77 protein-coding genes, 1 pseudogene and 1 riboswitch (1 of these 79 cut by a window edge) are annotated in these 86,863 nt (G+C 69.7%); of the genes and pseudogenes, 30 read left to right on the plus strand and 48 right to left on the minus strand.

What is annotated here, in order from left to right; translation table 11 throughout:
- Both ACFY1U_RS40635 and ACFY1U_RS40640 read right to left on the minus strand, forming a co-directional pair.
- On the minus strand, positions 1–2,893 hold the 5' portion of the coding sequence (locus ACFY1U_RS40635) for a type I restriction endonuclease subunit R (RefSeq protein WP_390699060.1). Its footprint begins 695 nt before the window's first position; only the first 2,893 of its 3,588 coding nucleotides appear in the window; it begins with the start codon at positions 2,891–2,893; the stop codon falls past the left edge of the window.
- A 116-nt stretch (positions 2,894–3,009) separates the two neighbouring features.
- Positions 3,010–3,546: an ATP-binding protein gene (locus ACFY1U_RS40640; protein ID WP_390699061.1), complete on the minus strand. Its 537-nt coding sequence runs from the start codon at positions 3,544–3,546 to the stop codon at positions 3,010–3,012.
- Positions 3,547–3,807: 261 nt separating this feature from the next.
- Here ACFY1U_RS40640 and ACFY1U_RS40645 point away from each other — a divergent pair, with 261 nt between their 5' ends.
- Together ACFY1U_RS40645 and ACFY1U_RS40650 are read left to right on the plus strand one after the other, a co-directional pair.
- Positions 3,808–4,662, plus strand: coding sequence for a helix-turn-helix domain-containing protein (locus ACFY1U_RS40645; RefSeq protein WP_390699133.1), 855 nt, complete (start codon positions 3,808–3,810; stop codon positions 4,660–4,662).
- A gap of 3 nt (positions 4,663–4,665) precedes the next feature.
- Positions 4,666–4,872: a DUF397 domain-containing protein gene (locus ACFY1U_RS40650; RefSeq protein ID WP_390699062.1), complete on the plus strand. Its 207-nt coding sequence runs from the start codon at positions 4,666–4,668 to the stop codon at positions 4,870–4,872.
- Between the two features lie 16 nt (positions 4,873–4,888).
- Here ACFY1U_RS40650 and ACFY1U_RS40655 read toward each other — a convergent pair whose 3' ends face one another.
- From ACFY1U_RS40655 to mnmA, 5 genes are all read right to left on the minus strand, one after another.
- Positions 4,889–6,121, minus strand: a complete 1,233-nt coding sequence (locus ACFY1U_RS40655; protein ID WP_390699063.1) for a restriction endonuclease subunit S — start codon at positions 6,119–6,121, stop codon at positions 4,889–4,891.
- Entirely contained in the window at positions 6,111–8,726 is a 2,616-nt protein-coding gene (locus ACFY1U_RS40660) for an N-6 DNA methylase (protein ID WP_390699064.1), read from the minus strand. The genes ACFY1U_RS40655 and ACFY1U_RS40660 overlap by 11 nt, the downstream gene beginning before the upstream one ends.
- A 96-nt stretch (positions 8,727–8,822) precedes the next feature.
- Entirely contained in the window at positions 8,823–9,611 is a 789-nt protein-coding gene (locus ACFY1U_RS40665) for an RloB family protein (protein ID WP_390699065.1), read from the minus strand.
- Entirely contained in the window at positions 9,608–10,888 is a 1,281-nt protein-coding gene (locus ACFY1U_RS40670; protein WP_390699066.1) for an ATP/GTP-binding protein, read from the minus strand. Before ACFY1U_RS40670 ends, ACFY1U_RS40665 begins: the two co-directional genes overlap by 4 nt.
- A gap of 150 nt (positions 10,889–11,038) precedes the next feature.
- Positions 11,039–12,169 (minus strand): tRNA 2-thiouridine(34) synthase MnmA, encoded by a 1,131-nt coding sequence (gene mnmA, locus ACFY1U_RS40675; RefSeq protein ID WP_390699067.1) that lies wholly within the window; start codon positions 12,167–12,169, stop codon positions 11,039–11,041.
- 60 nt (positions 12,170–12,229) lie between these two features.
- Here mnmA and ACFY1U_RS40680 point away from each other — a divergent pair, with 60 nt between their 5' ends.
- A complete protein-coding gene (locus ACFY1U_RS40680) occupies positions 12,230–12,889 on the plus strand; it encodes an N-acetylmuramoyl-L-alanine amidase (protein WP_390699068.1) in 660 nt (219 codons plus the stop codon).
- 18 nt (positions 12,890–12,907) lie between these two features.
- On the opposite strand, the gene ACFY1U_RS40685 is transcribed toward ACFY1U_RS40680, so the two are convergent.
- The 3 genes from ACFY1U_RS40685 to ACFY1U_RS40695 form a co-directional block, all read right to left on the minus strand.
- Positions 12,908–14,071 (minus strand): cysteine desulfurase family protein, encoded by a 1,164-nt coding sequence (locus tag ACFY1U_RS40685; RefSeq protein ID WP_390699069.1) that lies wholly within the window; start codon positions 14,069–14,071, stop codon positions 12,908–12,910.
- 117 nt (positions 14,072–14,188) lie between these two features.
- The gene (locus ACFY1U_RS40690; protein ID WP_390699070.1) at positions 14,189–14,473 is read right to left on the minus strand and encodes a DUF4190 domain-containing protein; all 285 of its coding nucleotides are present in this window, start codon (positions 14,471–14,473) and stop codon (positions 14,189–14,191) included.
- Between the two features lie 58 nt (positions 14,474–14,531).
- The gene (locus tag ACFY1U_RS40695) at positions 14,532–14,693 is read right to left on the minus strand and encodes a hypothetical protein (RefSeq protein ID WP_181922309.1); all 162 of its coding nucleotides are present in this window, start codon (positions 14,691–14,693) and stop codon (positions 14,532–14,534) included.
- A gap of 146 nt (positions 14,694–14,839) precedes the next feature.
- On the opposite strand from ACFY1U_RS40695, the gene ACFY1U_RS40700 reads away from it, so the two are divergent.
- Positions 14,840–15,466, plus strand: coding sequence for a TetR family transcriptional regulator (locus ACFY1U_RS40700; protein WP_390699071.1), 627 nt, complete (start codon positions 14,840–14,842; stop codon positions 15,464–15,466).
- A gap of 71 nt (positions 15,467–15,537) precedes the next feature.
- Here ACFY1U_RS40700 and ACFY1U_RS40705 read toward each other — a convergent pair whose 3' ends face one another.
- Together ACFY1U_RS40705 and ACFY1U_RS40710 are read right to left on the minus strand one after the other, a co-directional pair.
- Complete coding sequence (locus tag ACFY1U_RS40705) at positions 15,538–15,852, minus strand: hypothetical protein (protein WP_390699072.1); 315 nt, start codon at positions 15,850–15,852, stop codon at positions 15,538–15,540.
- 151 nt (positions 15,853–16,003) lie between these two features.
- Positions 16,004–16,981: a helix-turn-helix transcriptional regulator gene (locus ACFY1U_RS40710; RefSeq protein WP_390699073.1), complete on the minus strand. Its 978-nt coding sequence runs from the start codon at positions 16,979–16,981 to the stop codon at positions 16,004–16,006.
- Positions 16,982–17,091: 110 nt separating this feature from the next.
- On the opposite strand from ACFY1U_RS40710, the gene ACFY1U_RS40715 reads away from it, so the two are divergent.
- Positions 17,092–17,679, plus strand: coding sequence for a TIGR03086 family metal-binding protein (locus ACFY1U_RS40715; protein ID WP_390699074.1), 588 nt, complete (start codon positions 17,092–17,094; stop codon positions 17,677–17,679).
- A 121-nt stretch (positions 17,680–17,800) separates the two neighbouring features.
- On the opposite strand, the gene ACFY1U_RS40720 is transcribed toward ACFY1U_RS40715, so the two are convergent.
- On the minus strand, positions 17,801–18,661 hold the full coding sequence (locus ACFY1U_RS40720) for a thioesterase family protein (protein WP_390699075.1): 861 nt from the start codon (positions 18,659–18,661) through the stop codon (positions 17,801–17,803).
- Positions 18,662–18,825: 164 nt separating this feature from the next.
- Between ACFY1U_RS40720 and ACFY1U_RS40725 the strand changes: the two genes are divergently transcribed.
- Complete coding sequence (locus ACFY1U_RS40725) at positions 18,826–20,049, plus strand: alpha/beta hydrolase (RefSeq protein ID WP_390699076.1); 1,224 nt, start codon at positions 18,826–18,828, stop codon at positions 20,047–20,049.
- On the opposite strand, the gene ACFY1U_RS40730 is transcribed toward ACFY1U_RS40725, so the two are convergent.
- The 10 genes from ACFY1U_RS40730 to ACFY1U_RS40775 form a co-directional block, all read right to left on the minus strand.
- A complete protein-coding gene (locus tag ACFY1U_RS40730) occupies positions 19,958–20,614 on the minus strand; it encodes a trimeric intracellular cation channel family protein (RefSeq protein ID WP_390699077.1) in 657 nt (218 codons plus the stop codon). The genes ACFY1U_RS40725 and ACFY1U_RS40730 overlap by 92 nt on opposite strands.
- Before the next feature lie 32 nt (positions 20,615–20,646).
- A complete protein-coding gene (locus ACFY1U_RS40735; RefSeq protein WP_390699078.1) occupies positions 20,647–22,038 on the minus strand; it encodes a M1 family metallopeptidase in 1,392 nt (463 codons plus the stop codon).
- A 293-nt stretch (positions 22,039–22,331) separates the two neighbouring features.
- Complete coding sequence (locus ACFY1U_RS40740) at positions 22,332–23,609, minus strand: ABC transporter ATP-binding protein (RefSeq protein ID WP_390699079.1); 1,278 nt, start codon at positions 23,607–23,609, stop codon at positions 22,332–22,334.
- 23 nt (positions 23,610–23,632) lie between these two features.
- Entirely contained in the window at positions 23,633–24,730 is a 1,098-nt protein-coding gene (locus tag ACFY1U_RS40745; protein WP_390699080.1) for an ABC transporter ATP-binding protein, read from the minus strand.
- Positions 24,727–25,725, minus strand: coding sequence for an ABC transporter permease (locus ACFY1U_RS40750; RefSeq protein ID WP_390699081.1), 999 nt, complete (start codon positions 25,723–25,725; stop codon positions 24,727–24,729). Before ACFY1U_RS40750 ends, ACFY1U_RS40745 begins: the two co-directional genes overlap by 4 nt.
- Positions 25,726–25,835: 110 nt before the next feature.
- Positions 25,836–27,626, minus strand: coding sequence for an ABC transporter substrate-binding protein (locus ACFY1U_RS40755; RefSeq protein ID WP_390699082.1), 1,791 nt, complete (start codon positions 27,624–27,626; stop codon positions 25,836–25,838).
- Between the two features lie 70 nt (positions 27,627–27,696).
- Positions 27,697–28,704 (minus strand): ABC transporter permease, encoded by a 1,008-nt coding sequence (locus tag ACFY1U_RS40760; RefSeq protein ID WP_390699083.1) that lies wholly within the window; start codon positions 28,702–28,704, stop codon positions 27,697–27,699.
- A gap of 309 nt (positions 28,705–29,013) precedes the next feature.
- Positions 29,014–29,811, minus strand: coding sequence for an enhanced serine sensitivity protein SseB C-terminal domain-containing protein (locus ACFY1U_RS40765; protein ID WP_390699084.1), 798 nt, complete (start codon positions 29,809–29,811; stop codon positions 29,014–29,016).
- 147 nt (positions 29,812–29,958) lie between these two features.
- Entirely contained in the window at positions 29,959–30,753 is a 795-nt protein-coding gene (locus ACFY1U_RS40770) for an enhanced serine sensitivity protein SseB (protein WP_390699085.1), read from the minus strand.
- Positions 30,754–30,835: 82 nt separating this feature from the next.
- A complete protein-coding gene (locus ACFY1U_RS40775) occupies positions 30,836–31,510 on the minus strand; it encodes an AAA family ATPase (RefSeq protein WP_390699134.1) in 675 nt (224 codons plus the stop codon).
- Positions 31,511–31,693: 183 nt separating this feature from the next.
- Positions 31,694–31,792, plus strand: a riboswitch (glycine riboswitch).
- 156 nt (positions 31,793–31,948) lie between these two features.
- Between ACFY1U_RS40775 and gcvT the strand changes: the two genes are divergently transcribed.
- The 7 genes from gcvT (at position 31,949) to ACFY1U_RS40810 (ending at position 38,651) form a co-directional block, all read left to right on the plus strand.
- Entirely contained in the window at positions 31,949–33,067 is a 1,119-nt protein-coding gene (gene gcvT, locus ACFY1U_RS40780; RefSeq protein WP_390699086.1) for a glycine cleavage system aminomethyltransferase GcvT, read from the plus strand.
- A gap of 128 nt (positions 33,068–33,195) precedes the next feature.
- Positions 33,196–33,573, plus strand: a complete 378-nt coding sequence (gene gcvH, locus ACFY1U_RS40785) for a glycine cleavage system protein GcvH (RefSeq protein ID WP_099931447.1) — start codon at positions 33,196–33,198, stop codon at positions 33,571–33,573.
- Positions 33,574–33,587: 14 nt separating this feature from the next.
- The gene (gene glyA, locus ACFY1U_RS40790) at positions 33,588–34,850 is read left to right on the plus strand and encodes a serine hydroxymethyltransferase (RefSeq protein WP_390699087.1); all 1,263 of its coding nucleotides are present in this window, start codon (positions 33,588–33,590) and stop codon (positions 34,848–34,850) included.
- 57 nt (positions 34,851–34,907) lie between these two features.
- The gene (locus tag ACFY1U_RS40795; protein ID WP_390699088.1) at positions 34,908–36,275 is read left to right on the plus strand and encodes an L-serine ammonia-lyase; all 1,368 of its coding nucleotides are present in this window, start codon (positions 34,908–34,910) and stop codon (positions 36,273–36,275) included.
- 360 nt (positions 36,276–36,635) lie between these two features.
- On the plus strand, positions 36,636–37,478 hold the full coding sequence (locus ACFY1U_RS40800; RefSeq protein WP_390699089.1) for an RNA polymerase sigma factor SigF: 843 nt from the start codon (positions 36,636–36,638) through the stop codon (positions 37,476–37,478).
- Between the two features lie 366 nt (positions 37,479–37,844).
- Positions 37,845–38,354 (plus strand): MarR family winged helix-turn-helix transcriptional regulator, encoded by a 510-nt coding sequence (locus ACFY1U_RS40805; RefSeq protein WP_390699090.1) that lies wholly within the window; start codon positions 37,845–37,847, stop codon positions 38,352–38,354.
- A 33-nt stretch (positions 38,355–38,387) separates the two neighbouring features.
- Positions 38,388–38,651, plus strand: coding sequence for a hypothetical protein (locus ACFY1U_RS40810; protein ID WP_390699091.1), 264 nt, complete (start codon positions 38,388–38,390; stop codon positions 38,649–38,651).
- Between the two features lie 77 nt (positions 38,652–38,728).
- Here ACFY1U_RS40810 and ACFY1U_RS40815 read toward each other — a convergent pair whose 3' ends face one another.
- The 6 genes from ACFY1U_RS40815 to ACFY1U_RS40840 form a co-directional block, all read right to left on the minus strand.
- Complete coding sequence (locus ACFY1U_RS40815; protein ID WP_390699092.1) at positions 38,729–40,453, minus strand: PP2C family protein-serine/threonine phosphatase; 1,725 nt, start codon at positions 40,451–40,453, stop codon at positions 38,729–38,731.
- Positions 40,440–41,501: a SpoIIE family protein phosphatase gene (locus tag ACFY1U_RS40820; RefSeq protein ID WP_390699093.1), complete on the minus strand. Its 1,062-nt coding sequence runs from the start codon at positions 41,499–41,501 to the stop codon at positions 40,440–40,442. The genes ACFY1U_RS40815 and ACFY1U_RS40820 overlap by 14 nt, the downstream gene beginning before the upstream one ends.
- A complete protein-coding gene (locus ACFY1U_RS40825; RefSeq protein ID WP_390699094.1) occupies positions 41,501–41,944 on the minus strand; it encodes an anti-sigma regulatory factor in 444 nt (147 codons plus the stop codon). Before ACFY1U_RS40825 ends, ACFY1U_RS40820 begins: the two co-directional genes overlap by 1 nt.
- Entirely contained in the window at positions 41,944–42,357 is a 414-nt protein-coding gene (locus tag ACFY1U_RS40830; RefSeq protein WP_390699095.1) for an STAS domain-containing protein, read from the minus strand. Before ACFY1U_RS40830 ends, ACFY1U_RS40825 begins: the two co-directional genes overlap by 1 nt.
- Positions 42,354–43,238 (minus strand): STAS domain-containing protein, encoded by an 885-nt coding sequence (locus ACFY1U_RS40835; RefSeq protein ID WP_390699135.1) that lies wholly within the window; start codon positions 43,236–43,238, stop codon positions 42,354–42,356. The genes ACFY1U_RS40830 and ACFY1U_RS40835 overlap by 4 nt, the downstream gene beginning before the upstream one ends.
- Before the next feature lie 142 nt (positions 43,239–43,380).
- On the minus strand, positions 43,381–44,541 hold the full coding sequence (locus ACFY1U_RS40840) for a PP2C family protein-serine/threonine phosphatase (RefSeq protein ID WP_390699096.1): 1,161 nt from the start codon (positions 44,539–44,541) through the stop codon (positions 43,381–43,383).
- Positions 44,542–44,688: 147 nt separating this feature from the next.
- Between ACFY1U_RS40840 and ACFY1U_RS40845 the strand changes: the two genes are divergently transcribed.
- Complete coding sequence (locus ACFY1U_RS40845) at positions 44,689–45,165, plus strand: MarR family winged helix-turn-helix transcriptional regulator (protein WP_390699097.1); 477 nt, start codon at positions 44,689–44,691, stop codon at positions 45,163–45,165.
- Positions 45,166–45,731: 566 nt separating this feature from the next.
- On the opposite strand, the gene ACFY1U_RS40850 is transcribed toward ACFY1U_RS40845, so the two are convergent.
- Positions 45,732–45,902, minus strand: a complete 171-nt coding sequence (locus tag ACFY1U_RS40850; protein ID WP_351475696.1) for a hydrophobic protein — start codon at positions 45,900–45,902, stop codon at positions 45,732–45,734.
- Positions 45,903–46,398: 496 nt separating this feature from the next.
- On the opposite strand from ACFY1U_RS40850, the pseudogene ACFY1U_RS40855 reads away from it, so the two are divergent.
- Together ACFY1U_RS40855 and ACFY1U_RS40860 are read left to right on the plus strand one after the other, a co-directional pair.
- Positions 46,399–47,217, plus strand: a pseudogene (locus ACFY1U_RS40855) (YihY/virulence factor BrkB family protein); the annotation flags it as partial.
- A gap of 147 nt (positions 47,218–47,364) precedes the next feature.
- Entirely contained in the window at positions 47,365–47,922 is a 558-nt protein-coding gene (locus tag ACFY1U_RS40860) for a glycoside hydrolase family 25 protein (RefSeq protein WP_390699136.1), read from the plus strand.
- 17 nt (positions 47,923–47,939) lie between these two features.
- Here ACFY1U_RS40860 and ACFY1U_RS40865 read toward each other — a convergent pair whose 3' ends face one another.
- Together ACFY1U_RS40865 and ACFY1U_RS40870 are read right to left on the minus strand one after the other, a co-directional pair.
- Entirely contained in the window at positions 47,940–48,662 is a 723-nt protein-coding gene (locus ACFY1U_RS40865) for an NADPH-dependent F420 reductase (RefSeq protein WP_390699137.1), read from the minus strand.
- Between the two features lie 42 nt (positions 48,663–48,704).
- Positions 48,705–49,706, minus strand: coding sequence for a zinc-dependent alcohol dehydrogenase family protein (locus ACFY1U_RS40870; protein WP_390699098.1), 1,002 nt, complete (start codon positions 49,704–49,706; stop codon positions 48,705–48,707).
- 102 nt (positions 49,707–49,808) lie between these two features.
- On the opposite strand from ACFY1U_RS40870, the gene ACFY1U_RS40875 reads away from it, so the two are divergent.
- Positions 49,809–50,717: an AraC family transcriptional regulator gene (locus ACFY1U_RS40875; protein WP_390699099.1), complete on the plus strand. Its 909-nt coding sequence runs from the start codon at positions 49,809–49,811 to the stop codon at positions 50,715–50,717.
- A gap of 66 nt (positions 50,718–50,783) precedes the next feature.
- Here the strand turns inward: ACFY1U_RS40875 and ACFY1U_RS40880 are convergent, their stop codons facing one another.
- Complete coding sequence (locus ACFY1U_RS40880; protein ID WP_356357395.1) at positions 50,784–50,996, minus strand: EF-hand domain-containing protein; 213 nt, start codon at positions 50,994–50,996, stop codon at positions 50,784–50,786.
- A gap of 58 nt (positions 50,997–51,054) precedes the next feature.
- Positions 51,055–52,002, minus strand: a complete 948-nt coding sequence (locus tag ACFY1U_RS40885; RefSeq protein WP_390699100.1) for a MerR family transcriptional regulator — start codon at positions 52,000–52,002, stop codon at positions 51,055–51,057.
- A gap of 50 nt (positions 52,003–52,052) precedes the next feature.
- Here ACFY1U_RS40885 and ACFY1U_RS40890 point away from each other — a divergent pair, with 50 nt between their 5' ends.
- Positions 52,053–52,721, plus strand: a complete 669-nt coding sequence (locus ACFY1U_RS40890) for a GNAT family N-acetyltransferase (RefSeq protein WP_390699101.1) — start codon at positions 52,053–52,055, stop codon at positions 52,719–52,721.
- Here the strand turns inward: ACFY1U_RS40890 and ACFY1U_RS40895 are convergent.
- From ACFY1U_RS40895 to ACFY1U_RS40925, 7 genes are all read right to left on the minus strand, one after another.
- Positions 52,675–53,274: an ADP-ribosyltransferase gene (locus ACFY1U_RS40895; RefSeq protein ID WP_390699102.1), complete on the minus strand. Its 600-nt coding sequence runs from the start codon at positions 53,272–53,274 to the stop codon at positions 52,675–52,677. The genes ACFY1U_RS40890 and ACFY1U_RS40895 overlap by 47 nt on opposite strands.
- Positions 53,275–53,361: 87 nt before the next feature.
- On the minus strand, positions 53,362–54,546 hold the full coding sequence (locus tag ACFY1U_RS40900) for a hypothetical protein (protein ID WP_390699103.1): 1,185 nt from the start codon (positions 54,544–54,546) through the stop codon (positions 53,362–53,364).
- Entirely contained in the window at positions 54,546–55,334 is a 789-nt protein-coding gene (locus ACFY1U_RS40905) for a polysaccharide deacetylase family protein (RefSeq protein ID WP_390699104.1), read from the minus strand. Before ACFY1U_RS40905 ends, ACFY1U_RS40900 begins: the two co-directional genes overlap by 1 nt.
- Positions 55,335–55,552: 218 nt before the next feature.
- Complete coding sequence (locus ACFY1U_RS40910; RefSeq protein ID WP_115905786.1) at positions 55,553–56,056, minus strand: ATP-binding protein; 504 nt, start codon at positions 56,054–56,056, stop codon at positions 55,553–55,555.
- Between the two features lie 263 nt (positions 56,057–56,319).
- On the minus strand, positions 56,320–57,087 hold the full coding sequence (locus tag ACFY1U_RS40915; protein WP_390699105.1) for an enoyl-CoA hydratase/isomerase family protein: 768 nt from the start codon (positions 57,085–57,087) through the stop codon (positions 56,320–56,322).
- Positions 57,088–57,163: 76 nt separating this feature from the next.
- Positions 57,164–58,408 (minus strand): Ig-like domain-containing protein, encoded by a 1,245-nt coding sequence (locus ACFY1U_RS40920; protein WP_390699106.1) that lies wholly within the window; start codon positions 58,406–58,408, stop codon positions 57,164–57,166.
- 165 nt (positions 58,409–58,573) lie between these two features.
- Positions 58,574–59,821 carry an Ig-like domain-containing protein gene (locus tag ACFY1U_RS40925; RefSeq protein ID WP_390699107.1) on the minus strand — a complete coding sequence of 416 codons (1,248 nt, stop codon included), beginning with the start codon at positions 59,819–59,821 and terminating at the stop codon, positions 58,574–58,576.
- A 261-nt stretch (positions 59,822–60,082) separates the two neighbouring features.
- On the opposite strand from ACFY1U_RS40925, the gene glgX reads away from it, so the two are divergent.
- The 3 genes from glgX (at position 60,083) to ACFY1U_RS40940 (ending at position 64,057) form a co-directional block, all read left to right on the plus strand.
- Complete coding sequence (gene glgX / locus ACFY1U_RS40930; RefSeq protein WP_390699108.1) at positions 60,083–62,326, plus strand: glycogen debranching protein GlgX; 2,244 nt, start codon at positions 60,083–60,085, stop codon at positions 62,324–62,326.
- 129 nt (positions 62,327–62,455) lie between these two features.
- Positions 62,456–62,551, plus strand: a complete 96-nt coding sequence (locus ACFY1U_RS40935) for a putative leader peptide (RefSeq protein WP_390699109.1) — start codon at positions 62,456–62,458, stop codon at positions 62,549–62,551.
- A gap of 81 nt (positions 62,552–62,632) precedes the next feature.
- Positions 62,633–64,057: a sulfatase gene (locus tag ACFY1U_RS40940; RefSeq protein WP_390699110.1), complete on the plus strand. Its 1,425-nt coding sequence runs from the start codon at positions 62,633–62,635 to the stop codon at positions 64,055–64,057.
- Here the strand turns inward: ACFY1U_RS40940 and ACFY1U_RS40945 are convergent.
- The 4 genes from ACFY1U_RS40945 to ACFY1U_RS40960 are packed head-to-tail and all read right to left on the minus strand — an operon-like array spanning position 64,054 to position 67,651.
- Complete coding sequence (locus ACFY1U_RS40945) at positions 64,054–64,710, minus strand: response regulator (protein WP_390699112.1); 657 nt, start codon at positions 64,708–64,710, stop codon at positions 64,054–64,056. The two genes, ACFY1U_RS40940 and ACFY1U_RS40945, sit on opposite strands and share 4 nt — an antisense overlap.
- Positions 64,700–65,968 (minus strand): sensor histidine kinase, encoded by a 1,269-nt coding sequence (locus tag ACFY1U_RS40950; RefSeq protein ID WP_390699113.1) that lies wholly within the window; start codon positions 65,966–65,968, stop codon positions 64,700–64,702. Before ACFY1U_RS40950 ends, ACFY1U_RS40945 begins: the two co-directional genes overlap by 11 nt.
- A gap of 25 nt (positions 65,969–65,993) precedes the next feature.
- Positions 65,994–66,728, minus strand: coding sequence for an ABC transporter permease (locus ACFY1U_RS40955; protein WP_390699114.1), 735 nt, complete (start codon positions 66,726–66,728; stop codon positions 65,994–65,996).
- Positions 66,725–67,651: an ABC transporter ATP-binding protein gene (locus tag ACFY1U_RS40960; protein WP_390699115.1), complete on the minus strand. Its 927-nt coding sequence runs from the start codon at positions 67,649–67,651 to the stop codon at positions 66,725–66,727. Before ACFY1U_RS40960 ends, ACFY1U_RS40955 begins: the two co-directional genes overlap by 4 nt.
- A 205-nt stretch (positions 67,652–67,856) precedes the next feature.
- On the opposite strand from ACFY1U_RS40960, the gene ACFY1U_RS40965 reads away from it, so the two are divergent.
- From ACFY1U_RS40965 to ACFY1U_RS40980, 4 genes are read left to right on the plus strand one after another with little or no spacing between them, the layout of a single operon-like run.
- Positions 67,857–69,656 (plus strand): ABC transporter ATP-binding protein, encoded by a 1,800-nt coding sequence (locus tag ACFY1U_RS40965; RefSeq protein ID WP_390699116.1) that lies wholly within the window; start codon positions 67,857–67,859, stop codon positions 69,654–69,656.
- On the plus strand, positions 69,653–71,512 hold the full coding sequence (locus tag ACFY1U_RS40970; RefSeq protein ID WP_390699117.1) for an ABC transporter ATP-binding protein: 1,860 nt from the start codon (positions 69,653–69,655) through the stop codon (positions 71,510–71,512). Before ACFY1U_RS40965 ends, ACFY1U_RS40970 begins: the two co-directional genes overlap by 4 nt.
- 42 nt (positions 71,513–71,554) lie before the next feature.
- Complete coding sequence (locus ACFY1U_RS40975) at positions 71,555–73,351, plus strand: ABC transporter transmembrane domain-containing protein (protein WP_390699118.1); 1,797 nt, start codon at positions 71,555–71,557, stop codon at positions 73,349–73,351.
- Positions 73,348–75,102, plus strand: a complete 1,755-nt coding sequence (locus tag ACFY1U_RS40980; protein WP_390699119.1) for an ABC transporter ATP-binding protein — start codon at positions 73,348–73,350, stop codon at positions 75,100–75,102. Before ACFY1U_RS40975 ends, ACFY1U_RS40980 begins: the two co-directional genes overlap by 4 nt.
- Before the next feature lie 27 nt (positions 75,103–75,129).
- Here ACFY1U_RS40980 and ACFY1U_RS40985 read toward each other — a convergent pair whose 3' ends face one another.
- Both ACFY1U_RS40985 and ACFY1U_RS40990 read right to left on the minus strand, forming a co-directional pair.
- Positions 75,130–75,465, minus strand: coding sequence for a P-II family nitrogen regulator (locus ACFY1U_RS40985; RefSeq protein ID WP_390699120.1), 336 nt, complete (start codon positions 75,463–75,465; stop codon positions 75,130–75,132).
- 40 nt (positions 75,466–75,505) lie between these two features.
- The gene (locus ACFY1U_RS40990) at positions 75,506–76,936 is read right to left on the minus strand and encodes an ammonium transporter (RefSeq protein WP_390699121.1); all 1,431 of its coding nucleotides are present in this window, start codon (positions 76,934–76,936) and stop codon (positions 75,506–75,508) included.
- Positions 76,937–77,281: 345 nt separating this feature from the next.
- Between ACFY1U_RS40990 and ACFY1U_RS40995 the strand changes: the two genes are divergently transcribed.
- The 3 genes from ACFY1U_RS40995 (at position 77,282) to ACFY1U_RS41005 (ending at position 81,787) form a co-directional block, all read left to right on the plus strand.
- Positions 77,282–79,306, plus strand: coding sequence for a M4 family metallopeptidase (locus ACFY1U_RS40995; protein ID WP_390699122.1), 2,025 nt, complete (start codon positions 77,282–77,284; stop codon positions 79,304–79,306).
- A gap of 237 nt (positions 79,307–79,543) precedes the next feature.
- Positions 79,544–81,199: a M4 family metallopeptidase gene (locus ACFY1U_RS41000; RefSeq protein WP_390699123.1), complete on the plus strand. Its 1,656-nt coding sequence runs from the start codon at positions 79,544–79,546 to the stop codon at positions 81,197–81,199.
- Positions 81,200–81,268: 69 nt separating this feature from the next.
- Positions 81,269–81,787 carry a DUF1990 family protein gene (locus ACFY1U_RS41005; RefSeq protein ID WP_390699124.1) on the plus strand — a complete coding sequence of 173 codons (519 nt, stop codon included), beginning with the start codon at positions 81,269–81,271 and terminating at the stop codon, positions 81,785–81,787.
- A 105-nt stretch (positions 81,788–81,892) separates the two neighbouring features.
- Here ACFY1U_RS41005 and ACFY1U_RS41010 read toward each other — a convergent pair whose 3' ends face one another.
- Complete coding sequence (locus tag ACFY1U_RS41010; protein ID WP_390699125.1) at positions 81,893–84,511, minus strand: glycosyltransferase family 1 protein; 2,619 nt, start codon at positions 84,509–84,511, stop codon at positions 81,893–81,895.
- 260 nt (positions 84,512–84,771) lie between these two features.
- Here ACFY1U_RS41010 and ACFY1U_RS41015 point away from each other — a divergent pair, with 260 nt between their 5' ends.
- Both ACFY1U_RS41015 and ACFY1U_RS41020 read left to right on the plus strand, forming a co-directional pair.
- A complete protein-coding gene (locus ACFY1U_RS41015; RefSeq protein ID WP_390699126.1) occupies positions 84,772–85,974 on the plus strand; it encodes a S8 family peptidase in 1,203 nt (400 codons plus the stop codon).
- 215 nt (positions 85,975–86,189) lie between these two features.
- On the plus strand, positions 86,190–86,863 hold a 674-nt coding region (locus ACFY1U_RS41020; RefSeq protein ID WP_390699127.1), incomplete at its 3' end, for a maltotransferase domain-containing protein.

Consider the following 86,863-nt stretch of genomic DNA (forward strand, 5'->3'; position numbering starts at 1 on the left):
GGCTGAACTCGTCGCGGTCATCGAGGTGGCGGGCGCGAACGAGGTACTGGACGACGCCCACATCGCACGCGAAGGCCTCGTACCGCAGGGCGTTCGGCCTCGGCAGGACGGCGCTCAGAGCGGTGAGGAAGGAACGGACCCGTTCGTCGAACTGACCTCGCAGCAGCGGGTCCGCAAGCCTGGCCAGCAGGTCCTCACGCTGCCTCTCGTCACCGGGCTCGGTGGTACCGAGCACGGCGAGGAACGCGGTGAGGCTCTGGTGCCGGTCGGCGAGCAGCGCATCCGCTGCCGCGTCCGCCTGGAGCCACAGGCGGTCGCGGGTGGGCTGGGGTCCAGTGTGTTCCGGGTCCAGGTGGTCGAGGGAGATGTCCTGGTAACCGAAGACGGCGCGTAGATGGGCCTCCTCGTAAGCGGCCAGGGAGCGCGCGAGTTCGGGGCCCACCCCGACGTAGTCCACGACCAGACCGAACTCCTTGACCGGGTAAGGCCTATTGGTACGGGCGATGCCCTGGAGCAGTCCGGCACCCGCCAGCATCCGGTCCAAGTAGAGCACCTGCTCGGGCGGGGCATCGAAGCCAGTGAGCAGCATGGAGTTGACGACGACGAAGGCGACAGGCGCGCCGCTCCCCGCGGCGCCCGGACGCGCCCGTCCAGTGGTGTGCCGAGAGTTGTAGTTCCAAGCTCCGCCGCCGTTCGTCGCCCGGCGCCGCCCGGAACGCCGCATGCCGGTGCCCCAGGGCTGTCCCAGCCCCGGTTCACGCGCCGGCACGCCCTTCTTGAAGCGCTCGATGTGATCGTCCTGGCGGCTCTTGTCCGTCCAGCGCCTCCAACTGACGTCGTCCTTCTGCCGGTTCGCGGAGATCACCGCGGCGATCTCGACGCGGGCGAGCAGGTCACGGTAGTTGGCGAGCCGGATCAGCTCGCGCTGTTCGGGGTCCGTCTCCCGCTCCTCGGCCTCCGGGTCGTACCGTACGTCGCCGAGGGTGTCGATGCGGCTGACGAGCCGGTCCCGGGCGGCGGTCAGCTCCCGCTGATAGCTGACAGCCGCCCGCCGGGACACCGCGACGACCTGGGCGCCGAAACCGTCCCGCATGGCGGTGGTGGCCCAGTGCCACATCATGTGCTCGGCCTTGGCCTCGATGACGGACGCGGCCTCCAGGATCTCCCTGCGCTGCCCGAACCTCCTCAGCACCCGGAGGCGCTTGGCGTGGTCGACGGGGATGCGCTCGTCGAACCCGGCGTCGAGCCTGGCCTTGTCGAGCACTTCCATCGGCACACTCTCGGCCGCGTACATCACGGGGACGACGGCACGGTCCCGTTCGGCGTCGCGCAGCGTGTAGGTGTCGAGGAAGGGGCCGAAGACGTCCTCTGTCGTCTTGCGGACCTGGGTGATCAGAGGGGTGCCGGTGAAGCCGAGCATCACCGCGTTCGGCAGCATGGCGCGTAGCCGGGCGTGCTGCCAGGCGTACTGGCCGCGGTGGGCTTCGTCGACCAGGACGACGATGTCGTGCCCGCCGTTCGCCACATGATTGTGGACGTGGTCGGAACCCCCGTCACTGGGCCCGTCAGCGAGGAACTCCTCGCGCCCGTCGTACGCGGTGTCGTCGCGGCGCGCCTTCTGCAGCATGACCAGGACGACGTCGGGGACGTCGACTGCGAGGAAACGGCGGGCCTGCCGCACGCTGCGCGACCGGTAAATCCGTTCGTCGGCGGCGGCGAGGCTGCGGCGGATCTGTTTCTCGAGGTCGCGCCGGTCGGTGACAACGACAACCTTGTGCCCGGCCAGTCCCGGCGTGCTACGCAGATAGCGCACCAGGAACGCCATGGTGAGGCTCTTGCCGGAACCCTGGGTGTGCCAGGTGACGCCGCCGCGGTGATCGGTGTCCTTCCCGGCCGCATGCGCCTCCTGCCGCGCCCGCAGGGCGGCGGCGATCCGGTGCACGGCGCGGAACTGCTGGTAGCGGCCGACGACCTTGACGGTACGGGGACCGCGCCCGGCCTGGGTGGTGAAGTCCCGTACGAGGGTCAGGAGATGCGCGGGGCGCAGGGCTCCCGCGACGAGGGTCTCCTGGGCGGTCAACTGCCGCGCCTCGGCCGCGACCAGTTCCCCACGGACGGTCTGCTCGGTGGCCGGTTCGTATGTCCACCAGGCGGTGAAGCCGACGGGCTCGGAGGTGACGGTGCCCAACTCGGCGTGCGCACCGTCGGTCGCCACAAGGAGCTGGGCGAACCGCGTGAACTCAGGGATCGCTTCCGGCGCGTCCGCGCCCGCGTACCGCACGACCTGGCCGATGGCGGCATCCAGGGCGACCCGGCTTTCGGGGCCCGCGCTGACGGACACCTTGCACTCGACGACGGCCCAGGGCAGACCGTTGACGAAGAGAACGAGATCCGGTGTGGCACGCCGTAGACCATCACGCTCGACACGGAACTGCGAGACCACCAGCAGATCGTTTCTGCACGGGCCGCCCTCATCCTCGCGGGCGGGCTGCTCCCAGTCGACGAGACGAACGTGCTCGGGCTGCCCCTTCCGCCAGCCGGGCAGCGTACGGGCGTTGACACCTTCCCGGAGCATCCGGGTCACTTCGAGATTCCCGGCGACGCCACGGGACGCGTGCGGGTCCTGTCCCTGGCCGCGCCCCATGAGCCGGTCGAGGATGTGCCCCAACTGCTCGGCGGATAGCCAGGGTTCGCCGTCCGGGCCCGGATTGAGGCGGGATACAGCATCGAAGAACCGCCGCTCGTACACGACATCGCCGTACGAGGCGCGACCGGAGTCGGCGGGACTGGTGGCCGGCGAGCCGGGCGGGGCGCCCTCAAGGTGCGTCCACCCCATGGCGACGAGCTGGTCGATCAACGGCCTCTCGACCAGCTCGTACTCCGGCTGCGACATGCTCCCGCTCCCCGCCCGTCGTCACTCCGAACACCCCTTGCGAAAACAGGGGTAGGAGCGAGTCTAGTGACAGGGACCGACAGTGGCGCCGCGGACCGACAGCCTCGTCCCCTCGTTCAGGCGGCGAGCGCGGACGGCGTAGGCTCCGGCTCCCCAAGGCGCAGCTCGAACCAGATCGACTTGCCGCCCTCGTCACCCCACGGCCCCGGGCCGATCGCACAGCCGCCCCAGCGGTCGGCGAGCGCGTCGAGAATCAGCAGCCCGCGCCCGGCTTCCGCGTGCGGGGCGGTCGCAGCGGGTCCGGTTCCCGGAGCCAGCGGCAGATCAGGGCACGTGTCGTACACGCTGACCCGCAGCACGGGATGCAGCCACTGCATCCGCACGGACGCGGGGCCTTCGGTGTGCCGTACGGAGTTAGTGGCCAGCTCGCAGGTCAACACCTCGGCCCGGTCGATGAATTCACCGAGTCCGTGCACACGGAGGACCGCCCGGAGGGCGACGCGGACGACACCGGGTCCTCGGGGGTCGTGGGGGAAGTGCAGCTCGTAGTGCCAGGGAGCGGCGAAGGGCAAGGGCGAGGGATGCGGATGACCCGACAGGGGGTCGAGGCAGGAGAGGAGGAGAGACGGGTCCGGGCTCTGATATGTACTCACGTGGCACCTCCTGGGTGCGCGTTCGTGGCGGGTCAACTGGCCTTGTGACATCGGGTGTTCACGCCGACTGTTCGCGGTGGCTTCGCCGCGCCGGGTGGGTGCGGTGCGCTTCGGCGGCCGAGGTGAGGCGACTGGCACGCATCACAAGGTAGAGACAAAACTCATAACGGTGCTACTCGGTTACACAAAAGAGTTATTCATTCACCTCCAGTGGACCGCAACGAGATGAGTCGGCACACTGTGCCCGAGCAAGGAGATTCCATGGCGCCACGACAGTCCCCCACGATCCTGCAACGCCGCTTCGGCACCGAACTCAAGCGGTTGCGTGAGGCAGCCGGCATGTCTGTTCCCGCGGCGGCCGAGCACCTCGACACGGACCGCACGGTCATCTCCAACGTGGAGGCGGGGCGGTTCGGTATCAGCGAGGAACGGCTCCGTCGACTCGCCAGCATCTACGAGTGCGACGACACCGCCTTGATCGACACTCTGGCAGCGTTGACGGGTGGTCGCAGGTCAGGTTGGTGGGATGAGTACCGAGGCAAGATTCCGCCGGGTTTCTTGGATGTGTCGGCCCTGGAGGACTACGCGGTGCGGCTCCGCACAGTCCAAATCGCCCACCTGCCCGGGCTGTTCCACACCGAAGACCACGCACGCGCCATCTTCGACCTCGCGACTCCGCCACTTCCGAGGCTGGAGGTCGAACTCCGCGTCGCCCACAGACTGGCCCGTCAACGCGTGGTGTCCGGAGACAATCCAGTTCCCTACATCGGAGTGATCCACGAAGCCGCCATCCGGATGGAGATCGGTGGCCGGACGGTCACCCGCGCCCAGCTCCGGCACCTCGTTGAGGCGAGCGACCGTCCGAACGTCGTGCTGCGAATCATCCCGTTCGGAGCCGGTGGCTTCCCACTGCTCGGCGACTCGTCCGTCCTCTACGTAGAGGCCCCAAACCCTCACCTGGACACAGTCCAGCTGGACTCCCCGACCGGTGCCGTCTTCCTCGACTCCCCCACCCAACTGGCCAACTTCCGCACTCGACTGGACTTGGTCGAAAAGGTGGCGTTGACTCCCACCAAGTCGCGAGACCTCATCCGTACCGTCATGAAGGAACTCTGAGGGGTGACACACGTGTCCGGCCTGCGCTGGGTCAAGTCGTCGTACTCGGACGAAGGGGGCAACAACTGTGTGGAGGTCGCCGCCGTCGAGAACGCCGTAGCCGTACGAGACAGCAAGAAGCCCGCTCAGGTTCTGGAATTCAGCCCGAACGCCTTTGCCTCACTGATACGCAACGTCAAGGCGGGGCCGCCAGGCCCCCGGCCCTCGTGACCCGCCACCCCCAAGATCAGGCGGCCGAGGCTCGGACCCGCCCGGCGAGCAGATCTTCTACGACGGCCTGTTGGATGGTCCGGAGCTTGGAGATCTGCCGTTCCAGCGCGCGACACCGCGACCGCACAGCACGGATCGGTTCGAGGTTCCGCCGCTGCTCCTCGATGGGCGGAACCGGAACGACCATGGCTTTCACTTGGGTCGAGTTGATCGACGCGAGGTTGGTCGTCTGCTTGCCTACGCGCTGAAAGTACGCCCGCCCCTCGGCAGAACCCGTGTACAGAGCCAGGAAGCCAGGGTCCATTCTGCTGCCACAGCGCACGCGGAAAACATGGTTCTGGTGCAGACAGGGCTCAATACGACCGTCCCAAACTGCCCCACGACCAAGTTTGTCCAGGTCTCCGCCCTCGGTCAGCAGGAGATCTCCCTTCCGCAAGGCGAAGCGCTCAAGCTGCGTGCCAAGAATGCGTACGGACTTCACATCTTGGGTGTCGATGCGTCCGTCCAGGACATTGGCCACGCGCAGATACGGTAGCTCCAGGGTCCCCTCGCCAACCAGCTCGGCGCCGAGAGTGACACCAGCGGCGACCTCTGCGATCGACTCTACGGTGACACGTTCCCAGTGCGGTTTCAGCGCCAGCGCTTCGGCGGACAGGGCCTGCTCGGCGACACCGAGCTTGGAAAGCATCCACTCAAGCCTGACGATCCGCCGCTCGAACGCGGCATGGGCGGCGACGATTCGGTGCTGCTCCGCCTCGGGCAGTAGCGGCACAGGCACCTGACGCAGCATCGCGGAATTGATCGTGTAGAGACCCGAACTAGTAGCGCATCGATTCCTCCAATAGGACTGCATATAGCGAGAGTTCAGCCAAATCAGCCCAAACTCAGGCGCGACTTTGGAAAAGCGGATGCGAAACAGGTGGTTCTGGTAGAGAAGTCCGCCTTCCCTCGATGAGACCATGGCACATCGGCCAATCTGGTCAGGGCTAGCATGTCCCTCCACCATCAAAATATCTTGGACAGCCAAAGCGTACCGGTCCCGATCTCGGGAGTACGCCTCAAGCTGCGCGACATCGGATGAGTCAATCCAACCCCGCTGAACATTCGCGACACGCAGATATCCCGCGGGATTCTCCCTTGGTGCTCTGTTCGGTCCCAGAGTGATGCCAGCACCAATGGAGTCTGCGACCTCCTCCAAGGGACGCGTGGCTTCCATCAAGCGCGCAGGCAGAGCATCGTCACCGCGCATACCCCAACTCCTTAAGCCAGCCCCCCAGATCCCCCGCAGCCGCCTCGCTCTCCCCCTCCAGGTCCTCCAGCGAGACCTCGTACTTCGCAGCCCAGCCCCTGATCACAGCGGCCAGCTCGCGGCGCCCTGCCGCCACTACGGCGTCCAGGCGGCCGGACAGGCCGGCGGCGAGGACCTCCAGGGTCACCCGCCGCGCGCCGCCCTCCTCCGCCTTGACCAGTTCCGCCGCCGCCTTGAGGTCTTTCATGAAGCGGTCATCGAGAGCCGCACGGCGGCGGGAGGCAGCCGTGCGGTCCTTGCGCAGGCGAGCCACCTTCTTCTCCAGGCGCTCGATCTCGGCCGGGTCGTGATCCTCCGTCGCTGCCGCGTCATCTGGGTCATCCTCGTCACCGGCAGTGCCCACCGGCGCCTGCAGCCCCGCCAGTTCTGCCTGCGTCTCCTTCAACGCCGTGTCCGCACGCGCCAGTTCGGCATCCGCGCGAACCACTTCGGCCAGGAAATCCGGGATCAGCGCCCGAACCACCGGTTCATCCAGTGCCCGGCGCCGGTCCGTGGCCGTCACCGACGGCTTCGTACGGCCCTTCTTGCGGCCGGTGCCGCCGTTGCCCGCGTCATCGTCCTCGTCGTCGTCCGGCAGGACCGGGTCGACCATGTTCTCGACGGAGTCGACCCAGCCGTCGAGGACCCGGTCGTACCCTCCGGCGGCCAGGGCCTTGAGGTCGTACCGTACGGCCATCCACCAGTCGGCGACGATGCCCGCCGCGTCATGGTCTTTCAGCACGCCGACGCCCCGCTGCGCCTCGGTGAAACCCTGCACCAAGCGGGCGCGCAGCCGCAGCAGCTTGGGGTTCCCGATCAGGGCCGTGATGTGGGGTTCCTGCTGACTCCACCACTCGTCAAAGGCCTCCCGGACCCGCGCTTCCTTCGGCGCCGTAAGAGTCGTGATGCGTGCCGCTGTCGCCTCCGGACCCTCGGGGAGGAAGTCGACGTACTCGGGGTCGTGGTCCCGGCGGGCGAAGAGGTCGGTGACCTCCACCCCGTACGCACGGAAGGTGCCCGTCTTCGGCTCGATCTCCGCCACCGGCACGCCGCCGTACAGGTGGGCCCGTACATCCTGGGGTTCCGGCGGAGGTGAGTTGTCCACCCAACGGCGGATGTTGAGGTTGGCGTCGGCTGCGAGCAGAGCATCGACGCCGACGAGGGCGGAGTAGCCGGGCTCCTCGCGCCACTCACGGTAGACGGCGACGAGTTTTTCCGCATGTTCCTCCCCCAGCTCGTTCTGGTTGCGGGCGGCGCGGAAGTCGCGGTCTGCGTTGATGAAGAGGACCTGCCCGGCACGCTTCGGGGCTTTGCGGCCCGGTCTGCGCAGCACGAGAATGCAGCCGGGGATGCCCGTGCCATAGAAGAGGTTGGGACCGAGGCCGATGACGGCCTCGATGCAGTCGTCCTCCAGGAGGCGGACGCGGATGTCGCGTTCCTTGCCCGCCCGGAAGAGGACGCCGTGCGGCATGACCGTGGCGGCCACGGCATCCCTGTTCTCCTCAAGCACCGAGACCATGTGCTGGACGAACATGAGGTCGGCCTTTTTGCCGCTCTCGGGGGCGTATCCCCAGTGCATGCGTCGGCCGTGGTCCTCATCGGCCTTCTCGACGAGTTCGGCGTCGTAGTTCAGGGAGAAGGGGGGGTTCGAGAGGACTTTGGTGAAGGTGCGCAGCCGTTCACCCCCGGTGAGGTGCAGGGGTTCGGTGAGGGTGTCCCCGTGCTGGAGATCGAACTCGCGGATGCCGTGCAGCACCATGTTCATGCTGGCCATGGCCCAGGACGAACCGCTCTTGTCCTGGCCGTTGACCGACAGGTCGTCCGGGCCGCCGCCGCTCTCCTCGACGTACTCGTGTGCGGCGATCAGCATGCCGCCGGAGCCCGCGCAGGGGTCGTAGACGCTGTCTCCCGGCTTCGGATCTACCAGACGCACCATCATGCGGACAACCTCGCGGGGAGTGTAGAACTCACCGCCGCGCTGGCCGGCGCTGTCCGCGAACCGGGCGAGCAGGTACTCGTAGGCCGCGCCCAGCATGTCGGGAAACTCGAAGTCCTCGTTGCGCAGACGGTAGAGGCTGAAGTGCCGGATGAGGGTGCGCAGTTCCCGGTTGGTGAAGCGGGGTTTCGTCCCGATGACCTCGTTGAAGCTGATGTGGCTCGCGATACCGGCAAGCTTGTCGTTGCTCTCCTGGATCGCCGCGAGCGCTTGGTCGAGGCCTTCCCCGACCTTTTCCGTGAGGGCAGAGACACCCGGTGCGGGATCGTCGGGGGTCCTCGGGTCGATGTGCGGACCCTTCCACCAGCGGGCACGTGGCGGGACGTAAAAGACCCGAGGGTACTTGTCCGGGTCGTCGGCCCGTCTCAGAGCCTCCGTCTCGTCCTTCTTCCTGTCCCACGTTTCCTGGTAGACCCGCCTCCACTCCGGCTCGAACTCGTCCGAGGCCCGCTTGAGGAAGAGCATCCCGAAGATGAAGTCCCGGTACTCCGAAGCGTCCATCCGGCCACGCAGGATGTCGGCGGCGGAGAAGAGGTGCCGCTCCAGCTGGGGCAGGGTGATACGGGCCAAGGTAAGCCAGTCCTTCGTACGTACGGCGTCGTGATCGGGGGAACCAAGACAGCCTAGTGGGGAAGGTGAGCCTGGCGGAAACTCTTCGTCCGGGTATCAGGCTTTGACCGTCACGATGCCGAGACTGACCAGCAACCGCCATACATCGGCTGATGGGTCACGCTCTGCCGGATCACAGCCGGGTGCGTGCCCCGTGCGCCTAGTCCAGTCCTCGTACGACTCCCCTTCCGCCGGGATGCGTCCGACCGTGAGGTCGCGGGCGGAGCAGCCGCCGTGAGGGTGCAGACACTGCCTGACCAGGCTGCGCGCGTTGCGTACAGCGATCTCCTCTCGGCCCAGGAGTGCCTGACCGCGCGCGCCGCCGAGGCCCTTGCCGCGGTCGCCGGACTGGGTGTCGTAGCCGGCGAAGCCATCGGCGTCGGGGTGGCGACGCAGTCTGTCGATGACCGTGGCGTTCAGTCCACCCTCGGGGCTGCTGTGCTGCTGGAAGTGGAGCAGCAACCACAGTTCGAAAGACGGATGCGACAGGGCGACCTGCACGCCCTTCTCGGCGGCGAGCCGCATAGCGTCCCGAATGTCATGCGGGGTCTTGTCGCCGGAGTCCCGGTCGAAGAGGGCCCACATCTCGGCGTCGCTGCCCCGGGCGGCCTCGATGACCGTTTCGACGACCTCCTTCGGCCGCAGTCCGTTGCGGTCGGGGTGCGGGCAGAAGTGCAGCCTGAAGCCCTTCTTACGGCCGTAGACCTGGTTGAGGAGGATGACGTAGTCCTGCTCGGTCTTGGGTCCCTCCGTGGCGATGTAGACCACGCGCTCAGAGGGGTCGCGGTAGGAGGACGGAGTACGGCGGACCGCGCCTCCGGTCGACCGCTGTCTTCTCTTGCTCACGCCGTGGCCTTCAGTCCCTCTTCCAGCAGGGCAAGCTGGCGTGCCACTTCTCCGTTGGTGAGGCGGGGTACGCCGCCGTAACCGCCCTGGAGATATCGGCGCACGAGATTCTCGTCGTTGCGGACCTTGCGGGCAGCGGTGAGAGGGTAGAGCTCCGTCTCCCCGGTACGGCGCTTCAGCGTGATCCACACCTGGTCGCGGTCCAGGGGCCGCTCGGCGACTGTCGGTCCGAGCAGCGTGGCGTCGTGCGTGGTGAAGACAAGTTGTGCGGTGCGCGGATTGGCGTCCCGGTCCTGGAAGATCCGTACGACCTCGGCCGCGAGGAGCGGATGGAGGCTGGAGTCGAGCTCGTCGACGAGGAGCGTGCCGCCTCTCTTCAAGACCTGGACCAAAGGACCAAGGAATGCGAACCAAGCGTGTGTTCCCAGTGACTCCTGGGTCCAGAAGTCGAGGGGTTGGTCTCGGTCTCCGGGTGCGTGATGCAGAAGTACCGGATCACCTGTCTCGGGGTCAGCGGTCAGATCCGTGATGCCGAGGTCGGCCGATCGCAACAGTGTGACGAAGCGGTCCCTCAGAGCGTCGTCTGCCTCGCTGATCAGCTCGCGAGTCCAGTGGGTGCGTTCCTCCACGTCCTCGCCCGGAATGACGAGCCACATGTTGTCCTGGAACCACCGGTGGATCGCGGACAGCTGCGGATGGTTCATGGCTGCGGCCACCGTCAGGAACAAGGAGTTCGGCCGGGTGAACTCCACAAACGCTTCTTTGGCACCGCGCAGCCCACGCCCGGGAAACGTGATCTCTCCGCCATCCGCGGTGGAACGGCTTGCATCACGGTCGAACCAAACCTGACGGCGCCCGCTGGGGTAAGCGTGCAGCCACTCGGCCTCCACTCGCTCGTCGGACAGCTCGAAGCCGTACGTGTAGCGCACTCGTTCACCACCCGTCGGAAGCAACAGCTCCACCTCGAAGAGGCTGGTCTCCTGTCTCCCCTCGGCATCGAGCGCGAACGGTTCCCTGGGCACGCCTGGGTTCTTGCTCCACTCGGCGAAGGACTCACGGACGGCTTTGTGCATGAAGTGCATGGCCTTGAGCAAGTTCGACTTGCCCGAGGCGTTGGCGCCGAAGACCCCGACCACCGGAAGGATCTTCAGTTCCCTGCCCTGCGACCGAACACCGGCCTTGCGGGCGAATCGCCCGTCCAACTCCGTCGCGACCAGCGACAGTTCGACCTCGTCCTTGATCGACCGATGGTTGGCCACACGGAAGCTGAGCAGCACAGCGGGCCTCCTCCCGGCTCATGAACGTCACGCAGGCCTGTCGCTTCACGCCTATACGTACGGGTAACCTGCACGAGCCAGCTTATGACGGATAACCGTGTGTGGCCAGAGGACGTCAGCGCGCGTTGACCACTCCCACTACAGGACGGCTCATACAGATGCGGTCGTCCGCCGCGTGGTCGTCGCGATCGTCGCCGAGCCCACCACGCGCGTGCCGTCGTACAGCACGATCGCCTGGCCGGGGGCGACACCGCGGACGGGCTCCGCGAAGGACACCTCCAGGGTGCCGTCCACCAGTTCGGCGGTGACCTCGGTCTCGCCGCCGTGGGCACGCAGCTGGGCCGTGTAGCTGCCGGGACCGGAGGGGGCGGTGCCGCACCAGCGGGGCTTGATCGCGGTCAGGGCGGTCACGTCCAGGGCGTCGGCCGGGCCGACCGTCACCGTGTTGTTCACCGGCGAGATGTCCAGGACGTAGCGCGGCTTGCCGTCGGGTGCGGGGGTGCCGATGCGCAGGCCCTTGCGCTGGCCGATGGTGAAGCCGTACGCGCCCTCGTGGGTGCCCAGCTTGGCGCCGGACTCGTCGACGATGTCGCCCTCCGCCTTCCCCAGCCGATGGGCGAGGAACCCCTGGGTGTCGCCGTCGGCGATGAAGCAGATGTCGTGCGAGTCGGGCTTCCTGGCGACCGCGAGACCGCGGCGCTCGGCCTCGGCGCGGATCTCGTCCTTGGTCGTCACCGTGTCGCCGAGCGGGAAGAGGGCGTGCGCCAGCTGCTTCTCGTCCAGGACACCGAGGACGTACGACTGGTCCTTGGCCATGTCGGAGGCGCGGTGCAGCTCGCGGGTGCCGTCCTCGTTCACGATCACCTGGGCGTAGTGGCCGGTGCAGACGGCGTCGAAGCCGAGCGCGAGGGCCTTGTCCAGCAGGGCCGCGAACTTGATCTTCTCGTTGCAGCGCAGACACGGGTTCGGGGTACGGCCGGCCTCGTACTCGGCGATGAAGTCCTCGACCACGTCCTCGCGGAAGCGGTCGGCGAGGTCCCAGACGTAGAACGGGATGCCGATGACGTCCGCGGCGCGGCGGGCGTCGCGCGAGTCCTCGATGGTGCAACAGCCACGCGCGCCCGTGCGGAACGATTGCGGGTTCGCGGAGAGCGCGAGGTGGACGCCGGTCACGTCGTGGCCGGCCTCCGCGGCGCGGGCGGCGGCGACGGCGGAGTCCACTCCGCCGGACATGGCGGCGAGTACGCGAAGGGGGCGGGGGCGCTGCGAGGTGTCAGTCATAGCCCTTCAAGAGTACGGGGAAGCGGGAACCGGAGCCCACGCGTATCCGTTGGTGATCACATGGGGGCGAGCAGGAGCGACTCGGACCGGCGGATCGGGCGCCGCGCTCTGCTGGTGGGCGGGGCGGCGGCCGCGGTCGGCACGGCGGTGCTGGCGCGTGCGGAGCTGTCGCACCTGTGGTGGCGGCTGCCGGGGGTGGAGAAGCCGCGCACACCGGGTGCGGTCGACTTCCGGGGTGCGCAGTGGGTGGCGGCCTCCCCGGCGAACTACCGGCGGGCCGACCGGCCGGACGACTACTCGGTGGACCGGGTGGTCATCCATGTCACCCAGGGCGGCTTCGCGAGCGCGGTCAAGGCCTTCCAGGACCCGGACCACAAGGCCGCGGCCCACTACATAGTCCGCAAGGACGGGCATGTCACACAGATGATCCGCGAGCTGGACGTGGCGTTCCACACGGGCAACCGCGAGTACAACGAACGCAGTGTCGGCATCGAGCACGAGGGCTTCGTGGAGGACAGATCGTCCTTCACGGACGCGATGTACGCCTCCTCGGCGCGGCTGACCGCGGCGATCTGCCGGCGGTACGGCATACCCGTCGACCGGGAGCACATCATCGGGCATGTGGAGGTGCCGGGGACGGACCACACCGATCCGGGGCGGTACTGGGACTGGGACCGGTACATGGGACTCGTGCGGTCGGCGAAGACACCGAAGTCGTAGAAGAGCTGGCGGCGCTGCTCAGGTGAGGCCGGCGGCCCGAGCCCGCTCGACCGCCGGGCCGATCGCCTTCGCCAGGGCCTCGACGTCCGCCTCCGTGGAGGTGTGGCCGAGGGAGAAGCGCAGGGTGCCGCGGGCCAGGTCGGGGTCGGTGCCGGTGGCCAGCAGCACGTGGCTGGGCTGGGCGACGCCCGCGGTGCAGGCGGAGCCGGTGGAGCACTCGATGCCCTGCGCGTCGAGGAGCAGCAGCAGGGAGTCGCCCTCGCAGCCCGGGAAGGTGAAGTGGGCGTTGGCCGGGAGGCGGTCCACCGGGTCCCCGCCCAGGATCGCGTCCGGCACCGCCGTACGGACCGCCTCGACCAGGCTGTCGCGCAGCGCGCCGATCTCCCGCTCGAACCACTCGCGCTGCTCGGCGGCGAGGCGTCCGGCCACCGCGAAGGAGGCGACGGCGGGGACGTCCAGGGTGCCGGAGCGGACATGGCGCTCCTGGCCGCCGCCGTGCAGGACCGGCACGGGGGTGTACTCACGGCCGAGGACCAGCGCGCCGATGCCGTACGGACCACCGATCTTGTGCCCGGAGACCGTCATCGCGGCGAGTCCCGAGGCGGCGAAGTCGACCGGGACCTGACCGAAGGCCTGGACCGCGTCGGCGTGCAGCGGGATACCGAACTCCCGTGCCACATCGGCGAGTTCACGGACCGGCATGACCGTGCCGATCTCGTTGTTCGCCCACATCACGGTGGCCAGGGCCACGTCGTCGGGGTTGCGGGCAATGGCCTCGCGCAGCGCCTCGGGGTGGACCCGTCCGTACGGGTCGACCGGGAGGTACTCGACGGTGGCGCCCTCGTGTTCGCCGAGCCAGTGCACGGCGTCGAGGACGGCGTGGTGCTCGACGGGGCTGGCGAGGACGCGGGTGCGGGCCGGGTCGGCGTCGCGGCGGGACCAGTACAGGCCCTTCACGGCGAGGTTGTCGGCCTCGGTGCCGCCGGAGGTGAGAACGACCTCGCTGGGGCGGGCGCCGAGCGCTTCCGCAAGACTCTCGCGGGCCTCCTCGACGGTACGGCGGGCCTGCCGGCCGGAGGCATGGAGGGAGGAGGCGTTGCCCGTGACGCTCAGCTGGGCGGTCATCGCCTCGACTGCCTCGGGGAGCATCGGGGTGGTCGCGGCGTGGTCGAGGTAAGCCATGGTGGGGCCGATTCTACGGGGCCCCTGTCGTCGGCCGTACGTCAAGGCCGTGCTGTTCGGCGACCGGGCCCCGTCGTCCTCGGGGAGGTCGGCCGTTCGTCATGGTGCGCCTCGGGCTCACAGGCTCCACGAAACCGTGTTGGACAGCTGCATGGCGATCACCAGGACCGCCAGGTCGGCCACGCCCAGGGCCATACCCAGGTATGCGCGACCGCGGCGGGCGGTGCCGCGCCAGAGGGCGACGGCGGCCAGGACGATGGCGACGGGGCCGAGGAAGATGTTCAGCACGAGGAGGCCGAGAAGGCCGAGGATGAAGGACGCGACGGCCATGCCGTCGGCGTCGCGGGCGGGCTTGCGGGTGGTGGTGTCGGTGCGGCCGGCGGCCGGGGCGGTGAGTTGCATCGTGCTCAGCTCCAGGAAGCGGAAAGTCGGACGGCGGGTCGGGCGGTCGACTCGGCGGTCAGTTGGCCGAAGTGCGGCGGCTGTGGCGCTCGCGGGCGGCGAAGATGCCGAGCCAGACGGCGATGCCGACGGCCACGAGCGCGGTGACGGTCAGCGGCGCGTGGGCCACGGTGCCCAGGACGACGCCGAGCAGCATGAGTGCGGCGACGAGGAACAGCATGGGATTCGATCCCCCTCCGTGCGCCCCGGGAGGGCGCCTCTGGTTAAGTTTCGGTGAACGGTTGTAGTAACACTTGTTCACTGACTAGAGAGTCTAGCGCGTCGGACGGCTTTCCAAATCCGGAGAACAGTTGTTAACTGGATGACATGAGTCACACCCTCGGCATTCGGCAGGCCCAGAAACAGAAGACCCGTCAGGCGCTCCTGGACGCGGCGCTCGGCCTGCTGGAGGAGCAGAGCCTGAGCAGTCTGGGCCTGCGCGAGGTCACGCGCGCCGTCGGCGTCGCCCCGACCGCCTTCTACCGCCACTTCCGCTCCATCGCGGATCTCGGCACAGCCCTGGTCGAGGAGGCGCTGGGCAGCCTCCACCCGATGATCCGGACGACGGTGTCCGCGGCCGACACCAGCGAGGAACGCATAGCGCGCGCCATCGAGTTGATCGCCGGCCATGTGGCCGGGTACCCCGCCCATGTCCGTTTTATCGCCCGCGAGCGGCACGGCGGGGTCCAGCCGGTGCGGGAGGCCATCCGGGACCAACTGGCCCGGTTCGCCGAGGAGGTGAAGGGCGAGCTCGCCAAGGACCCGGAGTCCGAGGGCTGGAGCGACGACGACCTCCTCATGCTGGCCCATCTGTACGTGGACCAGATGCTGATCACCGCCTCGCTGTTCCTGGAGGCCCTGGAGGGCACCAAGGAGGACCGGGAGCACGTGGCGCAGGTGGCGACCCGTCAGATGCGGTTGATCAGCATCGGGCGGCACCACTGGCTCGACTGAGCCGGGCAGCACGCAGGGGCGGCCCCCCCGTTCACCGGGAGTGCCGCCCCTTCGCCGTACGGCGTCCGAGGTCAGTTCTTCGTGGCCCGCGCGGTGGGGGCACCGCTGGGTGCGGCACCGCCGCCGGGGCCGCCCTGGCCGCGTCCGCAGCCGGGCCTGCCCGAGGGGGCGCCGGAGGGCCTGGCGGTGGCGTTGCCCGTGGGCGCGCCCGAGGGGGCACCGCTCGGGCGTCCGGATCCGTTGCCGGCCGGCGCCCGACAGGCCTGCTGCTGCCCGGAGGTGCCGCTGTCCGAGGTCGACGACGAGTCGCCCGAGCCGCAGGCCGCCAGGACCAGAGGCGAGAGCGCCAGCAGAGCCGCTGCGGAGACGAGACGCACACGCTTCATGAGAAACAACTCCAAGGAAGATGAGAGGAGATGAGGGATCCTCGAGTGCGGGAACTCAATCAACGGCGCTTAGGGCTACCTTGGGGGCGGTCTGTCCCCGGCCTGTGACTCAGGTCAAGCGGACCTCAAGAAACCGCACTGACCTGCGGCGTCACAAACCGCTCTGGCCTACTCGCTGGTACAGGTCCGTGACAGAAGCGGCCGCGGAGGCCAGCTCCGCACGTACCTCGGGCGGCGCGAGGACCTCCACGTGGTCGGCGAACTGCAGCAGCTGGCGCGCCTGGCCGACGACGCCGTACGAGAGCCGCGCGGTCACCCACTCGCCCTCGCCGTCGTCGTCGGGGAGCTCGGCGAGCTGCGCGGCATGCAGGCGCAGGAACATGTCGAGGCGGTCGCGGCGGACGCGGACGGTGACGTCGAGCCCGCCGGGCCGCTCCTCGACCTGGCGGCGCAGCACCTCCCAGACATCGGCGAGTTCGACGCCCGGCCGCCGCTTCACCCCGTCGTCCAGGACGGTGGCGGACCGCACCCGGTCGGCGCGGAAGAGCTGCGGTTTCGCGCGCCGGTCGGCGACGAGGTACCAGATGCCCGCCTTCGACACGAGCCCGTAAGGGTCGACGGTGTAGGTCCGCGCCTCCTGCGCCCCGCTGTGCCGGTAGCGCAGTCGCAGCCGCCGGTCGGCGAAGACGGCGTCCTGCAGGGTGTCCAGGTCGACGGCGGGTTGCGGACCGCCCTTCCAGCGCGTGGCGTCGACGAGGATGCGACGGGAGGTCACCTCGGCGGCGGGGCGGTACGGCGCCGGCAGCGCGGCCATCACCTTGCGCAGCGCCGAGCCGAGCGCCGCGTCCAGGCCGAGCGCGGCGTGCGCGCCCTGCGCGGCGAGGATGAACAGGGCGCGGGACTCGTCGGCGGTCAGCCCTGTGACGTCCGTACGGAACCCTGCGAGCAGCTCGATGCCGCCGTGCCGCCCGCGCTCGGCGTAGACCGGGACACCGGAGGCGGACAGGGCCTCGACGTCCCGGTAGATGGTCCGCACCGACACCTCCAGGCGGTCGGCGAGTTCGTGCGCGGGGACGCGGCCGCGGGTCTGCAGGAGCAGCAGGATCGAGAGCAGTCGGTCGGACTTCACGGCACCAGAATCGCGCCACGCGAAGGTCTCCGGCAAATGTTGACGGAAACTGTCAGGTTATGCGGCGACTCTCTTACCCAAGCCCTTCAGAGAGAGGTCCCGTGAACGCCATGAACGCCATCGACCCCCGCCCCGTGTACACCCGCGCCACCGAGCAGGCGGCGGCTCTCATCAAGACGGTCCGTCCCGAGCAGCTGACCGGCCCGACCCCGTGCACCGAGTTCGACGTGCGGACCCTGCTCGGTCACATCGTCGGCGGCACCCTGCGCATCGCGGTGGTCGGCGAGGGCGGCGACGGGCTCGCGGTGCACCCGTTCGCGGACGGTGTGGCCGACGACGACTGGACGGCCGAGTACGACGAGGTCCGCACCCGGGTCCTCAGGGCCTGGGCGGGCGACGACCGCATGGACGCCCCGGTGCGCGTCCCCTGGGGCGAGGTCCCGGGCCGCGCGGCCCTGTCGGGCTACGTCATGGAACTGGTGACCCACACCTGGGACCTCTCCGAGTCCCTCGGCCACCCCCTGGACCTCGACCCGGACCTGGCCGCGTTCGCGCTCGCCACCGCCCGCCGCGTCCTGCCCGACCCGCAGCGCGACGAACAGACCCCCTTCGCCGACGTCCTGCCGGCCCCTGAAGGAGCGGACACCTACCGGCAGTTGGCAGCCTGGCTCGGACGAGCACCGCTCAGCCGAGCCTGAGTCTTTCAGCCCGTCCGGCGTTTGAGGACGAGGCCGTTCAGGCCGAAAGCGGGGGTCTGGGGGCGGCAGCCCCCAGGTACGGCCCCGCCCCGTCCCCCACGCAACCCGCGGCGCGCCTCGCTCAGCCGAGTCTGACCCGGGCCAGTTGGCGGGACTGGGCCACCAGGCGGTCGCTGCTGTCCCAGACCTCCGCGTCCTCCTCCAGGAAGCCGCCGGCCAGGTTGCGGGTGGTGATCGAGACGCGGAGGGGGCCGGGGGCCGGGCGGGAGCGGACATGGACCGTGAGCTCCACCGTGGGCACCCAGCCCTTCAGGCCGAGCTCGAAGGCGGTGGGCGGGAGCGCGTCCACCGCCAGGAGGAGGGAGAGCGGGTCGGCGTCCCGGCCGTCCGCCAGGCCGAACCAGGCGCGCATCTCGCCCTTGCCGGACGGCGCGCCGACCGCCCAGCCGAGGGTGGCCGGGTCGATCTTGATCATCAGGCGGTCGGCGATCGCCGAGCTGCCGGAGACAGGGGCGGGGCCGTCTTGAGGACCGAAGCACTGGTCCATGGGCGGGAACGCCGGCGGGACGGCCGTCGTCCGCACGTCGTCCGGCAGTGCGTCCAGGTCGCCGTAGGAGGCGAGGACACGGATGCGTTCCACCTCGCGGCCCTGGTCGTCGTACTGGAAGAGCGAGGCCTGGCCGGTCGACAGGGTGCGGCCGGTGCGTACGACGTCGGTGCGGACGACCGCCGGCCCCGGCTGGGACGCCGTCAGGTAGTGCGCCGAGATGGTGAACGGGTCGGCGTGCGGCAGGGCGTCCGCGAGGGCGCGGCCCAGGACGGCCAGCAGATAGCCGCCGTTGACGGCGGTGATGATGGTCCAGCCGGCGGAGAGGTCGATGTCGTACACGCCGGGTGCGCGCGGGACGAGCGCGGTGTCCCGGTCGAACTCGCTGTCACCGATGGCGGCCCTGGCGGCCTGCGCGGAAGCTGCTTCTGGCATGCCTGAACCGTACAACGAGAAACTACTAAGCGGTAGCTTTCTGCGTTACGGGCACATGACACATTCGTTCGGCCGCCGCCCTCCCGGGTGAGGTTCCGGCAATTTCTTGGTAAGTGTCCGCACTCGTCCTCAACCCCGAGGCGCCTCTCCCCCTCTATGGGGACATGAGCCTCACCGGGACTCCGTTCCTCTACACGCTGATCGTGCTGTTCGCGATCGCCCTGATACTGCCGCTCGTCCTGTGGACGCGGATGCGCGGGCCAAAAGCCCTGCGCATGGCGGCCCGGATGTTGATGCTGCTCTTCGCCCAGGGGACGGCGGTCGCGCTGGTCTTCGTCTTCATCAACAACGCGAACAACCTCTACGACAACTGGGCCGACCTGCTCGGCACGGGCAACCATGTGCAGCAGGCGGCCAACCTGGGCGCCGACGGCACCGGCGGAATAGCGCTGAAACGGTTGCCCAAGGTGAAGCAGGACTTCACCCCGGCCACCGGCCCGGGCATGCGAGGCGTACGCCAGACCGAGCTCAAGGGCCGTGTCTCCGGCGTGAACGCCGAGGTCTATGTGTGGCTGCCGCCGCAGTACGACGAGGCCGGCTACCGCAACCACAAGTTCCCCGTGGTCGAGCTGCTGCCCGGCTACCCGGGCTCGGCGAAGGCGTGGTTCGGGTCGATGAAGGTGACCCAGCAGCTGGCCCCGCTGATGCGCAGCGGCCAGGTCGCGCCGTTCATCCTGGTCGCCCCGCGCACCAACCTGCTGGCCGGCGTGGACACGGGCTGCGCCAACATCCCGGGCCAGGTCAACGCCGACAGCTGGCTCAGCATCGACGTGCCGAAGATGGTCATGGACAACTTCCGCGCCCAGCCGGCCCCCAAGGGCTGGGCGGTCGCCGGGTACTCGGCCGGGGCGCACTGCGCGGTCAAGCTGGCCGTCGCGCACCCGAACCGCTACATGGCCGCGATCAGCATGTCCGGCTACAACGACCCGATCGGCGAACGCAACTCGCTCGCCGCGCAGAACCCGACGGTCCGGGCCGAGAACAACCCCTTCCTGCTGCTGAAGAAGTCGCCCACCCCGCCCCGGATCGCGCTGTACGTCTCCGGCCAGCCGCGCGACGGCTACGAGGCCGGCGTGGGCCTGGAACAGATCGCGAAGGCGCCGACGACCGTGCATGTCGTCTTCATCCCGAAGAGCGCGGGCGGCCACACCATGGCGCTGTGGCGGCCGCAGGTCGTCCCGTCGTTCCGCTGGCTCACCGTGGAGATGGGCCAGCACCACGCGCGGTACGGGAGGACTACTCCTCCCGTACCGTCGACCGACGGTTCCACGCACGCGGCGCTCGCCAGTGGTACTTCATCGCGAGCAGGCGCAACACGAAGGCGGTGACGACCGCGAGTCCGCTGGTGAAGGGGGTCAGGGCGTCGTAGCGGATGCACAGGACGGCCATGGTGGAGCCGACGATCGCTGGGACCGCGTAGAGATCGCGGTCCCAGCGCAGCAGTGACGGCACCTCGTTGGCGAGGACGTCCCTGAGGACACCGCCCCCGACGGCGGTGGCGAGGCCGAGGGTCGCGGACTGGGTGAGGCCGAGCCCGTACTCGTACGCCTTGATCGTCCCCGCGACGCAGAACAGGCCGAGGCCGGCCGCGTCGAAAACGTTGACGGCCACCTGGATGCGCTCGACATGCGGGTGCAGGAAGATCACCATGAGGGCGGCCAGGAGCGGGGTGATGAAGTAGCCCAGGTCCGTGAAGGCGGCCGGGGGCACCGCCCCGATGATCAGGTCCCGGAACAACCCTCCGCCCAGCGCGGTGACCTCGGCGAGCACGGCGATGCCGAAGACGTCGAAGTTCTTGCGGACCGCCAGCAGCGCGCCGGAGATGGCGAACACGAAGATGCCGACGAGGTCGAGCGTGTGCTGGACGGAGGGGCTGAACAGTTGCTGGAGCACCCCACATTCTTACTCGGGGGTCCGCACGGTCCTCACAGGGCCGGTTTGCCGGTGGTGTAGATCCACTTCTGGAACAGGTCGTCGAGGTTCTGCCCGGAGATCTTCTCCGCGAGATCGATGAACTGCCCGGTGTTCGCGTTGCCGTAGCGGTGGATCCTCGTCCAGGTCGGCAGCAGCTCGAAGAACGCCTTGTCGCCGATGCGTTCACGCAGTGCCTGGAGGGTCATCGCCCCTCGCTGGTAGACCGCGGAGGCGAACATGGTGTCGCGCTGCGGGTCGGCGACGGTGATCTGCCAGAAGGGGTTGTCGGCGGCCCGGGAGTTGTATGCGGCCAGGAAGGAGTCGTGGGCGCTGCGGGTGCCCTGGTGCTCGGCCCACAGCCACTGGGCGTAGGTGGCGAAGCCCTCGTTGAGCCAGATGTCCTTCCAGCGCTCCACCGAGACCGAGTCGCCGAACCACTGGTGGGCGAGCTCGTGCACGATCGTCGTCTCGTTGCGCACGGCCGAGTACGCCGGCTTGCTCTGCACCTCCAGCGAGAACCCGGCCTGGGGCATGTCGTCGACGATCGCGCCGGTCTCCTCGAAGGGATACGGCCCGAAGACCTGCGACCAGTAGTCGGTGGCCGACGCGGTGACGGCGTACACGTCGACGTTGTTGCTGTTCGCGAGCACCGGGTCGATGGCGACGTAGATCGGGATCCCGGACGGCGTGGTGCCGGTCCTGACGTCGAATTTCCCGATGGTGGCGGTCGCGAGGTAGGTCGCCATGGGCTTCGACTCGCGCCAGTGGGTGTACGTCGAGCCGTCCTTGTCGTACGTCGAGACGAGGCGGCCGTTGGAGACGCCCGTCAGGCCCTTGGGCGCCTTGATACGGATGTCGTACGTGGCCTTGTCGTCGGGGTGGTCGCTGGACGGGAACCAGGTGGAGGCGGCGTTGGGTTCGCAGGCGACGAAGACGCCGTCGGGGGTCTTCATCCAGCCGTAGTCGGAGCCGAAGACGATGGGGCCGTTGAGGGGTTCGGGGACGCCGCCGTAGGTGACGGTGACCGTGAAGGTGTGCCCCTTGGGGAGCACCCCCTTCGGCGTGATGCGCAGTTCGTCGCCGTCCCGGGTGAACTCGGCGCGTCTGCCGTTCACTTCGACTCCGGTGACCTCCAGCTTCTGCAGGTCGAGGTCGAAGGAGGAGAGGGTCTGGGTGGCACGGGCGGTGAGCGTCGTACGGCCGTCGAGCCGGTCGGTGTCCGGGTTGTACGCCACGTCGAGGGCGTAGTGGCGGGCGTCGAAGCCGCCGTTGCCGAGGTCGGGGAAGTAGGTGTCGCCGATGCCGGGAGCGCCCGGGGTGGGGGCGGAGGAAGCGGCGATGACCAGGAACGAGGCCGCCGCGGTCGCGACAGCCCCTAAGCGTGCCGACCTGGAGAGTGCCATGCGTAACCCCTTCGGTGCGTGGTCCGATCAGACGGATACGCCCGACTCTGCATTCCCCTATGGCGACATGTACATGACTTTGCCAACTCGTCATGTGCTACACGGCGGTTGACTCCTGATCGACCGGGTCATGCGGCTCACGGTGAAGCCTTCCGTGTCGTGGCGGGTGCTGGTCCGGGGTTGGCCCGGATGGCCTCCGCCGGCCGCGGACACCTGGTGCCCGACAGGAAGAGCCCCCTGCCGGCAAGGGCAGGGGGCTCTTCCTGTCGGCCTGGGGCCAGGGCACCAAGTGGTCAGTTCTGCCCGTCGGTCGTCTCCTGACCGCCCGCTTCCGCCTCTGTGGAGCCCGCCTCGTCGGAGGCCTCGTCGGCAGAGGTCTCCTCAACCGTGGCCTCGGAAGTCTCCGCATCCTCGGCCGCAACCACCGCCGCCACCGCCGCCGACGTCTCCGCCGACTCCGCGAGCACCTCGTCCGCGACGAGCTCGGCCGCCTCCTTGGCGACCGTCAGCAGGACGGTGTCCTGCGGGGCCTGGTCCTCGAAGTTCTCCGGGTGGTGGCAGGCGACCTGCTGGCCGGGCTTGAGCTCGACGAGCTTCGGCTCGGTCGTCTTGCAGATCTGCGTCGCCTTCCAGCACCGGGTGTGGAACCGGCAGCCGCTCGGCGGGGAGATCGGCGAGGGCACGTCACCCTTGAGCAGGATGCGCTCGCTCTTGGCGTTCTTGCGCCGCGGGTCCGGGATCGGCACCGCCGACATCAGCGCCTTGGTGTACGGGTGCATCGGCGCCTTGTACAGCGACTCGCGGTCGGCCAGCTCCACGATCTTGCCGAGGTACATCACCGCGATCCGGTCCGAGACGTGCCGGACGACGGAGAGGTCGTGCGCGATGATCACGTACGTCAGGCCCAGCTCCTGCTGGAGGTCGTCGAGCAGGTTGACGACCTGCGCCTGGATCGACACGTCGAGCGCGGAGACCGGCTCGTCCGCCACGACCAGCTTCGGGTTCAGGGCGAGCGCGCGGGCGATGCCGATGCGCTGGCGCTGACCGCCGGAGAACTCGTGCGGATAGCGGTTGTAGTGCTCGGGGTTGAGACCGACCACCGACAGCAGCCGCTGCACTTCCTTCTTGATGCCGCCCTCGGGCTCGACGCCCTGCAGCTTGAAGGGGGCGCCGACGATCGTGCCGATGGTGTGGCGCGGGTTCAGCGAGGAGTACGGGTCCTGGAAGATCATCTGCACGTCGCGGCGCAGCGGACGCATGCCGCTCACACCGAGGTGCGTGATGTCCTTGCCCTCGAACTCGACCTTGCCGCCGGTCGGTTCGAGCAGCCTGGTGATCAGCCGGCCCATCGTCGACTTGCCGCAGCCGGACTCGCCCACGACGCCGAGGGTTTCGCCGGCCCTGACCTCGAAGTCGATGCCGTCGACCGCGTGCACGGCCCCGACCTGCCGCTGGAGCAGGCCCTTCTTGATCGGGAAGTGCTTCTGGAGCCCGGTCACCTTCAGCAGGGTCTCGCCGGGGGCGGCGTCCTTGGTGCGGGTGGAGCCGTCGCTCTGCGCGGGAAGGGTCACGGCTGTGTCCTTAGGGGTCTCGCTCACAGCTTCGGCGCAATCTCTTCGGTCCAGATACGCTCCCGCTGCTCCTGCGTCATGTGGCAGGCGGCCCAGTGCTGGCCGCCGACCTCGGTCAGCTCGGGGCGGACCGTGCGGGTGACGTTGTCCTTCGGGATGTCGGCGTACGGGCAGCGCGGGTTGAAGGCGCAGCCGGACGGGACGTTGATCAGGGAGGGCGGGGAGCCCTTGACCGGGATCAGGCGTTCCTGCTGCTCCCGGTCCAGACGCGGCATCGAGCCGAGCAGGCCCCAGGTGTAGGGGTGCCGGGGCTCGTAGAACACCTTCTCCGCCGGACCGCGCTCGACGCAGCGGCCGCCGTACATCACCAGGATGTCGTCGGCGAGTTCGGCGACGACGCCCAGGTCGTGGGTGATGATGATGACCGCGGAGCCGAACTCCTTCTGCAGATCCCGGATCAGGTCGAGGATCTGCGCCTGGACGGTCACGTCCAGGGCGGTCGTCGGCTCGTCCGCGATGAGCAGTTCGGGGTTGTTGACCAGCGACATCGCGATCATCGCGCGCTGGCGCATACCGCCGGAGAACTCGTGCGGGTAGCTGTCGACGCGCTTGTCCGGCTGGGGGATGCCCACCCGGTCGAGCATCTCGACCGCGCGCTTCTTCGCGGTCTTCTTGTCGACGTCGTGGTGGATGCGGTACGCCTCCACGATCTGCTGGCCGATCGTGTAGTACGGGTGCAGCGCGGACAGCGGGTCCTGGAAGATCATCGCCATCTGGCGGCCGCGCAGCTTGCGCACCTCGTCCGGGTCCGCGGTCAGCAGCTCGGTGCCGTCCAGCCAGATCTCGCCGGAGATCTGCGCCTTGCGCTTGCCGTACTGGCCGGCCGTGTGCAGACCCATGATGCCGAGCGAGGTCACCGACTTGCCGGAACCCGACTCGCCCACGATGCCGAGGGTCTTGCCCTTCTCCAGCTTGAAGGAGAGCCCGTCGACGGACTTGACCAGGCCGTCGTCGGTCGGGAAGTGCACCTTCAGGTCGCGCACTTCCAGGAAGGAGGTCGGGGCGGGCGAGGTGACCGTGGGTTCGCCCACGGCCGCTCCGCTCTTGCTCAGTTCCGTCATGCGAGCCTCACTCGGGGGTCGATCACGGCGTACAGGACGTCCACCACGAGGTTGGCGAGAAGCACCGCGAGAGAAGTGATCAGGGTGACGCCCAGAATGATGGGCAGGTCCTGGTTCTTGATGGCGGTCAGCACCGCCTGGCCGAGGCCCGGCAGGCTGAACGTCGTCTCGGTCAGGATCGCGCCGCCGATGAGGGCGCCGAGGTCCATGCCGAGCATGGTCAGGATGGGCGTCATCGTGGAGCGCATGGCGTGCTTGCCGATGACGACCTGTTCCTTGAGGCCCTTCGCCCGGGCCGTGCGGATGTAGTCCTCACCGAGGATCTCCAGCATGGTGGCACGGGTGATCCGGGCGTACATCGCCGCATAGAGGAACGCGAGGGTGATCCAGGGGAGGATCATGCCGCCGAGGTAGCCGGAAACGCTCTGGCTGAGCGGCACGTACTTGCCGTCCATCCATTTCAGTCCGAAGACGAAGATGGCGGAGGCCAGCAGGCCGGTGAAGTAGATCGGCAGGGACACACCGCTGAGGGCGACGACCATGGCACCGCGGTCCCACAGGCTGCCCCGCTTGAGCGCGGAGAGCACACCGGCCGCGACACCGAAGACCAGCCACAGGACGGCGGCACCGAGCGCGAGACCCAGGGTCACCGGGAAGCGGTCGGTCATCACCGGCCAGACGGCCTGCTCGCTGCGGAAGGAGTAGCCGAAGCACGGCGCGGAGCAGTGGGTGATGTCGCCGCCGGCCGCGTAGGTGCGGCCCACGAAGATGCCCTTGAAGAAGTGCCAGACCTGGACGAAGATCGGGTCGCTCAGACCCAGCTTCGTCCGCACCGCCTCCACCGCCGCGGGGTCGGCCTGCTTGCCCACGAAGCTCGTGGCGATGTCCACGCCCGCCCACTTGGGGACGAGGAAGAAGATGCAGAAGACCACCAGGATGGTGACCACCAGCATCACTGCGGCGGCGAACAGCCGCCTGATGAGGTAAGCGAGCACAGCTAACGGCCCGCCGCGGGCCCGCGGGCCGCCGGAGGTCATCCGGGGCCCGCGGTCCCGCCGCGCCGGCCTTCACCTGCCTTTCGTGCCGTACGGCGGGTGTGCCGGGATTACTTCGAGGACTTCAGACCGATGTTGACGAAGTCGTAGTAGCCGCTGTACGCGTTCGTCGTGTACACGTTGCCGATCCGCGAGGAACGCCAGTTCAGGAGCCGCTCGAAGGTGAAGGGCAGGTAGTACGCGCCGTCGCTCACCTTGTGGTTGATCTCCGTGGCGATCTGCGTCTTCTTCGCCTCGTTCAGTTCGGCGTTGTACTGGTCGAACAGCCCGTCGATCGTCTTGTCCTTGATCAGGGCGTAGTTGTTGTTGCCGCTCTGCAGGATGTAGTGGCTGCTCCACAGCGGGATGCCGTAGCCCTGGACGGTCGGGAAGTCCGGGCCCCAGCCCATGATGATGATGCCGAGCTTCTTCTTCGCCACGTTCGACGGGGAGCCGATGATGCCGGCGCTCTGCGAGCCGTCGTACTGGTAGATGTCGGCCTGGATGCCGACCTTCTTCAGCGCGGCCTGCAGGGACGTGGCCGTGGCCACCTCCTGCGTCTTGTTGTTGCGGACGGCGATGGTGGTCTTGAAGCCGTTCGGCTGACCGCAGGCCTTCAGCGCCTGCTTGGCCAGGTCGTCGTTGCCGGTCTTGTTGGCACCGGCGATCTTGTACGGGTCGTACTTCTGGCCCTCGCCACCGGGGATCGACGGCGGGAGCATGTTGGTGCCGATGTCACCACCGGCGATCGGGCCACCGCGCGCGGTCTGCAGCGACACGTGGTCGGCTGCGTAGATCACGGCCTTGCGGCAGTCGACGTTGTCGAACGGCTTGACGCTCTGCGGGAAGACCGCGTAGCGGATGAAGCCGGAGACCGGGTTGTCCAGGTTGTCCTTGTGCTGCTTCAGGGCGATGGTGCGGCCCTGCGGGCCGAGGCCCGTCTGGCTGGCGTCGATGTCGTAGTCGCCGTTGATCAGACGCTGGTCCATGTCGCTCTGGTTGGTGGAGATGTCCAGAGTGATCTTGTCCGGGTACGCCTTGCGGACCGGGTCCGAGGACGCCTTCCACGCGGTGTTGCGCACCAGCACCAGCGACTTGCCCGGGGCGTACGACTGGAACTTGTACGGGCCGGAGGAGAACGGCTTCAGGCCGTACTTGGACTTGGTGTCCTGGTCCTGGCGGACCGGCGAGGCCGAGACCATCGCCAGCACCTGCTTGAAGTCCGAGTTGGCCTTGGGCAGGTGGAAGACGATCGTCTTGGCGTCGGGCGTGTCGACCGCCTTCAGGCCGAGCTTGTCCTTCGAGGTGTCCTTGTAGGGACCCTTGTAGGTGTTGTTGGGGTCGAGCATCTGCTGCAGGTAGATCGGACCGCCGGACAGGACGTCCTGCGCCCAGACGCGCTCGATGCCGTACTTGATGTCCTGGGAGGTGATCGGCTTGCCGTCCTCCCAGGTGATCCCGTCGCGCAGGTGGAAGGTGTACGTCTTGCCGTCGGCCGAGACCTGACCGGCGTCCGTGGCGAGGTCGGGGGTGAGCTCGGCACCCGCGGCGCCCGGCTCGGTCTTGTAGGTGAGCAGCTGACGGCTGTAGTAGCGCGCGAAGTCCCACATGAAGCCGTAGTAACCACGCGTGGTGTCCCACGAGTCGGCGTCCTGCGGGGTGACGAACTTCAGCGTGCCGCCCTTCTTGACCTGATCGGCCTGGGCAACCTTGTTGTTCGCCGCGTCGAAGCCGGCCGCACCCGACTTCGAACCGCCGCTGTCGCTGCCGCCGCCGCACGCCGCCATGGTCAGCATGCCGGCGACCGCGGCAGCAGCGGCCAACGCCTGCTTACGCCGCCCTGAGGTGCGTTGGGTAGTCACGATCTCGGATCCTCCGGTTGTGATGAGAGACCCCGTGGGAGTGCTCACGGGACGCTTGGGGTACGGCAGTTCAGCGCGATCCCTTCGGGTCGAGCGCGTCCCGCACGCCGTCGCCGAAGAGGTTGAAGGCCAGAACGGTGATGAAGATCGCCACGCCGGGGACGACCATGTACATGGGGTCCGAGTCGTAGTAGTCGATCGCGGTCGAGAGCATCTGCCCCCAGGAGGACGTGGGGGGCTTGACGCCCACGCCCAGGAAGCTGAGTGCCGCCTCGGTGAGGATGTTGGTGGGGATCATCATCGTCGTGTAGACGATGATCGGGGCGACGAGGTTGGGCAGCAGTTCCTTGAACAGGATGTAGAACCGCCCGGCACCCAGCGATCGGGCCGCCTCGACGTACTCGCGCTCGCGCAGCGAGAGCGTCTGGCCGCGCACCACGCGTCCGATGTAGGGCCAGCCGAAGAAGCCGATGACCAGGATCATCACGAACACGCGCACGCTGGAACCGCTCAGGCCGAGCATCTCGTTCGGCATGACGGAGACCAGCGCGATGATGAAGAGCAACTGCGGGAAGGCCAGCAGGCCGTCCATGACGCGGCTGATGACCGAGTCGACCCAGCCGCCGAAGAAGCCGGCCAGGATGCCGAGGATCGTGCCGAGCACCACGGCGACGATCGCGGACAGGAAGCCGACCAGGAGCGAGATCCGGGCGCCGTAGAGGATGCGCGCGAAGATGTCGCGGCCGTTGACCGGCTCGACGCCCAGCCAGTGGTCGCCGCTGATGCCGCCGAGCGACCCCTTGGGCGTGCTGAACAGCGGGTCGATCAGGGTCTCGTGGTAGACGTCGGGGTCCTGCCCGTAGAGGCTGGTGATCACCGGTGCGAGCAGCGCCACCACGACGAGTACGAGCACGACGATGCCGCCTGTGAGGGCGAGCTTGTCCCTCTTCAGGCGCTCCCAGGCGATCCGGCCCAGGGAACGCCCCTGTACGGCCTTGTCGCCGGCGGTGGCGACCGCCGCTTCTTCGGCCGCGCTCGGGGCCGCTTCTGCGGTCGGCTCGTGCAATGGTGCCGTCATCTGGCAGGGACCCCTCTCAACCGGCGGTAGCCGGCCCGCACTTTGCCGCGGTGGCGGCGTGATCAGTCCGTCGTACACGGGGGCGAACCCCCCTGGAGCGGGAGTCTTCAACGCTTTGGCGATCTGTTGCCAGACTTGACGGTGAAAGGATGCGTAAACGTGATGCGGGCTGGAGGGTTCCGTTATCCGGACGCCGGGTAACGGCGGCCGGACGCGGATTAATTTGGACATTCTCCGCAGAACGGAATCTTCCAGGCCTATCTACGCGCGCAGACTGACTCCCGGCCTGGTACGGACCAGGCCTGCGCCTCAGTATCCGCCATGCACCGGCGGGTAACCGTACCCGGCCGCCGGGGCCTGGGCCGGAGCGGCCGCGTGGGCCTCGCGGTCGTAGAAGGGGCGGGCGCTCGCGCGCATCCACAGCGCGACGGGGTCGTACTCGTCCGACATCGCCACCGTCGACACCGGCAGTCCGTCCGGGACGGCGCCGATGGACTGCTGCATCATCGCCCGCACCGAGTCCACCGCGGGCGGGCTGGTGTCGTACACGTCCAGGCCGATGGCGAGGTACGGCGCCCCGAGCGCCGGCTGCACCCAGGCGCGGCGCAGCGAGCGGACGGCCGGGGTGCGGTGGGCGTTCTGCGCGAGCAGGGCGTAGAACTGCGGGATCTCGATCGCGGGTTCCGACATCCGCAGCGGGCCGGCCGCCTGACGCTCCAGGCCGGTGGCGATACGGCGCAGGTCCAGCCAGGGGATGCCCACGCCACCGCCCGGGGCGTGCGGGTTGAGCCAGAGGCCGAAGTGGTCGGGGTAGAGGGTGCGGGCGACGTCCAGCCCGTCGACCACCTCGTACGATCTGTTCCAGCCGCTGGCCGAGAGCTCCTGGGCGGAGGTGACGCACGGGGCGTAGCCGTAGCCGTCGACCTCCATGTTTCCGTACTGGGCGTCCGGGGAGCCCGCCTGGCCGTGCCACAGGAGCATCCAGACCTGGCCGGAGCCGGGGGTCGCGAGTGCGCGGAGGAGTGCCTCGTAGGCGTCGTAGCGCCCCGGCGTCACCTGGCGCAGCATGTTCTCGACCGTCCCGGTCGTGGTGCCGCTGGCGCTCACGTGTGTGCCCCTTCTCATGGTTGCCCCGCGTGGACACAAGCTTAAGCGCCTAGGAACTCGAGGCTCGTTGTGTGTTGGCGAGTGCGGGTGCGTCGTGGCTGGTCGGTGAGTTCCCCGCGCCCCTGGGGCGGCTGCCCTCCACGGCGTTTACAGGTGATCCCTCGTATAGAAGGGGCGTACCTGCTCGCGCATCCAGGTCGCCACCGGGTCGTCCGTCACGTCCAGGAGGACCAGGTTGACGGGCCAGGGGGTGGGGGTTCTGGTGATGGCCCGGCCCAGCGCCTCCAGCGGCAGGGCTCTGATGTCGCCCTCCCGCTGGGAGAGTTCGACGCCCACGAACATCACCGGGTCCGCCGTCTCGATGGCGGCGAGGCAGCGGCGGGCCGTGACGACCACGCCCGTCCCGGCGAACTCGGCGGAGGCCGCGGCGAGGAAGTCGATCGGGTCGTCCTGCCAGTCCGGCTCGTAGAGCTTGACGCGGCCGCCGGAGGCGGGACCGTCCAGCGGGGTGCGGCCCACCCGGCAGAGCTCGGCGACGGCGGGCGGCGGGAGCGGGATGCCGACCACGCCGTCCGGGTTCACGGCGAGGCCGACCTGCGGGGGCAGTCCGCGGGCGAACTCGACGGCCGGGGCGATCGTGTACGACATGTGGGAGCCGACGACCTGCCGGAACTGCTCCTCGGAGCTGAAGACCGGCACATAGGCCTGGCCGTCGATCTCCAGCGTGGGCAGGTCGAGGGGGCCGCTGTTCAGGTCGCCGCCGTTCGGCAGCGGCACCCAGACGAAGCTGCGGCCGAGCACCTCGAGGATCCGGCCGCCCGCCGCGGGTATGCCGAGGGAGGCCGACAGCACCTCCTCCAGCTCGTTGCCCGGCCATCCGCCGTGCGGATGGGGGTGCGCCTGCAAGGGAAAGTCCGCGGGGAGATCCGCTGCGAAGTCCATCTGTGTCCGACCGCCTGCTGAGAACCACTGCTGTGGCTGGAAAGGCTAGCGGGTGGGACGGACAAAGGGGTTGGTCCGTGCATCAGCCCGCGAAACCGATCCTGCGCAGCACGTCCGCCGCGTCCCGGTCCAGCAGCACCGCCGAGCCGACGCCCTCGGGCAGGTCGCCCCGCTCGACCGCGCGGATCAGCCGGGCCGCTGCCGCGCGGTGGCGCAGGAAGGCGTAGCGCGAGACGCCGCGGCCGCGCTCGCGCTGCCCCTCCAGGGCCGTGCCGGGCGTGACGTCGAGCAGCAGCAGATGCAGGGTGCCGCCGCGACGGCGGGCCTCGCGCGCCAGCCAGCCGCGCACCCAGGCCTGCGTACCGCAGTCGTGCACGACGACCCCTTCGCCGCTGCGCAGGGCGCGGCGCAGTCCGGCGTAGTGGGCGAGGCGGACGAGGGGGCGGTAGACCGCGTAGGGCAGGAAGCGGGGCGTGCGGGCGTCCCAGCGGTCGCGGGCGTCCTGGGAGTCGATGCGGATGCCCCGGGCCGCGCGCTCCATCAGCGTGGACTTGCCGCTGCCGGGCAGGCCGGTGATCACCACCAGGTCACGGGGGCCGAAGAGCAGGGCGTGCGGGCTGTGCCCCGAGCGGTCCCGCAGGTCGCGGACCACGGGTGCCGGGAAGGCACCGCACACATCCTTGGCCGGGGCCGCGGGCTGCTCGGGCAGCGCGACGGCCGAGGTCGTGGCGTACACCGTGGTCCTGTTCACCGTGATCGTCCTTCCTGGGGGTCAGGAAAGCTTCTCCCCACTCTTTGTAAAGGGAAGGTAATGCACGGCTTCTCGCGGTTGTGTTCGGTTCCGGCGACAGCCCAGTCACAAACAGGAGGTGCCGAAGAGGAGGTGCCAAGGAGGAGGGGGCGCGTGCAATGATGTGCGCGCAACTGCATACCGGCCGTTTGAATCCGCGCGGGAGAGTCCCGGCAGCAGAGTCTGCCGGGCGCCGAAGGAGCAAGTCCCTCCCTTGAATCTCTCAGGCCCCGTTACCGCGCGGGCGAGGCACATCTGAAAAGCGGGCCACCGGATCCGGTGGCTCCACCCAAGGTGCAAGCCAGAAACCACACTTGTGGTCATGGCGAACCTCTCAGGTTCCGATGACAGATGGGGAGGAACGACCTCGCCCGTCATGCACTCTGCCTGGGAGACGACCGTCCGATGAGCAGCACCGCACCCCGTCACACCGCGCTCGATGCCCTGCATCGCTCGCTCGGCGCGACGATGACCGACTTCGCCGGCTGGGACATGCCCCTGCGCTACGGCTCCGAGCGCGACGAGCACCTCGCCGTGCGGACGAAGGCCGGGCTCTTCGATCTCTCCCACATGGGCGAGATCACCGTGACCGGCCCGCAGGCCGCACAGCTCCTGAACTTCGCCCTGGTCGGCAACATCGCCTCCGTCGGCGTCGGCCGCGCCCGCTACACGATGATCTGCCGGGCCGACGGCGGCATCCTCGACGACCTGATCGTCTACCGGCTCGGCGAGACCGAGTACATGGTGGTGGCCAACGCCTCCAACGCCCAGGTGGTCCTGGACGCGCTGGTGGAGCGTTCGGCCGGCCTCGACGCCGAGGTGCGCGACGACCGGGACCACTACGCGCTGATCGCCGTGCAGGGCCCCGAGTCCCCCGGCATCCTGGCCGCGCTCACCGACGCCGACCTCGACGGCCTGAAGTACTACGCCGGCCTGCCCGGCACCGTCGCCGGCGTGCCCGCCCTCATCGCGCGCACCGGCTACACCGGCGAGGACGGCTTCGAGCTGTTCGTCGCCCCCGCTGACGCCGAGAAGCTGTGGCAGGCGCTGACCGACGCCGGAGCGCCCGTGGGGCTGGTGCCCTGCGGGCTGTCCTGCCGGGACACCCTGCGCCTGGAGGCCGGCATGCCGCTGTACGGGCATGAGCTGTCCACCTCGCTCACACCGTTCGACGCCGGGCTCGGCCGGGTGGTGAAGTTCGAGAAGGAGGGCGACTTCGTGGGGCGCGAGGCGCTCCAGGAGGCGGCCGCCAAGGCTGCGGAGAACCCGCCGCGCGTCCTTGTCGGCCTGGTCGCCGAGGGCCGTCGGGTCCCGCGCGCCGGGTACGCCGTCGTCGCGGGCGGCGAGGTGATCGGAGAGGTCACCTCCGGCGCCCCCTCCCCCACCCTGGGCAAGCCGATCGCGATGGCGTACGTCGACGCGGCGCATGCGGCGCCGGGCACCGAGGGCGTCGGCGTGGACATCCGGGGCAGTCACGAGCCGTACGAGGTCGTGGCGCTGCCGTTCTACAAGCGCCAGAAGTAGACACTGACCGAGACTGGGCGAGGGGGCGCCGTCCAAGACGTGACCCCGCGCACATTTTCGCTGCTCACACGCGTTTTCCGTAGTCCCCCCTTCATCAGCACTCCACCGCGTACAGGAGAATTCAGGCCATGAGCAACCCCCAGCAGCTGCGTTACAGCAAGGAGCACGAGTGGCTGTCGGCCGCCGAGGACGGCGTCTCGACGGTCGGCATCACGGAGTTCGCGGCCAACGCGCTCGGCGATGTCGTCTACGCCCAGCTTCCCGAGGTGGGCTCCGCCGTGACCGCGGGCGAGACCTGCGGCGAGCTGGAGTCGACCAAGTCGGTCAGCGACCTGTACTCCCCCGTCACCGGTGAGGTCACCGAGATCAACGAGGACGTGGTGAACGACCCGTCCCTGGTCAACTCGGCCCCCTTCGAGGGCGGTTGGCTCTTCAAGGTCCGCGTCACGGAGGAGCCGGCCGACCTGCTCTCCGCCGACGAGTACACCGCCCAGAACGCCGGCTGAGGAGCCGTAGACGCATGTCCGTACTGAACACGCCCCTGCATGAGCTCGACCCGGACATCGCCGCCGCGGTCGACGCCGAACTGCACCGCCAGCAGTCCACGCTCGAGATGATCGCCTCGGAGAACTTCGCGCCGCTGGCGGTGATGGAGGCGCAGGGCTCGGTGCTGACCAACAAGTACGCCGAGGGCTACCCGGGCCGGCGCTACTACGGCGGCTGCGAGCACGTGGACGTCGCCGAGCAGATCGCCATCGACCGGCTCAAGGAGCTGTTCGGCGCCGAGTACGCCAACGTGCAGCCGCACTCGGGTGCCTCCGCCAACCAGGCCGCGCTGTTCGCGCTGGCCCAGCCCGGCGACACCATCCTGGGCCTGGACCTGGCGCACGGCGGCCACCTCACCCATGGGATGCGGCTGAACTTCTCCGGCAAGCAGTTCCACGTGGTCGCCTACCACGTGGACGACTCCGGTCTGGTCGACATGGCCGAGGTGGAGCAGCTGGCCAAGGAGCACCGCCCCAAGGTGATCATCGCGGGCTGGTCGGCGTATCCGCGGCAGCTGGACTTCGCCGAATTCCGGCGGATCGCGGACGAGGTCGGCGCCTACCTGTGGGTGGACATGGCGCACTTCGCCGGCCTGGTGGCGGCCGGGCTGCACCCCAACCCGGTGGAGCACGCGGACGTGGTCACCTCCACCACCCACAAGACGCTGGGCGGCCCGCGCGGCGGGATCATCCTCGCGAAGAAGGAGTTCGCGAAGAAGCTCAACTCCTCGGTCTTCCCGGGCTTCCAGGGCGGCCCTTTGGAGCATGTGATCGCGGCGAAGGCGGTCTCCTTCAAGGTCGCCGCGAGCGAGGAGTTCAAGGAGCGGCAGCGGCGTACGGTGGAAGGCGCCCGCATCCTCGCCGAGCGGCTGACCGCGGCGGACGCCCGCGAGGCGGGGGTGAACGTGCTGTCCGGCGGCACCGACGTGCATCTGCTCCTGGTGGACCTGCGGGAGTCGGAGCTGGACGGGCAGCAGGCCGAGGACCGGCTGCACGAGGTCGGCATCACGGTCAACCGCAACGCCGTCCCCAATGACCCGCGCCCGCCGATGGTCACCTCGGGTCTGCGGATCGGCACCCCGGCGCTGGCCACCCGCGGCTTCACGGCGCAGGACTTCGCCGAGGTCGCGGACGTCATCGCCGAGGCGCTGAAGCCGTCGTACGACGTCGAGGCGCTCAAGGCCCGGGTCAAGGCGCTTGCCGACAAGCACCCGCTGTACCCCGGCCTGAACAAGTAGTTCCCCGGTGGGGGCACCCGACGACGTGTGCCCCCGCCCTTTTTCGGAGGAGTTCCCGTGGCCATCTCGGTCTTCGACCTGTTCTCGATCGGCATAGGCCCGTCGAGCTCCCACACGGTGGGACCGATGCGTGCGGCCCGCATGTTCGCCCGCCGTCTGCGCAACGAGGAGCTGCTGGGCTCCGTCGCGTCCGTCCGCGCCGAGCTGTACGGCTCCCTGGGCGCCACCGGCCACGGCCACGGCACCCCCAAGGCGGTGCTGCTCGGCCTGGAGGGCGCCTCCCCGCGGACGGTGGACGTGGAGACGGCGGACGAGCGGGTGGCGGAGATCAAGTCATCCGGCCGGATCCGGCTCCTCGGCGAGCGCGAGATCCCGTTCTCCTTCGACGACGACCTGAAACTGCACCGCCGCAAGGCCCTCCCGTACCACGCGAACGGCATGACCCTGTGGGCGTTCGACGCCTCGGGTACCGAGCTGCTGTCGAAGACGTACTACTCGGTCGGCGGCGGCTTCGTCGTCGACGAGGACGCGGTCGGCCAGGACCGCATCAAGCTGGACGACACGGTGCTGAAGTACCCCTTCCGCACGGGCGACGAGCTGCTGCGCCTGACCAAGGAGACGGGCCTGTCCATCTCCGCCCTGATGCTGGAGAACGAGCGGGCCTGGCGCACCGAGGACGAGATCCGCTCGGGGCTCCTCGACATCTGGCGGGTCATGCAGGCGTGCGTGTCCCGCGGCATGTCCCGCGAGGGCATCCTGCCCGGCGGTCTGAAGGTGCGGCGCCGGGCCGCGCTCTCCGCCCGCCAGCTGCGCGCCGAGGGTGACCCGTTGGCGCACGCCATGGAGTGGATCACCCTCTACGCGATGGCGGTGAACGAGGAGAACGCGGCGGGCGGCCGCGTGGTCACCGCCCCCACGAACGGCGCGGCGGGCATCATCCCGGCCGTCCTGCACTACTACCTCAACTTCGTGCCGGGCGCCGACGAGGACGGCATCGTCCGCTTCCTCCTCGCGGCAGGCGCCATCGGCATGCTCTTCAAGGAGAACGCCTCCATCTCCGGCGCCGAGGTCGGCTGCCAGGGCGAGGTCGGCTCGGCCTGCTCGATGGCGGCGGGCGCGCTGGCGGAGGTGCTCGGCGGCTCCCCCGAACAGGTCGAGAACGCGGCCGAGATCGGCATGGAGCACAACCTCGGCCTCACCTGCGACCCGGTCGGCGGCCTCGTCCAGATCCCCTGCATCGAGCGCAACGGCATGGCCGCGGTCAAGGCGGTCACGGCGGCGAAGATGGCGATGCGCGGCGACGGCTCGCACAAGGTGTCCCTGGACAAGGTCATCAAGACGATGAAGGACACGGGCGCGGACATGAGCGTGAAGTACAAGGAGACGGCGCGGGGCGGGCTCGCCGTGAACATCATCGAGTGTTGACAGCCATGAGCTCCGGCTCGCTGTCCGCCGACGCGGTCCTCGGGCTCAACGGGATGCTGCGGCAGGGGGTTTCGCCCAGGACACCGGTGGGGGCGGCAGCTGCCGGCCGTTCCGCCACCCTCTCACCGCGTGTTCTCCACCCTGCGCGAAGTCGAGCGGTTCATTCCCCGCGGGCACGAGTTGTCCGATGGCAAGCCCGCCGGGTTCAAGCCGGTGCGTGGGCTCGTGCCTGCAGCGCAGATGGAGGGCCGGGCGGGAAGTGACGGCGCTCGACGTATGCCGGTCGGCGGCCGGGGTATGCGCGTGCTTGCCGGTCGATGGACCGGCAGGAGGACGCCGTGCGGACTGGAGAGGTGCTTGATGGCGACGACGACCGTGCAGACTGCCGAGCCGATGGTGGAGGTTTCGGAGATCGCGGACCCGTCCAAGGTGACGCCGAAGGACGCACGGGAGATGTCGAAGCTGTTCTTCGGCCGGATGGCGGTTTCGGACGAGGGAACACCGGAGCACCAGTACGCGCGCAACACTCTGATCGAGATGAACATGTCCCTCGTCCGCTACGCCGCCGGCCGGTTCCGCAGCCGGGGTCCGGAGGAGATGGAGGACATCGTCCAGGTCGGCATGATCGGTCTGATCAAGGCCATCGACCGCTTCGAGCTGTCGCGTGAGGTCGAGTTCACCTCCTTCGCCATCCCCTACATCGTCGGCGAGATCAAGCGCTTCTTCCGGGACACCTCCTGGGCCGTGCACGTCCCGCGCCGGCTCCAGGAAGCCCGCGTCCAGCTCGCGCGTGCCAATGAGGAACTGTGCACCCGACTGGGTCGGACACCGACGGTCAGGGAGCTGTCCGAGCTGATGAGTCTGCCGGAGGACGAGGTCGTCGAGGCCCAACTGGCCTCCAACGGTTACAAGTCGGCGTCCCTGGACGCCGCGATCAACGCCAGCGAGGACGGCGAGGCCGTGCTCGCGGACTTCATCGGCGGTGAGGACGAGGCCATGGCACGGGTCGAGGATTTCCACGCCCTCGCACCGATGATCGCCGAACTGGACGAACGCGACCGCAAAATAATTCACTGGCGCTTCGTCGAGGAGCTCACCCAGGCGCAGATCGGCGAACGTCTGAACGTCTCCCAGATGCACATCTCCCGTCTGATCACGCGCCTCCTGGCACACCTGCGCGAAGGCATGCTCAGCACGGAATGACGGGCAGCTGCCTGGCAGTCGGGGGCAGATGCCGCCGCTCCGGGCGGAGGGCCTGGCCTCCGGAGTTCCCGTCGGTGAGCCGTATGAACCGCTCGAAGCCCCGGTCGAGAGGTGACCGTGCATGCCCGGTCTGCCCTGGGTCCTCGGGCTCGCCGCGCGAGGCCACGGCCGCTCCTACCATGGAGCGAAGCCCGGGCGCCCCCCTTCGGTCGGGCCCCGGTTTCCGGCCCGCCACTGGCGATGTCCGGCCGATCCAGCACCGGCTTGCACCCCCTCGCCTTCGGGTACAGCGACTGGATGAGGATTATCTCTTTGGGATGAGGATTATCTCTACAGCGTCCGAAACTGAGTGAAAGCGATGTGTTCGTGACCCGTCTCGACGGCCCAGGCGGCGACCGCGTGGAGGGACCCGGTGATGGCCCGGACGTCGTCGCCCTGGAGATCGCCGAGGCTGTGGAGAGTCTCACCGACCTGTGGTCGCTTGCCGCTCAGGAGGCGGCCTTGCGGCTGTCCTTGCACCAGCTGCGGGCGCTGCGGACGCTTCAGGCGGCACCCGGACTGAACCTGACCGCTTTGGCCGAGCGGCTGGACATAGGGCTACCCACGGCCAGCAGGCTGTGTGACCGGCTGGAGGCGGCGGGAATGCTGGAACGATCCCTGCACCCGCAGAACCGCCGCGAGGTCCGGCTGATTCTCACCCCACAGGGACACCGCGTACTGGACGATGTGGCGTTGCGCCGAGAACAGGCACTGACGGTCGCGTTGACGGCCATGCAACCGGCGGAGCGGACGGCGCTGAGCCGCGGGATGAAGGCCTTTCTCGCCGCCCGGAGCGGGACGCCGCCCGCCTTGGGAGAGCCCCCTGGCAACCGGTGACGGGGCTGGTTCAGCGGAGTTCGGGAGTGAGCCGTGCCGTGTCGACGGCCCCTGCCCGTCCAGGCGTGGCTGTGCTTCCAGCTCGACCGGACTCATCCCGGTGTCGCGAAGGCGGTACGGCAGTGGACAGCCGGCGTCGACCGCGCGCACAGTCCCGGTGCCCACGACCGGCTTCTGGGTGGTGAAGGCGGTGCCGGCAGGCCCGTCGGGGGCGCGGACCGGGTCACCGGCGGCCGGCCGGTGGGTGACCGGCTGCAGGACTGCGAGGCCGTGATCGGCCGGCAGAAGGACGCCTGACGAGAACGGTTCAGAGGCATTCACAGCCTGTGCCCTCTCCCAACCGGCCTCCCCGCGCCATCGCGGCGAAAGCCCCCTCAGGAATTCGGGAGCGGGGTGGTGCGGCACAGCAGGAGGCAGACATCGTCGTCGCGCTCGGACTCGTGCACCAGGGGTTTGAGGAGGGACTCGGCACACGCGTCCAGGTTTTCCAGGTCGGGTTCGTGCAGTGCCGCCAGGGTCTGGGCGAGCAACCCGATCCCCACGTCGATCCCTTCAGTACGCCGTTCGACCAGGCCGTCGGTGTAGAGCACCAGCGTCGAGCCCGGTTCGATCTCGGTCGTGTGGTCCACGTACTCGAAGGGAATCGGCACGCCCAGCATGACCCCGGGCTTTTCGTCCAGGACCCGCACGGCGCCGCCGGGAGCACGGACCACCCCCGGCGGGTGGCCGGCCGCGGCCCATGTCGCCTGGGGCTCACCGGGTCTGAAGCGCGCGATCATGGCGGTCGCGTAGAGGTTGGGCTGCTGGTGGCAGAGCATGCGGTGCAGCCGTGTGAGGATCCGGGCGGGGCTGGTCTCCTCGACCGCGTACGCGCGCAGTGCCGTGCGCAGCTGGCCCATGATGACGGCCGCGCGGAGCCCGTGCCCGGTGACGTCCCCTATGACGGTCAGCAGGCTGCCGTCGGGCTGGAAGAAGGCGTCGTACCAGTCGCCGCCGATGTTGAGGCCACGGGTGGCGGGCAGGTACCGGGCCGCCAGCTGCAGGCCATCGGCAGCGGGCAGGTCGGTGAGCTGGGCGCGCTGCAGCTCTTCGGCGGTGTCCCGGTGCTGCTCGTAGCGCAGGGCGTTGTCCAGGGCGATGGCGACACGACGGGCCAGTTCGAGCAGCATGACGCTGGTGTCGGCATCGAAGCGGTCACCCGGTGCCGTGAGGGACAGCACGCCCAGGGTCCGGCGCACGGCCAGGGGGATGCACAGCATCGGCCGATGCGGTGACAGGGCAGAGGGCGGGCAGTCGTCGGTGCCGGGCAGGCCACCCGGGTGCGGTCCGGCGTGCTGGGGGCGGTCGGTACGGGCGGCGGCCACCGCGGCGGCGGAGTGGACGCCGTTGCCGGCTGTCCGCTCGTCCTCGTCGAAGAGCCACACGTCGACCTGGCTCGCGTACTCCGGCATGAGGAGTTCCGGGAGCCGGCGCACGATGTCCTCGTGATCGAGCGACGCGGTGACGACCGCACTGGCGTTGGCAAGGAAGGTCAGCAGGCGCCTTGCCTTCTCCGCCTCGCCCCGCGCGGCCCGTTCGGCGTCGAGCAGTTCCCGTTGGGTCAGCGCGGCGGCGTCCAGTTCGGCGTGCAGGGCCAGCACACCCTGGTTGGTCTGGTGCAGTTCCTCACGGTGGAGCCGCAGCAGGTTCTCCGACTCGTCCAGCCTCCGCAGGACCGCCGCCGTCTCCTCGTCCGCTGCCAGTAGGGCTTCGGCCGACACGACGTCGTTCGGGTGCGCCGGGAGCGGCGGGTCCTGTGTCACGGGGCCGGGGCAGGAGAGAGCGTGGTGCCACAGCGAGGCGTGTTCCGAGGCCGGCGCGTTCGGCCGCACGACCGCCTCTACACGCACGCACCCGTCCGGACCTGGTTGCCGGACGGTGAGGGTGAGTTCCGCCCCGCCTTGGCCGACACACTTCCGCAACTGTGCGGTCAGTGCGGTGAGGAATCGCGCCCGTTCGATCTCCGACGCGCCCAGGGCGGCTGCGAGGTGCGCCACGAAGGTCCGGGCCTGGGCGGTCTCGGCGGCCGTGGTGATCTTCCGGACGTCAGGCGGGATCATGGCGTCCGTCCCTGGGGTCGGAGGCCAGGACGGCCACGCTGGTGTCGTCGCGCACGGGACTGGCGGCGCTGCTGGCATCACGCAGGATGGTCGCCGCGACCACCGCCGGGTCATGGGTGAGGAGGTCGGGATCGGTCGGCGGCACCCATCGACTGGGCAAACCGTCGCTGTGCAGAACAAGCAGGCTGCCCTGCCCCCAGGGCGCACGACGTACGGGCACGGTCGCCGGGAACTGAGCGCCGACGATACCGGGGTGGGAGATCAGGTGCCCCCAGGAGTCGCCGGCGTGCAGGCGGGCTCCGATGTTGCCGACGCCGGCGAAGGCCAGTTCACCGGTGTCGGTGTCCACTTGTGCCACGGCGACTGCCGCGCCGCGGGTGTGCCGAAGGGCCGGGTGCATATGGCGCAGGATCTCCTCTGGCGACAGGTGTGCCCGGCGATGCAGTTCGTCGACGGCGGCGCTGGACGCGTGCGCTGCCTTGGTGCCGTGGCCGAGGCCGTCGGCGAGCATCAGGGTCAGGCGGGTGCCCGACCGGGCGCAGCTCCAGGCGTCTCCCGAGTGATCGTCCCGGCCGAGCGGTACGTTGATCCCGCCCGACGTCGGGCCCTTCCGCATCCGTTCTCGACACATCGCGGGCTCCTGGTCGACCCGGGCGACCGCGACGGTGCCACGAGGAGTGCTGTACAAGTCGAAGCCGCTGGATATCCGCATGCAGGTACCCAGACCGGCGCCCAGCGACGCCTCGCTCGTGCTGTATCCGTCGCGGATGGCCGCGGTGACGTCACGAATGCCCGGACCGTAGTCGATGGCTGTCACCTGCACCCCGGGAGCGCACGTGACCGCCCCGGGCTGGTCGACGAGGTCGATCACGACCCGGCCGCCCCTGGCGTGCTTGACCAGGTTGGTGGCCAGTTCGGTGGCGACCAGGGCGGCGACCGCAGTCCGGTGCGGATCGAGACCGACATGGCTGCTGGCCGCCTCGACGGCCACCCGGACGTCCCGTACGCGCGTGGAGTCCTGAACCGGAATGTCCCAGACGCGCGCCATCACAACCCCGTCCGTGCCGCGGGTACGCCTGTGGTCCAGGCGATGACGGTGACGGTCGTGCCCCGGCCGGGTTCGGTGTCGATCTCGAACTCGTCGACGAGGCGTTTGGCGCCGCTGAGCCCGAGTCCCAGACCGCCCCCGCTGGTGTATCCGTCGGTCATGGCCAACTCGACATCGCGGATGCCGGGGCCACGGTCGACGAAGGACAGCCGAAGTCCCAGGCTCACTCCTCGGGTCAGGGGCGTGATCTCCACGTGTCCGCCGCCGCCGTGGACCAGGGTGTTGCGGGCCAGTTCGCTGGCGGCGGTGACCAGTTTCGTCTGCTGCACCAGCCCGAAGCCGAGGTCGGCTGCGGTCTGGCGTACGTGCTGGCGGACCCACGCGAGGTCCGCGTCCGAGCCGATCGGCAGGCTTGTTTCGACGGCGGGGTCGGAGGCCGGCATCACGTCCCCCTCTCGCGTCCGTCCGAGGTGCTCGGCGTGGACGCCCGAGTGAGGAGTTCCAGTGCGCGATCGACGTCAAGCGCGGTGGTCAGGCCTGGCAGCGTGAGACCCAGCTCGACCAGAGTGATCGCCACGGCCGGGCGCATGCCGGCGACGACCGTGCGGGCCGCCAGCAGACTGGCGCTCGCCGCGATCTCGGCAAGAATCCGCCCCAGGAAGGAGTCGACGATCTCCACACCGGAGATGTCGATGATCACACCGGTCGCCCCACTGTCGGCGATGCGGCGATTTATGTCCTCCTGGAGTTGCTCGGCCATACCGTCGTGCAGCTCCCCCTGAAGGGTCACCAGCAGGGTCTCCTGCAGCGTCAGGACGGGCACCACAGGCGCGGGACCCCCGGAAGGAAAGATCATCGCGTGCTCTCACGGGGAGACACCTCGATGCCCAGCCGGCTGAGGGCATAGGCCAGGGCGTCGGCGAGTGAGGCACGGGTGAGGACGGAGCTGAGATCGATGCCGAGTTGCACGATGGTCTGTGCGATGGCCGGGCGAATGCCGGAGACGATGCACTCGGCACCCATGAGCCGCGCGGCGGCCACGGTCTTCATCAGGTGTTGCGCGACGAGTGAGTCGACCGTGGGCACACCCGTGATGTCCAGGATGGCGTACCGGGCGCGCTTGCCGACGATGCCCTCCAGCAGGGACTCCATGACGACCTGGCTGCGGGCGCTGTCCAGCGTGCCGATCAGCGGTACGGCGACGACGCCGTCCCACAGGCTGATGACCGGGGTGGCGACTTCGAGCAGCTGCTGCCGCTGCCGTGCGATCAGCTCCTCGCCCGAGCTCAGCGCCGTCTGCATCACCACCAGGCGCAGAGTGCCCATCAGGACCGTCAACGCCAGCATCCCCTCGGCCGCCTCAGGAGCGGCGGGATCCGAGAACTCCGCCCGCAGCAATTCGGCGACCGGCGACCGCAAGGCGGCCACCTCGTCGGCGATCCGGGCGGTGCTCGACCCCGCCCGGAGCCGCGTACCGGACATGCGCCCCAGCTGGTCGCGCACGCTGTCGAAGCCGGGCGCGGCGATGTCTTCCAAGCGCCCGGACGAGGCGACGTCGGTCAACGCGTCCACGATGGCCTTACACGCTTCGACAGCTTCTTCGCGCGACACGGTGAAGATCGTCCCGAAGAGAGGCTCATCGGCCCAACGCTGGGCAATCTGCTCCCGGCGGAGTTCCAGGAAAGCTCCCAGTCGGCGCGCCGTCGACCCGACCGCCTCTTGCTCCGACACCTTGATCGTCTCCTCTGCACAGGGCCGCCGATCGACCACACCCGAGACGCGATTATTGCCTGATGGCAAACGTTAGCGTCGAGGGCCGGACACAAACAACACGGGATCGCCACATGCTGGGGGGCGGCAGTGGCGCTTGAGGCCTCGGTCAGCTTCCATGCCAGTCGAGGCAGACGACGAGTGCGTCGTCGTCGGGAAGGGAACGACCGCGGTGGCCGGTCAACTCCCGCAGCACGGCACGCGGAACCTCGGCGGCCGGCAGCAGCCGGGTGGCCTGGATCGCCCGGGCGAGGGCGATTTCGCCGTACGCCTCCCCCTTGCGGTCGGCGACCGCGTGCACCCCGTCGCTGACGAAGACGAGGCGGTCGCCGGGCTCGACCCGGAACTCCTGAACCGCGTAGTCGGTCTCCTCGAACATGCCCAGCGGAAGCTGCGCTTCGAAGGTGACGCGTTCCACCGTCCCGCCTCGCAGCCGCAACATCTGCGGGGAGCCGGCGTCCACGACTTTGGCACGGCCCGTCGCGAGGTCGAAGTCGAGCATCAGCACCGACAGGTAGCAGCGGCCCTGATAGTGGGAGTACACCGCCTGGTCGGCCAGGGCCGCCTGGTCGTCGAGGGCGAGACCGGCGCGCCGGGCGTTACGCAAGGCGTTGATGGCCAGATTCGTCAGCAAGGAGGCTTCTATGCCCTCGCCCATGCCATTGGTGACGTAGAGCATCAGGTGGTCGGCCGTTGCGGACCAGTCGAAGTTGTCACCAAAAATCGCGTACGCCGGCTCCAACTGCGCGCCCAGTTCGTATTCCGGGCGGGAGCAGGAGCGCCCGGGCAGCAACTGCCACTGCATCTCGGCGGCAAGCGTGAGCCGGTCCTTGCGCCGTGCCTGCAGATAGATGTCGGTGTCCCGCTCTGCGACGACCACCTCGTGCCCGAGCACCTCCGCGATGTCGGAAAGCTCACCGAGCAGGTCCTGAACGCTGCCCTTCTCCGGCAGGGTCACGGACAGCACGCCCAGTCGGTCCCCGCGCACGCTGACCGGAAGGTGCACGCGCACGCGACCGTGGGAGGCGGATTCGACGACCGGTTCCTGGGCGCCGAAAGCACGGCCCACAACGCTGTTGTGCACGGAAACCGGCTCCACGGTGTACGGCAGCTCCGACACCGGCTGGAGCACCGTCAGACCGTAGTCGGCCATCAACAGCTCGACGGACTCCGCCCCGTACTGCTCAACCAGCACACGACGGACAGCGCCGAGCAACTCGTGGGGTGCCGCTGCACGCAGAGCCCGTTCAGCGGTCACATATCTGTTCACGGTGGAAAACACACCAATCCTTCGGCCGACACTTACCGGCCTCGCTCGCGACGAGGCCGCTCGATAAGCCGCGCCAAGCAGTCCGAACCATCTCTGGCCGCTGCGGCCGCCTAGTACGCTGGCGACCGTCCCAGTGCCTGCGAGAGTGTGACAGTGGCCGTCTTCCGCCCCCATCCGGAACCCGTCGAGGTCGCCCGAGTGACCGCGACGGCTGGAGAGTTGCTGGAAGTCCTGTGGGGCCGGGCCTCCACTGCGCCGGCGTCGGCATCGCAGATGCGGGTGCTGTTGACCTTGGAGCACCAGGACGGTATCAACCTGCGCACGCTGTGTGACGCGCTCTCCTCCACGCCACCCGCCACCAGCCGGCTCTGCGACCGGCTGGTCGCAGCCGGCTTCGTCGAGCGCGTGATCGGCAAGGCCGACCGGCGCGAGATCCGGCTGCACCTCAGCAACCGGGGCCGTACCTTCCTCGACGAGCTGCGCGCACGCAGGGAGCAGGAGCTGCAGGCGGTGCTGAGGCTCATGCCCGTCAGCAAACGAGCGGCACTGCTGGAGGGACTTGAGGCGTTCTGCGACGCGGCTGCGCTGCAGATACACGCGCAGCCCGGCGATCGCACGGCCTGAACGGCGGCCTGCGCCGCCGGACACCCCGGCGCCCGGAAGCGCCGGTGGCCAGCACGCGGAGCAGTCTCCGCCCACCGGACCATTCCGTAATCCTTCCCCGTGCGGTACGACACGGTTACTTTGTTGCCTGGGGTCATTGTTGTCAAATGGCAATAGACGTCTTGGGGGCCTTCACGGCTCCGAGTACCCCGGAACGCCGCCGGCCGACTGTGAGCCTCGCCTCGAAGCGGGACACGTCTGATCGCAGGATCGCCGGGCAAGGGACAAGAGCACGCATCAGATCAGAGGCGGACGAGTGTGCACCAGGTAGGAGAACCCGTCCACACCCTCCAACGCCCGTGACATGAAGGCGGCGTCGAGGACGTCGTCCCGTCGCCGGTCGACGTCCCGGCCTCGTGCGCACGGTGATCACATGGCGTTCCGGCCTCGGCCGGGGCGCGGGTGCGGCAGGAGTTCGCGCGGGTCCCAGCGCTTCCTACGATCCGATCCGCCCGCACATCCGGCACAAGCACGGGGTTCGGCCGACAGGTCGGCCGAACCCCGTGATGAAGGCGCGCTGGGTCAGATCACCATCGGTACCAGCGTCCTCTGCCACCGCCGGCGGTGGTGGAACGCATGACGAAGCCGAGAAGCCACAGCACCAGGACGGCGACGGCGACCCACCAAAGGACCTTGAGGGCGAAGCCGGCACCGAAGAGCACCAGCGCGAGAAGCAGAACAAGCAGCAAAGGAACCATGTTCATTGACCTCCTGCACGCTCAAGTTCCCCGCGTTTCTGAAGCCATTCACCGACAAACTTGTCCGGGAAGAAAACGCGGGGGCCCAAGCGGGTGCCGCGTCAGCAGCACACGGCCTGTCAGGAGATGTCCTCCATGACGCAGACGAGCAGGCAAAGACAAGGACCCAGCAGGTCGAGGGCAGGGCCGGGGAAACCGTCGGACGTGCCATCGGGAACGTCCATGTGCCCCTGAAAGACGGGCAGAAAGAATACGGGTAATGCCCGGGAAGCCAAGGAAAAGCCAAGGAAGGGTTTGAACAGTGCCCCTTCGTGACCTCATGAGGAGCCCGAAAGTGGGCATGCCCGGCGCCGGTCCACGGAAACCTTTCTTCGAGGCGTCGCCGATATCCGGAACCTTGACGGACGCGGCACCGGGCACGCGCCCAGCATGCGTACGGTCGCACGCAGTCCGGGGTGAGGCGGCCCGAGGACCGGGGGGTGAGAGCATCCGCGTCATGGATGATGCAGACGGCCCCACGGCTCACTGGTGGGCGGCCTTGCGCCGGACGCCGACGGCCGTCTGGAACGACGACGTCACAGACTGGGCCGCCGCCCTCACCTACTATGCGGTCCTGGCCTTGTTCCCCCTGCTGCTGGTGGTCCTCTCGGTCCTGGGTCTGACGATGCCCACGGACAAGCCGGAGGTCATCGCCCATATCGTGCAGGCCACCCCAGCCGCCTCCCGCGCTGTGCTGCGCGGCACCCTTCAGCAGATGGCCGGACAGCCGTCGACGGAATGGACGCTGGTCTTCTTGGGAGCATCGGGAGCCCTGTGGTCGGGATCCAGCTATCTGAGCGTCTTCCGCCGAGCGTTGCACGCCATGCACCGGATGAGCTCGCACCGGCCCGTGTGGCGCACCGCTCCGCGCATCATCGCCACAGCCCTCGCCCTGATCACCCTGCTTCTCACGTCGACCCTGGCGTTGCTGCTCACCGGCAGCCTGGCGCGGCGCCTGGGCCGAGCGCTGAATCTCGGAACGGGACCGCAGGCCGCCTGGCACGCACTGCGGTGGCCGGTCGTGACCGCGGTCGCCGTCGTACTGGTGCTCATCCTGTACCGTTCGGGCCCCGCACGCTCCCGCCCTGTCGGGAAAATGGCTCCCGGCGGTGTACTGGCGGTAGCGCTGCTGTTGACCGTCTCAGTCGGATTCGCCGTTTACACCTCCCATGTCAGCACCTATCACGATCTGTACGGCTCACTGGCAGGCGTCGTGGTCTTCCTGGTCTGGCTGTGGCTGTCCAATCTGGCACTGCTTGTCGGCGCTCAGTTCAACGCAGAGCTGGCGAAGCCTGACGACGCTCCCCTCTGCCGACCGGAGTTGACGTTTTGCACGTCGTTTCCACATCCGGAACGGATCACCCGTGCAAAGGTGGGGATAACTCAACCGCTGTCCCCCCACCGGCACTTCAGGGAGTCCTCCATGCTGCGCGGAATCGACGTGAGCGCCTTCCAGTCCTCCTCGTACAGCACGGACGGCCTCTCCTTCGCCTTCATCAAGGCGACGGAGGGCCGTTCGTACATCAACCCGAGAGTCAGCGCCCAGGCGCAACACGCTCGCGACGCCGGCCTCGTCGTCGGCTTCTACCACTTCCTCTGGCCGGGCCATCTCCAGGCCCAGGCGGAGTACTTCGTCGAGCGCGCCCCCTCGAAGGTGGGCGACATCCTCGCCGTGGACTGGGAGCGGACCAGCGCCGGAACGCACGCGAGCAACGCAGAGAAGGACCTGTTCATCCGCACAGTGAAGGAGCTGCGGCCGAACCATCAGGTCATCCTCTACACCAATCGCGATTTCTGGCTCAACGTCGACACCACCTCGTACGCCGGCGACGGCCTCTGGATCGCCGACTACGTCACGGCGGGCAAGCCCCGTATCAAGGCCAAGTGGCGCTTCCACCAGTACACCAGCGACCCGCACGACAAGGATGTCGCGGACTTCGCCGACAAGGCCGCGCTGAAGGAGTGGGCCGCCAGGGGGTGACGGCCACGCGCCCGCCGTTACGCCCTGAAGTCCGCCGTGCGTTCCCGGGGTGCCTCCGCCAGTGCCTTGGCCACTGCGTCCGCGCCCGCGCGCAGACCGTAGACGGGTGTGCCCGGCTGCTGGCGCCAGGAGTCGGCCAGGGTGCCCGTGTCGACCGTGTCGAAGCCGAGTTCGTCGATCAGGTTCCTGACCACGCGCTTCGCGGCCTCGTCGTCGCCCGCGACCGGGACCGCCTGCCGGTCGGGGTCGCCCGCGGGGCGCGGGCGCTCCAGGATGTCCTGGGCGTAGGTTCCGTTGAACGCCTTGATGACGGTGTGGCCGATCTGCTGTGCCGTCCAGGCGCTCTCCGTGAGGCCCTCGTCCTCGATCGCCGCGATCCTGCCGTCCCGCTGCTGGGGGTAGTAGTTGCCGGTGTCGATCACGGCGACGTTCTCGGCCGCGCCGTCCAGCAGGCCTGCCGGCAGGTTCGGGATCGCCTTGACGGGGATCGTGATCACCACGACCTCCGCGCCGCGCGCCGCCTCCTCCACGGGCACGGGGGTCGCGCCGGTCTCCTCGGCCAGTTCGGTGAGCGTGTGGGGACCGCGGGAGTTGGCGACGGAGACGTCGTGGCCGAGGGCGGTGAGCCGCCGGGTGAGGTTGCCGCCGATGTTGCCCGCGCCGATGATGCCGATCTTCATGACAGGCCCTTCCCTGGATGATGCACGTGCATAGGTCTGGGTCCCGTCAACCTCGGAGATCGGCGGCCTATTCCGTGGGCTGCGGCAAACGGGTGAGGGCCCTCAGACCCGTACGACGATCTTGCCCGTGTGCCGGTTGGACTCCATCAGGCGGTGGGCGTCCTGGATGCGGTCGAGGCCGTCCAGGACCTCGCCGACGACCGGGCGGAACCCGCCGTCGGCGAGGCCGGCGTTGAGGAAGGCGGTGGAGCGGCGGCGGCCGGCGGGCGTGGTGGTGAGGATCATGTTGGCGTAGGTGTGGAGCGTGAAGGGCCAGTTCCGGGGGATCTCTGCCGGGCGGGTGTCCAGCCAGCCGTAGACGACCACGGAGCCGCCCGGTGCCAGGCCCTCGGCGAGCGCGCCGAAGCCGGGGCCGCCGATCGCGTCGAAGATCACTTCGGCGCCGTCACCCCCGGTGAGCCGCTTGACCTCCTTGGCCACGGCCTCCGGGGTCGACTCCCCGGTGACGATCACCTCCGCCGCGCCCAGTTCGAGCAGCTGCCCCCGTTTCTCCTCGGTGCGGGTGGTGGCGAGCGGGATCGCACCGATGCGGCGGGCGACCTGGATCGCCGCGGTACCGACACCGCTGGACGCGCCGGTGATCAGCACATGGTCGCCGGGCCGGAGGCCGGCGGTCTCCAGCAGGGCGCCGTACGCGGTCGTGTACGTCAGCCAGGCCGCGGCGCCGGTGACGGCGTCGACGGAGGCGGGGCGGCGCAGGACCGCGGTCTCGGGGAGGACGACCTGCTCGGCGTAGACGCCCTGAGCGCTCATCTCGATGCCGGGACCGGTCATCACCGGGTCGCCGACGGCGAGTTCGGTCACGCCCTCGCCGACCGCCTCGACGACGCCGGCGGCCTCGTAGCCGAGACGGGAGGCGGGGAGGGCGGGCTGGTAGTAGTAACCGCCGCTCCGGAAAAGGGCCTCGGCGCGGTTGAGGCCCAGCGCCTCGACCCGTACGAGCACGTGGCCGGGGGCCGGGTCGGAGACGGGCACGTCCTCGACGGTGAGTACTTCGGGTCCGCCGATTTCATGAAAAAGCACAGTACGTGCGGTAGTGGGCATACGGAACACGCTAGGCGGCGGGAGGCGAGACGATCCATGTCCGCCGCTCTCTCTTTCCTGTCCGATCGTCTCTCCGGTGCGGCATGCGGCTACCGTTCGGACATGGACGTACTCAGTGACGCCGTGAGCGCGATGCGCGCCGGGCGGCCGCACTCCTCGCGCCGGGACAAGTACGCGCCCTGGGGCATGCGGTTCGAGGCATCCCCGGGGGCCGGGTTCCACGTCGTGCTGCGCGGGTCGGCATGGCTGATCCCGGCAAAGGGCGAGCCGGTGGCGGTCGGGCCCGGGGACGTGGTGTTCCTGGCGCACGGGCGGGGGCACGCGCTGGCCAGCGGGCTCGACGTGCCCCTGGAGCACATACGGCCGGGGTCGGACAACCGGTGGCCCGCGCCGCCGCCCGCACCGAGGGAGGGGACGCCGGACGCGGTCCTGCTCTGCGGCTCCTACCAGATGGACCGCAGCCGCACCCACCGTCTGGTCTCCGAGCTGCCGGAGGTGGTGCACCTGCCCGCGCAGGTCGGCGCCCACCGCTCGCTGCGGGCGGCGGTGGAGCTGCTCGGCATGGAGCTGGAGGAGCCGCAGCCCGGCTCGGACGCCATCGTCACCTCGCTGCTCGACACCCTGCTGCTGTACATCCTGCGCGCCTGGTGGCAGCACGACCGCAAGGCCACCGGCTGGTCGGCCGCGCTCGACGACCCGGCCGTGGCGGCGGCCCTGCGCGCCATCCACGGCGACCCGGCCCGCCCCTGGACGGTCGAGGAGCTCGGCGCCGAGAGCGGTCTGTCCCGCGCCGCCTTCGCCCGCCGCTTCACCACGCTGGTCGGCGAACCGCCGCTGGCCTACCTCACCTGGTGGCGCATGACGACCGCGGGCCGCCTCCTGCGCGAGGAGGACCTCCCGCTGCGCCGGATCGCCCAACGCGCGGGCTACACCTCGGAGTTCGCCTTCGCCAAGGCGTTCAAGCGGGCGTTCGGGGTGGCGCCGGGGCAGTATCGCAGGCAGGTGTCCTGAGCCCGGCCGGCGCGGAATGGCGAAGGGGTGCCCGTCCGCCGTGCGGACAGGCACCCCCGGCACGTCCTACTTGTTCAGGTACGCCCAGAACTCGTCGAACGACAGCACCTTGTCGCCGTTCAGGTCACGGGTCTTGATGATCACCTCGGCGACCGACTCGGTGACGTTCCAGTCGCCCCCCTGGGCGAGGGCGGTCTTGAACTCCGCGGCGGTGATGACCCCGTCGCCGTCGGTGTCGATCCGCTGGAACTCCTTGCGCGCTGCTTCGATGTCGGCCACCGATCCGCCCCTTTTCTCCGTGACTGCGTGTCTTGCTGTCGTGTTGACGCAGGTCAGATTAGCTGGCCACGCGGGCCTTCAGTGCCGCGACCACCCAGGCGAACTCCGGCTCGTACGCCGCCTGCGGTCCGAGCCCCGCCACGACCGACCACAACTGGCGGTAGCGGGCCACCCGGACGTTGGAGCCCGCCTCCAGCCGCTTCAGCACCTCGGCGGGGTCCGCGTCGCCGAGCAGCCCGCTCAGGAGCTCCTCGGCCTCGGGCGCCTCCGGGGCGACGCCCCGCTCCCGGGCCTGACCCGCGAGCTGCACCAGGCGGCTCATGAACCACAGCGAGGTGCCCGCGGGCACGTCCGGGCCGCGGTCCGCCGCGTTGAACTCGATCATCCTGCGCATCAGGGTCCGGAACCCGGGGTCCTGCATCATCTCGGCGAGCTCCACCCAGGCGTCGACCTGCTCGGCGGTCGGCTCGTCCGGCAGGTCCGCCGGGGCGAACCGCATCCGCTTGCGGATGTCGGGATCGGCCGTGTCGAGCCCGTCGAAGATCTCCGTCGTGAAGTCCTCGACGATACGGGCACGTTCGGCGGCCGACAGCCGCGCAAGGTTGTTCATCAGGGTCATCTCCTCTGCGGTCGAACCGCGTCGCGCCACGGTCGACAGCACCGCACGGGTCACCTTCAGCGAGCGGATCTGGGCGTCCAGCGCGACCACGTGCGCCGCCGCGACCTGAGCGACCGTCCGCTCCCCGTCCAGCACCTTGCGTACGTCGTCCAGGCCGAGGCCCAGTTCACGCAGCGTGCGGATCAGCTCCAGACGGGCGGCGGACTCGGCGTCGTAGAGCCGGTAGCCGCCCGAGGAGCGGGTCACGGGGGTCAGGACGCCCTCGTCGGACCAGTAGCGGATGGTGCGCACGGTCAGTCCGGTGGACCGCGCCAGCTCGCCGATGGTGAGAAGTCCGGTGCCGTCGTACAGGGGGTCTGGGGGGTCTCCCCCCGGATAACGCAGCATGTGTGTGAGTCTGGGCCTTCCAGTGGGTGGAGACTCAAGGAGCGAGCGCGATGGAGACGTTGCGGGACATTCTCGACGCGGCGGCCCGCGGTGTCTTCCCGCCGGCGGACGGCGGTACGACCGTGGTGCCGCAGGTCTCGCACCGGGACGCCGGGGTCGTCGCCTTCACCGCGCACTCGGTCGTCTTCACCGACGAGGATCCGGACTGGGTGTACGAGACACTGCGCTCCGTCGACTGCGACGAACTGGCCGCGAGCATGAACGCCCGGTTCCTCACGGCCCTGCTGGAGCGGACGGGCCGCCGGAGCGACACGATCGACGCGCTCCTGGTCGGTGATCCGCTGCCGGGCGGGCCTCCCCTCCCCCTGACGGAGATCACCGACGCCGGTCATCCCCGGGCCGCCCGGGCCCGTACGCACCGCGACGACGTGCGGCTGTGGGCGGCGCAGGGCGGCGTGGTGGTGCTGGGGCGCGGGGTCGCCGGGCGGCTGGAGGTCGCGGTCGAAGTGGACGAGGAGGTACGGCACCGGGGGCTGGGGCGGCTGCTGGTGACGGCGGCGCGGCACCTGGCCGGGGAGCCGGTGTGGGCCCAGGTGTCGCCGGGGAACGCCCGCAGCATGCGGGCGTTCCAGGCTGCGGGCTACCGCCCTGTGGGCTCGGAAGCCCTGCTGCTCAGTGCCACGGCTCGTAGTACGGATTGCTCTCGCAGTCGCTCATGATCTCGGTCTTGGTCTTCTTGTCGACCGGGCACACCCCGATGATGTACTGCCGCGCGATACCGCCGGGGAAGGCCACCTCGACCTGGTCGGCCCATTTGTGGGTGTCGCCGATGGTCTTGTTGACGTCGACGCCGCCGGGTGCGTCGATGTAGTAGTTGTAGCCCGACTTGTACCAGGTCTTGTAGAGGTCGTGGTCGTACGTCGTCGACACGTACGGGGAGGGCTGGTTGACCAGAACGTACTGCTCGATGTCGTACTGGCCGTTGATGACGTCCTTCGGGTGGAAGCCCTGCTCGAAGACGGTCGCGGGGGCGCGGCTGTCGCTGCGGTAGAGCGTGCCGCAGGTTGTGCGCCAGACCGGTTGGGGCGTGATGCGGTCGACGTCGACGCGGCGGTCGACGGCCGCCTTGACCGGGTCGTCGAACTGGGGACAGGCAGGGGCAGCGGCCTTCGCGGTCGTGGCGGTGGGGACGGTCGCGGCCGTCGTCGCGAGGAGGGCCGCGAGGGACAGGACGACGGCAGCGGCCCGCCGCCGCAGGCGAGTTGTGATCATGAGGTGGACGATCCCCAGCCCGCGGCGGCGGAATGCGCGAGGTCACCCGTTCGGCGGCGTGTTCCGGGTTCCCCAACTCGCCGTGTTTCAGCGGAAGATGCCCGTGTGGCCGAGCGAGTAGCGGCCCGGCTGCGGGTACACCGCGAGGCCGTGCGGGCCGCTGCCGACCTTGATGCGGGCCAGCTGGGCGCCGGTGCGGGTGTCGATGGCGTACACCTCGGAGTTGTAGCGCCCCGACAGCCACAGGACCTTGCCGTCCGCGGAGACGCCGCCCATGTCGGGGCTGCCGCCGTCCGGCAGGTGCCACTTCTTGGTGAGCCTGTTCTCAGCGAAGTCGAAGATGGAGATGGTGCCTTCGCCCCGGTTGGAGATGTACATCTCGCGCGAGTCGCGGCTGACGTAGAGGCCGTGGGCGCCCTTGCCGGTGGGCAGCAGGGTGGGCTGGGTGAACGTGTCGCCGTCCAGGATCCACACACCGTCGGCCATCATGTCGGCGATGTAGAACTTCTTGCCGTCCGGCGAGATCTTGACGTCCTGCGGCATCGCGCCCCGGAACGGCAGCTTCTGCTGCCCGATCACCTTCATCTGCGCCGTGTCGACCTTGAGCAGCTCACCGCTGAACTCGCAGGAGACGATGAAGTAGCGGCCGTCGACGGAGAAGTCGGCGTGGTTGACGCCGTAGCAGCCGACCGGAACGGTCTTCTCGACCTTCATGGTGTGCGCGTCACGGAAGACGAGTGCGCGGTCGAGAGAGGCCATGACGATCGCGTACTTGCCGTTGGGCGTGAAGTAGAGGTTGTAGGGGTCGTGGACGTCGACGGCCCTGCCGGCCTTCCCCGTCCTCGGGTCGATGGGGGTGAGGGTGTTGCCCCGGTCGTTGTTGACCCACAGCGTCTTCATGTCCCAGGAGGGGACGACGTGCTGCGGCTGCCTGCCGACCGGGATCGTCTCGATGACCTTGTACGTCTTCGGGTCGATGACGGAGACGGTGTTGGAGTTGGTGTTGGGGACGTAGACGCGGGACGGGAAGTCCCTTACGACCGGGGAGAGTTGGTTCGGCCGGTCGGCCGCGTACACATCCTGCGGGTCGAGGACGGGCGGCATCCCGGCCAGGCCCGGTACGGCGGCCTTCTTCTTCGGCGGGGCGACGGCGGCCTTCTTGCCGAGGGCCTCGTCCTCGTGGTGGGGGGCGCCGGTGCAGGCGGCGAGGGTGGTGAGCGAGGCGAGGGCAGCGGTCGCGATGAGGGCGCGGGCAAGCCGGGTGGGGTTCATCAGCTGAACAGCTCCGTGGTGGTCACCGCGGTCAGCCCGCGGCGGGCGAGTTCTTCCAGTACGACGGGGAGGGCCAAGACCGTGTCCGGGTACCCGAAATGCATGCTCACCACGGACCCGTTGCGGACCTCGTCGAGGACCTTGCGCTGGACGGCATCGGCGCCGGGCCGGGTGTAGTCGAGGGAGTCGACGTCGTACGAGAGGACGTGCGGATAGCCGGCGCTGCGGGCCAGGCGCAGGACCAGCGGGGACGCGAGGGGCGCGCGGGAGGGGCGGAACCAGGTGCCGATCGAGCCGGTGAGGTGCTCCAGGCGGTCGGCGCAGGCGGTGATCTCGCTGCGGGCGTCGGCCTCCGACATGGCGTTGACGGCCAGATGGCGCTGGGTGTGGTTGCCGAGGTCGTGCCCGCCGTCCAGGACGCGGCGGGCCATGTCCGGGTACTGGTCGAGCCAGCTGCCCACGGCCAGGACGGTGAGGCGAGCACCGCGCTTCTCGGCCTCGGTGAGGAGGGAGTGGGCGATGGCGGGGTCGCCCTGTCCGTGGAAGGTGAGGGCGACCCGGGGGTGGGTGCGGGGGCCGTGGGTGAGCTGGGCGGGTCGGCCGGGGAGGCGGCGGGGGGCGGGGGCGGAGGATGACGTGGGGGACGGGGTGGACGGGGTGGACGACGGGTGCGCCGATGAAGTGGGGTGCGCGCCGGCGCCGTTCGGGGCGCACCCTGCGGTGAGGGCGCCTGCGGCAAGGAGGCCGGCACCCGTGCGGAGCGCCGTCCGGCGGTCGGTCGAGGTCACCGCACCATTTAAGTGGGGAAGGGTAAGAAAAGGGCCGATTGATCCGATCGGGGGACATTCTTCGGGTCGCGCCAGAAGAAATTCGACCTAATCAGCCCACTTCGGCCCCCTCCAGCCCGTCCGGCGTTTGAGGGCGAGGCCGCCAGGCCGACGCGGGTCTGGGGGCGCAGCCCCCAGGAACGGCAACCCCCACTCACGTGCACCGGACACGGCTCGGCCTAGCGGTCGGCGACCCGCATCTCGAACCAGGTCGTCTTGCCGCGCGGCAGGAGGTCGACCCCCCAGCGGTCGGAGAGCTTGTCGACCAGGAACAGGCCCCGGCCGCTGATGTCCGTCTCCTGGACCGGCATCAGACAGGGCAGGCCCCGGGAGGGATCGCGGACCTCGATGCGGATCCAGCCCCGGCGGCGGCGCATCCGGAGGCCGAAGACCCGGGCGCCGGTGTGGCGGACCGCGTTGCCGACCAGTTCGGAGACGAGCAGGACGGCGTCCTCCGTCATCTTGGGCGTCAGGCCCCACTGGCGCAGGACCACGACCTGGGTGAGCCGGCGGGCGGTGGCGGCGGACTCCGGGCGGGACGGCAGCGGCACCTCCGCCTCGGTCGGGTTGCCGAACAACTCGAGCGCCTTGAGCGCCCGTTCGTCCTCCACCGCGGGCGACCAGCGCGCCGCCGTCGCACGGCCGTGTCCCCGCGGCTGTTCGATGCCCTCCAGCCCCGCCATGCCCCCATCATGGCCGCCCAGAGCGCCCTCCGGGGCCGTTCCTGAGGAATACGCCCCCCGGAATACGTCGTTCCGAATGGGCCGGTTGACATATGCCACGGGCAGTTCGGAGGCTTCCGCAGCCCGTCCGACCTGCGCTGAAGGCTCTCTCGGAGGCAATCGACGGTCTCCCTCGACAAGGCAGACTTAAGGTTGCCTTAAGGCTCCCATAAACCGCCCCATCGAGGGACCCCGGATCAGACAGCGCGTCAATTGCAAGTGGTTCAGAGGAACTTCGCCTTGCCCGGTCCTTCCTCCACGAAGCTGCGCATCCCGCGCTCACGGTCCTCCGTCGCGAACAGACCCGCGAACCAGTTCCGTTCGACGGCGAGGCCCGTCTCGATGTCCGTCTCCAGACCGGTGTCGATCGACTCCTTCGCGGCGCGCAGCGCGAGCGCCGGGCCCTGGGCCAGCCTCGCCGCCCACTCGTGCGCGGCCGTGTAGACCTCCTCCGCCGGCACCACCCGGTCCACCAGACCCAGCGTCAGCGCCTCGTCCGCCTTGACCATCCGGCCGGTGAAGATCAGGTCCTTCGCCTTCGACGGACCGACCAGCCGGGACAGCCGCTGGGTGCCGCCGGCACCCGGGATCAGGCCCAGCAGGATCTCCGGCTGGCCCAGCTTGGCGTTCTCGGCCGCGATCCGGTAGTCCGCGCACAGCGCCAGCTCGCAGCCGCCGCCGAGGGCGTAGCCCGTGATCGCCGCCACCACCGGCTTGGGGATGCGGGCCACCGCGGTGAAAGAGTCCTGCAGGGCGCGGGCGCGCAGGACCATCGCCGTGTGGTCCATGGTCTGCATCTCCTTGATGTCCGCGCCCGCCGCGAACACCTTCTCCCCGCCGTACACGATCACGGCCCGTACGTCGTCACGACGGGTCGCCTCCTCGGCCAGCTCCTTGAGCCGGTCCTGGGTGGCGACGTCCAGCGCGTTCATGGGCGGGCGGTCGAGGCGGATGGTGCCGACGCCTTCGGCGACTTCGAGATTCACGGTCATGAGGGCAGGTTAACGTGCGCTAACGACAACGGCCCCGGTGCGATCGCTCACACCGGGGCCGTACCTCACCACACGTCTACGACTTCCACTGCTCCCACGACATGTTCCAGCCGTTGAGTCCGTTGTCCGGGGAGACGGTGTCGTCGTGGGCGCGCTTGACGATCACCACGTCGCCGACGATGGAGTGGTCGTACATCCAGCCGGCCGGCAGCCCGCGGTCGTAGCCGCCCCGCACGTCCCGCAGGCCGATGCAGCCGTGGCTGGCGTTGTAGTTGCCGAAGGCGTCGCCCGACCAGTAGTTGCCGTGCAGGAAGGTGCCGGTGTCGGTCAGCCGCATCGCGTCCGGTACGTCCTTGATGTCGTACTCCTTGCCGAGGTTGACCGTCTCGCTGTTCATACGGGTCACCCGGAGCTTCTCGCTGATCACCATCTGGCCGTTCCAGGTGTCGTAGCCCGGCTTGCCGGTGGTGACCGGGATGGTCTTGATGACCTTGCCGTCCTGGGTGACCTTCATCTGGTGGGTCTTGGCGTCGACGATGGAGACCTGGTTGCGGCCGATGGTGAACTTCACCGTCTTGTGCTGCTTGCCGTAGACGCCGGGCCGGCCCTCGACGCCGTCGAGGTTCAGGCTCACCGTGACCTTCGTACCGGACTTCCAGTAGTGCTCCGGGCGGAAGTCGAGGCGGTCGTTGCCGAACCAGTGGCCCTCGACGTCGACGGCCGGTTCGGTCTTGATGCTGATGGCCTTCTTCACGTCCTCGGGGTGTGTGATGCCCCGGGTGAAGCGGACGGAGAACGGCATCCCGACGCCGACGGTGGAGCCGTCCTCGGGGGTGAAGGTGCCGATGAAGGTGTTCTTCGGGGTGAGCGTGGTGAAACTGGAGTCCTCCGCCGCCTCACGCCCCTCGGAGTCCTTCGCGACCGCGTGCACCGTGTACTTGGTGGACGCGGCCAGATGGGTGGACGGCGTCCAGCCGGAGCCGTCGGCGGTGATCTTCCCCGATATCTCCCCGCCCTTGGTGTCCTTGACCTCGACCTCGGTCAGCTTGCCCTTGCTCGCGCCGACCTTGAGGACGCCGCTGGTCTCGACGGACTTCGCGCCGTCCTTGGGGGCGATGGTGACGACGGCCGTCGACTGCTTGGTCTGCGCCGCGTCCGCGTCCTTGCCCTTGCCGTCGCCGGAACCGGATCCGGAACCCGAGCCCCCTCCTCCGCACGCGGTGACGGCCAGCAGCAGCACCCCGGATATGAGTGCCAGCCGCCCCTTGCCCCGTCGCCCGCGCGCGTCAACCGACGCCCCCGATATCGGCCGCACGTTCAAGTTGTTCTCCCCTCGCCGGCCCTGGTCAGGCCCGCTCCCCGGCGCGTCCCGCCGCGCGCATTGGCGCATATTAACTGCAAGGTTTTGGGGATCGTGTCAGTTGAAGGTCACCGTTCCGTCGCAACATCGACCAGGCACCTGGCCCAAGCCCCGTCCCCCTTCGGGTTACTTGACCGCGCTGCCCGCCTTCCAAGCCTTCCAGTCCATATTCCACCCTCCGAGGCCGTTGTCGGGAGCGACCTTTTTGTCATTGCTGTGGACGACCTGGACGACGTCCCCGACGAGGCTGCGGTCGAAGAACCAGCCGGCCGGGGTGTCGGAGCTGCCGCCCTTGACGTCCATGAGTCCGACGCAGCCATGGCTGACGTTGACGTGGCCGGGGGCGTTCGGCGCCCAGTAGTTGCCGTGCAGGAAGGTGCCCGAGTCGGTGAGGCGCAGGGCGTGCGGGACGTCCGGGATGTCGTACTCGCCCTTGCCGTTCTGCTTCTTGAAGCCGACCGTGGCGCCGTTCATACGGGTCAGCTCCAGCATCTCCATCACGACCATCTTTCCGTTGTAGGTCGTGTGCTTGGGCGCCCCGGCGGTGATCGGCACGGTGGCGAGCAGCGCGCCGTCCCGCCGTACCTGCATGGTGTGCGCGGCCGCGTCGACCACGGAGATCTGGCTGCGGCCGACGGTGAAGGAGAACGTCTTGTACTGCAGCCCGTAGACACCGGGCGCTCCCTCGACGTCGCGGAGCCGCAGGGAGACGGTGACCTGGGTGCCGGGTTTCCAGTACCGCTGGGGGCGGAAGTCGAGGCGGTCCTTGCCGAACCAGTGCGGACGGATCTCGACCGGCGGTCGCGCGGTGACGTGAATGGCCCGCTCGACGGCGGCTCGGCGCTCGATCTCCCGGTTGAACTCCAGGGAGACGATCATTCCGGTGCCGACCGTGGAACGGTTCTCCGGGGTGACGTAGCCGATGAACCGCTCGTCGGGGACGAACGTGGTGAACGTCGTGTGCCGTGCGGACCTGTGGCCGTGGCCGTCCAGGGCCACCGCGTCGACGGTGTACTTGGCGGCCAGCGCGAGCCGGCTCTCGTCGGGTTCCCAGCGCAGGCCGTCCTCGGAGATGCGGCCGGGCACCTCGGAGTCCTGTGCGTCCTGGGACTTGACGACCTTCACCGACTCCAGGCGGCCGCTGGGCACCCCCACCTGGAGCCTGCGCCCGGGGCGGACGCCCTTGCTGTTGTCGTCCGGGGAGACCCGGATGACGTCCTCGGGCGCCGGAGCCTTGCCGAACGCCTCACCGATGTCGCTGCGGTCGGCCGGGTCCGCGGTACAGCCGGCGGCTCCGGCCAGCAGTCCTGCCCATGTCAGTACGGCGGCCAGCGCGGCCCCCGCGCGCCGTGCGCGCCCTTGTCCATGCCTCACGATCTTCCCAACGACCGGCCCCGCCCCGGGGAAACGTGTGTGCGGTGTGCTCCGCGGGCCGAGCCATCGATCAGCTGCGGCGCCGTTGTGGCTGGTCGCACAGTGCCCCGCGCCCCTTGAGGGCTCTGCCGAACCGTACGCCGGGGTCGTTTGGCCAAGCTCTGGGCAGAACAGTGAGGAGGACGACGCGACGGGGAGCCGCGGCCGGGACGCCGGGAGCTCTTCTGGGAGGTCGTTCCGTGAGCCGTGGGAGGCGGACTGGTGTCCAGCGCAGCCGAGCAGGAGGCGGTGGCCGAGGGGCGCGCCGAGGAGGGTGAACGCCCGGCCGGCGCGGTCAACGGCGCGCCCCGCAGGGTGCCGGGCGTGCCCGTGCGGCCGGGTGCGCCGATGCCGCTGGGATCCAGGTTCCGGGTCGGCCCGGACGGGGTCGCGGGCACCAACTTCGCGCTGTGGGCGGGCGGGGCGGAGGCGGTGGAGCTGTGCCTGTTCGACGAGGCCGGCAAGGAGACCCGCGCCCGGCTGACCGAGCTGACGCACGAGATCTGGCACGGCTTCGTGCCGGGTGTGATGCCCGGACAGCGGTACGGCTACCGGGTGCACGGCCGCTGGGACCCGTGGACCGGCGGCCGCTGGAACCCGGCGAAGCTGCTCCTCGACCCGTACGCGCGCGCGGTGGACGGCGACTTCAGCCTGCCGCCGGAGGTGTACGGCCATGTGCGCGACTGGCCTCAGCAGCAGGTCGCGGACACCGTGCGCGACGACCGCGACTCGGCGCCGTACGTCCCCAAGGGTGTCGTGGTCCACGATGACGACGACTGGGCCGACGACCGCCGTCCGAAGACGCCGTGGGCGGACTCGGTCATCTACGAGCTGCACGTCAGGGGATTCACCGCCCTGCATCCGGGGATCCCGGAGGAACTGCGCGGCACCTACGCCGGATTGGCGCACCCCGCCGCCGTCGAACACCTCGTCAAGCTGGGCGTCACGGCTGTGGAGCTGCTGCCCGTGCACCAGTTCGCGCACGAGGACCATCTGCTGCGCCGCGGTCTGAAGAACTACTGGGGCTACAACTCCATCGGCTACTTCGCGCCGCACGCCGCGTACGCCGCATCCGGTACGACGGGCCAGCAGGTCGGCGAGTTCAAGCGGATGGTCCGCGCGCTGCACGCGGCCGGCATCGAGGTCATCCTCGACGTGGTGTACAACCACACGGCGGAGGCGGGCGAGCTCGGTCCGACCCTGTCGCTGAAGGGGATCGACAACCGGGGGTACTACCGGCTGCAGTCGGACGCGCGGCGCTACGCCGACTACACGGGCTGCGGCAACACGCTCCACGTGGTCCAGCCCCCTGTGCTACGCCTGATCACGGATTCCCTCCGCTACTGGGTGACGGAGATGGGCGTCGACGGCTTCCGCTTCGATCTGGCCGCCGCCCTCGCCCGGTCCATGCACGACGTGGACATGCTGTCGCCGTTCCTCGCGGTCATCGCGCAGGACCCGGTGCTGCGGCGGGTGAAGCTGATCGCCGAGCCCTGGGACGTCGGGTCCGGCGGCTATCAGGTGGGGTCCTTCCCGCCGCTGTGGACGGAGTGGAACGACCGGTACCGCAATGCCGTACGGGACTTCTGGCGGGGCGCGCTGCCGGACGTACGGGATCTCGGGTACCGGCTGTCGGGGTCGAGCGACCTGTACGCGTGGGGCGGCCGCCGGCCGTACGCGTCGGTCAACTTCATCACCGCGCACGACGGTTTCACCCTGCGCGACCTGGTGTCGTACGAGCGTAAGCACAACGAGGCCAACGGCGAGGGCAACCGGGACGGTTCGGACGACAACCGGTCGTGGAACTGCGGGGCGGAGGGGGAGACGGCCGACGAGCGGGTACGGGGGCTCAGGCGGCGGCAGCTGCGGAACCTGCTGACGACCCTGCTGCTGTCGACGGGCGTGCCGATGCTGGTGGCCGGCGACGAGCTCGGGCGTACCCAGCGCGGCAACAACAACGCGTACTGCCAGGACAACGAGATCAGCTGGCTGGACTGGGGGCTGCTGGAGGAGCCGGGCTGGAAGGCCCTGTTCGACCTCACGGCCCGGCTCATCGAGCTGCGGCACCAACACCCCGTGCTGCGCCGCCGGGCCTTCTTCTCGGGGCGGGCGCACTCCGCCGACGGTCTGCGCGACCTGGCCTGGTTCACCGCGCGCGGCACGGAGATGACGGAACGGGACTGGTACGCGCCCGCCGCCACGCTCGGCATGTATCTCTCCGGGCGGGACATACCGGGCCGTGACGAGCGCGGGGACCCGATCCTCGACGACAGCTTCCTCGCCGTCCTGCACGCCGGGGACCGCCCGGTGAGCTTCGTGCTGCCGGGGCCGCCGTGGGCCGAGCAGTACGAGGTGGTCGTCGACACGTCGCGGGAGGCGCAGGGGGAGGCGCCCGGGGTGGTGCACCGGGCGGGGACGGCGATCACGGTGCCGGCCCGGGCGGTGCTGTTGCTGCGGGTCGGCTGAGCGGTCGTCCCGTCCGGCGCTTTTCGTGCGGCCGCTGCGGGAGGTGCTGGTGCCGGCCCGGCGGACCGTGTTCCACAGTGCGAACACGTCCTTGACGGCTCAACGGCCGCACTGGCACCGTCCATGGTCATGAGGCTGTCCGCTGACCACAGCTGCGCGCGCGTCGCGCTCGTGGAGCGACGCCACGTGGATCTGTGCCGGCAGTCCAGCGCCATCTGTCGCTGAGCCGCAGCCCCCTCCCCCCTCCCTTCTCCCCCCTCGTTCTGCGTGCCGTGTCGCAGGGTGCGCCGATCCCTAGGATCCCTTATGCCTGAAATATCCCGTCGTACTTTCGGTGGTCTCGTCGGCGGCGGTGCCGTGACCACCGTCGCCGGTACCGCAGGCGCCGCGAGCGCCGCCGAAGCCGCCCCCGCCGAGCGGCCGTTCCGGGCCCGTACGGCCTCCGTGGCCGGCAAGCGCCCCAACCTGCTGGTCATCCTCGGCGACGACCTCGGCTGGGCCGACCTCTCCTCCTACGGCGCCCCCCACATCAAAACGCCGAACCTGGACCGGCTGGCCCGGCAGGGAGTGCGCTTCACGGACGCCTACTCCGGATCCGCGACCTGCTCCCCGACCCGGTTCAGCCTGTACACCGGGCGCTATCCCGGCCGTACGAAGGGCGGGCTCGCCGAGCCGATCGCGAACAGGACGCAGGGGCTGGACCCGAACCACCCCACGCTGGCCTCCCTCCTGAAGAAGGCCGGCTACTCCACCGCTCTGATCGGCAAGTGGCACTGCGGCTGGCTGCCCGACTACAGCCCCACCAAGTCCGGCTGGGACGAGTTCTTCGGCAACCACGGCGGCGTGTTGGAGTATTTCTCCAAGCTCGGGCAGCTGGGCGACTACGACCTCTACGAGGGGGACGCCGAGTACAAGGACCTGCGGTACTACACGAATGTCCTGACCGAGCGGGCCGTCGAGTACGTCAGCCGCGACCACGACAGGCCCTGGCTGCTCAACCTCAACTTCACCACCCCGCACTGGCCCTGGCTGGCGGAGGGCGACGAGGAGACCGGCGCCGAGATCGCGGCGAAGATCCGGGCCGCGAAGAGCCAGGCGGAGGTCAGCAACGCCCTCAACCACTACGACGGCGGTTCGGTCGCCAAGTACACGGAGATGGTGCAGAGCCTGGACGCGGCCGTCGGCGAGGTGCTCGCCGCGCTGCGCCGCTCGGGGCAGGAGGAGCACACCCTGGTGTACTTCGCCAGCGACAACGGCGGTGAGCGCTGGTCGTACCTGTGGCCCCTGAGCGGCGAGAAGTTCGTGCTGCAGGAGGGTGGCATTCGCGTCCCGACCATCGTGCGCTGGCCGCACCGCATCGACGGCAATCAGGTCAGCCACGAGCCGAACTTCTCCCCCGACTGGACGGCGACCTTCCTGGAGGTGGCGGGCGCCCGCCCCGACCCGGCCTACCCGCTGGACGGCACCAGCCTGGCGGGATACCTGCTGAGGGGCGAAGAGCTCCCGGAACGCGACCTGTTCTGGCGGGTGCGCGCCAACCGGGCGCTCAGGCGCGGGAACTGGAAGTACTACCAGGACTCCACCGGCAAGGACCATCTCTACGACCTCGGCGCCGACCTGCGCGAGCAGGCCGATCTGGCACCCGACAAGCCGCAGTTGCTGGCGGAACTCAGGGCGTCCTGGGAGAAGACCGCCTCCGGTCTGCTCCCCTATCCGCAGCAGACGAGCTAGCCGAGGATCCCCCGCTCGTACGCCGTCGCCACCGCCGCCGCGCGGTCGTTGACGCCCAGCTTGCCGTACAGATGGGTGAGATGGGTCTTCACGGTGGCCTCGCTGATGAACAGTTCGCGGGCGATCTCGCGGTTGGAGGTGCCCTTGGCGACCAGGGCGAGAACCTCGCGCTCGCGGGCGGAGAGCGGCTCGTTCCCGGGCGGCCTGGGGGTGCGGACCGCGGAGACCAGGCGGGAGGCGACGGCGGGGGACAGCACCGTGCGGCCCTCCGCCGCCGCGCGGACGGCGGTGAAGAGCTCGTCGCGCGGGGCGTCCTTGAGCAGATAGCCGGTCGCGCCCGCCTCGATCGCGGGCAGGGTGTCCGAGTCGGTGTCGTACGTGGTCAGGACGAGGACCTTGGCCCGGGCGCCCCGCCGGGTGAGCTCCGCGATCGCGTCCACTCCCCCGCCGCCCGGCATCCGCAGATCCATGAGGATCACGTCGGGGTCGAGGGCCGCGGCCCGCTCCAGCGCCTCGACGCCGTTCGACGCCTCGCCGAGGACGGTGAATCCCGGCGCCGACTCGAACATGCCGCGCAGACCGTCCCGTACGACCGGATGGTCGTCGACGATCAGCAGGGAGATCCGCGGGGTACCGGTCGGGTCAGCTGTCATGGCGGACCAACGGTACGCGAGCCGACAGTGCCGTGCCGTGGCCCGGTTCCGTCTCGACGGTCAGCGAGCCCGCGATGCGTTCGGCGCGGGCGCGCATGCCGTCGAGGCCGAAGCCGCCGGAGCCGGTGCGGGCCGGGAGCGCGAGGGGGTCGAAGCCGGTGCCGTCGTCGCGGATGTCGAGGATCACCTCGTCGCCCAGGAAGGAGAGGGTGACGCCGAGGCGGGACGCACGGGCGTGGCGGGCCGCGTTGGACAGGGCCTCCTGGGCGATGCGCAGGAGGGTGGCCGAGACCTCCTCGTGGAGCTGTTCCGCCGTGCCGGTCACCGTGAACTCGGCGCGTACGCCCGTGCGTTCGCCCCATTCGGCGACCGTTTTCTTCAGCGCCTCGGGCAGTCCGGCGTCCGCCAGTTCCACCGGCGCCAGGTTGTGCACGGAGCGGCGGGCCTCGCCGAGGCTGTGCCGGGCCAGGTCCATGGCGCGGCCCAGGTGTTCACGGGCCGGCTCCGAGCCGGGCGTGCCCGCGACGACCTGGAGCTGGGCGATGATGCCGGTCAGGCCCTGGGCGATGGTGTCGTGGATCTCGGCGGCGAGCCGCCGCCGCTCGTCGGCGACCCCCGCTTCCCTTGCCTGGACGAGGAGTTGGGCGTGAAGAGCGGCGTTCTCGTCGAGCGCCTGCTGCAGGGCGGCGTTGGTGCGTTCGAGTTCGGTGATGGTCGCGGTGCGTTCCCGGGCCCGCTGCATCTCCTGCTCGGTGAGATGGGCGATGACCATCTGCAGGCCCGAGTTGGCGACCAGGAGCGCGGCGAAGACGGCCCACTGCACTCCGCTCCCGAACGGCATCCCGCCGGCCTGCGCGCCGGCCACGGTGACCGCGCTCGCCAGCAGCCCGAGCCGCTGCCGGCGCCTGCCCAGGATCGTCTCGTCGGCGTCCATGTAGCCGGCGGCGGCGTAGAACGCGAAGAACGGGTTGATCCAGGTGAGGACGAAGGCGAGGGCCCAGCGGACGACGTAGTACGCCGTCCCGGTCCGGGACGGCGTACGGCCGCGGCCGGGCCGGCGCACCCGGACGCCGTGCCACCCCAGCTGGAGCACGACCGCGGCGCCGAACAGGGCCCAGGCGGTGTACCACTTGGCCGGGGAGGCATGCGGGTCGGCGGTCGCGAGCGCGGGGACGAGACCGATGAGGAGCAGCCCGTACGGCCCCCAGGTGTGCAGTTGGTCCCAGCGCCGGTCGATCTGGCTGTCCACCACGGTCATGTCCTCAGTGTGCACGGCCCGCCGCCTACTCCCAACGGAACCAGCGGCTCGCCGCACCCGTGAGCAGCAGGATCCACATCGCCAGCACACCCAGGTGCGCCCAGCCCGGCCAGTGCCCGGCCGCCGCCCGGTTGAGGGCCTGCGCGGCCGCTCCGAAGGGCGTGTACCCGACGATACGGGCCATCAGATGCGGCATGGACTGCGTCGGCAGCCACACGCCCGCGCAGAACATCGAAGGGAAGAAGACGGCCGAACCGATCGCACCCGCGATCTTCGTCGTGCGGGACAGGGCCGCCACCACCGATCCGAGAGCGAGGGCGGCCAGGACGGCCAGCAGCAGGGCGAGGACGTATCCGAAGGGCTGTTTCGGCAGTCGTACGGCGAAGGCGAGGCGTCCGACCGTGAGGGCGAGCAGCGCGGACACCAGGGCGGCGGCGCCGTACACCACCATCTGCGCGGACAGCAGGGCGCTCGGCCGGACCGGAGTGGTGGCCATCCGGCGCAGGATGCCGCGCTCCCGGTAGCCGGTGAGGGTCTGCGGCATCGACTGCAGACCACCGACGATCATGCCGAGCAGCACGGCGACCGGGACGTAGACGTCGATGGTGCGCAGACCGCCGAGGTCGGTGTGGTGGTCACGGAAGGAGGGGATGGAGCCGAGGATCACCAGCAGCAGGGTCGGGAAGAGCAGGATCCAGAAGATGGCGCCCGGTTCCCGGCGGAAGAGGCGGACCTCGGCCTTCAGTACGGCGGTGCTCATGCCGCTGTCTCCTTGGTGTCGGTGTCGTCGGTGTTCGTCAGGTCGAGGAACGCGTCGTCAAGGGTGGCGTCCACGACACGCAGCTGGTGGGCGGTGATGTGGTGGCGGGCCAGGAGGGTGATGACGGCGTTGACCGTCTCGTCCGTGCCGGACAGCGTGATACGGCCGTCCTTGTGCTCGACGGACGCGAGCGCGGGCAGTGCGGCGAGGTCACGGTCGTCCAGCGGGGCGGACGGCGTGAAGCTGATGACGGTGGACCCCGCCGAGCGCCGGATGAGGCCGGCCGGGGTGTCCAGCGCGGCCACCCGGCCCTTGTCGATCACGGCGATCCGGTCGCACAGGCGCTGCGCCTCCTCCATGAAGTGGGTGACGAGCAGGACCGTCACGCCACTGGCCCGGACGTCCTCGATCAGCGCCCAGGTGTCCCGGCGGGCCCGCGGGTCCAGGCCGGTCGTCAGCTCGTCCAGGACGACCACCCGCGGGTTGCCGATCAGGGCGAGCGCGATGAACAGGCGCTGCTTCTGGCCGCCGGAGAGCTTGCCGAACCGGGTGGTCAGCTTCTGGGTCAGGCCGAGGCGTTCGGCGAGCGGCGCCCAGTCGAGCGGGCCGGGGTAGAAGGAGGCGTACAGCTCCAGCGCCTCACGGACGGTGAGCTTGGGCTGCAGCTCGCTCTGCTGGAGCTGGGCGCCCAGGACGCGGGCCACGCGCGCGTGGTCGGCGACGGGGTCGAGGCCGGTCACGCGGACCCGGCCCGCGTCGGGGACACGCAGTCCCTCGACGCACTCGACGGTGGTGGTCTTGCCGGCGCCGTTCGGGCCGAGGATCCCGAAGATCTCGCCCTCCTCGACGGCGAAGGAGACGCCGTCGACGACGGTCCGGCCGCCGTAGGACTTGCGCAGTTCGGTGACTTCGATGACGGACATGGCATCAGAGTCGCGAAAAGCGCCCTGCCGCCACATCGGCCGTCACGCTCGAAGCGGCATCAACCGATCGGTTGATGCCGCCCTACGACCCCTCCGGATCTCTTGTACGACCCCTCGAACGCGCAGGTCGTAGGACCAGGGGCCGAGCCGGGTCCGGCCAAAACTCGGTGGGCGTTGTCAGTGCCGATCCGTAGGCTCACAGACGATGCCCTCGACACGTGCAACCACCAAGGACCCCGGCGAAACCACCGACCGATCGGCCGTGCGCACCCTGCTGCGCCTGTGGCCGTACGTACGGCCCGTGCGGGCGCGGCTGTTCACCGCCGCGTTCGTCGCCGTGCTCGCCTCCTGTACGGGCCTCGTGATCCCGCTCGTGCTGAAGTGGATGGTGGACGGGCCGGTCGCCGACCGGGACCCGGCGGGCGTGTGGCTCGGGGCGCTGTACCTGCTGCTCCTCGGGCTCGGGGAGGCGCTGCTGTTCGGGCTGCGGCGGTGGCTGGTGGCGCGGCCGCTCGCCGGCATCGAGGCGGGGATGCGGGCGGATCTGTACCGGCATCTGCAGCGGCTGCCGGTCGCCTTCCACGACCGCTGGGCCTCGGGCCAGTTGCTGTCGCGCGGCACGACGGACCTGATGCTGCTGCGCATGTTCCTCGCCTTTCCGATGACGTTCCTTCTGGTCAACGGCGTGACGATCCTCATCGGCGTGGTGATCATGCTGCTGCAGGACTGGACGCTCGGGCTGGTGATCCTGGGGCCGGCCGTCCCGGTGATCGTCACCTGCGTGATCTTCGAGAAGCGGTACGCCGCTGTGGCGCGGCTCGCGCAGGACCAGGTCGGCGATCTGACGACCGTCGTCGAGGAGAGCGTGCTCGGCATCCGGATCATCAAGGGGTTCGGGCGCCACCGCAGCCAGGCGCGGGCGTTCCGCGAGCTGACGCGGACACTGCGGGGGACGGAACTGCGCAAGGCGGGGCTGCTCGCCACGATCTGGGGCGTCATCGTGACGCTGCCGGAGGTGGCGATCGGGGCCGCGCTGGTACTGGGGACCGTGCAGGTGGCCGACGGTTCGCTGTCCGCGGGGACGTTGGTGGCGTTCCTGTCGACGGCGCTCGCGCTGCGGTGGCCGGTGGACTCGATCGGGTTCCTGCTGGCCATGAGCCAGGAGGCGGCTACGGCTACGGAGCGGTACTTCGAGGTGATGGACGCGGTACCTGAGTCCGAGGAGCCGAGAGCGGCATCTCGCACCTCCGGGTTGCGCGGCCTCCGGTTCCACAACGTGCGGTTCCGTTACCCGGACGCCCCCTCCGACTCCCCTCCCGTCCTCGACCGCATCGACCTCCACATCCGCCCGGGCGAGTCCATGGCCCTGGTGGGCGCCACCGGTAGCGGCAAGACGACGCTGACCGCACTCGTGCCCCGCCTCCACGAGGTGACATCCGGTCGCATCACCCTCGACGGCGAGGACATCACCGCCATGTCCCGCGAGGAACTCCGCGCCCTCGTCGCCGTCGCCTTCGAGGAACCCACCCTCTTCTCCGCGACCGTCGGGGACAACGTCCTCATGGGCGCCCAGGACGGTGCAGGCGACGCCGAGCTGAACCGTGCGCTCGCCGTCGCGCAGGCCGAGTTCGCGCATGCGCTGCCCCAGGGCACGGACACCCAGGTCGGCGAGCAGGGCCTCAGTCTCTCCGGTGGGCAGCGGCAGCGGCTGGCGCTCGCGCGCGCCGTCGTGGGCAGACCGAGGTTCCTTGTGCTGGACGACCCCCTGTCCGCCCTCGACGTGCACACCGAGGCGGCGGTCGAGGCCGCCCTGCGGGACGTCCTCGCGGACACCACGGCGCTCATCGTGGCGCACCGCCCGTCCACGGTCCTGCTCGCCGACCGGGTCGCGCTGCTGTCCGGCGGCCGGATCTCCGCCGTCGGCACGCATCACGAACTGCTGCGCACGAACGCCGAGTACGCCCATCTGATGTCCGGGACCTCAGAAGCGGAGGACGAGCGATGACGGCCCCCACCACCTCCGTCCCCACGGCGGACGACGAGCCGGACCTCCCCCGCCCCAAGGACGCCGGCGACCCCTTCGACCGGGATGTGCTGCCCACTCCGCCGGGCGCCACCGCCGGCCTGCTGCGCTCCCTGCTCGCCCCCATGAAGGCCCGTGTCGCCGTCACCACGCTCCTGCTGCTGCTCCAGCAGGCGGCGGTGCAGGCGGGCCCGCTGCTGGTGGCGTACGCCATCGACAAGGCCGTACCGGCGTTCCGGGACCACGACCACGGCCCGCTGCTCGCGGTGGCCGCGGGCTATCTCCTGTGCGCGCTGGTCTCCGGCGGGCTGCAGTACGCGTTCATCATCGCCTCCGCCCGGGTCAACCAGGACGTACTGCTCGATCTGCGCGGCCGTATCTTCCGGCACGCGCAGGCGCTGAGCATCGACTTCCACGAGCGCTACACCTCGGGCCGGCTGATCTCCCGGTCCACGGCGGACGTGGAGTCGCTGCGGGAACTGCTCAACGAGGGCCTGCAGGAACTCATCACGGTCATCCTGTCCTTCGTCTACATCTCGGCGATGCTGCTCTGGCTGGACCTGGGGCTCGGCGCCGTCGCGGTGGCCTCCTTCGTGCCGCTGTACCTGCTGGTACGGCTCTACCAGCGGCGCGCGGTACGGGTGTACCGGGTGCGGTCCACCGCCATCGCGGCCGTCATCGTCAAGTTCGTCGAGACCATGAACGGCATCCGGCCGGTGCGCGCGTTCCGCCGCGAGGCCGCCAACGACGCCGACTTCCTGAAGCTGAACCGGCGGCACGAGCGGGTCAACGGCGACGCGCTGCTGGAGATGGCCCGCTATGTCGTCGGCTCCCGGCTGGTCGCCAACACGGCCGTGGCGGTGATCGTGCTGTGGGGCGCCTACCGGGTGGCGGGCGGCTCGCTGGAGCTGGGCGTGCTGGCGGCCGCGGTCCTGTACCTCCGCCGTCTGTACGACCCCATCGACCGGCTCGGCATGTTCCTGAACTCGTACCAGTCGGCGGCGGCCTCCCTGGAGAAGATCGCCGGGCTGCTCGCGCAGACACCGTCCGTGCCGGAGCCGTCGACTCCCGTGGAACTTCCGGTACTGGAGAGCGAGCACCCAGGCCGCGAGGTCGTCTTCGACGGCGTCAGCTTCGGCTACCGCACCGGCGGCGAGGTCCTCCCGGTCTTCGATCTGACGATCCCCGCCGGGCAGACGGTCGCGGTCGTCGGCTCGACGGGCGCCGGCAAGTCGACCCTCGCCAAGCTGCTGGCCCGCTTCTACGACCCCTCCGCCGGGCGGGTCCTGCTGGACGGCGTCGACCTGCGCGACCTCGCCGTGCCCGAGCTGCGGCGCGGGGTGGTGATGGTGACGCAGGAGGCGTTCCTGTTCTCCGGCACGGTCGCCGAGAACATCGCCATCGGCCGCCCGGACGCGACCCGTGAGCAGATCGAGCAGGCCGCGAAGGCGATCGGTGCGCACGAGTTCATCAGCGCCCTGCCCGACGGGTACGACACGGACGTACGGAAGCGGGGCGGCCGTATCTCCGCGGGCCAGCGCCAGCTCGTGGCCTTCGCCCGGGCGCTGCTCGCCGACCCGGCCGTGCTGATCCTCGACGAGGCGACCAGCTCACTCGACATCCCGGGCGAACGAGCGGTGCAGCGGGCGATGTTGACGGTTCTGCGCGGCCGTACGGCCGTGGTCATCGCGCACCGGCTGTCGACCGTCGAGATCGCGGACCGAGTCCTGGTCATGGAGCACGGGAGGATCGTGGAGGACGGCAGCCCGGCCGAACTCATCGAAGGCACCGGGCGGTTCGCGGACCTGCACCGTGCGTGGCGGGACAGTCTGGCGTAGGGACGGCGGGGATCGGCAGGGACCGGCAGGGATCGGGGGAGCATGATCGACGCGTACGAGGATCCGGGCGAGCCCGACGATCGCGGGGGCGCCCGCTATCTGCTGTGGCTGGTGCGCTGCCAGCCCGGCCGGTCGCTCGCCGGGGCGGTGCTGGGCAGTGTGTGGATGGTGCTGCTGGCCGCGACGCCGTATCTGCTCTCCCGGGCGATCGACGACGGACTGGAGCCCGGTGACTACCCGGCGCTGGCGGGCTGGACCGCGGTGCTCTTCGCGGTCGGGGCGTTCAACGCCTGGCTGAGCATCATGCGGCACCGCACGATGACGCGGGTGCGGATGGACGCCAACTTCCGCACGGTCAAGGTGATCGTCGGCCAGGCGGTCCGGCTGGGCGCCGCGCTGCCGCGCCGGGTGGGGGCCGGGGAGGTCGTCACCATCGGGGTCGGCGACGTGCAGACGATCAGCCAGTCGCTGACGGTGGTCGGCCCCGGGGTAGGGGCGGTCGTCGCCTATCTGGCGGTCGCGGCCGTTCTCCTCTCGGTCTCGCCACTGATCGCGGCGGTCGTACTCCTCGGCATCCCCCTGATCGTCGTCCTCGTCGGACCGCTGCTGACCCGTCTGCAAGGCGCGGAGACCGAGTACCGCAACCGGCAGGGCGTCCTCACGGCCCGGATCGCCGACCTCGCGGGCGGGCTGCGCGTCCTCAACGGCCTCGGCGGCAAGGGCCTGTTCGCGGACGCCTTCCACCGCGACTCCCAGCGGCTGCGCCGCCAGGGCTACCGGGTCGGCGCGGTCACCAGCTGGGTCCAGGCGCTGGGCATCGGACTGCCGACCCTGTTCCTGGCGGTGGTCACCTGGCTGGCGGCCCGCCTCGCCGCCCAAGGGTCCATCACCATCGGCCAGTTGGTATCGGTGTACGGCTACGTGGCCGTCCTGGTGGGCCCGGTGGCGTTCTGGGTGGAATGCGGCTACCAGATCAGCCGCGGCCTGGTCTCGGCCCGCCGGGTCGTACGCTTCCTGCAACTGGAGCCACTGGCCGACACCGGCACCCGGGACGCCCCCGCGGGGCCGGCGGTACTGCACGACCCGGAGTCGGGGGTACGGATCCGGCCGGGCCACCTGACGGCACTGGCCGCCGCCCGCCCGGCGGACGCGGCAACGGTCGTGGACCGCCTGGGCCGGTACACCCCGTCGAGGGCCACCTGGGGCGACTTACCACTGGACGAGATCGAGCTCAAGCAGATCAGGCAGCACATCCTGGTGGCCGACCACGAGGCGGACCTCTTCGCAGGCCCCCTGCACGATGTACTGGGCGGCGCGTCTTTCAGGGGCGCGGGGCTGCATCGATATGCGGCTCCGCCGCGGGGCGCGACAAGCCACAACGAACCCGCAGACGCCACGCGACAAACCGAGGCACTTTCGGAGGCGCACCTGTTCAAAGCCATCCACGCAGCCGTCGCAGACGACATAGTCCAGGGCCTGCCCGACAACCTCGCCTCAGCAATGGACCCCCAGGCCCGCAACCTCTCCGGCGGCCAAAGACAACGCATCCGCCTCGCAAGGGCCCTGGCGGCCGACCCGGAGGTCCTGCTCGCCGTCGAGCCGACGTCAGCCCTGGACGCCCACACCGAAGCCCGGGTGGCCCAGCGGCTGCAGACAGCGCGCAGGGGCCGTACAACGGTCGTCACGACCACCTCCCCCCTCGTACTGGACCGCGCGGACACCGTGCACTACCTCGTCGACGGCAAAGTGGCGGCCACCGGAGCCCATCGCGAACTGCTGGACACCGAGCCCGGCTACCGCGCCCTGGTCGCACGGGACGCCGAGGAGACGGTCCGATGACGGCAGGATCGGGCCACCTCCCCGTGGCCGAACGCTCCGAGGTACGGCGGGCCATGGGGCGCCTCGTACGGGCCGACGCCCGCGCCTTCGCCACCGTGCTCGCACTCAACGCACTGGCGGCCGGCGCCGGACTCGCCGGACCCTGGCTGGTCGGCCGGATCATCGACGAGGTGCGGGCCGGCCACGGCGTCGGCGCCGTCGACCGGCTGGCCCTGTGGATCCTGCTGTGCTCGCTGGCGCAGCTGGTACTCGCCCGCTGGGCCCGGTATGTGGGACACCGCTTCGGGGAGCGGACCCTGGCCCGGGTGCGCGAGGAGTTCGCCGACCGGGCGCTCGCGCTGCCCGCGGCGGTCGTGGAGCGGGCCGGCACCGGCGATCTGACGGCGCGCGGGACGGCCGACGTGGCCACCGTCGGCACGACGCTGCGTGACGTGGGGCCCGAGCTGCTCGTCAACGGCGTGCAGGCACTGTTCCTGCTCGGCGCGGTGTTCTGGCTGAACCCGCTGCTCGGCGGGTGCGGCCTGCTCGGTCTGGTGGGCATCTGGTGCGCGCTGCGCTGGTATCTGCACCGGGCCCGCGACGGCTACCTCGCCGAGGGGGCCGCCACCTCCGAGGTCGCCGAGATCCTCGCGGCGACGGCGTCCGGCGCCCGCACGGTCGAGGCGCTGCGGCTGGAGGGGCGGCGGATCGCGGCGAGCCGGGACGCACTGGAGACATCACGGCGCACCCGGCTGTACACCCTGTTCCTGCGTACCGTGTTCTTCCCGGCGGTGGAGGTCTCCTACCTGGTGCCGGTCTCCGCGGTCCTGCTGGTCGGCGGGGTGCTGCACGGACGCGGCACGCTGAGTCTCGGCGCGGTGGTGACGGCGGCCCTGTATCTGCAGCGGCTGAGCGGGCCCCTCGACGAGATCCTGATGCGGGTCGAGCAACTGCAGAACAGCAGCGCCTCCTTCGCCCGTGTGGAGGGCCTGGCCCGGGCGCCCCGCGCACAGCAGGCCGACGCGCCCGCTCCGGCGGACGACCGCTTCGACGTGGCCGGGGTGCGGTACGCCTACGACCGCGGCGGCGAGGTGCTGCACGGCGTCGATCTGACCGTACGGCCCGGCGAGCGGCTGGCGGTGGTGGGTCCCTCGGGCGCCGGAAAGACCACGCTGAGCAGGCTGCTGGCGGGTGTCGACGCGCCCACCGAGGGCACGGTGACCGTCGGCGGGGTGCCCGTCGTCGACCTCGGGCCCGAGCAGCTGCGCCGCCAGGTCGTCCTGGTCACGCAGGAGCACCATGTGTTCCTCGGCTCGGTCCGCGACAACCTGCTGATCGCCGAACCGGCCGCCACGGACGGGGAGTTGTGGGCGGCGCTGACGGCGGTGGGGGCCGACGACTGGGTGCGCGAACTGCCGGACGGGCTGGACACCCCGCTCGGTGACGGCGGCACCCGCACCGACGGCTCCCAGGCCCAGCAGCTCGCCCTCGCCCGCGTGATCCTGGCCGACCCGCACACCCTGATCCTCGACGAGGCCACCGCGCTCCTCGACCCGACCACCGCCCGCCACACCGAGCGTGCCCTGGCCGCCGTACTCGAAGGCCGTACGGTCATCGCCATCGCCCACCGTCTGCACACCGCCCACGACGCGGACCGGGTGGCCGTGATGGAGGACGGCCGGCTCACCGAACTCGGCACACACGAGGAGCTCGTGGCGGCGGACGGGGCGTACGCGGCGCTCTGGCACACCTGGCACGGCGAGCCGTCGTAGGAGCGAACCGCCGTGGAACTCCGGGACTCACACCGCGTCCGGCCCCCGCTCCCGCGTCCTGATGCGCACCACCTCCTCCACCGGCGTCACCCAGACCGTGCCGCCGCCCGTGCCGCGGGCGCCCGCGGCACGGATGACGCGGACCAGGTCGGCGGCGTCGAAGTCGAGGGTGAGGATGTCGAGTCGGAGCTGCGGGGCGAGGTTCACGCGGTACTCGCTGCCCCGGTAGACCTCCACCCGGACGGTTGTGGGCACATACGCCCGCACCTCGGTCACGGTCACTCCGCGCACCCCGAAGGACTGCAGCGCCTTCATGACGTCGGGGACGCGGTGCGGGGGGAGGACCGCGGTGACGAGTTTCACCTCGTCCTCAGATCCCTGAACACCCTCAACTCCCCGTCTCTCAGCCGGAGTCCGGTTCCACCGCCTCCTTCTGCGGCTGGGGAGCGACGGGTGCCGCGGCCACCGGGACCGGCTCCGCCGCCGACGCCACCGCGGTCTCCGCCGGGTACGCCTCCTCGTCGTGGACCGCGAGGTCACCGCTCTCCAGCACCGCGTCCGGCGCCCGGAGCTTCACGAACAGGCCGATGCCCTTGAGGATCAGGAACGTCATCACGGCGTCGTAGAGGATGATCGTGCCCGCCGACCCCGCCTGCTTCCACAGCTGGTCGAAGTTGCCGTAGAGCCAGCCGCTGGTGGAGAAGGCCGTGGAGCCGTCCTTGTTGAGGTACACCGCCATGGCCGGGTCGGCGAAGATGCCGACCAGCAGGCCGCCCGCCAAACCCGCTATGCCGTGGGTGTAGACGACGCCGAGCGCGTCGTCGACCTTCGAGAAGGGCCGGATCTTCGGGAGGTAGTTCCAGGCCAGCCAGACGATCGACGACGCGATGATGCCGATGTAGATCGCGCCGATGCCGCTCACGAAGCCGGCCGCCGGAGTGATCGCGACCAGGCCCACGATCATGCCGTTGATGCCGCCGAGGAAGGTCGGCTTGCGCTGCGGGCCCGCGAACATGTCCCACAGCACCCACACCAGCAGCGCAACCGCCGTACAGAGATTGGTGTTGAGGACCGCTGCGGCCGCGTTGTGGCCGCCGAAGTACATGTCGCCGCCGTTGAAGCCGTTCCAGCCGAGCCACAGGATGCCCGCGCCGACCGCGACCATGGGCAGGTTGTTGGGGACGCCGTGCGCGCGGTCGCGGGCGAGGCGCGGGCCGATCACCGCGGCCGCCACGAAGCCCGAGGTGCCGGCGGCGAGATGGATGACGTAACCGCCCGAGTAGTCGAGCGCGCCCTGGGCCGCCCACCAGCCGCCGCCCCACAGCAGGAAGGCGTTGACGGTGTAGACGAGGGTCGACCACAGGGGGACGAAGAGCAGCCACGCGCGGATGTTCATGCGGCCGATGACGCTGCCCATGAAGAGCAGGGGCGTGATCGCTGCGAACGCGAAGTGGAAGTACGCCAGCGTGGACTGGGAGAAGCGGAAGTGCGGCATCAGATCGGTGCCGTTGATCAGCGGTATCCACGCCTGCTGCTGTTCGCTCGCCGAGCCGACGATGGTGCCGGGACGGCCGACGAAGGCGCCGAGGATGCCGGGCCAGTGCGAGTTCAGGGGTTCGCCGAACCCCATCTTGAACTCCCAGAGCACCCAGCCGACGAGCACCAGCGAGAAGCCGGTGAAGGCCATGAACATGGTGTTCACGACCCACTTGCGCTGGACCAGACCACCGTAGAGGATCGCGATACCGGGGATGCTCATCAAGCCGACGAGCGTGGCCGCGACGAGTTGCCAGGCGTTGTCGCCGGCGTCGAGCCATGAGGGATAGGGGATCACTGCACCGTCAACTCCCCTCCAGGGAGCGGCGGTCCGGCGACCGCCGGTTGGACGGCAGGATCCTGCCGGATCCGTTGCCCCTGGGTTCCGGCGGCATGTCCGCGGAGCAAATTTCCGCTCACGATCCAATAGGCAGTCCGCATATCGAACATGAGCACCCGGACAACGAACCGTTTCCGGCCAACTTCGTGACGCGGTCCTGACAAGGCAGGAATCTCCTGCCACCCTTCCCACAGCTTCAACACAGCAACCCCACATGCTCCACCCCAGTTCTGCCCGGACGGTCGACCCACCGTCCGGATCTCCCTGGCCGCGCAACCCGCGGCCACGCAGAAGGAGTCAGTGTTGAGAAGCAGTTCCTCTCGCAGACGCACCTCCCACATCGTCGCCGTCGCCGGCGTCACCGCACTGCTCGCCGCGGCCGTCCAGTCGGGCGCCGCATCCGCCTCCCCCGCCCAGGCCTCGTCCGCGAACAAGGCGCACACGGCCGTCAAGCTCTCCCCCTCCCAGCGCGCCGAGCTGATACGCGACGCCGACAGCGCCCGTGCGCAGACCGCGAAGGACATCGGCCTGGGCGCGAAGGAGAAGCTCGTCGTCCGTGACGTCGTCAAGGACGCCGACGGCACCCTGCACACCCGCTACGAGCGCACCTACGACGGCCTGCCGGTGCTCGGCGGCGACCTGGTCGTCGACACCGCCAAGTCGGGCGCCACCAAGGACGTCATCAAGGCGACGAACGCCGCCATCAGGGTCGCCGACGTCACCCCGGACATCACCAAGGCGGCCGCCGAGCAGCAGGCCGTGAAGCGCGCCAAGGCCCTCGGCGGCACCAAGTCGGCCGCCGACAGCGCCCGCAAGGTGATCTGGGCGGCGAGCGGCAAGCCGGTCCTCGCGTACGAGACGGTCATCGGCGGCTTCCAGGACGACGGCACGCCGAACCAGCTGCACGTCATCACGGACGCCACCACCGGCAAGAAGCTCTTCGAGTACCAGGGCATCGAGAACGCGACCGGCACCGGCAACACGCAGTACAGCGGCACGGTCTCGCTGACGACGACCCAGTCGGGCTCGAACTACAACCTGACCGACGGCGACCGCGGCGGCCACAAGACGTACAACCTGAACCACGGCACGTCCGGCACCGGCACGCTGTTCTCGCAGACCAGCAACACGTGGGGCAACGGCACCACGTCGAACGCCGGGACCGCGGGCGCGGACGCGCACTACGGCGCCGCGGAGACCTGGGACTACTACAAGAACACCTTCGGTCGCAGCGGCATCAAGAACAACGGCGTCGGCGCCTACTCACGCGTCCACTACGGCAACTCGTACGTGAACGCGTTCTGGGACGACAGCTGCTTCTGCATGACCTACGGCGACGGCTCCAACAACGCGGACCCGCTGACCTCGCTGGACGTGGCCGGCCACGAGATGACCCACGGCGTCACCGCCAACACCGCGGGCCTCAACTACAGCGACGAGTCCGGCGGCCTCAACGAGGCGACCTCCGACATCCTCGGCGGCGTCGGCGTGGAGTTCTACGCCAACAACGCGTCCGACCCGGGTGACTACCTCATCGGCGAGAAGATCAACATCAACGGCGACGGCACCCCGCTGCGCTACATGGACAAGCCCAGCAAGGACGGCGGCTCCGCCGACTCCTGGTACTCGGGCGTCGGCAACCTCGACGTGCACTACTCCTCGGGCGTCGCCAACCACTTCTTCTACCTGCTGAGCGAGGGCAGCGGCGCCAAGGTCATCAACGGCGTCAGCTACAACTCGCCCACCTCGGACGGTCTTCCGGTCACCGGCATCGGCCGGGACAAGGCCCTGCAGATCTGGTACCGGGCGCTGACCACCAAGTGGACGTCCACCACCAACTACGCGGGCGCACGCACCGGCACGCTCGCGGCCGCCGGTGAGCTGTACGGGACCACGTCCGCCGAGTACAAGGCCGTGCAGGACGCGTGGGCGGCCGTGGCGGTCGGCTCGCGCTCCGGCGGCGGGGGCGGCGGAACCGGGACGTCGTACGAGAACACTACGCCGCTGTCCATCCCGGACAACGGGCCCGCCGTCACCTCCTCGATCACCGTTTCCGGCAGAAGCGGAAACGCGCCAAGCAACCTCCAGGTGACCGTGGACATCACGCACACCTGGCGGGGCGACCTGGTGATCGATCTGCTCGGCCCCTCGGGCACCGCGTACCGCCTGAAGAACTTCAGTTCCTCGGACTCGGCGGACGACGTGAAGGCGACCTACACGGTCAACGCCTCCTCCGAAACGGCCAATGGCACCTGGAAATTGAAGATCCAGGACCAGGCCGCACAGGACGTCGGCACACTCAACAGCTGGAAGGTGACCTTCCCGTAGACCGCGCGTAGCGGGATCGGAAACAGGGCGCCGCCCCGGGGGCAACTCCCCTGGGCGGCGCCCGTTTACATCCCTGAAACGTTAACCGGACAGTCGGTTTTCAGCCAACATCACTTCGGGCCGCTGACATGTACGCGTCTTGATGTCACTCTTCTCCACAACCGCCGCACAACTTCACTGCATACTCCGGCCGGGCGCCCCACGCCGTGCCGGACTCCCCCACCACAAGGAGCTTGTGTGACCCCCCTCTACGCGCGTCACAAGCGCTCGACTCTGGCCATCGCAACCGCGGTTGCCGCCGGAGCGCTGCTCACCACCGGTCTGACCACCGGTTCGGCCGCCGCCCAGCCCACGGCGGCCACGGCCCGCACGGCCGGCTCACCCGCCGCGCTGTCGGCCGCGACCCGCGTCTCCCTCATCAAGCAGGCCGAGGCCGGCCTCGCCGCCACCGCGCAGCAGATAGGCCTCGGCGCCAAGGAGAAGCTGGTCGTCAAGGACGTCGTCAAGGACGTCGACGGCACGGTCCACACCCGCTACGAGCGCACCTACGCGGGCCTGCCCGTCCTCGGCGGCGACCTGGTCGTCGCGACGAAGGCCGGCAAGACCGAGAGCGTCGTCAAGGCGACGAAGGCGGCCATCAAGGTGGCCTCGCTCAAGCCGCAGATCACCACCGCCAAGGCCGAGAAGCAGGCGCTGACCGCGGCCAGGACCGCGGGTTCGGACAAGACCTCGGCCGACAGGACCCGCAAGGTCATCTGGGCCGGCTCCGGCAAGCCCGTCCTCGCCATCGAGACCGTCGTCGGCGGCCTCCAGGACGACGGCACCCCGAACGCGCTGCACGTCATCACCGACGCGGCCACGGGCAAGAAGCTCTTCCAGTACCAGGCCATCGACAACGCCACCGGTACCGGCAAGACGCTGTACTCGGGCACGGTCAGCCTCGGCGTCACCCAGTCGGGCTCGACGTACAACCTGACCGACGCCAGCCGCGGCAGCCACAAGACGTACAACCTCAAGCGGGCCACCTCCGGCAAGGGCACGCTGGTCTCCAGCTCGTCCAGCACCTTCGGCACCGGCACCGCCTCCAGCTCCTCCAGCGACCAGACGGCCGCCGCCGACGCCGCCTACGGCGCGCAGGAGACCTGGGACTACTACAAGAGCACCTTCGGCCGCAGCGGCATCAAGGACGACGGCGTGGCCGCGTACTCCCGCGTCCACTACGGCAGCTCGTACGTCAACGCCTTCTGGGACGACAGCTGCTTCTGCATGACGTACGGCGACGGTGACAACAACACGGACCCGCTGACCTCGCTGGACGTGGCGGGCCACGAGATGACCCACGGCGTCACCGCCAACACCGCCGGCCTGGACTACAGCGGTGAGTCCGGCGGCCTCAACGAGGCGACCTCCGACATCCTCGGCGGCGTCGGCGTGGAGTTCTACGCCAACAACGCGTCCGACAAGGGTGACTACCTCATCGGCGAGAAGATCAACATCAACGGCGACGGCACCCCGCTGCGCTACTTCGACAAGCCCAGCAAGGACGGCGGCTCGGCGGACTCCTGGTCCTCCTCCGTCGGCGACCTGGACGTCCACTACTCGTCCGGTGTCGCCAACCACTTCTTCTACCTGCTGGCCGAGGGCAGCGGTTCGAAGACGATCAACGGCGTCAGCTACAACTCGCCGACGTCCAACGGCTCCACGGTCACCGGCATCGGCCGGGACAAGGCGCTGCAGATCTGGTACAAGGCGCTGACCGAGCAGTTCACCTCGACCACCGACTACAAGGCGGCCCGCGCGGGCACGCTGGCGGCGGCGGCGAGCCTGTACGGATCGAGCAGCACCGAGTACAAGACGGTCGCCGCGGCCTGGTCCGCGGTCAACGTGAGCTGACCCGAGGGGGGTTGGCGGGCGGCACCCGGGAGGAAGGCATTCCCGGGTGCCGCCCTACTCTTGTGTCCCATGCGCCTGGAGGACTTCACCTACGACGACGTCGGCGGCACCGGCCGCGTCGGATTCTGCCCGCCGGGCTTCCGCCCGATGCATGTGCGCACGCGCATCGGCGAGGGCGAACCCTGCTTCCGCAGAGCGGCCGAGGCGGTCCTCACCTGGGAGATGCACCGGGAACTGGGCGTGGGCATCGACGCGAGCGCGGAGCGCGCCGCACCGGACGTCGACGTCACCGTCACCCTCGCCGGTGTGATCAAGGCTCCGTGCCGCATCGTCTACACCGTCGAGGAGCCCCGCCGCGTGGGCTGGGCGTACGGCACGCTGACCGGCCACCCGGAGTGCGGCGAGGAACTCTTCCTCGTGGAGCGCACGGGTGACGGCACGGTGTGGCTGACGGTGTCCGCGTTCAGCAGGCCCGCGAAGTGGTTCGCCCGGGCGGGCGGGCCGGCCACGCGGGGCCTGCAGAACGCTTATGCGCGGCGGTGCGGGAAGGTTTTGCGGGGGTTGTGCGCACCGCTCTCCGAGGGGTGAGCGGGGGTTGGGGCGCCGTCAGCTGGGGGCTGCCGCCCCCAGACCCCCGCTTTTCGGCCTGAACGGCCTCGTCCTCAAACGCCGGACGGGCTGAATTGGCGCCCCTTACCTCATCAGTACCCCCGCCCCCTCCCCCGTCTCCTCCGAAGGCACCGCCATCAGCCCCAGTTCCACGGCGGACGCCAGCAGTCGGTGGGACGGGAGGATACGGACCGTGTAGCCGTAGGGGCCGGTGCGGTCGAGGGAGAGGGGGCCCTCGTAGGACCACCTGCCATCGGCGTCGGGGCCGCCCGCCGGTTTCAGGGGGACGGTCGTCGCGTCCGCGATGCGGTCCTCGGGGTCGACGCGGCCCGAGACGACCTGGACCTCCACGTCGTCGGGGCCGAGTTCGCCGAGGCCCACGCGCACCCGTAGTCCGAGTGTGCTGCCGAGTTCCGCGGTGGCCGTGGCGGCGGACGTCTCCACGTGGTCGACGGTGACGCCGTGCCAGGCGGCCCGCACCCTTGCCTTCCAGGCGGCGAGTTCGCGGGCGGAGCCGGGGTCCATGGCGCGGTGCGCGTGGGCGGCCGGGGCGTAGAGGCGCTCGACGTACTCCCGGACCATGCGGCCGGCCAGCACCTTCGGGCCGAGCAGGGTCAGGGTCTGGCGGACCATCTCGATCCACCGGTCGGGCAGGCCGTGCTGCCCCCGCTCGTAGAAACGCGGGGCGACTCGCTGTTCCAGCAGGTCGTAGAGCGCGTCGGCCTCTATGGCGTCGCGGTGGTCGGGGTCGGTGCCCACGCCGTCGGCCGTGGGAATCGCCCAGCCGAAGTCGGGCTGGAACCACTCGTCCCACCAGCCGTCCAGGACGGAGAGGTTGAGGCAGCCGTTCAGCGCGGCCTTCATGCCGGACGTGCCGCAGGCCTCCAGGGGGCGCAGGGGGTTGTTGAGCCAGATGTCGCAGCCGGGGTAGAGCTTCTGCGCCATCGCCATGCCGTAGTCGGGGAGGAAGACGATGCGGTGGCGGACCCGTGGGTCGTCGGCGAACCGGACGAGCTCCTGGACCAGGCGTTTTCCACCGTCGTCGGCCGGGTGGGCCTTGCCCGCGACGACGATCTGGATGGGCCGTTCCGGGTGGAGGAGGAGGTCCATCAGGCGGTCGCGGTCGCGCAGCATCAGGGTCAGGCGCTTGTACGACGGGACGCGGCGCGCGAAGCCGATGGTGAGGACGTCCGGGTCGAGGACGCCGTCGATCCACCCCAACTCGGCGGTCCCCGCGCCGCGTTGACGCCAGGAGGCCCGCAGCCGCACCCGCACCTCGTCCACCAGTTGCTCACGCAGGTTCCGCCTGAGCTCCCAGATGTCCTGGTCGGGGATGTCCCCCACCGCGTCCCAGCGGTCCGAGCCGCCGACGGTCAGCGCGTCCTCGGTGCGCTGCGCGCCGATCTGCCGGGCGCCGAGCCGGAACACCTCCGGTGCGACCCAGGTGGGGGCGTGCACCCCGTTGGTCACGGAGGTGATCGGCACCTCGTCGGGGTCGAATCCCGGCCACAGTCCGGAGAACATCTCGCGGCTGACGTGACCGTGCAGCAGGGAGACCCCGTTGGCGCGCTGGCCCAGGCGCAGGCCCATCACGGCCATGTTGAAGAGGTTCGGTTCGCCGCCGGGATAGGTCTCCATGCCCAGGCGCAGGATGCGTTCGACGTCGATGCCCGGGAGCTCGGCCTCGGGGCCGAAGTGGTGGGCGACCAGCTCCCGGTCGAACCGGTCGATCCCGGCCGGGACCGGGGTGTGGGTGGTGAAGACGGTCCCGGCGCGGACCGCTTCCAGCGCGGAGTCGAAGTCCAGCCCGCCGTCGCAGAGTTCCGCGATCCGCTCCAGGCCCAGGAAGCCGGCGTGGCCCTCGTTGGTGTGGAAGACCTCGGGCTCGGGGTGGCCGGTCAGCCGGCAGTAGGTCCGTACGGCCCGCACTCCCCCTATGCCCAGCAGCATCTCCTGCAGCAGCCGGTGCTCGCTGCCGCCGCCGTAGAGCCGGTCGGTCACCCCGCGCTCGCCGAAGTTGTTGTCCTCGACGTCCGAGTCGAGCATCAGCAGGGGGACCCGGCCGACCTGGGCGAGCCAGATACGGGCGTGCAGCTGCCGGCCGCCGGGCAGGGCGAGGGAGACCTGGGCGGGGGTGCCGTCGGGTTCCTCGAGGAGGGCCACGGGCAGCTCGTTGGGGTCCAGGACCGGGTAGTGCTCCTGCTGCCAGCCGTCCCGGGACAGCGACTGGCGGAAGTAGCCGTGCCGGTAGAGCAGGCCCACGCCGACCAGGGGTACGCCGAGGTCGCTGGCCGCCTTCAGATGGTCGCCCGCCAGGATGCCGAGGCCGCCGGAGTACTGGGGCAGGGCGGCCGTGATGCCGAACTCGGGCGAGAAGTAGGCGATGGCGGCGGGCAGTTCCCCGGAGTGGGTCTGGTACCAGCGGTCGCCGGTCATGTAGTCGTCCAGGTCGCCCGAGACCTCGGTCAGCCGGCGCAGGAAGCGGTGGTCGCCTGCCAGCTCCGCGAGCCGCGCCGGCGACACGCTGCCCAGGAGCCGTACGGGATCGCCGTCCGAGGCGGCCCAGCGCTCGGGGTCGACGGACTGGAACAGATCGCGGGTCTCCGCATGCCAGGACCAGCGCAGATTGCGGGCCAGATCGCTGAGCGGCCGCAAGGGTTCGGGGAGAACGGGTCGGACGGTGAATCGACGGATCGCCTTCACTTTCCACCTCGACGCGTGTCGCTGTGCGGACGCACAACGCTGTGCGCCTCGTCGTCAACCTCGACGGTATCCGTGCGGAGGGCTCCGCAACCACGGCATGCCCAAGAGCACGCCACACTCCTACGCCGTCCGGAAAACGCCGCAACCTTCACGCGTCCGCCATGGCGGACATGGCCGATTCCGCCCTGTAGGCCCTCTTGTGGGTCTTCTACACCGCACGAGAGGCTGCCAAGTGGAGTCAATGGAGGGGAACTCGGACCATGGCACGGACGCGAACACGGCGTCTGCGCTGGACAGGGGGTCTGACCGCGGTGGCCTGCGCCGCCGCGCTCTCGGCCGTCACCCTGCCCGCGCACGCCGCACCGGAGGGTCAGATACTCGGCGCCGGTGAGCCCGGCTCCGTCAGCGGAAGTTACCTGGTGACACTCAAGGGGGGAACGGAGGCTCCGTCGGCGAGCGGAAAAGGCATCGCTGAGAAGTACGGGGCAAAAATAAGCCACACCTACGGCTCGGTCCTCAACGGCTACGCCATCAAGGCCAACGAGAGACAGGCCAAGCTGCTCGCGGCCGACTACCGGGTCGCCTCGGTCGTGCAGGACACGCGCGTGTCCCTCGACCACGCCCAGAAGAACCCGCCGTCCTGGGGCCTGGACCGGATCGACCAGCCGAGCCTGCCGCTGGACAAGAGCTACACCTGGCCCGATTCCGCGGGCGCCGGCGTGACCGCGTACGTGATCGACACCGGTATCCGCATCACGCACAAGGACTTCGGCGGCCGGGCGAGCTACGGCTGGGACTTCGTCGGAAACGACAAGACCGCCTCCGACGGCAACGGACACGGCACCCATGTCGCCGGCACCATCGCCGGCACCAAGTACGGCGTCGCCAAGCAGGCCAAGGTGGTCGCCGTCCGCGTCCTCGACAACGCCGGCTCCGGTACGACCTCGCAGGTCATCGCGGGCATCGACTGGGTGACCAAGCACGCGAGGAAACCGGCGGTCGCCAACCTCAGCCTGGGTGGCTCCTACAACGCCCAGCTGGACGCCGCCGTACGCAGCTCCATCGCGTCGGGCGTCACGTACGCCGTTGCCGCCGGGAACGACGGCCTGCCGGCCGCCCTCTACTCGCCGGCGGACGTGAAGGAGGCCCTCACGGTCGGCGCGACCGACAAGACGGACGCGCGGGCGAGCTTCTCCAACTTCGGCTCGGCCGTGGACCTGTTCGCGCCCGGAGTGTCGATCACCTCGGACTCCTATGCGAGCGACACCGGGAAGGCGACCTTCTCCGGTACGTCGATGGCGACCCCGCACGTCACCGGCACGGCCGCGCTGTATCTGGCCGACCATCCGAAGGCCACCCCGGACCAGGTCTCCAAGGCACTCGTGAAACTGGCGGTGTCCGGGAAGGTCTCCGGCCGGGGCCTCGGCTCACCGGACGAACTTCTGCAGGTACCGGCTTCTTAGTGGCACAGTCCCCGGACCGGTCCCGTTCGTTCACGAACGGGACCGGTCTTGTGTGTAGACATACGCGTGAGTAGTTAACAAAGTGCCGGATTGCGTACCCGAATAGGGTGGGAAGGCTCCTCCGGTACACCACACAGACAGTTCACGGGAACCACCCGCAGGACCACCTCCCCACAGCCATCCGCCCACCCACGTTGACGCGGACAGGAGCGGTCATGCCCGCCACGCACCACTCGTCAGCACCTCCGACGACCAGCACCGAAGCACGCCCCGTGCGCCCCGCCGACGCCGGACCACCGGCCTCGCAGCCACCCTCCGCGGGCGAGGCCCCGGTCATCGGGCGCATACCTGTCCTCGACGTCCGCCCAGTGGTCCAGCACGGGCGAAGGCCGGCCAAGGCCGTGACCGGCGAGTCGTTCGAGATCTCGGCCACCGTGTTCCGGGAAGGCCATGACGCGGTCGCCGCAAACGTCGTCCTGACGGATCCGGAAGGCCGTCCCGGCCCCTGGACGCCGATGCGGGAACTGGCCCCGGGCACCGACCGCTGGGGCGCCACCGTCACCGTCGGCGAAGTGGGCCGCTGGACCTACACGGTGGAGGCCTGGGGCGACCCGATCAGCACCTGGCGCCACCACGCCCAGATCAAGATCCCGGCGGGTATGGACACGGACCTGGTCCTGGAGGAGGGCGCGCGACTGTACGAGCGCGCGGCCGACGGCGCCCCCGACAGCCGGCGTGACGTGCTCCTGGCCGCCGTCGCCGCCCTGCGGGACGAGACCCGCCCGGCCGCCTCGCGTCTGGCGGCGGCGTTGACGCCGGAGGTGGACGCGGTGCTGGCCCGCCATCCGCTGCGGGAGTTCGTCACCGCCTCCCAGACCCTGCCGCTGCT

This window comes from Streptomyces sp. NPDC001351, from assembly GCF_042896045.1.
Taxonomy (GTDB): domain Bacteria; phylum Actinomycetota; class Actinomycetes; order Streptomycetales; family Streptomycetaceae; genus Streptomyces.

Bases quoted from the DNA above. Each gene is read 5' to 3' on its own strand.
- ACFY1U_RS40645 (WP_390699133.1), top strand. From the start codon at position 3,808: ATGGCGCCACGACAGTCCCCCACGATCCTGCAACGCCGCTTCGGCACC.
- ACFY1U_RS40655 (WP_390699063.1), bottom strand. From the start codon at position 6,121: ATGCGCGGTGACGATGCTCTGCCTGCGCGCTTGATGGAAGCCACGCGT.
- mnmA (WP_390699067.1), bottom strand. From the start codon at position 12,169: ATGACTGACACCTCGCAGCGCCCCCGCCCCCTTCGCGTACTCGCCGCC.
- ACFY1U_RS40680 (WP_390699068.1), top strand. From the start codon at position 12,230: ATGGGGGCGAGCAGGAGCGACTCGGACCGGCGGATCGGGCGCCGCGCT.
- ACFY1U_RS40685 (WP_390699069.1), bottom strand. From the start codon at position 14,071: ATGGCTTACCTCGACCACGCCGCGACCACCCCGATGCTCCCCGAGGCA.
- ACFY1U_RS40690 (WP_390699070.1), bottom strand. From the start codon at position 14,473: ATGCAACTCACCGCCCCGGCCGCCGGCCGCACCGACACCACCACCCGC.
- ACFY1U_RS40695 (WP_181922309.1), bottom strand. From the start codon at position 14,693: ATGCTGTTCCTCGTCGCCGCACTCATGCTGCTCGGCGTCGTCCTGGGC.
- ACFY1U_RS40700 (WP_390699071.1), top strand. From the start codon at position 14,840: ATGAGTCACACCCTCGGCATTCGGCAGGCCCAGAAACAGAAGACCCGT.
- ACFY1U_RS40705 (WP_390699072.1), bottom strand. From the start codon at position 15,852: ATGAAGCGTGTGCGTCTCGTCTCCGCAGCGGCTCTGCTGGCGCTCTCG.
- ACFY1U_RS40715 (WP_390699074.1), top strand. From the start codon at position 17,092: ATGAACGCCATCGACCCCCGCCCCGTGTACACCCGCGCCACCGAGCAG.
- ACFY1U_RS40720 (WP_390699075.1), bottom strand. From the start codon at position 18,661: ATGCCAGAAGCAGCTTCCGCGCAGGCCGCCAGGGCCGCCATCGGTGAC.
- ACFY1U_RS40725 (WP_390699076.1), top strand. From the start codon at position 18,826: ATGAGCCTCACCGGGACTCCGTTCCTCTACACGCTGATCGTGCTGTTC.
- ACFY1U_RS40735 (WP_390699078.1), bottom strand. From the start codon at position 22,038: ATGGCACTCTCCAGGTCGGCACGCTTAGGGGCTGTCGCGACCGCGGCG.
- ACFY1U_RS40745 (WP_390699080.1), bottom strand. From the start codon at position 24,730: ATGACGGAACTGAGCAAGAGCGGAGCGGCCGTGGGCGAACCCACGGTC.
- ACFY1U_RS40760 (WP_390699083.1), bottom strand. From the start codon at position 28,704: ATGACGGCACCATTGCACGAGCCGACCGCAGAAGCGGCCCCGAGCGCG.
- ACFY1U_RS40770 (WP_390699085.1), bottom strand. From the start codon at position 30,753: ATGGACTTCGCAGCGGATCTCCCCGCGGACTTTCCCTTGCAGGCGCAC.
- gcvT (WP_390699086.1), top strand. From the start codon at position 31,949: ATGAGCAGCACCGCACCCCGTCACACCGCGCTCGATGCCCTGCATCGC.
- gcvH (WP_099931447.1), top strand. From the start codon at position 33,196: ATGAGCAACCCCCAGCAGCTGCGTTACAGCAAGGAGCACGAGTGGCTG.
- glyA (WP_390699087.1), top strand. From the start codon at position 33,588: ATGTCCGTACTGAACACGCCCCTGCATGAGCTCGACCCGGACATCGCC.
- ACFY1U_RS40800 (WP_390699089.1), top strand. From the start codon at position 36,636: ATGGCGACGACGACCGTGCAGACTGCCGAGCCGATGGTGGAGGTTTCG.
- ACFY1U_RS40815 (WP_390699092.1), bottom strand. From the start codon at position 40,453: ATGATCCCGCCTGACGTCCGGAAGATCACCACGGCCGCCGAGACCGCC.
- ACFY1U_RS40820 (WP_390699093.1), bottom strand. From the start codon at position 41,501: ATGGCGCGCGTCTGGGACATTCCGGTTCAGGACTCCACGCGCGTACGG.
- ACFY1U_RS40825 (WP_390699094.1), bottom strand. From the start codon at position 41,944: ATGCCGGCCTCCGACCCCGCCGTCGAAACAAGCCTGCCGATCGGCTCG.
- ACFY1U_RS40830 (WP_390699095.1), bottom strand. From the start codon at position 42,357: ATGATCTTTCCTTCCGGGGGTCCCGCGCCTGTGGTGCCCGTCCTGACG.
- ACFY1U_RS40850 (WP_351475696.1), bottom strand. From the start codon at position 45,902: ATGGTTCCTTTGCTGCTTGTTCTGCTTCTCGCGCTGGTGCTCTTCGGT.
- ACFY1U_RS40860 (WP_390699136.1), top strand. From the start codon at position 47,365: ATGCTGCGCGGAATCGACGTGAGCGCCTTCCAGTCCTCCTCGTACAGC.
- ACFY1U_RS40870 (WP_390699098.1), bottom strand. From the start codon at position 49,706: ATGCCCACTACCGCACGTACTGTGCTTTTTCATGAAATCGGCGGACCC.
- ACFY1U_RS40875 (WP_390699099.1), top strand. From the start codon at position 49,809: ATGGACGTACTCAGTGACGCCGTGAGCGCGATGCGCGCCGGGCGGCCG.
- ACFY1U_RS40885 (WP_390699100.1), bottom strand. From the start codon at position 52,002: ATGCTGCGTTATCCGGGGGGAGACCCCCCAGACCCCCTGTACGACGGC.
- ACFY1U_RS40890 (WP_390699101.1), top strand. From the start codon at position 52,053: ATGGAGACGTTGCGGGACATTCTCGACGCGGCGGCCCGCGGTGTCTTC.
- ACFY1U_RS40895 (WP_390699102.1), bottom strand. From the start codon at position 53,274: ATGATCACAACTCGCCTGCGGCGGCGGGCCGCTGCCGTCGTCCTGTCC.
- ACFY1U_RS40900 (WP_390699103.1), bottom strand. From the start codon at position 54,546: ATGAACCCCACCCGGCTTGCCCGCGCCCTCATCGCGACCGCTGCCCTC.
- ACFY1U_RS40910 (WP_115905786.1), bottom strand. From the start codon at position 56,056: ATGGCGGGGCTGGAGGGCATCGAACAGCCGCGGGGACACGGCCGTGCG.
- ACFY1U_RS40915 (WP_390699105.1), bottom strand. From the start codon at position 57,087: ATGACCGTGAATCTCGAAGTCGCCGAAGGCGTCGGCACCATCCGCCTC.
- ACFY1U_RS40935 (WP_390699109.1), top strand. From the start codon at position 62,456: ATGAGGCTGTCCGCTGACCACAGCTGCGCGCGCGTCGCGCTCGTGGAG.
- ACFY1U_RS40940 (WP_390699110.1), top strand. From the start codon at position 62,633: ATGCCTGAAATATCCCGTCGTACTTTCGGTGGTCTCGTCGGCGGCGGT.
- ACFY1U_RS40945 (WP_390699112.1), bottom strand. From the start codon at position 64,710: ATGACAGCTGACCCGACCGGTACCCCGCGGATCTCCCTGCTGATCGTC.
- ACFY1U_RS40950 (WP_390699113.1), bottom strand. From the start codon at position 65,968: ATGACCGTGGTGGACAGCCAGATCGACCGGCGCTGGGACCAACTGCAC.
- ACFY1U_RS40955 (WP_390699114.1), bottom strand. From the start codon at position 66,728: ATGAGCACCGCCGTACTGAAGGCCGAGGTCCGCCTCTTCCGCCGGGAA.
- ACFY1U_RS40960 (WP_390699115.1), bottom strand. From the start codon at position 67,651: ATGTCCGTCATCGAAGTCACCGAACTGCGCAAGTCCTACGGCGGCCGG.
- ACFY1U_RS40965 (WP_390699116.1), top strand. From the start codon at position 67,857: ATGCCCTCGACACGTGCAACCACCAAGGACCCCGGCGAAACCACCGAC.
- ACFY1U_RS40970 (WP_390699117.1), top strand. From the start codon at position 69,653: ATGACGGCCCCCACCACCTCCGTCCCCACGGCGGACGACGAGCCGGAC.
- ACFY1U_RS40975 (WP_390699118.1), top strand. From the start codon at position 71,555: ATGATCGACGCGTACGAGGATCCGGGCGAGCCCGACGATCGCGGGGGC.
- ACFY1U_RS40980 (WP_390699119.1), top strand. From the start codon at position 73,348: ATGACGGCAGGATCGGGCCACCTCCCCGTGGCCGAACGCTCCGAGGTA.
- ACFY1U_RS41005 (WP_390699124.1), top strand. From the start codon at position 81,269: ATGCGCCTGGAGGACTTCACCTACGACGACGTCGGCGGCACCGGCCGC.
- ACFY1U_RS41015 (WP_390699126.1), top strand. From the start codon at position 84,772: ATGGCACGGACGCGAACACGGCGTCTGCGCTGGACAGGGGGTCTGACC.